Raw genomic sequence first — 115,343 nt, forward strand, 5'->3', positions numbered from 1 at the left:
GCGAGCGCTCGTTTTCGGATGCGGCAAGGGTGGATTGCAGGCTCGCGAGTGCGTCCTCAATATCCTGCTTGTTGCCTTTTTCCATGGCCAGAAGTTCGGTCAGTTCGGCAATCTGGCTGTTGAGACGTGTCAGCACCTCGTCCTTGCCGGTGATTTCCCGCGACAGAACGAATTGCGCCAGCACGAAGACCGTGAGCAGAAACATGATGGCCATGAGCAGCGTCGAAAGCGCGTCGACGAAACCCGGCCAATAATCCACACCCCTGTCGCGGCGGCGGTTGCGCGCAAGCGCCATGGCTACTCGCTCCCGTTATCGTGCCGGGTGCGTCCGGAAGATTTCGTGTCGCTGTCGATCCGCGCCGACAGCCGGTCGAGCGTGCGGCGGAGCGATTTCGATTCTTCCTGCTGCGCTTCGATCCAGTCACGCAACATCTGCTGTTCGCTGCGCATGTTCTTGACCAGGCCCTGAATGCCTTCGGCAAGGCTGGTCATGGCCGCAAGCGAGCGCTCGGTGCTGACCACGGCGCCGGGTTCGCCCTTGAACTCCCGCGGCCCTTCCGTGGTATCCGTCACCGAGGAAAGCCAGTTTTCGAGCTGGGTATAAAAACGGTTCTGGGCGCGGCCGGCCTGAAGATCGAGGAAGCCGAGAATCAGCGACCCCGAAAGACCGAGCAGCGACGAGGAAAAGGCCGTTCCCATGCCCGCCAGCGGCGCAGTCAGGCCTGCCTTGAGGGAGCCGAGAATATCGTTGCTGTCGCCGGCGCTTGGATCGAGCGACTGGATGACATTGCTGATGGCGCCAATGGTGCCGATCAGGCCCCAGAAGGTGCCGAGCAGGCCGAGAAACACCAGCAGGCCGACGAGATAACGCGATGTGTCACGCGTCTCGTCAAGGCGCGTCGCGATGGAATCGAGGATCGTCCGCTGCGTAACGGCAGAAAGCCGGACTTCGCCACGCTTGCCGATCAGCGTGCTCATCGGTGCAAGCAGCTTGGGCGCACGGCCGACCTTTTCGACGCTGCCGGCGGCGCGAAAGGCATTGAACCAGCGAACTTCGGAACGCAGGCTCATCGTCTGCGTAAACACCAGAATGATGCCGATGGCCAGCACGCCAAGAATGAAGCCGTTGAGCCCCGGATTGGTCATGAAGGCGGTGTGGGCCTGCCGATAAAGAATGGCCGCCAGAAAGCCCACGAGGACCAGAAACAGAACCATCGTCCAGAGAAACGGTGTCGGGCTGGACAGCTTGTGGCTGTATTGCCGTGTGGTCACCGGTTTCTCGACGCCAAGATCGAGCAGCTCCGAATCCGCCATAACGTTCGCATTCCCTCTGGTCAGCTATCCAGCGGAAGCTATTTGAAAATTGCGACGATTTGAAGCGAAAAGCCGGTCTTTCATCACAGGCGTTTCACGAAAACAGCCTGGAACCGGATGACGGAAAACAAAAACACCCGGCGAATATTCACCGGGCGTCTAAAACTTGCGGAAAACGGCAGGTTTTCCGCCGAAAACCAATCAGCGGCCCGGAATGGGACGGTTGGCGACCTCAACGAGCGCCTTGTGGATATATTCGTTGCCGGCAGCGACGGAGCTGCTGCCGAAGATATCCGTGCCGCCCTTGATGTCGGAGGCGAAACCGCCGGCTTCACGAATCAGCACCAGGCCTGCCGCCATGTCCCATGGCGAAAGATCGGCTTCCCAGTAACCATCTAGACGGCCAGCGGCAACGTAGGCGAGATCGAGCGACGCCGCACCCATCCGGCGGATGCCGGCTGCCTCCCCCATGACGTGGCGAAGTTCGACCAGGAACTTGCCGTGATTGCCGCGGCCAAGATGCGGCACGCCGCAACCGATGACGCAATCGGTCAGCGCCTTGCGCGCAGCGACGCGGATGCGGCGATCGTTGAGGAACGCGCCGCCGCCGCGCTCGGCAGTGTAGAGTTCGTCGGTGGCCGGATTGAAGATCACGCCGGCGACGACTTCACCGTTACGCTCGAGCGCGATGGAAACCGCGAAATGCGGAATGCCGTGCAGGAAGTTGGTGGTGCCATCCAGCGGATCGACGATCCAGCGATGTGCGCCGTCCGTGCCTTTTTCCTCGCCGCCTTCTTCACCCAGGAAGTCGTAGGTCGGGCGGGCCTTCATCAGCTCGTCGCGCACGATCTTCTCGGCTTTCAGGTCCGCCTGCGAGACGAAATCGCTGGGTCCCTTGACCGAGACCTGAAGGTTCTGCACTTCACCGAAGTCACGCGACAAAGACTTACCCGCCTTGATGGCGGCCTGAACCATGACATTGAGAAGGGCTGAACGGGCCATCGATGTTGTTTCCTGGAAAGCTTGCGAACCGCCCGGAAGCTCACCGGGCAGGCACGTCATTATTTTCTTGAATTGAAAGTTTGCGGTTCAAGACCACAAAACGCGCGGAAATTCAAGGCAAAAAGCCCACGGGTCAACGCCAGCGCAGGAAGGCTACCCTTCCATCACGTCGGGCGGAAACGATTTGCGGCCTCAATCGCCTTCTTCTGCTGCTCGTCGGTGATACCGAGATAAAAGTCCTCGAGCGACGGGTCCTTCAGCCCGGCGCGGCGGGAAAGCACATACCATTTGGCCGCTTCGACCGGATCGGGCCGGGTGCCGAGCGCCTGAATGTAAAGATGCGCCACCTTGTTCTGCGCCACGACATTTCCGCGCTGTGCCGCGCCGTAGAGCCAGCGGAAGCCCTCATCCAGATTGCGCTCACCGCCGAAACCATTGACCAGCCAGATGCCGAGATCGACCTGCGCGGTATCGTAGCCCGCCTTCGCGGCCCGTGTCAGCCAGTCCCGCGCCTTTGCCTTCTTCTCGGCCGGCACATCCTTGAGCGACCAGTAAATCTGCGACACCGCATATTGCGCATCGGCAATGCCCTGTTCGGCGGATTTCTCATAGAACGGCAAAGCCATCAGCAGACCCTTGGCGCCGGGATTTTCCGAAACCAGTATCTGACCCCAGTTGAACTGGGCAGAGGCGTTGCCAGCTTCCGCCGCACGGCGCATGAAATCGTCGGCCTTCGCCTTGTCGCGGGTGACGAATTTGCCTTCCATCAGGATCAGCGCGAATTTGAACATGGCGACGGGATCGCCACCCTGAGCCGCCTGCTGGTACCAGAAAGCAGCTGTCTTCTCGTCACGGGCGATGCCCAGACCACGCGACATCATTTCCGCCACCAGCGTCTGGGCGGCTGCGTCACCATTCTGCGCGCGGTTCAGCGCCTTGTCGAGCGCCTGCACATATTCGCCGCGCTGGAAATGCCCGTAAGCTTCGTCCACCCGGCCCTTGAATTCCTTTTCAGGCGGCAGCGCCGGCAATTCCGCGCCCATGCGCTGATAGACATTCACGCCTGCCGACGGCTGCAAGTCCTTCTGCTCTTCGGATTGCACCCGGCCCTGACGGGTCGGCTGAGCCTCATTTTCCAGCTGCCGGGACAGCGCATTGCTTTCGCTCTGCGGTCCGGACTGGGCAAAAGCGACACCCGCCGGCGCGCCGAAAGCGAGCGCCAGCAGCGAAACGGAAAGGCAGAGGTGAACCGAGCGCATGATCATCGCCTGTATCAACCGTCAAACCGTGGCGCTTTTTCGTCAAGCAGGGCGTTGATTTCAGAAACGGCCTGGGCGGCGCCGGTGGCGTTATCGAAAACGCCGCTGCGCATCGCCACGAACTCCACACCGGTTTCGGCTACGGCAACCACCGAGGACACATCGGTACCACCCATGACGATGGCCGGGATTTCGATCATCGAGGCCCACCACTCGCCGAGCGCCAGGTTTTTGGGGTGCGCTTCCGGCTTGATGTCGCCTTCGAGCTTTCCGAAAAACACGTAATCCGGATTGGCCTCGCCCTGCTCCAGCGCCTTGTGACGGTCATCCGCATTGCCGCCGCCGACGATGAGCTTCGGGGTGAATTTTTCCACGGCCTCGGCAAGCGCCTCGCCATTGCCAACCACATGCAGGCCATCCGCCTTCACGCGACCGGCAACGCGGCTGTCGCCGGCGATGAGCGCTGCCGCACCTGCCTTCTGGACAAGCGGCACGATCAGTTCGGCGCGTTTCTGGAAAGCGGCGTCATCCAGACCATATTGCGGAATGATGACGGAAGCGACATCGCCGCCCCGCAATGCATCTTCCACCTCTGTCGCCTGCTTTTGCGCGTCGTCCGATTGCGGAACGATCAGGACAAGGCGGCAACGATCTTCAACTAGGGTCATCGGTTCGTCCATTTCAGACAGAAGACGCTTACCGCGCAATCTGCACTCGTTTTCATATGACAAATCCGATAAACCGGACCGGCGAAAGGATCAACTGTCCATCCATGCTCACCGATTTTCATTTTTATCTCGTCGCCATCCCCGCAGTCGTGCTCGTCGGCCTTTCCAAGGGCGGGCTGGGCGGCGCTCTCGCCCTTATGGGCGTGCCGCTGATGGCGCTTGCCGTATCGCCCGTGCAGGCGGCGGCCATCTTCCTGCCGATCCTGATCGTCATGGATATCGTGGCGCTTTTTGCCTGGCGGCACTACAACCACCGGGAAACGCTCCTCATCATGCTGCCGGGCGCAATCGCCGGTATCGCGCTCGGCTGGGCGACCTCGAGCCTCATTTCCGCGAACGCCATGCGTCTCGTCGTCGCCTCTGTCACGATCCTGTTCGTACTGCGTTATTTCTATGAGAGCTTCAAAAGCCGCAAAGGCCAGGAAATTCCGGCCAAGCCGCATAGACCAGCTGCTGCAACCCTCTGGTCCAGCCTGTCGGGTTATGCGAGTTTCGTGGCTCATGCGGGCGGTCCGCCTTTCCAGATCTATGTTCTGCCGCTGAAGCTCGATCCGAAGACCTATACCGGCATGAGCGTGCGCTTCTTCGCCATCATGAATGCGATCAAGCTCATTCCCTATTTCGCGCTCGGCGCGCTGGACGCCACCAACCTCAAGACATCGGCAAGCCTGCTGCCGGTGGCGATGCTGGCGACGCTTGCTGGCGCCAGGGTGGTGAAATATTTGAAACCGGCCGTGTTTTACCCACTCATGTATGCCATGGCGCTGATTGCAGCGCTTAAACTGCTATGGGACGGACTGCCGTTCTAAATCCGACAATAAAAAAGCTCTGGCAGCAGGTTTTCGCCGCCAGAGCTCGAAAGGCTCAGACCGTCGACCCCTCATTCATCGAGGGTCGACTGAATGGCATAAATCAATGTCTTGTCGAGGCCTTGAGCCTCTGCAGTTCATCCTTCAGGCGCAGTTTTCGACGTTTAAGGTCCGCGATCTCTCTATCGTCAGACGACGGGGAAGCAAGAATACTTTCGAGCTCCTCCTCCAGAGCACCGTGTTTCTTTTCGAGCGATGCAATATGAGCCTGAATGGTCATGCGGCACGTCCTTCCTTTTTGAACCTACCTCCAGCTCTCCATCGCTGGAGTTTCAGGTTTACGACGGCAATGTGACACGGATCGCGCCGCTTGTCGAAGGCGAAATGAAGGCAATAAGTGGGCAATTTGGTCGCAAGGGATAACTTCCCGTTACCGCGATTTGATGATAGAGGCTCGTGAACGATCACAGACGCGCCGGAGCCGATCCGGCTGGCATAAAATGGGGATGACGAGATGCCCGATCAGGACCAGGCGGACATCAGGCTCACGCTGGCGCGGCTGCGCCAGGAGCATGAGGATTATGACGCGGCGATCAACGCGATGATCCAGACCAGCTGCGATGCGCTGAGAATACAGCGCATGAAAAAGAAGAAGCTGGCCGTCAAGGACAAGATGACCCAGCTCGAAGACCAGGTCATTCCCGATATCATCGCCTGAGCCCGGAGACATTACGTGACAGCAGAAACGCCCCCCGTCGCCATCATCATGGGCAGCCAGTCCGACTGGGAGACCATGAAGAACGCCGCCGATACGCTGGATGCGCTCGACATCGAATACGAAGCCCGCATCATTTCCGCCCACCGCACCCCGGACCGGCTTTATGACTTCGCCAATAGCGCGAAGGACGAAGGCTTCAAGGTCATCATCGCCGGTGCGGGCGGCGCCGCCCACCTGCCGGGCATGACGGCCTCGATGACGCCGCTTCCGGTCTTCGGCGTTCCGGTGCAGTCCAAGACCATGTCCGGTCAGGACAGCCTCTATTCCATCGTGCAGATGCCCGCCGGCATTCCGGTTGGCACGCTCGCCATCGGCAAGGCAGGCGCGATCAATGCGGCGCTTCTTGCCGCCGCGGTTCTGGCGCTGAGCGACGACGACCTCGCCGACCGGCTGGATGCCTGGCGTGCGCGCCAGTCGGCGGCTGTCGCGGAATATCCAATGGACAGCACCCAGTGACGACAAAAGTGATGGCAAAGACGACCAACCTGACCATCGGCATCATCGGTGGCGGGCAGCTCGGGCGTATGCTGGCGATGGCCGCAGCCCGCCTCAACCACCGTACCATCGTACTCGAACCGCAGGCCGATTGTCCGGCTGCGCAGGCCTGCAACGAGCAGATCGTGGCGGAATATGACGATGAAAACGCGCTTGCGGAACTCACAAGCCGCTGCGATGTCGTGACCTACGAATTCGAGAACGTGCCTGTTGCGGCCGCCGAAAAGCTCAGCCTCTCCGTTCCCGTCTATCCGCCTCCGAAAGCGCTTAGCGCCTCGCAGGACCGGTTGACGGAAAAGCGCTTCCTCAATGGCTGCGGCATCCCGACCGCCGATTTCCGGGCTGTGGACAGCCAGGAAGAGCTGGAGGCCGCATTGGCTGCCTTCGGTGGCAAGGGCGTTCTGAAAACCCGTCGTATGGGTTATGACGGCAAGGGCCAGCGTCTTTTCCGCGGTGGAGAAGACCTCGCAGGCGCCTTTGCGGCGCTCGGCGGCGTGCCCCTGATTCTCGAAAGCTTCATCTCCTTCGAGCGGGAAATTTCGATCATCGCCGCCCGTTTCCTGGATGGGACCGTCACCTGTTACGATCCGGCCGAGAACGTTCATCTCAACGGCATTCTACACACGTCCACCGTTCCGGCCGCACTTTCCGACGCCGCCAGGGCAGTTGCCGTGCAATCGGCGGAAAAGCTTCTGGCCGCGCTGGATTATGTCGGCGTCATCGGCATCGAATTCTTCGTCCTGCCGGATGGTTCGCTGGTCGCCAATGAAATGGCGCCGCGCGTTCACAATACCGGCCACTGGACGGAGGCGGCCTGCGTAATCTCGCAATTCGAACAGCATATCCGGGCCGTATCGGGCCTCGCCCCTGGCAGCACGGATCGCCATTCGGATTGCGTCATGACCAACCTCATCGGCGACGACATCGACGATGTACCGGCATGGCTGTCGAAAAAAGACTGTCTCGTGCATCTCTACGGCAAGACGGAAGCACGGCCGGGCCGCAAGATGGGCCATGTGACCGAGCTTTTGCGCACAGGAAAAGCCTAGTCTTTTAAGGCAAAGACACGGGCAAGTGTTGACAGGCAGGGCTCAAACGGGTATCTGCCTGCCAACCGAAAAGAGCGCGCCCCGTTGCGCGCTTTTGATTGTTTGAATAAGCACGGCAGAAACCGTGCAAAACTGCGGACCAGTAAAATGAAGATCAAGAATTCGCTTAAAGCGCTTAAGGCCCGTCATCGCGATAACCGCCTGGTTCGCCGCAAGGGCCGCGTCTACATCATCAACAAGCAGAACCCGCGCTTCAAGGCTCGTCAGGGCTGATTGACTGCGACTGCGGTTCGCGATCAAGCTCGCGGATCACTTTGTTGACAGAGCAGAAGTTTGCATTTGATATTGGGCGCAGTCGGGTTAAGCTTTAACCCATGCGCCCAAATCGTTTTTGCACGGCTATCATCCTCGCCCAGGGCTTCCTGTTTTCAAGCCTCCCGCTTTCGGGAATGGCTGCCATTGCCCACGCGGCAGACGGGCAACCGCCTGCTGTCGCGGAACCCGCACCGTCACCGGCCAAGACCATCGACACTCTTTTCGCATCGCTGAAAAAAGAGCGAAATGCAGTCAAGGCGCGCAGCATCGCTAACCAGATCGCCGCCGAATGGAATGATTCCGGCAGCGCGACCATCAATCTGCTGATGCAATGGGCAGGCGAAGCTGCTGACGAAAAGCGCACCGCCGCCGCCTATGATTTCCTCGATCAGGTCGTTTTGCTGGATCCCGATTATGTGCAGGCACCCTATCGCCGCGCCATGGTCCATTTCGCCGATGGCGATACCCGAAAGGCGATGGCGGATATCAACCTGACGCTGGAAAAAGAGCCGCGCTATTTCCCGGCCCTCGCAAGCCTCGCCAACATCCTCGGAGCCTCGGGCCGCGACGAGCTGGCGCTGAAGGCGTGGGAACGTTATCTGGCGCTCTACCCCGCCGACAAGGACGCCCGCAAGGAGGCCGTCGACCTTTCGGAAAAGCTGGCTGGCACGCGCGGCTGAATTCGCAAGATGCTGAAACAAAAATCGCCGCAAAAGCGGCGATTTTTCATTGAGGCGTTTCCAGCCGATCATTCCATGCCGAGCGCGGCCATATAGGTCTGGAGAATCGTTTCTTCCTCGATGCGCTCATTGGCATCCTTCTTGCGCAGGCGAATGATGGTGCGGATCGCTTTGGTATCGTAACCACGGCCTTTGGCCTCACCGATGACATCCTTGATATCGCCCTGAATGGCAGCCTTTTCTTCTTCCAGACGTTCAATCCGTTCAATAATCTGGCGCAGTTCTGCGGCGGCGACGGTTTCGGTGGTGCTGGTATCGTCCATCATGTCATCCTTCATTGGCGGCCCGCATGCGAGCCTTGTTCATTATATCCGGGCGAAGCCTTCGCCGGTCGCTGCCGGCGGGCAGCAGAATTCCGGCCTGTGAACTGCCCACTGAAAGGCCTCGCGTCAAGTCGTTTCCGTCGATCGGGGTTATTCCCTGGGCCTGTTCTGCTCAAAGGCGGCTTTCTGGGCATCACTCGCCTCCGCCTGATATTTTTCCTTCCAGTCCTCATAGGGCATGCCGTAGACGATTTCCCGGGACTCTTCCTTGCTGAGGGGAACGCCGGCCTCCTCGGCCGCTTCCCGGTACCAGTTGGAAAGGCAGTTGCGGCAAAAGCCGGCGAGATTCATCAGGTCGATGTTCTGCACGTCGTGGCGTTCGCGAAGGTGCTGCACGAGACGGCGAAATGCCGCCGCCTCGAATTCGACCTGCCGATTGTCGTTCTCAGTCGTCATGGCAAAACTCCAGGCTCAGTAGGGACCGGTGCGGGAGGCGAACTGCTGATATTCATGCAGGACGGGATCGTCGTTCATTGCGGCGAAAATGGGAGCGAGCCGGTCCGACCATTCGGCGATCCCCTCTTCATTCGCGATCAGATCCTGCCGAACCTCGAGAAGCGCATGCGGTATGCCCTTCATCATGCAATGGCGATACATGGTGTCACCCTTGAGCGCTCCGTCATAGGGTTCGTTGTCACCGACGAGGATGTCGCCCGTGGCCCGCAGATGCGCCAGAAGCGGATCGACCGCACGATGATCCGTATCCCACAGAACCGCCGCATGCCATGGCCGCGGCGTTTCCTTCCAGAACGGCGTGTAGGAATGCAGCGACAGAACCAGCGGCGCTTCTTCCGAGGCCTCGGCCACGCCGGTCAGCACACGATCCACGGCATTGTGATAGGGCCGATGGAAAATCTCGATCCGCCTTTGCCATTCCTCATCCGAAATCGGATGATTGCCAGGGATGATCGCCCCGTCCGAAATCTTCATGATGAGAGTGGGATCATCCTCGCCGCGATTCGGATCGATCAGCAGCCGGGAAAACCGCCCGAGCACCGCCGGCACGCCAAGGCGCGCGGCAAGTGAGCGCGTCAGCCCCTCTATACCGATATCAAATGCGATATGGCGATGAAAAGCGGTTTGCGGAAGGCCAAGTTTGCCGTAGTGTGCCGGCAGGAGGTTCATGGCATGGTCCGCCAGAAGAACCATGCCTTTGTCATAATCGCCTTCTATGATTTCATAGGGTATGAAGTCGTTCATCGATGATTTTCTGGGGCAGGATTGAGGAGAGAAGCTTGATGGCATGGCTTGAGGCCGGGCGCAAGTTGCGGCGAAAGAACAGCCATCTACCTTATCGCACTCACGATCCCACGAACAATATAATCGATTAAAATCGCGTTGACTTTCTTGGGCGGCCACGCCAAGAAGTGTGTTCATTATAACCATGGAATCCGGATGGAAGCCGTGACTCAGTCATCTCTCGCTCTTCCTCGCCACTTTCGGCATATCGCCCGTCTTTTTTCCGCAGCGGCATTGTTTCTGACCCCGTTCATGATTGCGGCGCCCGCGCATGCGGATTTTCGCGTGTGCAACAGCACGCAGAACCTCGTGGGGGTCGCAATCGGCTACCGGGCACAGGAGGGCTGGGTCAGCGAAGGCTGGTGGCAGGTCCCCTCCTCGACCTGCGCGACGCTGATCGAGGGTGAGCTGCAGTCACGTTATTATTATCTCTATGCCGAAGATGCCGCCCATGGCGGCCGCTGGACCGGTGACGTCAACATGTGCGTGGCGGAAAACGAGTTCAAGATCAACGGCGTGGACGATTGTTTTGCCCGCAGCTTCCAGAGAATGGGTTTCAAGGAATATGACACGGGCAGACAGGGCAGCTGGATGGTCCAGCTCTCCGATACGCCAGGCACACAGGGAAATCAAAACTGATGAAGCGTAACCGCAAAGTCAAAATTCTTGCAACTCTCGGCCCGGCCTCTTCCGAAGAGGCGATGATTGAGAAGCTGCATCTTGCTGGCGCAGATCTTTTCCGGATCAACATGAGCCATGCGAGCCACGACGTGATGCGGACGCTCATTCAGCGTATCCGTTCTGTCGAGAGCCGTACCGGCCGCCCCATCGGCATTCTGGCCGACCTGCAGGGTCCCAAGCTGCGCGTCGGAAAATTCGCCGAAAGCAAGGTCGAACTCGTTCCGGGCCAGACCTTCACGCTGGACAATAACGACACGCCCGGTGACAACACCCGCGTTTTCCTTCCCCATCCGGAAATTCTCGAGGCGGTCAAGCCCGGCCATCGCCTGCTGATCGATGACGGCAAGCTGCATCTGCGCGCTGAAAAGAGCGACGGCAAGAGCATCGTCACCACCGTCATTTCCGGTACACGCATTTCCGACCGCAAGGGCATCAGCCTGCCGGATACGCTGCTCGGCGTCGGCGTTCTGACCGACAAGGACCGCGTCGATCTCGACGCCGTTCTCGCCACCGGCGAAGTCGACTGGGTGGCGCTTTCCTTCGTCCAGCGTCCGGAAGACCTTGCCGAAGTGCGCAAGATCGCACGCGGCCGCGTCGGCCTGATGTCCAAGATCGAAAAGCCGCAGGCTGTCGAGCGCATCGAAGAAATCATCGAACTTTCCGACGCGCTGATGGTAGCCCGTGGCGATCTCGGCGTCGAAATGCCGCTGGAGGCCGTTCCGGGCATCCAGAAGCAGTTGACCCGCGCCTGCCGCCGCGCCGGCAAGCCGGTCGTGGTCGCCACGCAGATGCTGGAATCGATGATCACCGCACCTGTACCGACCCGCGCCGAAGTCTCCGACGTCGCCACCGCCGTCTTCGAAGGCGCGGACGCCATCATGCTTTCTGCTGAATCTGCCTCCGGCGACTACCCGGTAGAAGCGGTCTCCACCATGGCCTCCATTGCCAGCACGGTGGAGCAGGACCCCTATTATTCCAATATCATCTATGCGCAGCGCGCCCAGCCGGAACCGACCGGCGCCGACGCCATTTCGCTCGCCGCCCGCCAGATCGCCGAAACGCTGAAGCTTGCGGCAATCGTCACCTATACGTCCTCGGGCACAACCGGTCTGCGCGCCGCGCGCGAACGGCCACAGGTTCCGATCATCGCGCTGTCGCCGATCATCCAGACCGCACGCCGCCTGTCGGTCGTCTGGGGCCTGCACTGCGTCGTCACGGGCGATGCCAGCGACCTCGATGACATGGTGAACCGCGCTTGTCGCATCGTGGTTTCCGAAGGTTTCGGCAAGCCGGGCGATCGTATCATCATCTCCGCAGGCGTACCGCTCGGCACCCCCGGCGCGACCAATATGGTCCGCATCGCCTATATCGGCTCTGATGGCCAGAGCGGCGTCTAAAGCTTCAATATCCCGCATAAAAAACCCGCCGGTAACGGCGGGTTTTTTTGTTGGCCTCTCGGCCGTCTTACTTATGAAAACAGGCTCAGTGCATCTTCACCGGCGTGCTGAAGCGGCTGGATTCGATGGCCACTGCACCAGGCTTGAAGCTCGCCGAGGTGGCGGAAGCCGACATGTCGTTGCTGAGCATGCGGTTGGCGACAACACGCGGCGCCTTTACCGAGCGTCCGGTCGTACCCTTGTTCTGGTTGAGCGCCCAATCCGAAATCAGATCCTGCGTCAGGCGTCCACCGCCCACCATGGCCTGCTGGGAAACGGCGGCATCCTGCCTGCTCGGGCGCGAACCCTTGGTCGGCATGCCGGCACTGAGGCCGCCATTGATGGCGGGCTTCAGGTCGAAAGCATCACCGAAGCCGGCCTGCGGTTCGGCCTTGGCCGTTTCGGCGGGTGCGACGGTAACCTTGTGGTTGACGGCGGCCGGGAATGGCGCGGCTGTCGGCATGGCAGCCAACTGGACCTGCGACCGGGCGGCCTGACCGCTCTGTTCAAGAGCCGCAACAACCGTCGGCGAAAGCGTATCCTCCTGCGCCTCGGCGAGATCGTCCTCACCTTCTGGATCGGCATTGGCCGCCGCCAGCAGGGCTTCCGCCACGGCCGGACGATTGGCAGGAACCGGAACAGAAGCGAGTTCGCCGGTCGCAGCCGGTGTCGCACCATCGGCGGACGCCGTCAGGATCGATCCTTCCGCATCACCTTTCATGCCACGTGGCCCAAGAAGTGTGGGCACCGGCACGGATACTTCAGCCAGATCGGCAAATTGCTGGCGCTCGGCCGGCGCAGAAGCCGGAGTCGGCGTGGTCGCTGCCTGCAGGGCATCCTGTGCGGCATTGCGGGCCGGCGAATAAAGCGCGGTCGCAAGGCCGGTATTGGCCGGCGGCTGGTTACCGAAGGCAGGTCGAGCCGTTGGCAGCGGCGCATCGTTCACGCCGGGAAGCGCCTGTGCCGAAGCAACTGCAATGGTGGGTTCAGGCTCGGGAGCCGCCTGCTGCGGAGCCGCCGGACGGGCGACGGCCGGGCGTTCTGCGGGCTCCGGCGCTGCGATGCTATCGGGATCTTCATCCTCGTCACCGCCGCCAAAGAGGGCCTGCAGCAACGTCTTGCGCTTGCCGCCGCCAGATGAGGCAGGGCCGGCACCGGCACTGGAAGCAACCTGAATGGAGGAGGAGCTGACGCGCTTCTTGTAATCGGCGAGCGCCTGCTCATAACCGGGAAGCGGCTTGCCGTCGGAAGGAAGATGCAGCGTATTGCCGTTCGGGAAGATGCGGACGAGTTCCTGGCGGCTCATGCGCGGCCAGGCGCGAACGCCGCCGACATCCATGTGCACGAAGGGAGAGCCCGACGTCGGATAGAAACCGACACCACCGATCTGCATCTGCATGCCGATTTCACGAAGACGGGCAAGCTTCACACCGGGGATATAAAAATCCATGGCCTTGCCGAGCATATGCTGGCTTTTTTCCGCGACACCCTTGGTGCGTGTGCGCAGCAAACCGTTGGTTTCCGGCGAGCGGAAAGCCGAAACGACGTTGATATAGTCGGTCGCGCCGCTGCGGCGATAAACTTCCCAGACGAGATCGAAAAGGCGCGGGTCCATGCGTGTCGGCTGGTTGCGTCGCCAGTCGCGCAGGAAGCGGTTCAGCTCCTGCAGACCTTTCTGGTCATATTTTCCATTGCGCTTGAAGGTGATGACCGCCTTCTCGCGTGTATGGATATAATACAGTTTGAGGCTGCGCGTCTCGGCGGCGGCTTCCGTCGCCGAAACACCTACGAAAGGCATTGCGGCGAGCATCAGGCAGGCAAAGGTGACAGCGCGCGCCGACAGCTTCGTGCATATATCCTTGATCAAGCCGCGCGCGATCTTTGTCGAAAGCGCGTTATTCCGATGCAGATATGGCAATTCGATCCCCGCCTGGAAGACAATTTCTGTCACATTGCCTCAAATGAACGTCAAATACGGTGACACGATGGCAAAATTGCCACACACATACAACCTTCCTCTACATAGTGAATCAGCCACTAACAAGAGGTTTATAGACGGTAAGCGGATATCCTTGCTCAGAAGTTAACGAATTTACGATCTGCCTTCGAATACGGGGGTTGTGCGCTCAGGCTGCATCTCGAAGGGGATCGTCGGGATCGATGCCATAATCTTTCAGCTTTCGGTAAAGAGTCGAACGGCCGATACCAAGCTTTCTGGCGACCTGACTCATCTGCCCGCGATAGAAGCGCAGGGCGAAACGGATGAGCTCCTCCTCGATCTCGGCCAGTTTGCGGATATTGCCCGATTCATCCATGCTGGAGATCAGGTTTCCACCCCGGTAGATGGTGGTGGAAATATCCGACGGCTCCTCGATGACAGCGTGGTTTTCAGCGACCGGTGGCGGGGCCGGTGAATAGGCCGCAAGTTTCAGAGACGCTCCCGATGGTGTGCGGATGACATCGTCCGCATCGTCACCGGTCGAAAATTCCGGCAGCTGAAGCGCGATCTGCGGAAAATCGGAATCCGACAGTTCCTCGCCCTGTGAGAGTACTACCGCACGGAAGACGGCGTTTTCGAGCTGGCGGATATTGCCCGGCCAGTCATAGGCCGTCAGCAGCGCCAGCGCGCTGGCGTCGAGGCCGACGGGATTTGGCAATTTCTGTTCCGCCGAAAAGCGCTCGGCGAAAACCCGCGCCAGATGGGGAATATCTTCCTTGCGGCGGCGCAGCGCCGGAATAGTGATCGGGAAGACATTGAGGCGATAATAAAGGTCCTCGCGGAAGCGACCTTCCTTCACCTCTTCGATGAGGTTCTTGTTGGTGGCGGAGATCAGCCGCACATTCACCTTCTGCACCCGTGCGGAGCCGACGGTTTCGATTTCGCCCTGCTGGACCGCGCGGAGCAGCTTCACCTGCACGTCCAGCGGCAGATCGCCGATTTCATCGAGGAACAGCGTGCCGCCATCCGCCTCCATGAATTTGCCGACATGTTTTTCCGTCGCCCCCGTAAAGGCTCCCTTTTCGTGGCCGAAGAGGATGCTTTCCACAAGATTATGGGGAATGGCGCCGCAATTGACGGTGATGAACGGCTTGCTCGCTCTGTCGCCGGCCGACTGGATGGCGCGGGCGACCATTTCCTTGCCCACACCGGATTCGCCTTCCAGCACCACGGGAATGCTGGACTGGGCGGCGCGCTGCGCGAGTTCGATGACCCTCAGCATTGCGGGGCTCGCGGAAACGATATCGGTAAAATTCACTGCATTGCTCCGTCCGCGCCGGCCCGTGCGGGCCTTTGCCTCTCTCCTGTCGAGCTTGAGCGCATTGGAGATGGCAGCGCCGATCCTTTCCGGCGAAACCGGCTTGACGACAAAATCGAAAGCGCCGGCGCGCATGGCCTGCACAACGGTATCGATGCCGCCCTGCCCCGTCTGGACAATGACGGGAACATCGGTGCCGAGTTCGCCGATAGCTTTGAGAAAGGTAAGCCCGTCCATTTCAGGCATCATGAGGTCGAGGACGATGACATTGATCTCGCCGCTATATTGCTTGAGCAGTTCCAGCCCCGCCTTGCCGTTTTCGGCAAGCAAGGCGAGATGCCCATAACGTTCCACCGCATTTTTGAGCAGGCGGCGCTGGACGGGATCATCGTCTATCACGAGAACATGCGCGGTCATTTTTAGCTCCGGTTTCCGGTTTATGGACCTGCTTCATGCGGTCCCTTATTCCGCACTCTGGCATGGGAGACTTGAACATCCAGTTTTGAGAATTGCTTGCATTTTATCCATTGCCGCGGGAAACAAGGTCCCCATATGCTTCGCACGCATAATCAGAAGGACACGTTCGATGACCCTCAACCGCCCTACCCCGCAACCCGTCTTCTCCCTTGCCGAAACCACCGGTCCGGCGCTTGGCGACCTGCCCGGCTGGAAGCTCTCGGACCTCTATCCGTCGGGCGATTCGCCGGAATACAAGGGCGATCTCGACAAGGCGGCGTCGATGGCGGCGGCTTTCGAGAAGAAATGGAAGGGCAAGCTTGAAGCAGCTGCGAAGGCGACGGGCGAAAACGGCATCGGTGCCGCGCTCAGGGAATATGAAGCGCTGGACGATCTCATTGGCCGCATCGGCTCCTTTGCCGGGCTCACCTATTTTTCCGATACGTCGAACCCGGCAAACGGCAAGCTTTACGGCGATGCCCAGGCGAAGCTGACGGATATTTCCTCCCACCTCCTGTTCTTCACCCTTGAGCTCAACCGCATCGATGACGCCACGATGGACGCCTGCATGGCCAATGACGCCGCGGCGGGTCACTACCGCCCGTGGCTGGTGGATTTGCGCAAGGACAAGCCGCACCAGCTCGACGACCAGCTGGAGCAGCTGTTCCTCGAAAAATCGATGACCAGCGCAGCGGCCTTCAACCGCCTGTTCGACGAGACGATGGCCGACCTGCGTTTCGACATTGACGGCGCGAGCCTGCCGCTGGAAGTGACGCTCAACATGCTGCAGGAACCGGAGCCGGAAACCCGAAAGAAAGCGGCTCAGGCGCTGAGCGCCACCTTCAAGGACAATATGCGCGTCTTCACGCTCATCACCAACACGCTTGCCAAGGACAAGGATATTTCCGACCGCTGGCGCAAATTCGAGGATATTGCCGATAGCCGTCATCTCGCCAACCGCGTCGAGCGCGAGGTGGTCGATGCCTTGGCGGCGGCGGTCAAGAAGGCCTATCCGCGCCTCTCGCATCGTTATTACGCCATGAAGGCGAAATGGCTCGGCATGGAGCAGATGAATTATTGGGACCGCAACGCGCCGCTTCCCGATACGTCGAACACCATCATTTCCTGGGATGAGGCAAAGGACACCGTGCTTTCCGCCTATGGCAATTTCGCCCCCGAGATGGCCGATATTGCCCGCCGTTTCTTCGATGAAGAGTGGATCGACGCGCCGGCCCGCCCCGGCAAGGCGCCAGGCGCCTTCGCGCATCCGACCGTGCCCTCGGCCCATCCTTACGTGCTCGTCAACTATCTCGGTAAACCGCGCGACGTGATGACGCTTGCCCATGAGCTTGGCCATGGCGTGCATCAGGTGCTGGCCGGGGAGCAGGGCGCCTTGATGTGCGCGACGCCGCTGACGCTTGCCGAGACCGCCTCCGTCTTCGGGGAAATGCTGACCTTCCGCAAGCTGCTCGACGACACGAAAGATGTCCGGGAACGCAAGGCCATGCTCGCCCGCAAGGTCGAGGACATGATCAACACGGTCGTGCGCCAGATCGCTTTTTATGAATTCGAGCGCAAGCTGCACACCGCCCGCAAACAGGGAGAACTGACCTCCGAGCAGATCGGTGAATTGTGGCTGTCCGTTCAGGCCGAGAGCCTTGGTCCGGCAATCCGGATTTCCGAAGGCTACGAGACATGGTGGACCTACATCCCCCATTTCATTCACTCGCCGTTTTATGTTTATGCCTATGCCTTCGGCGACTGCCTGGTGAACTCGCTCTATGCGGTTTACCAGAAGGCCGAGACGGGTTTTCAGGAGAAATATTTCGAGCTTCTGAAGGCGGGCGGCACCAAGCATCATTCGGAGCTTCTGAAACCCTTCGGCCTCGATGCGACCGATCCCTCTTTCTGGGACAAGGGGCTTTCGATGATCGAGGGGCTGATCGACGAGCTGGAAGCGCTGGATAACAAACAGGCTTAATCTCTTCCGCCGGCAGGGCTATCCTATTTCGGACAAGCTTTGCCGGTTGATATTGCCGGCGGAGACACCGGCAACAATTCGGGCGACGAGCACAGGCAATGAAACGCAAACCCGCCGATCTGACCTTGAGGGAAACCCTGCGCTGGGAGCCGCAGACCGGCTTTCAGCGCATCGACCAGCATATACGCCGATTGCTGCGCTCCGCCGACGCGCTCGGTTTTCGCGCGCCGGTCAATGCGGTTCAGGTGCTGGAAAAGAAGGTGGGTGGCGAAAAGCCGCTCTGCGTCAGGCTGGTCATGAACTACAAGGGCGAGCTCGACGTCGAAACCGCCGACTTCCAGCCCTTGCGGCAGGATGCCGTCTGGCGGGTCCGCATCGCCCGGCAGACCACGCTCGACTCCTCCGATACCTTCTATCGCCACAAGTCCTCACGCCGCGAGCCCTATGATGCCGCCCGGGCCGAATTTTCAGCCGGGGAGGCCGACGAGGTGCTGCTGCTCAACGAGCGCGGTGAGTTGTGCGAGGGATCGTCGACCAGCATTTTCGTCGAAATGCCGGATGGGCAATTGCTGACGCCGCCGCTCGACAGCGGCATTCTGCCGGGTGTGCTGCGCGCTGATCTGATCCGCGAACGCAGGGCGCGCGGACAGGCGCTGAAACCGGAAGACATTGCCGGCCGGAAACTCTTCGTCGGCAATTCGCTGCATGGGTTGATTGCGGCGGAACTCGTTTAAACAGTCACCGACAGAAGCCGGTCGCGGCCTTTTTCCTTGGCCGCATAAAGAGCCTGATCCGCCCGCATGAAAACATCGTCGGCGCTTTCGGGCGCGCGATAGACCGTCAGCCCGGCTGAACAGCTATAGGAAAAATCCGGGAATTCGGCGAGGGGCCTCGAAAGGCGCACCTTCTGCAGCAGCCGTTCGACGATCTCCCGGCCCTCGGCCACCGTGCTGCGCGGCAGGATGAGCATGAATTCCTCGCCGCCGATCCTTCCGAAACAATCCACCCGCCGGATGACGGAATGGGCGATGCCGACGAAATCGCGAAGCACCGCATCCCCGCATTTATGACCGAAACGGTCGTTGATCTGCTTGAAGAAATCGATATCGAGCGTGCACAGGCAAAAAAGCGTTTCCAGCCCCTTGGCAACCCGCTCCACCTGCAAAGCCAGCTTGGCGAAGACGAAACGGCGGTTTGCCGTTCCCGTCAATTCATCCGTCTGCGAGGCGCGGACTGCCAGATCCCGGTCCTGCCGCAGCGTTCTGTAGCCCTGGCGCAATTCGGTGACGTCGCTTGCAACGCACAGCATCCAGCCATCCTGCTGCACCGTTTCCGTCATCCAGAACCAGCGGCCGTCATGCATATCCATCTCAAAGGCGCGGTAAGGCAGCTTGCCGCGCCGGGACTGCGCCGACAGCAGCCATCCCTCGAAATCATTGTTGCGGACGACGACACCGGTGCGCAGCCGATGGTTCAGCCGCATGATATCCGCCCAGGTCGGGAAATCGCCGGCGGCGAGCTGAAAGCTTTCCCGAAACGACGGATTGGCATGGCGCAACCGGTCCTCGGAATCGTAAAGCGCAATAAGAACGGGGGTGGCACTCTGAAGCGCTGCGACACGCTCGATAAGATTATTCAACAGGCAACTCTCCCGTGATGGCGAAAATTCCCCCGTCGTCATCCGGCCAAAGCCCCCAAGCGTTTGGACATAGAGAGGAAAAGAAGAACTTAATTATAAAGGCACTATCTAAAATGCGAAGAGGCAGAATGCGGTGGAAAGGGTGCGCGCGCCCGCCTTGCCGTCGCCATCGTCATATGTCCGTCATCCACCTGCCCTTTATTGTGGCACGCTTTTATGATCTAGCTTACTTATTGGCTAAAAAAGGAAAATTGACGAATGACGGATAAAAACCACCCGATTTACGGCGATATTGACGGCCCCATCATCATGATCGGCTTCGGCTCCATCGGGCGTGGCACTCTTCCGTTGATCGAACGTCATTTCAATTTCGACAGGACCCGGCTCGTCGTCATCGACCCGCGCGAAGACATCGCCGCCTTTCTGGCCGAGAGGAATATCCGCCATATCCAGACGCATCTGACCAAGGAAAATTACCGCGAGATTCTCAAGCCGCTCCTCAAGGGCGTTCAGGGCCAGGGCTTCTGCGTCAATCTTTCGGTCGATGCCGCCTCCGTCGATTTGATGCGGATTTGTCGCAAGCATGGCATGCTTTACATCGACACGGTCGTCGAACCCTGGCCTGGTTTTTATTTCGACGCCGATGCCGATAATGCGGCCAGAACCAATTATTCGCTGCGCGAGACCATGTTGAAGGAAAGGACGCGCAAGCCGGGCGGCACGACGGCGGTTTCCACCTGCGGCGCCAATCCGGGCATGGTGTCCTGGTTCGTGAAACAGGCACTCGTCAATCTCGCCAAAGATACCGGCCTCGACATCGAGGAGCCGCAGCCGCATGACCGCGATGGCTGGGCAAAGCTGATGAAGCGGCTTGGCGTCAAGGGCGTTCACGTGGCCGAACGCGACACCCAGCGGGCGAAGGAACCTAAGCCCTTCGGCGCTTTCTGGAACACATGGTCCGTCGAAGGTTTTATCGCGGAAGGTTTTCAGCCAGCCGAACTCGGCTGGGGAACGCATGAAAACTGGATGCCGAAAAACGCAAAAAAGCAGAAAAAGGGAAGCAAGGCGGCGATCTATCTCGATCAGCCCGGCGCCAATACGCGGGTGCGGACATGGTGTCCGGGCCTTGGGCCGCAATACGGATTTCTCGTCACGCATAACGAAGCGATTTCGATTTCCGACTATTTCACCGTCCGCAACGATGATGGCGACGTGACCTATCGGCCAACCTGCCATTATGCCTACCATCCCTGCAATGACGCCATTCTTTCCCTGCATGAGCTTTTCGGCAATGGCGGCACCCCTCAGCCGATCCAGCATGTGCTCGGCGAAGACGAGCTTGTCGACGGCGCCGATGAACTCGGCGTTCTTCTTTATGGCCATGACAGGAATGCCTATTGGTATGGCTCGCGGTTGAGCCTGCAGGAAGCACGCTCACTCGCCCCCAACCAGAATGCGACCGGATTGCAGGTCAGCTCCGCTGTGCTCGCGGGCATGGTCTGGGCGATCGAAAATCCGCAAGCCGGTATCGTCGAGGCGGATGAAATGGATTACCGCCGTTGCCTTGAGGTGCAGCGCCCCTATCTCGGGCCCGTCGAGGGACATTATACCGACTGGAAGCCGACCGATGGCCGCCCCGGCCTGTTTCCCGACAATATCGATACGTCCGATCCCTGGCAGTTTCGCAACATCCTCGTGCGCTGACGGGGCGGAGTCTCATATTTGTCACGCCGGGGCTTTCCTGCACGACATCAGGAACCGGGGAGAGCGAACAACGTTGCCTTGAAATAAGCAACGCTTCGCGGCATGGTCGAAGCACAGAAGGTTTCATCGAATCGCAGGAGAACAGGCCCATGAACTTCAAGACAAGCGCTGCTTTGCTTTCAGCCGCCATCGCGGTGTCTTCATGCGTCGCGCCGGGTCCCTCCCAGCAGACCTCGATGGCGCCTTCGCTTTCCCGCGGCCCGGCCGTCGACGGTCGCTGGATCGACCGCAACGGCATCGTATCGACATTCCAGAACGGCGCCTTCTCCACCCGTTCGACCGATACCAACACGCTTCTGGCCTCCGGCACCTATGTCACGATCTCGCCGACGCTTTACGAAATCAACATGACCTCGCTGGTGCGCAACACGCAGTCGCGCGTCAACTGCGCCCTCGTCTCCCCGTCACAATTGAACTGCACGACGGACACGAACAGCCAGTTCTCGCTGACGCGCCAGGGCTGATAACGTCACCTTTTCAAAGAGATGATCTTCTGGAACGCACGCCTCAGGCGTGCGTTTTCGTTTATTGTGCGCCTGTCATAATTTCGCTTGCGGCGATTGCCGCTAAATGGAAACATCGCGCTTTGAAAGACTGACATGATTTCAGATTAGAAAATGAGCACGGCCGGAGGATGATCGACCCCCGGGCTTCCGCTTTGAACAGGAGAGAGGGACCATGAAGAAAATTTTGGGACTGGGCATGCTGAGCGTTTCGGCGATAACGCTTTCGGCCGGAGCGGCTCTGGCCGATTATGAGCTCAACATTCTTCACATCAACGATTTTCACTCCCGTATCGAATCGATCAACAAGTTCGACTCGACCTGCTCGGCGGAAGAAGAAGGCAAAAACGAATGCTTCGGCGGCGCCGCCCGTCTTCTGACTGCAATCAATCAGACCCGTGATGCCCTGAAGGCTCAAGGCAAGAATGTCCTCCTGCTCAATGCCGGCGACAATTTCCAGGGATCGCTGTTCTACACCACCTACAAGGGCACGGTGGAAGCGGAAGTGCTGAACGCCATGAAGTTCGACGCCATGACCGTCGGCAACCATGAGTTCGACGACAGCGAGGACGGGCTTGCCGGCTTCCTAGACAAGGTGCAGTTCCCCGTCGTGACCGCCAATGTGGTGGCCACCGCCGCCTCGAAAATCGGCGACCGCGTCAAGCCGTCCATCGTGCTCGAAGTCGGCGGACAGAAAATCGGTATTGTCGGCGCGGTCGCGAACGACACGGCGGAACTGGCAACGCCCGGCCCCAATATCACCATCGCCGAAGATGTCGCGAAAATCAGCGAGCAGGTGCAGAAGCTGAAGCAGGACGGCGTCGACAAGATCATCGCGCTGACCCATGTCGGCTATCCGCGCGATCTCGAATTCATCGCCAAAATCCCTGACGTCGACGTCGTGGTCGGCGGCCACACACATACGCTGCTTTCCAACACCGACCAGAAGGCCGAAGGCCCCTATCCCACCCTCGTCGACAATCCCGGCGGCTATAAGGTTCCGGTCGTCCAAGCCGGACAGTACAGCAAATATCTGGGCGACCTCAAAGTGGTCTTCGATGACAGTGGCGTGGTCAAGGAAAGCAAGGGCGATCCAATCCTCATCGACTCCTCCTTCAAGCCCGATGAAGCCACGCTGAAGCGCATCGATGAGCTGAAGGCGCCGATCGAGGCTCTGAAGTCGAAGGTCGTCGGCTCCTCGGAAGGCCCGATCGAGGGAGACCGCAAGGTTTGCCGCGTGAAGGAATGCTCCATGGGCAATCTGGTGGCGGATGCAACGCTTGCGCGCGTCAAGGATCAGGGCGTGACCATCGCTTTCGCCAATAGCGGCGGCCTGCGCTCCTCCATCGATGCCGGCGATGTCTCCATGGGCGAAGTGCTGACGGTTCTGCCGTTCCAGAACACCGTCGCAACCTTCCAGCTGAAGGGCGAGGATATTCGCGCCGCCCTCGAAAACGGCGTCAGCCAGATCGACGACGGTGCTGGTCGTTTCATGCAGGTCTCCGGCCTGAAATATTCCTTCGACCGCTCGAAGCCCGCCGGCGGCCGGGTCGTTTCGGTCGAGGTCAAGGAAGGCGACGCTTTCGTGCCTCTCGATCCCGCCAAGACCTACATCGTCGCGGCCAATAATTACGTGCGTACCGGCGGCGATGGCTTCAAGGTCTTTGCGACCAAGGCCATCAACGCCTATGACTTCGGCCCTAACCTCGAGGAAGCCGTTGCGGCCTATATCACCGCCAACAGCCCCTATAAGCCCTACACGGATGGCCGTATCAGCGAAGTGACGCCTGCCGGTTATGTCGCTCCGGCAAAGCCTGCGGCACCTGCGCCGGCAGCAACCGCACCTGCGCCGGCCGCCACACCCGCTCCCGCAGCACCTGCAGCCACAGCACCGGCCGCCACGGCTCCGGCCACGGCGACGCCCGCCGCAGCCGCTGCTACCGCCAGCAAATATATCGTTGAAAAGGGCGACTCGCTCTGGAAGATCGCAGCCGAGAAATATGGCGACGGCGCTCTCTGGAGCAGGATTGCCAAGGCAAACACGCTGAAGCATCCGAACCACATCGAGATCGGCGAGGAGCTGGAGCTGCCGGCTCAATAAGCCGGACGGGAACAGACAGGGCAATTTGCCGCAGACAGGAAACCGGCCCTCGGAAATCGGGGCCGGTTTCTTATTTTCCTTTTAAAAACAAATCCTTACAGATCAAATTTTGGCAAAGGACATCCTGCAGCGCCCCCCGCCCCGGAAATAGCCTCCGCCGGTGGTTTAATCCTGAAAAATTTCGTCTAGAACACGTGAACAAATTGATAGCACGAGCGTATAGCTCGGGCATCGCCGGCCCAACCCCGTCGCGGTTTGCGTTCGGCGCGCATAAACAGAAGATGGAGCGTTTCCGCCCTTGTCCGAAACGGAACCGCTCCTCACGCAACCAGTCCGAGTTTCAGGGTGTCATTCATGGCGACAGAACTATCCGCACTCCCCGCAAACCATCCCCACACAGCATTTGGCAAGGTCGGCGTCCTGCTCGTCAACCTCGGCACGCCTGACGGTACGGACTATTGGCCGATGCGCCGTTATTTGGCGGAATTCCTGAGCGACAAGCGGGTAATCGAATGGTCGCGTCTCTACTGGTATCCGATCCTTTACGGCATTGTTCTCAACAAGCGCCCTCAGAAAGTCGGCAAGGCCTATGAGGAGATCTGGAACCGCGAGCGCAATGAAAGCTATCTGCGCACCTATACTCGCAGCCAGGGCGAGCTGCTGGCGGAAGCGCTGAAGGACCTGCCCAATGTCGCGGTCGACTGGGGCATGCGTTACGGCCAGCCCTCCATCGCCTCCAAGATCGACGCGCTGAAGGAACAGGGTTGCGAAAAAATCCTGCTTTTCCCGCTTTACCCGCAATATTCCGCATCGACCACGGCAACCGTGAACGACAAGGCTTTCGAGCATTTGATGAAGCTGCGCTGGCAGCCCGCCATCCGCACCGTACCGCCCTATCACGACGATCCAGCCTATATCGAGGCGCTCGCCGCCTCCGTCAAAAACCATCTGGCGACGCTGGACTGGGAGCCGGAAATGCTGATCACCTCTTTCCACGGCATTCCGCAATCCTATTTCAAAAAGGGCGATCCCTATTATTGTCACTGCCAGAAAACCGCACGGCTGCTGCGCGAGGCGCTGGGGCGGACAGAGAAAAATTTCATGATCACCTTCCAGTCGCGTTTCGGACCGGAAGAATGGTTGCAGCCCTATACCGACAAGACCGTGGAGAAGCTGGCCTCGCAAGGCATCAAGCGCATCGCCGTGATGAATCCCGGCTTCGTTTCGGATTGTCTTGAGACGCTGGAAGAAATCGCCGGTGAAGCAGGCGAGATTTTCCTGCATAATGGCGGAGAGAAATTTACCCATATTCCCTGCCTGAACGACAGCGCCGAGGGCATGAATGTTCTCGAAAAGGTTGTGCGGCGGGAGTTGCAAGGATGGGTGTAATCTTGCCATAACGATGCCGGGATAAAACCCGGACGGTTCCGATCAGGAGGAAAAGTGATGATTGCATTGGGCGGTTTCGACATCGTCGTCATGGCAGCGGTGGTTCTCGTTATTCTGGTGCTGTTTGCCGGCATCAAGACCGTCCCCCAGGGGCATCGTTACACGGTTGAACGGTTCGGGCGCTACACCCGCACACTCGAGCCGGGCCTGAACCTCATCGTGCCGTTCTTCGAAACCATTGGTTCGAAAATGAACGTGATGGAGCAGGTCCTTCATATACCGACACAGGAAGTCATCACCCGCGACAATGCCAGCGTCTCCGCCGACGCCGTCACCTTCTATCAGGTCCTCAATGCCGCGCAGGCCGCTTACCAGATCGCCAATCTGGAAATGGCCATCGAAAACCTCACCATGACCAATATCCGTTCGGTGATGGGCTCGATGGACCTCGACGAATTGCTGTCGAACCGCGACGCCATCAACGACCGCCTGCTGCGTGTGGTGGACGAGGCGGTGGGACCATGGGGCATCAAGGTCACCCGCATCGAAATCAAGGACATCGCACCGCCGAAGGATCTCGTCGATTCCATGGCGCGGCAGATGAAGGCCGAGCGCGAAAAACGCGCGCAGGTGCTGGAAGCCGAAGGCGCCCGCAATGCCCAGATCCTGCGCGCGGAAGGCGCAAAGCAATCCGCCATTCTGGAGGCGGAAGGCCAGCGCGAGGCGGCATTCCGCGATGCCGAGGCGCGCGAGCGTCTGGCCGAGGCCGAAGCCAATGCCACCCGCATGGTCTCGGAAGCCATCGCCGCCGGCAATGTCCACGCCATCAACTATTTCGTCGCCCAGAAATATACCGAGGCTCTGGCGGAGATCGGCACGGCGAAGAATTCCAAGATCGTGCTGATGCCGATGGAGGCTTCGGCGCTGATCGGTTCCCTCGGCGGTATCGGCACGATTGCGAAAGAGGTTTTCGGTGACAGGGGCGATGCGCCGACTGCGCCCGCCGCCTCCACAGCGCCCCGTTCCGTGCCGCCGACGCGGCCTTCCGCCCAGAGCATCAACGTCACGATCCCCGGTAATCCCTTCGGTTCCTCATCGGAGAAGTGATGATGTTGCAACGGCTTGCCACTGAGCTGGGACCATGGAGCTGGTGGATTGTCGCCTTCGTGCTTCTGGCCGCCGAACTCATCGCTCCCGGCGTATTCCTGATCTGGATCGGCCTCGCCGCGCTGGTCATCGGCGCGGTCTCGCTGCTTTTATGGGATGCGGCATTCTGGGCCTGGCAATTGCAGCTGGTGCTGTTTGCCGCGCTTTCCGTCGTCTTCGCCCTGCTCGGCCGGAAATATTTCGGCAGGAACCGGGCGGCAAGCGACGAGCCCTTCCTCAACCAGCGTGAGGCAAGCCTTGTCGGCCGCACCGCGACCCTTCAGGAGCCGATTGTCGAAGGGCGTGGCCGGATCAGGCTGGACGATATCTGGTGGCCCGTCAACGGCGAAGACCTGCCGGCCGGCACCCGTGTGAGAATTGCTTCCGCACGCGGACGCACGCTTACAATCGAGCCGTTAGACCGATAGATTCAGACCAGCTTTTTCAGGATCGGCGCTGGCTTCAAGCCACGCCAATTCTCAAGAGATCGTGGAAATGCACCAGCCCGATAGGACGGTTGTCGTCATCGATGACAATCAGCGCGCCAATGTGGAATTTTTCCAGCGTCGCCAGCGCGCTGGTCGCCAGCACCGATTTTTTGACGGTCTTCGGCGTGCGGGTCATGATGTCATCGACCGTCATTTCGGCGAGGTTGCGCGACAAGTTGCGCGCCATATCGCCTTCGGTGACGATGCCGCAAAGGCGGCCATCCTCGTCCAGAATGCCGACGCAGCCGAAATGCTTGCGGGAGAGAACCCCGACCGCTTCCGGCATGGCCGTTCCCTTGTTGACCAGCGGCACACGATCACCGGTATGCATGATATCGCTGACCAGCGTCAGGCTCGCCCCCAGCTTGCCGCCGGGATGAAACACCTTGAAATCGCCCGCGGTGAAATTGCGCGCCTCCAGCAGCGCAACGGCAAGGGCATCGCCCAGCGCAAGCTGCATCAACGTTGAGGTCGTCGGCGCAAGGCCGAGCGGGCAGGCTTCCTGCTCATTGGGAACCAGCAGCACGATATCGGAAGCCTGTGCCAGCGATGAATTTTCCGAGCAGGTGAGCGCTATCAACGGAATGGAGAAACGGCGCGAATAGTTGATGATGCTGCGCAGTTCGGCGCTTTCGCCGCCCTTGGAAATGGCCAGCACCACATCATCGCCGCCGATCATGCCCAGATCGCCGTGATTGGCCTCCGCCGCATGCACAAAAAAGGCAGGCGTCCCGGTAGAGGCGAAGGTGGCGGCAAGCTTCGCGCCTATATGGCCGCTTTTACCGACCCCGGTAATGATGAGACGGCCATTCGACTGGCCGATGGTCTCGATAGCCTTGCAGAAGGGGTCTGAAAGACCGTTCCTCAGAGCATCCTCAAGGGCGGCAAGGCCAGCCCGCTCCATCGAAATCGTCCGCACGGCGGATTCGATGGCATTGTCTTCGACCAGTTTGACGGCGCGCGTAATCATGGCCGACTGTTACTCTTTCAGCCGGAATAAGTCCACTCTCCAGCCCGTCGGCGCGGGGTTTTAGTCGATGTCGTCCGAAAATGTTCGACGGTTTCAGTCCAACGACATGTCATCAATGACGCCGGTCCGGCGGAGAAATCTCCTCCATCGTTCCAAGCCGCTTGAAAGGGATGTTTTCCTCGTCGACCAGATATCGCCCGAGCGTCCTTACCCATGAGACCGAGCCGTCGCTGCGGCGCACGGCATATTCCTGATTATAAAAACTCGCGGCCTTGAGCGTGGTCAACGCCGTTTCGATCACATGGTTTCGATGATCGAGGTCCACTTTTTCAAGCATCTGAAAAATGCTGATGCCCTGCATCGCTTCCCGAAGCGGAATCCCGAAGAGTTCAGCACATACTTCATCTAGGTAGAAACGGTCATTGGTAATATCCCAACAATAAAAACCGACCTGCTTGGCGTTCAAAACGGGATTCATGAAACGGCGCTGTCACACAAAATAAAATTCAATACCACTTGCTGCGCAATATACGATCAGCCGCTGTAAACTATAGGGCAATTCCGTGCCAAATTGAAACGTTTTAATCTTCTCATATTAGAATTTTTTTGCATTTATGACTATTCTTCTCCAGTAACCGAGGTGAGTGAAATCGAGCCGCCCGATTGAGCGATGGGGTGTCTCTGCTTTTCCCTCGCCTGCCATAACACTGAAATCCCGGCGATCTTTATCAACTGTTAACCATAAAAAACCTATTGTTAAAGCGATGTTAAAACTTGCGTCGCCTGTCTGGTCCCTGGTTTCTTCACGTCATTTCATCGGCCTGTCACTCATCGGGCCTGAGGAGATGTCTTGTTGGCCCTTCGATCCGGCATCGGCCAAACTCGCCGGGTGAAAAGGAATGAGCGTGAAGGGCACCGCCACACGTCTGCCGACGTCGCGGAAAGCAGCAACCCTGCTGCTCGCCTGCACGATTTTTTACCCACAGGGAAGCACCTTCGCGCAGACTGCAACGACAGCCATACCCGTCTTGCCGGGCAGCGCTTCTGCCGTCGACGGAGCAGCTTCCGCCACACCGGCGACGGACAATGGGTTGAGCACTGGGACTGGCGCTGTCCCGGCCACAGCTACACCCACGCCGGCACCGCAACTCTGGCGTCCGTCCAACAATCCCGGCGATCCGATTTACGAACAGCAGGACGAAGCGGGCCAACCCTATGCTGAAGGCGAAAACCCCTATGAGCCGACGGTGGACGGTGGCGAAAATCCACGGACAGCCACCGAACCCGGCCAGACGCCCGGCATCCGGCTCGGCACATTCCTGCTGCGGCCCTCGATCAGCCAGACGATCAATACGGAAAAGCAGACGAATACTGGCGGCCCTTCCAGACGCAATTATCTGACGACAGGCATACGCGGTACGCTCACCAGCGACTGGTCCCGTCACGCTTTAACGGTAACCGGCGACGGCGCCTGGGAGAGGAACTTCGGCAGCGACAAGGACGGCGAAGAACCCCGGGCAAGGGTAGAGGCCGATCTGCGCCTTGATCTCGGCGAAGAAACGACGGCCAATCTCAAGGCCGGTTACGAATTCAGCCGCGAAGACACGACGGACCCTAATGCTCTCACCGGCGCTGCCGTGCAGGGCGGCGAACACCGCTTCACCACCAGCGCATCGATAGAGCGGGATTTCGGCAAGCTGCGCGGCCTGGCGGCGCTCGATCTCTCGCGCACGGTCTATACGGATGCGAAAGGCGTCGACGGCCGGCCGATCAGCCTCAGTGACCGCGACCAGAACGGCGCGAACCTGCGCGGACGCATCGGTTATGAATTGTCGCCAGCGCTCATCCCCTTCCTCGAACTGAATGCCGGGACGACCAAATATGACAGGCGTCTCGACAATTCGGGCTATGCCCGCTCCTCCAATGCCTATGGGGCGAAGGTCGGCGCGGAAGTCGATCTTGGCGAGAAGACACGTGGCGAGGCCGCCATCGGCTATCTGCGCAAGCAATATGACGACGATCGCCTCGCCTCGATCGGCGCATTGACGCTGGATGGCGAACTCAACTGGTCACCCCAGCGGGGCACCAATGTCAATCTCGGGCTGCGCACGACGATAGAGGACTTTGCCGGCGGACCGCAGGGTGGCTGGATTTCCTATCGGCTGGATGCCGGCCTGACCCACGAATTGCGCAGCAACCTCGTTGCCCGCCTGACGGGACAGATCGTGCATCGCACATTCCCCTCTTCCGACATGCAAAATGCCGTTGAATATACCGCGGGTGCCGGCTTGACCTGGGGGCTGAACCGTTATCTCGACCTGACGGCGGACGTCAGCTATCAGTGGACACCGGTTTATGACAGCAGCGAGCTGCGCGTCGGCGCAGGACTTGTCCTTAAGCGATAGGCTTCGGCCAAAAAGAAATCCCGGCGCTGAGGCCGGGATTCCGTTGTTGTTCTGGTGAATTACTTCAGCCCGTTGATCAGGGCCTTGATCGGCTCTTCGATCGCCGGGCGAATATCGCCACGCTCCAGCGCGAAGGCGACGTTGGCAAGAATGAAACCATCCTTGGCGCCGCAATCGAAGGTCTGTCCACGGAAATGATATCCGGAGAACTGCTGCGACTTGGCAAGCGTCAGCATGCCGTCCGTCAGCTGGATTTCGTTGCCGGCGCCACGCTCCTGATTTTCGAGAATGTCAAAAATCTCGGGCTGAAGAATATAACGGCCGTTGATATAGAAATTCGACGGCGCCGTACCCTTGGCAGGCTTTTCGACCATTTCAGTGATCTTGAAACCTTCACCCACGGCATCACCCACGCCGACGATACCGTATTTATGCGTCTGGTCGGGAGCGCATTCCTGCACCGCGATGACGTTGCCCTGGGTCTGGTCGTAAAGTTCGACCATGCCCTTGAGGCAGCTTTTCTGCGAATGCATGATCATATCGGGCAAGAGCACGGCGAAAGGCTCGTCACCGACAATATCACGGGCGCACCAGACCGCATGGCCAAGACCGAGCGGCACCTGCTGGCGCGTGAAGCTCGCAGTACCCGCCTTGGGCAGAAGGCCGGCCAGCAATGTCAGCTCGGCATTCTTGTTGCGCTCGCGCAGCATCTGTTCAAGTTCAAATTGAATATCAAAATAATCTTCAATCACCGCCTTGCCGCGGCCGGTGACAAATACAAAATGCTCGATGCCCGCTTCCGCCGCCTCATCGACAACGTATTGAATGACCGGCTTGTCGACGACGGTGAGCATTTCTTTCGGAACCGCCTTGGTTGCGGGCAGGAAACGCGTGCCGAGACCTGCGACCGGAAATACGGCCTTCCGAATTTTCTTCTGTTCTACCACATATCCCTCCTGAGAGATAAAACTTGATCACAATCCCCGCACGCTGTTGTTATTTCAAAAATAACAACGTTTTGTAAAGGGTGACGCTACCATCTATTAATGGTAAAGAATTTGTTGACGTTCTTTTGTTATCCATGATGACGCCCGATGCGTTTTCGCAATCGAAATGACATTCGAGAGAACGAAAGACAGACGATGACAAAGATGATCCTTTCAGATGTCCGCAAATTCGGCTGCATGGTGGTTGCAGGCCTGGCAATCTCGCTGGCGCCCGTTTCGGCCCGCGCCGATCAGGGATTCCGTCAGTGGATCAACCAGTTCTATGCAACAGCCGCGAAAGAAGGCATTAGCAAGGCGACCTATCAGAAGGCCTTTGCCGGTGTCAGCGAGCCGGATCCCGACGCGCTGCGCAAGGCCACCTTCCAGCCGGAATTCACCACGCAGATCTGGGATTATCTCGATTCCCGCGTCAATCCGTACACGGTGCGGATCGGCCGCGAGATGAAGATGAAGCACGCAACGACCCTCAACTGGATCGAGCGTAACTTCAACGTCGACAAGCACATCATTCTCGCCATCTGGTCGATGGAATCGAATTACGGCGCGGTTCTCGAAAAACCCGAACGTCTGCACAACATCCCGCAGGCGCTGGCAACGCTCGCCTATTCCGATCCCAAACGCGCCAAATTCGCGCGCACGCAATTGATCGCCGCTCTGAAGATTCTCCAGGCGGGCGATGTCACGCCGAAACAGCTGACAGGCTCCTGGGCGGGCGCGATGGGTCACACCCAGTTCATTCCCACCAGCTACCTGCTTTATGCGGTGGATGCGGATGGCAACGGCAAGCGCGACATCTGGCACTCCGTTCCGGACGCGCTGGCAACTGCCGCCAATCTTCTTTCCAAAAACGGCTGGGAGCCTGGCCGGACCTGGGGTTATGAAACCGCCGTTCCGCGTGGCGGCGCCCGTTACGAAGGGCAAACGAAGACCATTGCGGAATGGACGAAGCTCGGCTTTGCCCGCCCGAACGGCAAGAACTTCACGCGCGGTTCTGATCGCGCCATGCTGAAATTGCAGGGCGGGGCAAACGGCCCCGGCTTCCTGATGATGAAAAACTTCTTCACCATCAAGAAATACAACGCCTCCGACAGCTATGCGCTCGCCGTCGGCCTGCTTGCGGATGAGATCGCCGGTTATGGCGGCATGCAGCAGAAATGGCCACGCCCCGATGGGACGCTGGACATTCGTGAAAAATTCGAGCTGCAGACCCGCATGAAGGAACTCGGCTATTATGACGGCGAGGTGGATGGAAACTTCGGCTCCGGGTCGAAAGCCGCCATCAGCGCCATCCAGTCGCGCATGGGTATGGAAACCGACGGCCAGCCGTCGCAGCGGTTGCTGAGAGCCCTGCGCAATTGATAATGTGCCGGATGCATCGGCGGCGGCGTGAGCGCCGCCGATGCATCCGGAGAGGTTGATGTCATGAGTAGGAAACCTGCGGCGAAGAACGGAAGAACCGGCTGGCGTTTCTGCGCCGTCCTTCTTTGCGCTGTCCTTACTGTGCCGCTCGTTCCTTTCGAAAGCTTCGCGCAGGAGCAACGGCGCACCCTGTTTGAAATGCTCTTCGGCAGACCGGTGGGCCGCGATGGCGGATCCGGGCGCGAATACCAGCCCCGCAACCGTCGCGACTTTCCGTCTGCTCCGCGCGAAAGATCGGTCACCCGCCCGCAACCCGCCAGAAAAGCGCCCTCGGTGGTGCAGATGCGAACCGCAAAGCCGGAGCCAGCCGCCAAGCTTGAAAATGCGCGGCGCGTTCTGGTCATCGGCGATTTTCTCGCCGGCGGCATGGGTGAAGAACTGGTCAATGCCTTCGCCAGTTCGCCTGCAATCGCCGTCGATGTGCGTGCCAATGGTTCTTCCGGCCTCGTCCGTACCGATTACTACGACTGGTTCACCAACCTGCCGCAATTCATCAGCGAGACCAAACCAGCCACCATCGTCATCATGATGGGATCGAACGATCGCCAGCAGATGCAGATCGGCGATATCAGGGAAAAATTCGGCACGGAGGTCTGGTTCAAGGAATATGAGCGGCGGATCGACGAGCTTCTGGCCCTTGCCGGACGCCCAAAGGTGCCGCTCTTGTGGGTTGGCCTGCCCGCCTTCCAGTCGCCGTCGCTTTCGGCCGATCTCGTCGGTTTCAACCGGCTTTATCGCAGCCATGTCGAGAAATATGGTGGCGAATTCGTGGACGTCTGGGACGGTTTCGTCGATGAGGCGGGAAAATTCGTCATCACCGGCTACGACATGAACGGCCAGCAGGCGCGCCTGCGCGAGGCTGATGGCATCGGCATGACCCAGGCCGGCAAACGTAAGCTTGCATTTTACGTCGAAAAATTCGTGCGCCGGCACCTCGATAGCGCCGGGCCGGACCTCGTGAAACTGGACGGCAGCAATCTGCCGGCGCTCACCTCCCTGCCCGCGCTCGGCATCGATGCCGGGCAGGTACGCACCCAGCCTATCAGTCTCACCGACCCCAATCTCGATGGCGGCGACAAGCTGCTGGGCGATGCTCCTTTGACCGCCGGAACGACACGCGTATCCGTGGTGGAATCGCCACGCGAGAGGTTGACCAAGCGGGGCGAAATGGCCGATGCACCGGCAGGCCGCATCGATGACTATCGTGTGGCGCCCGATACCACACAGGCAAAACAATAGACGCTTTCGCAGCTGCCTGACCGCCCCGCAGCGGGCGTAATGTTTAGGCAATCCGCGCATGACAGGATAGGTACAGCTTTGCAGGAATGCGGGGTTGGCCATCCACCATCCCCGGTCCCCTTTTTGCATGGCGACATCCATTTGACGGCGACGCCTCGCTTGTTTGTAGCGTCAGCGGCGCCGTCGTTTTTTGCCTTTCGCCGCGCCCCTTTCCGGACGGTACGCCGGACAATACCGAGATGAATTCATGCGCCTGCTGCTTGTTGAAGACGAACGCGAAATGGCAGCAGCCCTGTCCGCCGCGCTCCACCGGTTCGATATTATCGTGGATACGGTCGGCACGCTCGATCTTGCCCGTCACGCCATCATGGACGGCGTCCACGACCTTGTCGTGCTCGACCGGCAATTGCCCGATGGTGACGGCATCCAGCTTATCGAAGACTTGCGGCTCCTGCCCGTCACCCCGCCCGTCATCGTGCTCACCGCGCAGGGCGCGCTTGTGGATCGGGTGAATGGCCTGAACCTCGGTGCGGACGATTATCTGGCCAAGCCATTTGCCGTCGAGGAACTGCTTGCACGCATTCGCGCCCTGATGCGCCGGCCGGCGGGCACCGTGACGATGACGGCAAAACTGGGCAGGCTGGAATTTTGCTTCGAAACCCGCGAAGTGCGTATCAAGGGCGAATTTCTTCCGCTGACCAGACGCGAACTGCTGATCCTCGAGGCCCTGTTGCGGCGACAGGGCAGAACGGTGCTGCGCTCATTGCTGGAGGAAGCCGTTTATAATTTCGACGATGAGATCCAGTCCAATGCACTCGATTCCCATATCTCCCGCCTGCGCCGCAAATTGGCGGCCGCGGATGCGGGCCTTGAGGTCCACGGCATTCGCGGCGTCGGTTACCTGCTGAGGGCAACCTCGTGAAGCTGGCCAGAAGAAAATCGCTCAAGCGCCGGCTCACCATTCAACTGCTGCTGTTCCAGATCGGCAGCCTGTTCTTCGTCACCGCCGCGATTGTCACCTATATGTCGAGCGGCGGCGCAGGCAGCGCGCTGCTCAGCCCGGATGCGGCCCAGATAACCGCCAACGCGATCATACGGAATGAGGACAATCGGCTGGTTCTCCAAGAAACGCCCGAATTCATCAACCTGCGCAGCAATACCTCCGATTTCTGGTTCGTCGCGGTCAGCGAAAAAGGGGAGATCGTGCAGGGCGGGCAGGTGCCCGAGGCATTCAGCAACATGGATCAGCAGCTGAGCGACATCAGGGTCTCCGATGTGCGCGACGCGGCGCTGTCCTATTCCTACCTCGCCGTGGTGCGCATCGCCATTGTTCGCCGCGCTTCGGGGCCGGCCGGAGAATTCGTCATGATCGGCAAAGGCGGACCGTTCAGCATGACCTTCCCCGTTTTTTTGTTCTCGAACATATTGATCATGCCTGTCCTCATTCTCATGTCCATCGTGACGGTCGTGACCATCCCCTGGATCATCCGCAGGGAATTCCGCGCCCTTTCCACCATTGCCCGCGCGGCGGAAACCATCGATATCGACAGGCGCGGATACCGATTGCCGGATGGCGATATTCCACGGGAGGTGCAGCCGCTCGTGCATGCCGTCAACGGCGCGTTGAAGCGGCTGGACGATGGCTACGAACGGCACAAGCGCTTCATTCTCGATGCCGCCCATGAATTGCGAACCCCCGTCGCCATTCTCCAGACCCGCGTTGAAACGCTGCTGGACGGCCCGGCCCGCAGCAGAATATTGGCGGATGCCAGCCGTATCGCCGTGCTGGCCGAACAATTGCTAGATTTGCAGCGCCTTGGCGGGCAGAAAGCACCGCTGGTTCCGCTTGATATCGTCGGCCTGTGCAGGTCCGTCGTCGCCGATATGGCGCCGCTTGCGATCTCACAGGGATATAATCTGTCCTTCGAGCCGGAAGAGGAACCGATCCTTGCCCTTGCCGATGATGCCTCGCTGCAGCGCGCTTTAATGAACATCGTACAGAACGCCATTGAACATGGCGGCAATCGCGGAACCATCACCATAAGAGTGGCCTCAAACCGGGTGATCGAGATAGCCGATGAAGGAAATGGTATTCCCGAGGCGGAACGAGAACTCGTCTTTGATGCGTTTCACCGGCTGAGGCCGAAGGATCGCGGCACCGGGCTTGGGCTCAATCTCGTGCAGGAGATCGTCCGTTATCACGGCGGCGAGATCACCATCAGCGATTCCTCCACCGGCGGCGCCTGCTTCCGCATCGCTCTTCCCTATTGCTGACGACGCCGCAGTCTAACAAAAAGGCCTGTCGCGCACGCAACAGGCCCTTCCGCTTCTTATCGATTTCGCCAGTTCAGCGCGGCAGAACGGTCGCACCCATCAGCGCTTCATCGATCGCGCGCGCCGCCTGGCGGCCTTCGCGGATCGCCCAGACCACCAGTGATTGGCCACGGCGTACGTCGCCCGCCGCCCACAGCTTGTCGACCGAGGTTTTGTAGTCCGTTTCGTTGGCGATCACGTTGGTGGAGCCGCGACGGTCGGTGTTGAGCGTCAGCTTGCCTTCCATTTCCTTCAGCACGCTGTCCGTGAAGGGACCGGAAAAGCCGATGGCGATGAAGGCGAGATCGGCCTTGATGATGAATTCCGTGCCGGCAATCGGCTTGCGGCGGTCATCCACCTGACAGCACTTCACGCCGGTCAACACGCCGTCTTCGCCGACGAATTCGAGCGTCGCCACCTGGAACTCGCGGATGGCGCCTTCGGCCTGCGAGGACGAGGTGCGCATCTTGGTCGCCCAGAAGGGCCAGACGGCCAGCTTGTCTTCCTTTTCCGGCGGCATCGGGCGGATGTCGAGCTGCGTGACCTTCACCGCACCCTGACGGAAAGCCGTACCGACGCAGTCGGATGCGGTATCGCCGCCGCCGACAACGACGACATGCTTGCCGCCGGCAAGAATCGGATCGGCCGGCCAGCCGACGCTGTCGATATTTTCGCGACCGACGCGGCGGTTCTGCTGCACGAGATAGGGCATGGCATCGTAGACGCCATGCAGATCAGCGCCACCGATACCGGCCGGGCGCGGGGTTTCCGAACCGCCGCAATAAAGCACAGCATCGTGGTCGGCCAGAAGCGCCTCAACCGTCACATCGACGCCGACATTGACGCCGCAATGGAAGGTGACGCCTTCACCCTTGATCTGCTCGACACGGCGGTCGATGAAGTTCTTCTCCATCTTGAAGTCCGGGATGCCGTAACGCAACAGGCCGCCGGGCTTGGATTCGCGCTCATAGACATGGACCTCGTGGCCGGCGCGGCCGAGCTGCTGCGCAGCCGCCATGCCCGAAGGACCGGAACCGATGATGGCCACCTTCTTGCCGGTGTGGATCGTCGCAGGCTTCGGCACGATGAAGCCCAACTCATAGGCCTTGTCGGCAATCGCCTGCTCGACGGTCTTGATGGCGACCGGCGCATCCTCGAGGTTCAGCGTGCAAGCCTCCTCACAAGGCGCGGGACAGACGCGACCGGTAAATTCCGGGAAGTTGTTGGTGGAGTGGAGGTTGCGGATCGCCTCTTCCCAATTGTTGTTATAGACCAGATCGTTCCAGTCGGGGATCTGGTTGTGCACGGGACAGCCGGTCGGGCCGTGACAGTAGGGAATGCCGCAATCCATGCAGCGCGCCGCCTGCTTCTGCACCTCGGCATCCGACATCGGAATGGTGAATTCGCGGAAATGGCGGATACGATCCGATGCGGGCTGATACTTGCCCACCTGCCGGTCGATCTCCAGAAAACCTGTAACCTTGCCCACGTTTATGTCCTCACATCAAAGCGGAGCGCCTGTCGGGCCCCAGTACCAGTAAGCGAAACCAAAAGCCGCCCCCAGCACGATGAACTCAAATCCGGTCTCGCCGCTCGTCCAAATGATCGCCGTGGGAACGGCGACCGCGATCATCAGCGAGACCAGTTGGTGTAATTCTCACGCGGCGGATTACTCCGCCGCCACGCCCATGCGCATGCGCTCCATTTCCTCAAGCGCACGGCGGTATTCGACCGGCATGACCTTGCGGAATTTTGGACGGAACTCGCTCCAGCGGTCGAGTATATCCTTGGCGCGCGACGAGTTCGTGTAATGGAAGTGGTTCGAGATCAGCTGGTAGAGGCGCTCCTCATCGTGGCGCGTCATGTCCTCGGAAACGTCCACACGTCCCTTGTGCATGAGGTCGCCGCCGTGATGGTGCAGCTTCTCCAGCATGTCGTCCTCTTCCGGAACCGGCTCCAGCTCGACCATGGCCATGTTGCAGCGGGTGGCGAAATCACCCTTCTCGTCGAGAACATAAGCCACGCCGCCGGACATGCCGGCCGCGAAGTTACGGCCCGTTTCACCGAGAACGACGACGATGCCGCCGGTCATGTATTCGCAACCGTGGTCGCCGACACCTTCGACAACCGCGACCGCGCCGGAGTTACGCACCGCGAAACGCTCGCCGGCCACGCCACGGAAATAGCACTCGCCGGTGATCGCGCCGTAAAGAACGGTATTACCGACGATGATCGAGTTTTCCGCGACGATGCGGGTGTTTTCCGGCGGGCGCACGATGATGCGGCCACCCGAAAGGCCCTTGCCGACATAGTCGTTGCCGTCACCCACCAGATCGAAGGTGATGCCACGGGCGAGGAAAGCGCCGAATGACTGGCCCGCCGTACCCTTGAGGGTGACGTGGATCGTGTCGTCTTTCAGACCCTTGTGACCCCAGCGCTTGGCAAGCGCACCCGACAGCATGGCGCCGGCGGAACGGTCGACGTTCTTGATCGGCACTTCGAAGACCACGGGCTCGCGGTTTTCGAGCGACGGCAGGGACTTCTCGATCAGCTTGCGGTCGAGAATGTCATCGATCGGATGCTTCTGGCGCTCGGTCCAGAAGGTTGCTTCCTTCGGAGCCTCGACCTTGTGGAAGATGCGGCTGAAATCCAGCCCCTTGGCCTTCCAATGCGCCAGCATCTCATCCTTCTCCAGCAGCTCGGAAGCGCCGATGATCTCGTCCAGCCTGGTAACGCCAAGCGAAGCGAGGATTTCGCGCACTTCTTCGGCCACGAAGAAGAAGTAGTTGATGACGTGTTCCGGCGTGCCCTTGAAGCGCTTGCGCAGAACCGGGTCCTGCGTGGCAACGCCGACAGGGCAGGTGTTGAGATGGCACTTGCGCATCATGATGCAACCGGCCGCAATCAGCGGCGCGGTGGCAAAGCCGAATTCATCCGCACCGAGCAGCGCGCCGATGATGACGTCGCGGCCGGTCTTCAGACCGCCATCCACCTGCAGGGCAACGCGCGAGCGAAGACCGTTCAGCACCAGCGTCTGCTGGGTTTCGGCAAGACCGATTTCCCATGGGGAACCGGCGTGCTTCAGCGAGGTGAGCGGCGAAGCGCCCGTGCCGCCATCGAAACCGGCGACGGTGATATGGTCGGCGCGCGCCTTGGCGACACCGGCCGCAACCGTGCCGACGCCCACTTCAGACACCAGCTTCACCGAAACATCGGCTTCCGGGTTGACGTTCTTCAGGTCGTAGATCAGCTGCGCCAGATCTTCGATGGAGTAGATATCATGATGCGGCGGCGGCGAGATGAGGCCGACGCCCGGCGTCGAATGCCGGGTTTTGGCAACGGTCGCATCCACCTTATGGCCGGGCAGCTGGCCGCCTTCGCCGGGCTTGGCACCCTGCGCCACCTTGATCTGCAGCATATCGGCATTGACAAGATATTCGGTCGTCACACCGAAGCGTCCGGAAGCGATCTGCTTGATGGCGGAGCGTTCCGGGTTCGGCTTACCGTTCAACAGCGGCATGTAACGGTCGGATTCTTCGCCGCCCTCACCCGTGTTGGACTTGCCGCCGATGCGGTTCATGGCAATCGCGAGCGTGGTATGCGCCTCACGGCTGATCGAGCCGAAGGACATGGCGCCAGTGGAGAACCGCTTGACGATATCAGCCGCCGGCTCGACCTCATCGATGGAAACCGGCTTGCGGCCGAGCGCTTCCGCCGACTTGACCTTGAACAGGCCGCGAATGGTGTTCATGCGCAGCGCCGTCTCATTAACCATGCCGGCGAATTCGCGGTAGCGATCCTGGCTGTTGCCACGCACGGCGTGCTGCAGCGAGGCGACGGCATCCGGCGTCCAGGCATGGCTTTCGCCGCGCATGCGATAGGCGTATTCGCCGCCAATATCGAGCGTGTTGGCGAGGATCGGGTCCTTGCCAAAGGCCGCCGTGTGGCGTGCCACGGTTTCTTCGGCAATCTCCGTCAGGCCGACACCTTCGATGGAGGTGGCGGTGCCGAAGAAATATTTCTCAACGAATTCCGAGGAAAGGCCGATGGCGTCGAAAATCTGCGCGCCGCAATAGGACTGGTAGGTGGAAATGCCCATCTTGGACATGACCTTGAGGATGCCCTTACCCACCGCCTTGATGTAGCGATAGACCACTTCATCGTCGGAGACTTCCTTCGGGAAGGCGCCGTGCTTGTGCATGTCGAGCAGCGTGTCGAAGGCGAGATAGGGGTTGATCGCCTCGGCACCATAACCGGCCAACAGACAGAAATGGTGGATTTCGCGCGGTTCACCGGTTTCCACGACGAGGCCGACCGAGGTGCGCAGACCCTTGCGGATCAGGTGATGGTGCACGGCGGCCGTCGCCAGAAGGGCGGGGATCGCGATACGGTCCGGGCCGAGCTGGCGGTCGGAAAGAACGATGATGTTGTAACCGCCGCGAACGGCCGATTCCGCACGCTCGCACAGGCGGTCGAGCATTTCAGGCATGCCTTCGGCACCGCGCTCCACATCATAGGTGAAGTCGAGCGTCTTGGTGTCGAAACGGTCTTCCGTGTGGCCGATGGAGCGGATTTTTTCCAGATCGCCATTGGTCAGAATCGGCTGGCGCACTTCCAGACGCTTGGCACGAGCCGCACCTTCATGGTCAAGAATGTTCGGGCGCGGACCGATGAAGGACACGAGGCTCATGACAAGCTCTTCGCGGATCGGATCGATCGGCGGGTTGGTCACCTGCGCGAAGTTCTGCTTGAAATAGGTGTAGAGCAGCTTCGACTTTTCCGACATGGCCGAAATCGGCGTATCGGTGCCCATGGAACCAATGGCTTCCTGACCGGTCGTCGCCATCGGCGACATCAGGAGCTTGGTATCTTCGCTGGTGTAGCCGAAGGCCTGCTGACGGTCGAGCAGCGACACGTCGCGGCGCAGCGCGCGCGGTTCAACCGGCTTCAGCTCTTCGAGGATGAGCTGCGTGCGGTCGAGCCAGGTGCGATAGGGGTGCTTGGCGGCAAGCTCGTGCTTGACTTCCTCATCGGAAACGATGGAGCCCTTTTCCATATCAATGAGCAGCATCTTGCCGGGCTGCAAGCGCCACTTCTTGACTATGCGCTCTTCCGGCACCGGCAGCGTGCCTGCTTCCGACGCCATGATGATACGGTCGTCATCGGTGACGAGGTAACGCGCGGGGCGCAGGCCGTTGCGGTCGAGCGTTGCGCCGATCTGCTTGCCATCGGTGAAGGCGACGGCGGCCGGGCCGTCCCACGGCTCCATCAGCGCTGCGTGATATTCGTAGAACGCCTTGCGTTCAGCAGACATGGACTGGTTGCCGGCCCAGGCCTCCGGGATCAGCATCATCACGGCATGGGCCATGGAGTAGCCGCCGCGCACGAGGAATTCGAGCGCGTTGTCGAAGCAGGCCGTGTCCGACTGGCCTTCATAGGAGATCGGCCAGAGCTTGGAGATATCGTCGCCGAACAGCACCGAGGAAACCGACGCCTGACGCGCCGCCATCCAGTTGACGTTGCCGCGCAGCGTATTGATTTCGCCGTTATGGGCGACCATGCGGTAGGGGTGCGCCAGCTTCCAGGACGGGAAAGTGTTGGTCGAAAAACGCTGATGCACGAGGGCGACGGCGGATTCGAAGCGCGGATCGGCCAGATCCTTGTAATAGGCACCCACCTGATAGGCGAGGAACATGCCCTTGTAAACGATGGTCGAGGAGGAGAGGGAAACGGGATAGAAATCCTGCGTTTCCTTGCCGCCGCCCTCGTCATAGATGCGGTTGGACAGTACCTTGCGGATCAGGAACAGCTTGCGCTCGAAATCGGCATTGCTCGCGGCATCGCGGCCGGCGCCGATGAAGACCTGCACGTGGTGCGGTTCGGTCGCTGCGATATCCGGCGCCTTGGAGAGCGAGGAATTGTCGACCGGCACATCGCGGAAGCCGAGGAACTGCTGCCCCTCTTCGCCGATGACGTCGACGATGACCTTCTTGTAATGCTCGATGCGGGAAGGATCGCGCGGCATAAAGATGTGGCCGACGGCATATTCGCCGGCCTTCGGCAGGGTAACGCCCTGCGCGGCCATTTCCTCGCGGAAGAAGCGGTCGGGGATTTGCACGAGAATGCCCGCGCCATCGCCCATCAGCGGATCGGCGCCGACGGCGCCGCGATGCGTCAGGTTCTCGAGAATGAACAGGCCGTCCTTGACGATCTGGTGCGACTTGGCGCCCTTCATATGGGCAACGAAGCCGACGCCGCAGGCATCATGTTCATTGGCCGGATCGTAAAGACCCTGCCTTTCCGGCAAACCGCCCGCGAAACGCGCTTTCGCAGAAACGGGTGCGGCCGCAGCCGCGGTGGGACAGTCTGTGGTCAGGGTGGCGGCGGCGATTTCCGCCTGCGGCTTGTTCGTCATTTTTGTCCCTCCTGCAAAATTACTTGCATGGTTTCATGCGAAGATCCGGCTCGACGCGAATTTTCGCTTCCCGCAAAATCCGCATTCAATCCGGCTCCACCAAATTTAGGACAGCAAAGCTGTCTCAATTCACGAGGATTTTGGCAGAAACAGGCGAATTTAGCAAGGGTGCGAATCCAATTAGTGAAAGCCCCTTTTTGCAGCGAAGTTTCGATACTGACCTATTGCGCGAAACTTTCTTATCGCAACACCCGCAGAGCCATTGCTTTCATTGCCGGATTTGCCAATCGCAATCTTAGGCCATAGAACTTTGCCGTTCATCGCGCCACGCATTCCCAAACCAGAACCCCAGCCATCGGAAAGCCTTCAGAGATGTTTTTTGCTTCAGACAATTGGGCCGGCGCCCACCCTGCCGTCAACGAACGGCTTTCGCGGGAATCCACGCGCTTTGCCGCCGCCTACGGCACCAGCGAACTCGATCTCTCCATCGAAAAGCGCTTCAACGAGATTTTCGAGCGCGAGGTCGCGGTGTTTTTCGTCGCCACCGGCACGGCTGCCAATTCGCTTTCGCTGGCTAGCATCGCCCGTGCCGGCGGCCTGACCTTCTGTCATTCTGAAGCGCATGTGATCGAGGACGAATGCGGCGCGCCGGATTTCTTTTCCGGCATGCGCATGGTCGCGGTCGAGGGACCGAACGGCAAGATGTTGCCGGAGAACCTCATCGAACGCATTGCGCGTTATCCGCAGGATGCCGTGCATCACGGCCGGGCCGCAGCCATCACCATGACGCAGGCGACCGAGGCCGGTACGGTCTACACACTCGATGAAATCGACGCCATCGCCAAAATCGCAAAAGACAACGGCCTGCCGCTGCATATGGACGGCGCGCGCTTTGCCAATGCGCTGGCCGCCCTCGGCACCACGCCCGCCGAAATGACCTGGAAACGCGGCGTCGACGTGCTGTCTTTCGGCGGCACGAAAAATGGCTGCTGGTGTGCGGAAGCAATCGTGTTTTTCGATCCTTCGCTCGCCCGGGATTTCTCCTTCCTGCGCAAGCGCACCGCTCAACTTTTCTCGAAATCGCGTTTCATCGCCGCGCAATTCGAAGCCTATTTGCAGGACGACCTGTGGCTCGGTCTCGCAAGCCATGCCAATGCCATGGCCAACCGGCTGCGCGCCGGCTTCGGCTCGCTGAACAGCGCCCGCCTCGCTTGGCCGACCCAGGCCAATGAAGTTTTCGCCATTCTGCCGAAGGCTGCCGCAGAAGCCGCCACGGCAAAGGGTGCGAAGTTCTATGACTGGCTGGAGCCGCGCGACATGCCGGAAAAGGTCGGCAAGGACGAAGTGCTGATCCGTATGGTCACCAGCTTTGCGACAACCGAGGCCGATGTCGACGAATTCCTGTCGATCTGCGCTGCCGTTTAAACTATCGGAGGGCGTCGCCTTTCGGCGCCCTCATACCTCCTGCAGCCGGTAACCGACCCCGGTTTCCGTCAGAATATAGCGCGGCTGATCCGGGATTTTTTCGATCTTCTGGCGAAGCTGGCGCACATAGACCCGCAAATATTGCACATCGGTCAGTTCGTCCCATACATGCTCCAGCAGAAAACGGTGCGTCAGCACCTTGCCGGCATGCTGCACCAGAACCCGCAGAATGTCATACTCCTTGGGCGAGAGCTTCACTTCCCGGTCCTCCACCTTGACGATGCGCCGGACCAGATCGACGGAAAGATCGCCGGTCTGGAACACCGGCCTCTCCCCCTGGCTTTGCAGACGATGGCGCAGGGCGACGCGGATGCGGGCGACGAGTTCGTTCATGCCGAAAGGCTTGGTGATATAGTCATCCGCCCCCAGTTCCAGCGCCCTGACGATACCCGCCTCATCCGTGCGGCTGGAGAGAATGATGACCGGCAGCGCCAGCCCTTCGCCGCGCCATTTCGCCAGAAGATCATGACCCGACATATCCGGCAGGCCGAGATCGAGAACGACGAGATCGGGCTTGTCCTCACTGACCAGCTGCATGGCGACCTTCGCATTCATCGCCTCGCTCACCGCATATTCCTGGGTCGACAGCCCTACGCGCAAAAGCTTGCGGATCGGCGGTTCGTCGTCGACGATCAGAATACGAACGGCGGAATTGGTCATTCTCGATCTCCCTCAGCGGCATAGCTGCTTGTCGCCGGCAATCGCGCCTTAATCATGGTCTATCATCGGCGCATCGGCGGGAACCGGCAGACTGACGGTAAACTGTGCACCGGTGCGGCCCGACCTGTTTTCCGCGCGGATCGAACCGCCCATAGCCTCGATAAACCCCTTGCAGATGGATAGCCCCAGGCCCGTTCCGGCCTGCACATGATCCGCCTTGCGCACCCGGTAGAAACTGTCAAACACTCTCTCCGTATCGTCGGGCGGAATACCCGGCCCCGCATCGGCCACGGAGAGGAAGATATTTTTGCCCTGCCGCCAGCCGCGAATCTCGATAGCGGTATGTTCGGGAGCGTATTTGGCGGCATTGTCGATGAGATTGAACAGAACCTGTTCGAAAAGCACGGGGTCGACCTTCAGCATCGGCAGGTCGGAGGGAATATCCAGAACGATCTCATGCCTGACGACGATTTTCGCTGCGCGCGAAAGTGCGGTTCCGACCATATCGCCCACGAAATGCAGACCGTAATTCGGCTCCATCGCTCCCGACCCGATCCGCGTCATATCAAGAAGATTGGAGATGAAGCGGTTCAGCCGCTCGGATTCCTCGATGATCGTCGAAAGCAGTTCGGCGCGGGCATCCGGCGGGATGTCCTCGGCGAAATCCTTCAACGTTCCCGCCGAGCCCAGAATGGCCGCAAGCGGCGTCTTGAGATCATGGGAAATGGATGTCAGCAGCGCGGTGCGCAGCCGGTCGGTTTCCGCCGCAAGCCTCGCCCGATCGACATCCGAGACGAGCTGGATTCGCTCGATGGCAAGTGCCGCCTGATCGGCCAGGGCATCGAACAGGCGCTGCTGTTCCGGCGTCAGAAGCGGGCCGAGCCGGTCATCGTCCAACCCCACCACGCCGACGGCGCCGCTGCCGGTGCGCAGGGGCAGATAAAGCCGTTTGGCGCCGGGCAGCGTATCCGCGCCCCTGCCCGCCGCCTTGTTATGTTCCCAGGCCCATTGCGCGGCGGCAATATCGGCATCCACCAGCGTATCGTCCGGCGGATATCCCGCCTTGACCGTGATCGTATTATTTTCAGGTAAAAGCAGAACGATACGAACCTTCAGCATCGAGGCCATCTGGAAAGCGGCCGCCCATAGGACATCGTCCAGCGTTCCCGTTACCGAAAGCTTCTTCGAGAACAGATATAAATCTTCCGTCGTTCGCGCCCTTGCCCGCGCGGCGGCGGCCTGCCGTTGCACGGCTGCGGTAAGATTGGAGGCGACAAGCGCCACGCCGAGATAAAACAGCAGCGCCACGACACTTTCCGGATCGCGAACTGTCAGGGTGTAACGCGGCTCAAGGAAGAAAAAATTGAATGCAAAAGCGCCGAGCAGGGAAGCATAAAGCGCTGGTCCCAGCCCGCCGCGCACGGCGGCGGCCAGAACCGCCATCAGGAACACCAGCGCTAGATTTCGAACATCGAGCGTCTGGTCGAGCACGATGCCGGCCACGATCGCCAAACCGACGAACAGGGTGCTGCTAAGATAAGGCCGTATGGAACGATGCGATTGCGCCGAGGCTGGCTTTGCGGCCTGGCCCAGCTTCTCTTCTTTTTTGTCGCCGGAAATAACGTGAACGCTGATATCGCCCGCATGGTCGATCAGATCATGCGTCAGCGAGCGCTGAAAAATCCGCTGCCACCAGGATTTTCGCGGGCGGCCGATGATGATGTGGGTGAAATTATTGACGTTGGCATAGGAGATGATCTCCCGCGTCAGATCGAGCGCCGGCAGGGTCACGGTCTCGCCGCCAAGCTGCTGGGCAAGCCGCATCGTGCCGGCCAGCCGGTCCTTCTCCGCCTCCGACAATTGCTGCGAACGCGGCGTATCGAGATGCAGCGCCGTCCAGGGCGCACGCAGACGATCCGCCTGCCGGCGGGCATAACGCACCAGACCCGGACCGTTGCCGCCATGATCGAGACAGACCAGAACCCTGTCTCCAGCCGCCCATGGGCCGGAAATGGCATGGGACTGCATGTGGTTGAGCAATTGCTCATCCACCCGTTGCGCGGTGCGCCGCAGCGCAAGCTCTCGCAACGCCGTCAGATTGCCGCGCGAGAAATAATTCTCGATGGCGCGCCGGGCGGTGCGGGGCAGGTAAACCTTGCCATCCTGCAGCCGCTTGATCAGATCGTCTGGCGTAATATCGATGATTTCGACATCGTCGGCCCGGTCGATAATGCTGTCGGGCACCGTTTCGCGGACACGGATGCGGGTGATCTGCGCAACGACGTCGTTCAGGCTTTCGACATGCTGGATGTTCAGCGTCGTATAGACGTCGATACCCTGCGCCAGAATTTCCTGAACGTCCATGTAGCGCTTGGGGTGGCGACTGCCGGCGGCATTGGTGTGGGCCAGTTCATCGACCAGAACCAGAGCGGGACGGCGGGCGAGAATGGCATCGAGATCCATCTCTTCCAGCACCTGGCCGCGATAATCGATACGCCGGCGCGCGATGATCTCGAAACCCTGTACCAGCGTTTCGGTTTCCCGGCGGCCATGGGTTTCCACGACGCCGATGACGGCATCCACCCCATCCGCCAGCTTCGCTCGGCCGGACATCAGCATTTCATAGGTCTTGCCGACGCCGGGCGCTGCCCCCAAAAAAATCTTCAGCCGGCCACGCGCCTCGCGCCGGGCGTTTTCCAGCAGCGCATCAGGCGATGGTCGGCTCGGCATATCGCGATTGTCGTCAGGCATTTAACCCACCAGTGGTCGAGGCTATGGCTTGCGAACAAGCCATAGCCATTTCAGTTCATGAGCCGGCTGCGTCAAGAGCCATGTTGAGCGCCACCACATTCACGACCGGCTCTCCCATGAATCCGAGTTCCGGTCCTTCGACATGGCGCTCCACGATGGCACGCAGGGATGCCTCATCCATGCCCCTCGCTTTGGCGACACGGGGAACCTGAAAATAAGCAGCCTCCGGCGAGACATGCGGATCAAGGCCGCTGCCCGAGGCCGTCACCAGATCGGCCGGAACCTCGGCCGTCGGATTTTCGGCTTTTGCGGTCTCGTAATCCTGTTTCACCCGGTCGATGAGCTTGGCGCTCGTCGGACCGAGATTGGAGCCGGACGACGAAGCGGCGTTGTAACCGTCACCGGCAGCCGATGGCCTGCCGTGGAAATATTTCTCACTGGCAAAGGCCTGCCCGATCAATTGCGAACCTACAACAGCACCATTCTTTTCGATGAGGCTGCCATTGGCCTGAAAGGGGAAGATCGCCTGCGCGAGACCCGTCATGCCCAGAGGATAGGCAAGGCCGGTGATGGCGGTGGTGGCGAGGATGAGCACCAGTGCGGGACGAAGCTGTTTGAACATTGTCTTTACTCCTCAGGCGAGACCGAGCGCCGTGACGGCGAGGTCGATGGCCTTGATGCCGATGAAGGGAACGATGATGCCGCCGAGGCCATAGATGACCAGATTGCGCGACAGCAGCGCGCCCGCGCCGATCGGTCGATATTTGACGCCCTTGAGCGACAGCGGGATGAGCGCGATGATGATGAGCGCGTTGAAGATGATCGCCGACAGGATGGCGCTCTGCGGTGTCGAAAGCCCCATCACGTTCAGAACGCCAAGCTGCGGATAGAGCACCAGGAACATTGCCGGGATGATGGCGAAATATTTGGCGATATCGTTGGCGATGGAGAACGTCGTCAGCGCGCCGCGCGTCATCAGCAATTGCTTGCCGATTTCCACGATCTCTATGAGCTTGGTCGGATCGCTGTCGAGATCGACCATATTGCCCGCCTCGCGTGCCGCAACCGTACCCGTATTCATGGCAACGCCGACATCGGCCTGCGCCAGCGCCGGCGCGTCGTTGGTGCCATCGCCGCACATAGCGACGAGCTTGCCCTTGGCCTGTTCCTCGCGGATAAGCTCCAGCTTGTTTTCCGGTGTCGCCTGGGCGAGGAAATCATCGACGCCAGCTTCGGCCGCAATCGCTGCTGCCGTCATGGGATTGTCGCCGGTGATCATCACCGTGCGGATGCCCATGCGGCGAAGCTCCGCGAAACGCTCGCGAATGCCGCCCTTGACGATATCCTTCAACTGCACGACGCCGAGCAGCTTGCCATCGCGCACGACGGCGAGCGGCGTGCCGCCGGTCTTGGCGATCTCTTCCGCAATTGTCCGGATGCCGCGTGCGGCGTCCGTTTCGGTTTTGACGGCAAGCGCCACATTGCCCTGTTGCGAAGCGCCGCCGTTAACATAGGCAAGAACGGCGTCGACTGCGCCCTTGCGAATGGACGAACCTTCGAAATCGACACCGCTCATGCGGGTCTGGGCGGTGAAGGGTACGAAATTCGCATGCAGTTTCTGCATGTCGCGGGCGCGGATGCCGTATTTTTCCTTGGCGAGAACCACGATGGAACGGCCTTCCGGCGTTTCGTCGGCAAGGGAGGCAAGCTGCGCCGCATCGGCCAGTTCCTGCTCGGAAACGCCGGCAACGGGACGAAACTCGGTCGCCTGCCGGTTACCCAGGGTGATGGTGCCGGTCTTGTCGAGCAGCAGCGTATCGACATCGCCGGCGGCCTCGACGGCGCGGCCGGACATGGCGAGCACGTTGAAACGCACCAGCCTGTCCATGCCGGCAATGCCGATGGCGGACAGAAGCGCGCCGATGGTAGTGGGGATCAGCGTCACGAACAGCGCCACCAGCACGATGATCGGGATCGAACCGCCGGCATAGGCCGCGAAGCTCGGAATAGTCGCGGTGGCCAGCACGAAGATCAGCGTCATGCCGGCGAGCAGAATGTTGAGCGCGATCTCGTTCGGCGTCTTCTGGCGCTCCGCGCCTTCGACCAGCGAAATCATCCGGTCGAGGAAGGTGGAACCGGCAGCGGCCGTGATGCGAACCCTGATCCAGTCCGACAGCACCTGCGTGCCGCCCGTCACGGCCGAGCGGTCGCCGCCGGATTCGCGGATGACGGGGGCGGATTCGCCGGTGATTGCCGCCTCGTTGACGGAGGCGACACCTTCGATGACTTCGCCGTCGGAGGGAATGATATCGCCCGCCTCGACGAGAACGACATCGTTCACCTTCAGGCTGGTGCCCGCCACCATCTTGTACTGGCTGCGATCATCGCCGGTGAGCAGTTTCGCCTGGGTCTCGGTGCGGGTCCGGCGCAGTGAATCCGCCTGCGCCTTGCCGCGCCCTTCGGCGACGGCTTCCGCGAAATTGGCGAACAATACGGTGAACCAGAGCCAGAGATTGATCTGGAAGGAGAAACCAAGATTGGTGCCGCCCATGATGAGGTCGCGGATGAACAGCACCGTTGTCAGCACTGACACCGTCGCGACCACGAACATGACCGGGTTGCGCGCCAGCGTGCGTGGGTTGAGCTTTTTGAATGCGGCGGCAATGGCCGGCACGAGAATGCGAGAATCGAGGATGCTCGCTTGTTTGGACTGGCTCATGAAGAGGCTCCAGCGTTTGAAACGGGGCGACCGATAAAGGTAGATCAGCCCGTGATAACTTCGAGAGCGACAACGGCGGCGACGAGAGCGGCCATCATCGCGAGAATGACATTGGAAGCGCACCAGCCGCCGGGCGTGGCGCTGCCTTTGACGGGAGCGCCTTTGCGGGCGGAGACGATGCGGTTACTTCGGGATTTGTCGTTCATGGCGTCACCTCAGAAGAGCTGGCCTGCCGCCATCACCAGATGTTCGGCAACGGGGCCGAGCGCCAGTGCAGGCAGGAAGGTAAGGCCGCCGACAATCAGGATCGTGCCGACCAGCAGGCCGACGAAAAGCGGGCCATCCGTCGGGAAGGTGCCAGCCGAGGCCGGAACGGTCTTCTTGGTGACCAGCGAACCGGCAATGGCGAGTGCCGGAATGATCACCAGAAAACGGCCCATCAGCATGCCAAAGCCAAGCGTGATGTTGTACCAGGTGGTGTTGCCTGTGAGGCCGCCGAAGGCGGAGCCGTTATTGGCGGCCGCCGAGGTATAGGCATAGAGGATTTCGGAGAAGCCGTGCGGCCCCGCGGTGCCGATTGACGCGACCGCCGAGGGCAGCACGGTGGCCGTTGCCGTGAAGACCAGCATGGCGAGCGGCAGGCAGAGAATGGCCAGAACCGCCATCTTCATTTCCTTGGCCTCGATCTTCTTGCCGAGATATTCCGGCGTGCGCCCGACCATCAGCCCCGCCACAAAGATGGCGATGACGATGAAGAGCAGAATGCCGTAAAAACCCGCGCCGACACCGCCGACGATCACCTCGCCCAGCTGCATGTTAATGAGTGGGATAAGACCACCCAGCGCCGTGAAGCTGCCATGCATGGCATTGACCGCGCCGCAGGAGGCGGCGGTGGTGATGACCGCAAAGAGCGACGAGAGCGCCACGCCGAAACGGACCTCCTTGCCCTCCATATTGCCGCCGGCAAGACCGAAACCGTGCATCAGCGGGTTTCCGGCCGCTTCCGCCCAATAGGTGACGGCGACGCCGGCGATGAACAGCACGCCCATGGCTGCGAGGATCGCCCAGCCCTGGCGCTGGTTACCGACCATGCGGCCGAAGACGTTGGTAAAGGCTGCCCCGATGGCGAAGATCGACACCATCTGGATCATGTTGGAAATGGCATCCGGGTTCTCGAAGGGATGCGCCGAATTGGCGTTGAAGAAACCGCCGCCATTGGTGCCCAGCATCTTGATCGCCAGCTGTGACGCGACGGGGCCGACGGCAATCGTCTGCTGCGCGCCTTCCAGCGTCTGCGCGTTCACATAGGCGCCGAGCGTCTGCGGCACGCCGAGCCAGACGTAAACGAGGGTCAGCACGATGCAGAGGGGTAAAAGCACGTAGAGCGTGGAGCGGACCATATCCACCCAGAAGTTGCCGATCGCCTTGCCGGAAGCGCGGGAAAACGCGCGGATCAGGCCGATGGCGATGGCCATGCCTGTTGCGGCGGAGACGAAGTTCTGCACGGTGAGACCCGCCATCTGGGTCAGATAGGACAGGGTGCTTTCGCCGCCATAATTCTGCCAGTTGGTGTTGGTGACGAAGCTGACCGCCGTATTGAAGGACAATTCCGGTCCCACGGCCGCCATTGCCTGCGGATTATAGGGCAGCACCGCCTGAAAGCGCATCAGGGCATAAAGCAGGGCAAAACCAAGCAGGTTGAAGAGAAGCATGGAGAACGCATAGGTCGTCCAGTGCTGCTCCTCACGTTCGCTTGTCCCGGCAAGGGCATAAAGGCCGCGCTCGACGGGTGCGAGAACCGGCGACAGCAGGGTGCGCTCGCCATTAAAGACACGCGCCATATAGAAGCCGAGCGGCTTCACCAGCGCAAAAATGATCCCGCAAAAAAGCAGAATCTGAAACCATCCAGTGAGGGTCATGGTATTGAACTTTCAATAAAGCATCGGACCGAAAAGTGTCATGCGGTTTTCGGAAAATCCGATGCTCGGACAGAAAGAGAGAGCGGCGGATCCGATTCCATTTTTCTCTCCGCCGCGCGAACCGCCGCTTCCCGATCAGAAACGTTCGGGGCGAATGAGAGCATAGGTGAGATAGGCGGCGATAAAGACCGTGACGGCGCCGCTCAAGATATAGTCGAATGTCATCGCAGCCTCCGTCTAAAGCCGGTCGCAGGCGCGCGTATAGGCAAAGCAGAGGGCGAAAAACACCGTGGCTGCGCCGATCAGAACAACATCCATCATCGATGGGACTCCTTTTTATTCGAGGAGCCGGACAGGAAGAAAAGCGCCGTCATGTGGGACGTCGCTTTTCACTCTTTCTGGCTGAGAAGGGAACACCATCCCTTCACGCACAGAAGAATGCACCCGAACCGCATAAAGGTTCGAGACGGCCACAGAGGCAATAAAATAGGAATCTTATAGGAATTTCGATGCCCGCCGGTCGCGGGCATCGCTGCCGCTACTTAGAGTTTTGACGCATTTCCGGACGGAAAACCGGGGTCCACTTTTTCTGGAAATGCTCTAAGAGAGCGGGCTATCACCGAAAGCGGAAACGATGGTTTCCGCCGGGCTTTTACCGGCCAGCAGCGCTGCCAGCAAAATGCGGGCCTGGCCCGGGCGAAGCGTGGATGAATGCACGGCGCCCGCCGCGACAAGATCATGCCCGCCGCCGCCGCCGCCATAAGTCGCCACCAGCCGCCCTTCCGGCACGCGGCTGGAAACGATGACGGGAACGCCGCGTTCGGCGCAGCGCTTCACAGCCTCGGCGATACGTGGATTGGCGTTGCCGGAACCGAGTGCGGCAAGAACGATGCCTTTCGCGCCCGCCTGCAGACTTGCATCGATATGGGTCGCGTCACAGCCGGGATGAATGGCGACGATATCGACGCGCTGATCGGTTACCGGGGCGGAAAGCCGCAGCATTGCGGCAGCAGCCAGCGGCCGGGCGGAGCGGAAGGCATCCGCCTCATCCGCGCTCAGCTTATAAAGCCCCCAGGCCGGCAGACAGCGGCCGCCGAAGGAGAGGAGCACGCCTTTTGCGGCATTCGCCTGATCGAGCGCTGTTTCTATGGCCCGCGCCAGATTGGCCGGCCCATCCGCGTCCTTATGGTCTGCCGTAAACTGCGCGCCGGTGAAGACCACCGGCTTTGTGATGGCCCGCTGCAAATGCACGAGCAGCGAGGATTCTTCCATGGCGTCGGTGCCATGCAGAACCACGATGCCGGCAACGCCGGGATCATCGAGCTCGGCGCCCACAGCATCGCTGATGCGCTGCATGTCTGCCAGTGTCAGGCTGGAGGAATCCTTCGCCATCAGGTCGACCGGCTTCAGCCGGGCGTTGATCTGCGGAACCAGCGCCAGCAGATCCTCACCCGAAAGGCTGGGCGTGCTTACGCCATCGGCACCACGCCGGCTGGCGATGGTGCCGCCGGTGGCGATGACCGCCACCAGAGGCGTTGCGTCCTGCCCGCTCACTGCGATGCTCCCGCACGCTCGTCCGCAAGGCGGTAGATGCGGTCACGCAAGAGATACCAGCCGATGACGAGCGCCGGGATGATGACCAGCAGCGAGGCGATGGTCCAGGAGCCGACGGGATAATCGAAGGCCATCAGCACCAGCACGCCGAACAGGAAGATGAGCGTGAGAATGCCGGTGTACGGCGCGCCGAACATGCGGAAATCCGGACGCACGAGTTCACCACGCTTGGAAAGCTGCCAGAGCTTCAACTGGCAGAGCACGATGACGGCCCATGCGCAGATGATGCCGAGCGCTGAGAGGTTGAGCGCGATCTCGAAGGCCGAAGCGGGAACGACGGCGTTCAGCGCCACACCGAGAACGGTGACGACGGCGGTCACCGCGATGCCGCCATAGGGCACGCCGTTCTTGTTCATCTTCGCAAGTGCTGCCGGCGCCGAGCCGGAAACCGCCATCGAGTGCAGGATGCGGCCGGTGGAATAAAGCCCGGCATTGAGCGAGGACAGCACGGCGGTCAGAACCACGAGGTTCATGATCACGTCAGCGCCCTGCACGCCGATGGAACCGAAGAAGGTGACGAAGGGGCTCTCGCCGGCCTTGTAGGCGGTATAGGGCAGAAGCAGCGCGAACAGCAGCACCGAACCGACATAAAAGACCACGAGACGCAGGACCACGGCCCGGATGGCGCGGGGCATGACCTTGCGCGGGTCTTCCGTCTCGCCTGCCGCCGTGCCGATCAGTTCGATGGAGGCATAAGCGAAGACGACGCCCTGTATGATGACGAAGGCTGGCAAAATACCGTTCGGGAAGAAACCGCCATTATCGGTGATGATGCTAAAGCCGGTGACATGGCCTTCGATGGGTGTGCCGAAAATGACGAAATAAATGCCGACCACGAGGAAGATCGCAAGCGCCAGCACCTTGATGAGGCTGAACCAGAATTCAAGCTCGCCGAAAACCTTCACCGACAGCATGTTCATGGCCAGCACGACCAGAAGCGCCGTCATCGCGAAGACCCACTGATCGATACCCGCAAGCCACGGAACATATTGCTTGAAGAAATTCATGTAGAGAGCAACGGCGGTCACATCCGCCACCGAGGTCATGGCCCAGTTCAGCCAGTACATCCAGCCGGCCGCGAAGGCCATCTTCTCGCCGTAGAACTCACGGGCATAGGACACGAAGGAACCGGAGCTCGGACGGTGCATGATCAGTTCGCCGAGCGCGCGCAGCACCAGGAAGGCGAAGAAGCCGCAGAGTGCATAAACAAACACCAGCGCCGGGCCTGCCTGTGCCAGACGCCCGCCCGCACCGAGGAAAAGCCCGGTGCCGATGGCGCCGCCAATGGCGATCATCTGAATCTGACGCGGCTTGAGGGCCTTGTGGTAACCGAGGTCTTCTTCGACGAAGACCTCACGATCGGCTGACGCCGTTTTCCCAGAATGCATGGATATTTATCCTCCCGATAAAGTGCTTGCAGTCGGCGATAAGCCGGAAATGAAAATGAAACTGGCACAGTCCGCGCTGGAATATAGCCAGCATGCATGCTCATGCGCGCTGTAAAGCTGCATGACAGATTTTCGCCCCTCATAATGGCAGATAATGCCGTTCGTCAAGCGTATTCGATATGATTGACCTTCTCCTCCACCCCGATTAAGGTCAAAAAATCTGTAAGACAGCTTTACAGATATAGCAACGCTTAAAAGCCAGTGGAGGAAAAAGTGAGCGTGACGCGCAAGGAGCATGATTTGCTCGGGACCAAGGAAATTCCGGCGGATGTCTATTGGGGCGTGCACACGGCACGCGCTGTGGAGAACTTCAAGATCACCGGGGTGACCATCGGCCACAACCCCTATCTCGTCCGGGGACTGGCCTATGTGAAGGAGGCGGCGGCACGCGCAAACCACGAGCTCGGCCTTCTCGACACGGAACGCATGGAAGCCATCGCCGAGGCCTGCCGCGAAATCCGCGCCGGCGCGCTGCATGAGCAGTTCGTGGTGGATGAAATTCAGGGCGGCGCCGGCACTTCCACGAACATGAACGCCAATGAGGTCATCGCCAACCGTGCGCTCGAACTGCTCGGACACGAAAAAGGCGATTATGCCCGCCTTCACCCCAATGACCATGTCAATCTCAGCCAGTCGACCAACGACGCCTATCCGACCGCGATCAATGTCGGCCTGATCGAGGCGATCGACGATCTGGCGGCTTCCAAGGGCGTGCTGAAGGATGCCTTCGACCGCAAGGCGCAGGAATTTGCCGGCTTCATCAAGATCGGCCGTACGCAATTGCAGGACGCCGTGCCGATGACGCTCGGCCAGGAATTCCGCACCTTCGTGGTGATGCTGGGAGAAGATCAGGCGCGCCTCATCGAATCCGCAGCACTTCTGCACGAGATCAATCTCGGCGCCACCGCCATCGGCACCGGGCTGAATGCGCCGCGCGGTTATGCCGAGCTTGCCTGCCAGCATCTGGCGGAACTGACCGGACGACCGCTGGTGACGGCGGCAGACCTCATCGAAGCCACCCAGGACCCCGGCGCCTTCGTGCATCTCTCCGGTGTGCTGAAACGCGTCGCCGTGAAGCTGTCGAAAACCTGCAACGACCTCCGCCTGCTCTCTTCCGGCCCGCGCGCCGGGATTGGCGAGATCACCCTGCCCTCCGTTCAGGCGGGTTCCAGCATCATGCCAGGCAAGATCAATCCGGTCATTCCCGAAGTGGTCAACCAGGTGGCCTATGCGGTGATCGGCAATGACATCACCATCACCATGGCCGCTGAAGCCGGGCAATTGCAGTTGAACGCTTTCGAGCCAATCATCGTGCGCGCGCTTTCACAGAGCATCAGCCAGCTCAGCGCCGCCTGCCGCACGCTGGCGGAACGCTGCGTCGACGGCATCGTCGCCAATCCGGCGATCATGGCGCAGCGCGTGGAAGAATCCATCGGTCTCGCCACCGCGCTCAACCCGTTGATCGGTTATTATGCGGCGACCGAAGTGGCGAAGGAAGCACTTGCCAGCGGCCGCACCGTGCCGCAGGTGGTTCTGGAACGCGGTTATCTCACCGATGCGCAATTGCAGCAGGCGCTGAGCCCGCGGCACCTTGCAAACCTGCCCGCCATCACGGCTGGCGAAGCCGATCTTCGCCAATAATCGTGGTCACCACCTGCTTCACCTGCCCAAGGTGAAGCTCCATCGCCTCCCGCGCCTCAGGCGCTGAACCCCGCCGGATCGCCTCGACGATCCGGCGGTGCTCGAAATTCGAGGCAACGCGTCGGCCGGCCATCAGGTTGACCATCTCTGACTGTTGGGAAAGCGCCTCACGGGCATCGGCCACCACCTTGGCAAACAGCCTGTTGGCCGAAGCTTCCGCAATGGCGCAATGGAATTGCCCATCCAGCAGCACCCAGGGATGCGGCCTTTCTTCGGCTTCCATCCGATCACAGAGGTCAAGCAGGACTTCCAGCTGGGCATCCGTGCGCCTCAACGCCGCCCAACCGGCCGCAGGAACTTCGATGAAGGGGCGGGCCTCAATCAGATCGCGGGCGGAATAGGCACCGTAATTCAATTCGGAAGGCGGGGTCGGCGTCATCACATAGGTGCCGCTTCCGGTGCGGGTCTGTGTCAGCCCCAGGGTCTGGAGCGACCGCAAAGCCTCGCGAATGATCGGCCGGCTGACGCCATATCGGGCGGCCAGATGGGCTTCGGAAGGCAGCCGGGTGCCGACCGCAAGCTGCCCCGAGGTGATGGCGGAACGGATATCATCGAACACCGCTTCTGCGGCATTCTTGCGATTGATCGGCTGCGCATCCGACAGCCAATCCGACAACCCGCCCATCTTTAAACCCTCCGCACTCTCAATATGTTCGCAATATCAACCCAAAACCAGACAACCGCCCAAACGTAAAGGACGGCCGCCGCTCTCGCGGCCAAGCCGACCTTCCTAACATTATCCTGCCCGCCGGAACAACGACGGCGGATATTTTTGTTGGAGCGAGGGTGCAGTATCGCCGCACCCTCGCTCCGCGTCAGATATTACGCCTTTATTTCCGCTGCCTCCGGCTTGTCATCCTCACGCGGGATGCGGAACCACGCGACATAGAGCGCCGGCAGGAAGAGCAGGGTAAGCGCCGTACCCACCACAATGCCGCCCATCATCGCATAGGCCATCGGCCCCCAGAAGATTTCCCGGGAGATGGGGATGAGGGCAAGTGTGGCCGCCGCCGCCGTCAGCATGATCGGCCGCATGCGGTGCTCGGTCGCCTCGATGACGGCACGCCATGCCGAGACCCCTTCGCTTCTCAGATGCTCGATCTGCACGACGAGGATGACCGAGTTGCGGATCAGGATACCGATCAGCGCCAGCACGCCGAGAATGGCGACGAAACCCATCGGCGCATTGGAGAAGAGCAGCGCCACCACGACGCCGATCAGGGCTGTCGGCGCCACGGCAAAGACCAGGAACAGCCGGCTGAAACTCTGCAACTGGATCATCAGGATCGTCGCCATCGCAAACAGCATCATGGGGACGACAGCGACGATCGGCGCTTGCGAATCCGCGCTGGATTCCACCGAGCCGCCCGTCTCCAGCGTATAGCCGACGGGAAGCGTTTTCTGGAACGCCTCGATGTTCGGCTTCAGCTGCTCCACAATCGTTGCTGGCTGCGTTGGACCGATAATGGCAGCCTTGACGGTGACAGTGGGGATCCGGTCGCGACGCCAGATGGTCGGCTGCTCCAGCTCATAACGGAAATTGGCGATTGCCGAGAGCGGCACGGCCTTGCCGTTGGTTGCCGGCAATTGCAGGTTCTGCAAGGTCTCGATGGAGCCGCGCTCCGAAAGCTGCGCCCGCGCCACCACGTTAACGAGGTAGATATCGTCCCTCACTTGCGTGACGGTGGAGCCTTCGACAATGCTGTTCATGGCATTAGCGATGTCTTCCGACGAGACGCCGAGTTGCCGGGCCTTGTCCTGCAGAACATCCACTTTCACCACGCGCGTCGGCTCGTTCCAGTCCATGACCATGTTGGAAAGCAGCCGGTGTTCGCCGACGATGCCCGACAATTGCTGCCCGAGCTCGCGCACCTTCTGGATATCCGGACCGCTGAGGCGATATTGTACCGGCTTTCCGACCGGAGGACCGATATCGAGCAGTTTCACGAAGGCGTCGGTGCCGATAAAAGTCTTGTTCAGATAGTCCTGCAACTCGGCGCGCACCTTGTCACGCACATCCAGCCCCTTGGTGACGATGACCGTCTGGCCGAAGGTGACATCAGGTGTCTGCACGTCGAAGGACAGGATGAAACGCGGCGCGCCTTCGCCAACATAGGTTGTCCAATGGTCGATGTCCGGATTCTTGGAGAGCATTTCCTGCTCGAACTGCGCCATCTGCCGGTTGGTCTCGGCAATCGAACTGTTCTGCGGCAGGTTCCAGTCAACGATTAGCTCCACGCGGTCGGATGACGGGAAGAACTGCTGCTGCACAAGGCCCATGCCGCCGACGGAAAGGCCGAACAGCGCGATGGTAAGGATGATCGTCACCCAGCGCCAGCGCAGCGCCCGGCCGAGAAGCCACGAAAAGGCTGAGGCAAAGCGACCCTTTTTCTCATGATGCGATTTCATCGTCTTGGGCAGGATCGTCACGCCGAGCAGCGGCGTGAACAGGACCGCGACGATCCATGACACGATCAGCGAAACGGCGATCACCACAAAAAGCGTGAAGGTGAATTCACCCGCCGCGCTGTTGTTGAGACCGACCGGAATGAAGCCGGCAACGGTGACCAGCGTACCGGTCAGCATCGGGAAAGCGGTAGAGGTGTAAACATAGGTCGCCGCTTTCCTGAGATCGTCACCGACCTCAAGCCGCGCAACCATCATCTCAACGGCGATCATTGCATCGTCGACGAGAAGCCCGAGCGCGATGATGAGGGCGCCCAGAGAGATACGCTGCAGGGAAATGCCGGTATATTCCATGTAGACGAAGGTGATCGCCAGCACGAGCGGAATGGAAACCGCAACCACCATGCCGGCCCTGAGGCCAAGGCTGATGACGAGAACGATGGCGATGGCCTCGAACAGCGCCGAGGTGAAGCCCGAGACTGCCTCATCGACCACGGCCGGCTGATCGGACACGCGATGCACATCGACGCCAACAGGCAGATCCGCAACCACCCGCTTCATCTGCGCATCCAGCGCCTCGCCGAAGTGCAGCAGGTTCGCGCCGGTTTTCATGCCGATCGCAAGGCCGATGGCCGGCTGGCCGTTAAAGCGGAACAGCGAGGACGGCGGATCGACATAACCGCGCCGGATCGTCGCCACTTCCGTCAGAGGGAAGAACCGGTTGTTGACCCGCAGATTGATGGACCGCAGGCTGTCTTCCGAGGTGAACTGGCCGCTGACGCGCAGCGCCACGCGCTCAGGCCCGGCATTGACGAAGCCGGATTGCGTGACGGCGTTCTGGGCTTGCAGCGTCTTGATGATCGATTGCTGGTCGATGCCGAGCGCCGCGATCTGCCGCGTGGAGAACTCCAGATAGATCGTCTCATCCTGTGCGCCGATGACATCGACCTTGCCGATATTGTCGACGGTCAGCACCTTCGCACGCGCATCCTCCACCAGATCGCGCAATTGCCGCTGGCTGAGACCGTCGCTGGTGAAGGCGTAGATATTGCCATAGACATCGCCGAAGCGGTCGTTGAAGAAGGGACCGACAACGCCCGAGGGGAAATCGCCCTTGATGTCGCCGATCATGTTGCGCACCCGCACCCAGGTCGGCTCCACGTTGCGCGCCTTGGTTTCCGGCACCAGTTCCACGAAAATCGTCGTACGACCGGCCACCGTCTGGCTGCGCAGATGATCGAGATTGTCGAGTTCCTCGAGCTTCTTCTCGATCCTGTCGGTCACCTGCCGCGCCACTTCTTCGGCGGAAGCGCCGGGCCATTGCGCGCTGATCACCATCGTCTTGATGGTGAAGTTCGGATCTTCCTCGCGGCCGAGGTTGAGATAGGAGAAAACGCCGGCAAGAACGAAAACCAGCATGAAGTACCAGACGAGCGAACGGTGTTCGAGCGCCCAGTCGGAGAGATTGAATTTCTTCACTGACGGACCTCCTGATCGATCCTGATGGCCTGTCCATCCTTGAGCTTATGAACGCCGGCGCTGGCAACACGTTCGCCGGGCTTAACGCCGCCGGTGATGCGCACGCTGCCGCCTTCGGCAGGCTCGCCCTCTATCGTGACCGGGCGGAGCGTTACCGTTGCCGTATCGGCATTGACGATCCAGACACCCCATCCATTGTCGGTTTTCAACAGGGCAGATGAAGGAAGCATGATCTGCGGTTCGGATGCGGCAAGCACCGAGGCCGTGACGACGGAACCGAGCCGGAATGCCGGCGGCGCATCCTGCAGGCTGATCTTCGTGCGGCGCGTGCGCGTCGCCGTTTCGGCTTCCGGAGCAATCTCGCGGACCACGCCGGTGGTGCGAATTTTCGGATCGAGCTGCAGGGCGATCTCGAAGGCGGAGCCGATCTCCAGGCGCTGCGCCGCAAATTGCGGAACGTCGACCACCACGTCGCGCACTTCCGGACGGGCAATCGTCACGACCGTTTGCCCGGCCGAGACGACCTGACCGATTTCGCCCGAAGTCGCCGTCACCACACCGTCAAATTCCGCATGCAACTGCGCATAACCCAGCTGCTCCTCGGCCTTGTCTAGGTTGGCGCGGGCCTTGGCGACGGACGCATTGGCGGTGCGGGTGGCCTGCTCGGCCTCTTCCAGTGCCGCTTCCGTGCCGCTGCGGGCTTCCGCCAGCACGCGCTGGCGCTGCTCGGTCGTCACTGCATTGGCCAGCTGCGCTTCCGCATTGGAGAGGTCGGATTGCGCGCTCTTCACCGCAAGCTCGAGCGCGAGCGGATCGATTGACGCAACTACGTCGCCCTTCTTCACCAGATCGGCGACATCGACATTGCGGGCGATGATGCGACCGAGCACGCGAAAGCCGAGATCGGTCTGAATGCGCGATTCCACCGTGCCGGTCAGACGCAAGGCGTCGGCCGGCTTCTCTTCCACGACGACGGAAAGCACCGGACGCGGCGCCTCGGCTGCGGCTTCCTGCTTGTCCTCGCAGGAGGAAACCGCAATCGCCACAGCCACCAAAAACAAGCTTTTGTATATACTGGACATTATTGTGCCTGCCCCTTTTCATAGGCGACCTTTTCACCGGCGCGGAGAAATTTGGTGCCGACGGTGACGACGAGATCGCCGGGATTAAGCCCCTGCGTAATGACGAATTGACCGGTCTCGTAATCGGCGACCTCGATGCGCCGCATGGCGATTTCCGAGGATTGCGGATCGACCACCCAGACGGCGGGGAAGCCGTCCTGCGACGTCATCGCCGACCACGGAAGCTCAATCGCATCGACCTGTTTGAAGCGGAAATGGCCGGATACGGGCGCGCCGAGCGGCATGGTCATATCGCCGTTCAGGCCGACCTTGACCCTGATCGTTCCATTGTCCGGGTCGATCGTCGGAGAAATCTCCCGCACCGGCGCCGCAACGCTGCGGGCGGGGTCCGACAGGAGGCTGACATTGACAAGATTGTCGATATCACGCTCGAGGAACAGGGATTCATAAACATCAAAAACCGCATCGCGCGGTCCGTCATGCGCCAGCGTGAAGACAAGCTGGGCGGCCTGCGCCACCTGACCGACTTCGACATTGCGCGCCGTGATAACGCCATCCGCATCCGCCCTGAGTTCGGTATAGGACAGGGCATCCCGCGCCGTATCGAGCTGCGCCTGCGCCGATCTCACCGCTCCTTGCGTCGTGAGAAGGGTTTCCTGGGCCTTGTCGACCGCCGAACGCGAGGTCACCTGCGTCTTGAAAAGGCTTTGCTGACGGTCGAACGTCAATTGCGCCTGCGTCTGCTGCGCTTCCGCTGATTGCAGGTTGGCCAGGGCGACATCGAGATCGGCCTTTTGCTCCTCCGGATCCATGCGGGCAAGCAATTGCCCGGTCTTCACCCGTGCGCCCACATCCACCAGCCGCTCGGTGATCTTGCCGCTGACCCGGAAGGACAGGTCCGTCTGGACCCGCGCCTTTACTTCGCCCGTGATGACGCTGCCGCGATCAACGGGTTTTTTCTCAGCCGCGACCACATCGACGGTGCGGAGCGGCTTTTCGGCGGGCGGCTCTTCATTGCTGCAGGACGACAGGGCGAAAATACCGCCAAGCGCCGCCGCGATAAGAATAGTTCTCATGGTGACCTCTTGATCTTCGCCTCATCCTATAATATTTGACTGACTGAATAGTCAATGAAATTCTTATGCCGCTGATCGGGGAGCTGTCCGGAGTATCGGCACGGGTTCCCGAATGATCATTCTCGTCGTCCGGCTCATACCTGCGGGCGCATTGGCAATGTTCCGGCATAGTGAAGCATGCGCGCGCCTTCACAAAAATCGTTCCGGTTTTTGCGCCGGTGCTATAGGCAAACCCATCTCTCATTTCCGCCAATCGCGACGGACAGAAGGGCACGCGTCGAAAATAAAGAAGGATCCGGGGCCATGGCGAAAGCAAAACTGACACGTGCTGAACAGAAGATACAACGTCCGTTGCAAATTCTCGATGCCGCATTCGAGGAATTCACCAAAAGGGGATTTACCGCGACGCGGGTGGAAGACATCGCGGAACGGGTGGGGGTGACGAAAGGGACGGTCTACGTCTATTTCGAAACCAAGGAAGCGCTCTTCGAAGCGATGGTGAAGCACGCCTCCCTGCCGTTCCAGGAGGCGTTCAATGCCTATACGCATACATCCGACGACCCGGTCGAGGAGCTTCGTCTGCTGCTGGAATTCCTGTTCGATTCCCTCGTCGACAACAAGAAGATGCGGGAACTGTTCCGCCTGATCCTTGCGGAAGGCGCAAAATTTCCCGATCTCATCGACCAGCACCATGACACGTTGATGGCACCGGTCTTTACGCGCATCGATACGGTCCTCGAGGAAGGCGTCGCGAAAAAAAGGTTCAGGGCCAATCCTCCCGAACTCGCCAAAGTGGTGATGTCACCCATGGTCGGAACATTGGTGTTTCGGCTGATTTTCAACGACCGGCGCATTCTGGACAGACAGGCTGTCCTGAAAATTCATCTCGATCTGATCATGCGTGGGCTGCTGGCATAGGCATTATTTTTCGCGGCCCGGCCTCAGCCGACGCCACCGATGCAGACATATTTGAGCTCGGTATATTCCTCGATGCCGTGACGTGACCCTTCCCGGCCGAGACCAGACATCTTGACACCACCGAAAGGCGCCTCGGCGGTGGAAATAGCCCCCGTATTGACGCCGACCATGCCATATTCGAGCGCCTCGGCAACCCGGAAGACCCGCGACAGATCGCGCGCATAAAAATAGGATGCGAGGCCGAAATCGGTATTGTTCGCCTGCGCAATCACATCCGCCTCATCCTCGAAGCGGAAGAGAGGCGCAAGCGGCCCGAAGGTTTCCTCACGCGCCACCTGCATGCCGGCATCGACATTGCGCAGGATCGTCGGCTCGAAGAAATTGCCGCCCAACGCGTGTCTCCTGCCGCCCGTGGCGATCTCGGCGCCTTTCGAAAGCGCATCGGCAATATGGGCTTCCACTTTGGCAACGGCGTTTGCGTCGATGAGAGGCCCGAGAATGCTTGCCCTCTCCAACCCGTTACCGACCTTCAATTGCGCGACGGCCCCTGCGAATTTTCCAGCGAAAGCATCATAGACGCCGCTCTGCACATAAAGACGGTTGGCGCAAACGCAGGTCTGACCATTGTTGCGGAATTTGGCGAGGATCGCGCCCTCGACAGCTGCATCGAGATCGGCGTCATCGAAGACGATGAAGGGCGCATTGCCGCCGAGTTCCAGCCCCAGCTTCTTGATCGTCGGCGCACATTGCCGGTAAAGATGTTCGCCCGTACGCGTCGAGCCGGTAAAGGTCAGAAGGCGGATGTCCGGGCTTGCCGTCATCTCCCCGCCTATCTCTGCGGCTGGCCCCGTCAAAATGCTGAAAAGCGCAAGTGGCAGGCCGGCGCGCTCTGCAAGGATGGCAAGGGCGATGGCAGAAAACGGCGTTTGCGGCGCCGGTTTCAACACCACCGCACAGCCGGCGGCCAAGGCCGGGCCGACCTTGCGAGTGATCATGGCATTGGGGAAATTCCATGGCGTGATGGCCGCAACCACACCCACGGGCTGGCGAAGAACCAGAATGCGTTTATCCGGCTGGTGGCCGGGCACTGTCTCGCCATGGATCCGCCGCGCCTCTTCTGCAAACCATTCGATGAAGCTTGCGCCATAGGCGATCTCACCTTTGGCTTCCGCCAGCGGCTTACCCTGTTCCAGCGTCAATATCATGCCGAGATCATCACGGTTTTCCATGACGAGCCGGAACCATTCCTTCAGGATATTCGCACGCTCGCCGGCGGTGCGGCGGGCCCATTCCTTCTGGGCGATCACGGCGGAAGCGATTGCTTCTCTCGTTTCCTTCGCACCGAGTTCTGGAACCCGTCCGACGATCTCACCGGTCGCGGGATTGCGGATCGCCGCCGTTTCACGGCCATCGCAACCAACCCAGCGGCCAGCCACCGGCACTTTCTCGCCGAAGAGTGTGGGATCATTCAGATGCATGGCCCATCCCTCAACAGAAGACCTGCGCCGAGGCCGGATCGAAGGCGAGATGCACGAGGTCGCCACGGCTGAGGCCGGAAATCGCCTCATGGCCGAAAGGCAGGCGAACCGCAAGCGGCTCACCCGAGCCGGTATGAGCCACCACATGGACATTGTTACCGAGGAAAGTGATGTCGCTGACCGTGGCCTGGAAACCGGCGGCGGCAACCGGCCGGTTGCGGCTGAGCTGCAGCCGCTCCGGGCGCAGCATCAGCGCCGCTTTCTTTCCCGGCGCGGCTTCGCCATGCACCGGAATATGATCGAAAACGATATCCCGACCGAGCGACACCGTCGCCCTGCCGCCCGAGGCGGCGAGGAGATCGCAGGCGATGAAGTCGCTGTCCCCGATGAATTCAGCCACGAAACGGGTCGCCGGGTGAGCGTAAAGCTCCGGTCCCGTGCCGATCTGGTCGATAACCCCCTTGGAAAACACGGCGATCCGATCGGAAAGACGCAAGGCCTCTTCCTGATCGTGGGTGACATAGAGGATCGTCACTTCCGTCTGCTGGTGAATGCGGCGGATTTCGAACTGGATTTCTTCGCGCAGCTTCTTGTCGAGCGCCGACAACGGCTCATCCATCAAGAGCACCGGTGGGTCATAGGCAAGCGCCCTCGCCAACGCCACACGTTGCTGCTGGCCGCCCGACATTTGCGCCGGTTTTCTGTCTTCGAAACCTTCGAGACGGACAAGCCGCAGCATTTCCTTCACCTTCGCATCGATTTCCGCCTTGCTCTTGCGGCGGACCTTCAGCGGAAAGGCGATGTTCTCGCCGACCGACAGATGCGGAAACAGGGTGTAGCGCTGGAAGACCATGCCGATATTGCGCTTGTGCGACGGCGTCGACAGCAGGCTTTCGCCGTTCAGCAAAATGTCGCCCGATGTCGGCTGCTCGAAACCGGCCAAGATATAAAGCGTCGTGCTCTTGCCCGAACCGGATGGCCCGAGAAATGTCATGAATTCACCCGGCTGCACGTCGAGATTGACGTCCTGAACGGCGACGACCGGTCCGTATTGCTTGCGGATGCCGCGAATCTGCAGGAGCGGTTTGGTCATGTTTTCAGTCCTTTTCGCACAGCCGCGACAAGCAGCATGAGAATGATGGTCACCGCGATGAGAAGCGTGGAGGCGGCCGCAATAACCGGCGTCAAATCCTGACGCAGCGTTGCCCAAATCTTCACCGGCAGCGTCTGCAATGTCGGGCTTGCCATGAAGATCGCCAGCACCACCTCATCCCAGGAGGTAAGGAAGGAGAAGATCGCCGCCGAAAAAAGGCCGTGGCTGATGGCGGGAAGCGTGATGCGGATTTTCGCCTGCAACGGGCTTGCGCCGCACAGCACCGCCGCATCCTCAATCGATTTGTCGAAACCCTCGAGCGCGCCGGTCAACGCCAGAATCGAAAAGGGCAGCGCCACGACGAGATGGGCGATAACGAAACCGGCGGTCGTGCCGGCAAGGCCAAGTTTCAGGAAAAAGGCGTAAAGCGCCACCGCCAGCACCACGACAGGCAGGATCATCGGCGTCATGAACAGCGCGCGAAGCGTGTTACGTCCGATGAAACGGCCGCGCACCAGCCCGAAGGAAGCGACAAGACCGATCAGCACGGACAGCACCGTGACCATGAGGGCGATGCGCAGGCTCGTCCAGGCGGCCTCCAGCCATCGCGGATCGGCGAAGAAATCGGCATACCATTTCAATGTCCAGCCGGGCGGCGGAAAGATCAGCCATTGCGACGAGCCGAAGGACAGCGCTGCGATGAAAACGATGGGCAGGATGAGAAATGCCGTCGTCAGCACCGTGATCAGGAGGAGCAGCCATTTCCAGAGGCCGAGGCTGTTATAGTTCAAAAGCATGTCAGCGCCCCCCTGCCCCGGCCGCGCCGAAAAATTTGAGCTGGATGGCGTAAAGCGTCAGCGTCGCCACCAACAGCACCAGTGCGGCCGCCCCGCCCATGCCCCAGTTGACGAGCGACTGGACGAATTGCGCGATGAGTTCGGCCAGCATCATGTTCGCCGTGCCGCCGAGCAGCGCCGGGGTGACGAAATACCCAAGCGACATGACGAAGACCATCAGCGCGCCGGAAATCATGCCGGGCGCTGCCAGCGGAATGAGGATGCGGGTCAGCGCCTGAAAGCGTGTCGCCCCGCACAAGGCCGCCGCCTGAAGAATGGCCGGATCGATCTTGCGGATGACGCCATAGAGCGGAATGATGATGAAGGGCAGCATGATATAGGTCATGCCTATCGTAACCCCGGTAAGATTGTTGACCAGCGCCAGAGGCTGATCGATGATGCCGAGCCCCATCAGCGTCTTGTTCACCACGCCCGTGCGCTGCAACAGCACCATCCACGCATAGGTGCGCGCCAGAAGATTGGTCCACATCGACAGGAGCAATATGGCAAAGACGATGGAAGCGAGCCGCGCCGGCATGATGGCGAGCGCCCAGGCGACGGGAAAGCCGATCGCCAGCGACACGACCGTTACCAGCGCCGACACCGCGAAGGTATTGAAGAATATCTTCAGATAGGTGGAGCTTCCCAGCAGGGCGGCATAGTTGCCGAATCCGAGGACGGGTTCGGTGACGCTGCGCGACAGCAGGATCAGAACCGGAACGACGAAGAACAGGACAAGCAGGACAAGCGCCGGCAGGGTGGCCGTAAAGTTGCCGGGCCGGAAAGGCATCCGCACCTTCGCTTTCGGGCTGACTGTTTCATCGGTAAGCGAGACCATGCCCAAACCTCCCGGACGTGGAAAATCGCGCGGGCGCCTGTCGCGGCCCGCGCCGTTATCTTACTTCGCCTGCCAGGCGTACCAGCGCTCGCCGATCTCGTCGCGATGCTGCGCCCAGTAGTTCATATCGGCATTGACCTGGCTTGCCGTCTGCTGGTCCGGCAGGGTCTTGGCGGTTTCCGGATCCATCAGCTTGGCGGATTCGATATTGACCGGCGCGTAACCCGTCGCGGTCGCCATATCCGCTTGCGCCTGCGCAGAAGTGGCGAGCGCGATGAACTTCATCGCCGCATCCCTGTTCTTCGTTCCCTTGGGAACGACGAGGGAATCCGCCGCGGTGATGTTCTGCTGCCAGGAGGTTTCCACCTTCACGCCGCTTTTTTCAAGCGCCGTCATGCGGCCGTTCCAGACGCTTCCGAAGGGAGCTTCCGCAGATGCAATCAATTGCTGCGACTGCGCACCGCCGGACCACCAGATAATATCGGATTTGATCGTATCGAGCTTCTTGAAAGCGCGGTCGAGATCGAGAGGATAAAGCTTGTCGGCGGCCACGCCATCGGCCAGAAGGGCGGCTTCGATCACGCCCGGTGCCGACCATTTGTAGAAGGTTCGTTTACCGGGAAATTTCGCGGTGTCGAACAGATCCGCCCAGCTCTTCGGGCAGGCGGCCACGGCATCGACATTGCAGCCGATGACGAAGGAATAATAAAAGCTGCCGACGGAGTAGTCCGTCACGAAGCGCGGATCGAGCTTGGTCTTGTCGATGACGGTAAAATCGAGCTTCTCCAACAGGCCTTTCGGGCCGGCCTGCGCGGCATAATCGCCCTCGACATCGACCACATCCCAGGTCACGCCGTTCGCCTCGACCATGGCTTTCAATTTGCCGTAGTCTGTCGGACCGTCCTGCACCACGTTAATGCCGGTCGACACCATGAATTTTTCAGCCCAGGCCGCCTTCTGGGCGTCCTGCGTGGTTCCTCCCCAGCTGGAGAAAACCAGATCATTCGCCTCAGCGGATGCACCAAGGGCAAAAAGAGCGGCGCATGTCGTCAATACCAGTTTCAATTTCATGTTCCCTTACTCCGTTTTAGAGCTTCTTGTTGGTATGCACGTCGCGACCGGCGCATTTCACCTGAGCGGTGAAAACCGCGCCGGTTTCATGATCTTGTTTTCGGCGACTTCGATGAGGTCGCGGATTTTCGGAAGGAAGGACAACCAGCGCGGATCGGCCATCAGCCGTGCGCGCCGTTCCTCGCGGTCATCCAGGCTCGAAAAGGCCCAGATATGAACGATCTCATTGATCGGGCCGATCTCGGAGAAAAAGTAACCCACCAGCTCGCCGAGATGGCTCTTCTGAATTTCGATACCCTCCTCCTCGACCACCTTGAGGTAGGCGGGGATGGCGCCGTTCTTCAGCCGGTAGGTGCGGATTTCGTAAAACATGGGCTCACCGCATCACGAAGGGATCGGGGATCGGGTCATCGGAGGTGCGCAGCCATATGGTCTTGGTGCGCGTGTAATCGAGCGCCGCCGCAAGCCCGCCCTCGCGTCCGTCGCCCGACAGGCCGAATCCGCCGAAAGGCGCAATCGGCGAGACCGCACGATAGGTATTCACCCAGACGATGCCGGCACGGATCGCTTTCATCAAACGGTGAGCGCGCGTCAGGTTCTGCGTGAAGACACCGGAGGCAAGCCCATAGACCGTGTCATTGGCCAGCGCGATGGCTTCCGCTTCGGTTTCAAAGGAAACGACCGAGAGGACGGGGCCAAAGAACTCTTTCTCCATCGATGGGGAACGAATGCCGTCGCAATCGAGAATGGTTGGCCGATAGAAATAACCGTCGCCGTCTACCGGCGCACCGCCTGTGACAACCTTGGCGCCCGCGTCCACGGAGGCGGAAATCAGAGAAACAATGTGCTTCCTCTGGCGCTCCGTCGCCAGCGGGCCTACTTCCGTCGCCATATCCAGCGGCGAGCCGATGCGGATCGCCTCAGCCTTCGCCTTCAGAATATCGAGGAACCGATCCTTGACGCTTCTTTCGACGATCAGCCGCGAGCCGGCGACGCAACTCTGGCCGGTCGCGGCGAAAATGCCCGCCACCTGCGCATTGGCGGCGCTCTCGAGATCGGCATCGGCAAAAACGAGGATCGGCGATTTGCCGCCGAGTTCCAGCGAGGTGGAGGCAAGGTTTTCAGCCGAATTACGCACGATATGACGCGCCGTTTCCGGACCGCCGGTAAAGGCGATATGGGCCACTTTCGGATGGGTGGTGAGCGCCGTGCCGCAGGACGCGCCGAAGCCGGAGACGATATTGACCACACCGGCGGGAAAACCGGCCTCATGCACCAGCCGGGCAAATTCCAGAAGAGGTGCCGGCCCATCTTCCGAGGCCTTGACGACAAGGGTGCAGCCGGCCGCGAGTGCCGGGCCGATCTTGACGGCGGCGAGAAACAGCTGGCTGTTCCACGGCACGATGGCCGCCACGACGCCCACGGGTTCGCGCCGCAGCCAGACATCCATATCCGGCTTGTCGATCGGCAGATAGGCGCCCTCGATCTTGTCGGCCAGACCCGCATAATAACGATAATAATCCGCGACATAGGCAATCTGCGCGGAGGTTTCCCGGATGATCTTGCCGGTATCGCGGGTTTCGAGTTCGGCGAGCGTCTTCGCATTCTCAGTGACCAGATCGGCGAGCCGGTAGAGCAGCTTGCCGCGCTGTGTCGCCGTCAGTTTCGGCCAGCCTGCATCTCCGTAAAGCGCCCGATGCGCGGCCTCGACCGCACGGCCGACGTCGGCCTCGCGGCTTTCCGGCATTTCGGCCCATGCAGTGCCGCTTGCGGGATCGAGACTTGCGAAACGCGCCTCGCCATCTTCGAAACGTCCGTCGATATAGCACTGGAAACTGCGCATCGCGTTACTCCCCGAAAGCCGGCATGACATCGGAAAGGAAGCGATCCAGCGAGGCTTTCTTCCGCTCGAAGCTCATGCCCGTATCGATCCAGAAGGAATATTCGTCATAGCCCATGGCCTCGTAGGCCTTAAGCCGGCTAATCACATCATCGGCATTGCCCACGACGTTGTTCTTTCGCATGACATCGGTGGAAAGCATCGCGTTGGCGGCGATGTCTTCGGGCGCAATACGCTCGATCAGACCCTGATGGATCGGTTTTTCGTTTTTGAACCAGGCGAAGAAATAATTGTAATAGACGCTCATCTCATGCGCCGCCTGGGCGATATCGGCTTCATCGGAACCGACATAGGTGTGGCGAAGCAGCATGATTTTCGGCCGCTGTTTTTCCGGGTTCTTGGCGCAGGCATCGTTGAAACGGCCCATCAGGGTTTCCACTTCGTCATCGCCCTGCCAGAGTGGCGTCACCTGCACGTTGCAATCATTGGCGACGGCGAATTCATGCGAATTCGGATCGCGCGCCGCCACCCAGATCGGCGGGAAGGGCTGCTGCAATGGCTTGGGAGCAGAGGTGGTGGCCGGAAATTTGTAGAACTCGCCGTCATGGGCATAGTCGCCCGCCCACACACCTTTGACGGCCGGGATCAGCTCGCGCATACGCTGGCCGGCGCCCCAGGCATCGAGGCCCGGAAGCAATCGCTCATATTCAAACGAGTAAGCACCGCGCGCAATGCCGATATCGAGACGGCCATCGCAGATGAGGTCGGTCATCGCGGCTTCGCCGGCAAGCTTGATCGGATGCCAGAAGGGCGCGATCACCGTGCCCGTGCCGAGACGCGCCGTCCTGGTGCGCCGCGCCAGATCGGCGATCGTCACGAAGGGGTTCGGGGCGATGGTGAAATCCATGCCGTGATGTTCACCGGTCCAGATGGCATGCATGCCGCCGCGATCGGCGATTTCGCAAAGCGTTACGAACTCCTCGTAGAGCGTCTTGTGATCCTGCGAGGCGTCCAGCCGTTCCATATGGACAAAGAGGGAGAATTTCATGGGTTTGCCGCCTTCATCGAGATGGGATGGACCCTGCCGGCAGTCTCGTTACCGACATAGACACCGAAATTGCCGATTGAACTTTCCAGCGCGAACCGGTTGACAATGTCCGCCGTCGCGCCGGAGTCGAACTTTGCCGAAGCCAGCGCGCCGGGCAACAGAAAACGGCCCTGGCGCGGTGCGTCGTCCCCATCTGCCAGCGCGTGGTAGACGATGTGCTGACGCCCATCCGCCTTGTTTTCATAAACGGAGTAAAGAAAGCCGGTCCTTGCCGGCAGCCCGGTCAGCTCTTCCAGCCGCGCCGTCAGCGCCGCGACCGGATCACCGCCCGCCACGACGCAGCCGGGCAGCGACAGCACATCCTCACCAACCAGGTAAATCTCGCCACGACGCTCAAGAACCGCGCCGACAACGATCTCACCCTCCGCCGCAGCCGAAAGCGCCTTCGCTGCCAGCGTCGGCGTGAAGTAACCGCCCCGCGCATAACCGAGACCGTTCAGACCGCTATTCTCGAAAGCGTCGATACGACCGAGCAGAATGACGTGGTCTCCGGCCTCGATAACCTTCTGCATCGAACATTCGAACCAGGCCGCAACATCGGCAAAGACCGGTGAGCCTGCCGGCGCATCCGACCAGATGGCAGCGGCAAAACGATCTTCCACCGGCCGGGCGAACGTATTGGACAGATCCTTCTGGCCCTCCGACAGAATATTGACGGCGAAATTTTTCGCACCCGTCATCGTCGCGAAATTGCGCGAGGTGCGGGCAAGGCAGATCAACAGCAGCGGCGGATCGAGCGAGACGGAGGTGAAGGAATTTGCGGTGAAACCCACCGGCTTTCCGGCTTCGTCGCGGGTGGTAACGATCGTCACCCCCGTCACGAAGGCGCCGAATGCGTCGCGCAGGGCGCGCGGATCAAGGGTTGCAACGGTCATTGCGGCTCCTCCTCTAAAGCCAGCCATTCGGCCATCAATGCATTGACGGTTTCGGGTGCGGTCAGATTGACCATATGCCGGTGCGCCTCGACGATGCGGGCATAACCGCGCGGCGTGATCGCCGCCATCTGTTCCGCCATCAGGGGCGTGGAGTTCGGATCGTCCGAACCGGTCAGAAAAAGCGCCGGGCAGGTGACCGAGGGCCAGCGGTCGGCATAGGTCTCGTCCCCGCCCGCAAAGGCGGTATAGGCGACCGCGTAAGCTTCCGGATCGACCATTTCCAGCCAGCCTCGCGTCAATTCCCGCGCGTGCTGGCTTTTCAGATCATCGCCAAACCAGCGCAGCAAGGGGCCCTCCTTGTCCACGCCCGTGGTGCGGATCGCCGCCGCGCGAGCGAGCACCGCCGCCTTCGCAACGGGGTCGCGGCGATAAACACCGTTCAGATACCCGACACGCGCTATGCGATCTCCAAGCGTCGCGGCTGCCCCGCCGGAAATCAGCGCACCCATGGAATGCCCGGCGACATTGGCGCGCTCTATCCGCATGTCGTCGAGAAACCGGCCGAACCAGCCGACGAAATCCTCAAGAGTGCTGCCGGCCGCAAGACGTTCGCTGCCGCCGTGGCCGGGCATGTCGACCGCGATGACGCGGTGCGTCCTCGAAAACACCTCGATCTGCGGCGTCCAGGCTTCGAGCCGCATTCCAACACCGTGGATGAGGATCAGATTCTCGCCCGCGCCGGCTTCGAAGTAGGCGGCCCCGCCTCCGGTCGTTTTCCGGGGGAGCGTGGCGGCGCCTGTCTTTGCACCGTTGACCCGTGACGTGTCGGCGACCCTTTGCATTGGCGTTCGCCTCAAACGCCGGCCGGATTGGCGACATCCTGGCCGAGATCCTTCAGATCCTGATAACGGTCGCCGATGCGATGATGCGGCCGGCCGCCAACGGAAGCACCGAGCGCGACCACGATCTCGTCCGCAGCCGGGGCATCGGGAATGGCAGTCTGGATCGTCAGATAATGCGAACGGCGGCCCTCATCATTCTTGTCCATCAGCGGGATCATGATCGGCGCATTGCCGGGGCCGCGCGTATTGCAGAAAGCGAGGTAGGATTTGGCGCCAACCGCCTGACGATAGTGATTGCCGAAGCGCAGCGTATGGATGAGCGCGGAAGCATGTTCGATCTCACCATCCAGCCCCACGACGGCCGCCTTGCCATAGGCCTCCACCGCCTCGCCGGAACCGACAGCGTCAAGGATCATCTTCGTCAGCAATTCGCCAAGTACCGGCGCGCCTGCGTGAATTTCCGGCTTCAGATCGACCACGAAACCTTTGCCCGCCCAAGGATTCTTAACGACCGCAATGGCGGCGAACAGCTTCAACGGCGCTGCGGCAGCCTTGCCCCCCTCAATCAACGTCGTTTCGACCTGCAGCAGGGTCTTGCGGATCTGGATGGACATCAGCGCTCTCTCCGTAAATATGATGGCTTATGGTATGCCATAATATATGACTGTCAAGTACCGTAATCTCGCAAGGGCGAGCAGTTGAATTTTGAGGATTGTCGTCGCCGACAAGTCGAGCGCTATGGGCAACCGATTGCACTTGGCAAGCAACGATTGGAGGCGGGAAAATGGGGCAGATTTGACCGGGACGTCATCAGCCGGGCTAGATGCGCAAGTGGCCGCCTTATACGGCGATAATGTTCCGGAAGATCAGGGCAGCCGAGGCTGGCCGCCTCTATTCCTGACTTTCAAGCCGATATCGGGAACCCGGATAGAGCAGCCGCACGGACGTGACGGCGCGGCTCGATGACCAGGTTCTGCGGCGCACGAGAAGGCACGGCTCGTTTCGGCTGATGGCCATCAATTTGCATTCCCAGGGCTGGGGCGATGCCGCCTCGATGAATTGCTCGGTCCGAGAAATCGGTGCCGCCGCCGTGAGATAAGCATTCGGGGTGAGCGTATTGAAATCCTGCATCAGATAATCCGGAGCGATCTCCGCATTAACGAAGCGATCTTCGAGCTGGATTGGCACATCGTCTTCGTGATGCACGATGATAGAGTGAAAAACCTTCGCTCCCACGGCGATCTCCAGCGCGGTTGCGAGATCGGGACCACAAACTTCCGTCTGGGCGAGGATCAGGCTAGGCCGATGCGTCGAACCGCGCTCCTTGATCTCGTCGGCGATGTTGCGCACGCCCATCATGCCGGCGCTTCGCTTTTTCGGGGCAACAAAAGACCCGCGCCCCTGCACGCGAACGATTACCCCCTCGGTTGCCAGCTCCCTCAGGGCGCGGTTTGCCGTCATGCGACTGATACCCAGCATGTCGACGATCTCGTTTTCGGAGGGTATCCTGTGGTTGGTCAACCACTCACCGCTGGCGATCTTTTCCTTGATCTGTTCTTTCACCCGCTCATACAGCGGCAGGGAGGAGCGATCGCCCGAGACAGGAAACTCGTTTTCGGTGACGGGCAGCATTGAAACTCCTAAAAATCGGGCGACTGCACAAAACGCAGCCAGAATCCGCGCAAGCACAAAATTATCACATCCCACCTTGCTTGTCTTTCGCAAATGTGTGAAGTTACATATACAACTTGAGGGGAAAATAATGGCAAGCGAAGACTCGATCTCCAGCGGCCGCAAGTCTCCCGCCGATAGTCGGGGCGATATTCGAATGCCCGCCCAGCGCAACGGCAGGAGCTGCCATACCAATGCCGAAGCTATGCTCGACGGCTCGGTCGCGCAATATGCGCTGAAAGACCGCCCTTGCCAGAACCCGCCAACCGCATACGCCTTCGACTCGGAATGGCCAATGCGCGGGAAGCATATGAATTTCTCAAAGTTGTATAGTGAACTTCCGACACGCCGCTCCAGGATGAACATCGAATTCCATATTGATTCGACGGGCGCCCGGCCGCCGATTTCGACGGGACATGAAATGCACCAATGACCGCCGGGCTCAGGGGTAGACATCTGCCCAGGGCACGCCCGGCTGAAACCACAAAACGCATGCCAGCAACTTGCCAATCATCAAACCAAAAGGGGAATGCAATGCTGAATTCAAAGCTGAAAATCGCGCTGGCCACCACCGCGCTCATCATGGGAGCCTATGCCGGGTCCGCGAAGGCGGAAGGCTATTGCGCCGCTGGAAAGACCATCACCTTCGCCGGCATCGACTGGGAAAGCGGTGCTTTCATCACCGAAGTCATGAAGGAAATCCTCTCCAAGGGCTATGATTGCAAGGTCGATTCCATTCCCGGCAACTCCGTGACGCTGGAACAGGCGACCGCCAATAACGACGTGCAGATCTTCGCTGAAGAATGGATCGGCCGCTCCGACGTCTGGAACAAGGCTGCGGAAGCCGGGCAGGTAACATCGGTCGGCAAGACCTTCGTCGGCGCCGCCGAAGGCTGGTTCGTGCCGGAATATCTGGTCAAGGGCGACCCGGCAAAAGGCATCGAAGCCAAGGCTCCGGACCTGAAGAGCGTCGACCAGCTTTCCGACCCGAAGATCGTCGAGCTGTTCAAGGATCCGGAAGAGCCGACCAAGGGCCGCTTCCTCAATTGCCCCTCGGGCTGGACCTGCGAAGGCGTCAACACCGCCAAGCTGCAGGCCTACAAGCTGGAAGCAAACTATGTGAACTTCCGCCCCGGCACCGGCACCGCTCTCGACGCCGCAATTGCCGCCGCCTATCTCCAGGGCGAGCCGATGCTGTTCTATTACTGGAGCCCGACGGCAATCATGGGCAAATACAAGCTCATCCAGTTGCAGGAGCCGGCCTATAGCGACGCCTGCTGGAAGGAACTGACGAGCGCCGATGGAAAGCGCGACGCCGGTTGCGCCTTCCCCTCCGTCGAGGTGGCCTATGGCGTGAACAGCACCTTTGCGAAGGAAGCGCCGGACATCATCGCGATCCTTGAAAAGGGGACATTCCCGCTGGCGGAGATCAACTCCAGCCTCGCCTACATGACCGACAAGCAGGTCGATGCGACAACCGCCGCAAAGACCTTCCTTCAGACCAAGGCCGATATCTGGGGCAGCTGGGTTTCTGCGGACGCCAAGGCGCGGATCGAAGCCGCCGTCAAGTAAACATCGCAGGCGCGCCGGGCTTCCGGCGCGCATTTTCCCGTCAGGACAGGGGCCGGCTACCGGACATGGGGTCGGCAGGCGCGAGGACGACACCAATGTTTCCTGAAGTTTTCCATATTTCCATCCGAGGCCCGATCAATGAGATCGTGCGTTCGCTGGTGGTGAATTACGGCTCCGTTTTCAAGGCGATATCGCAGACGATCCTGCAGGCGATCCTCTTCGTGGAATGGGTGCTGCGCGGTCTGCCCTGGTGGGTCATTTTTCTGGTCTTCCTGGTGCTCGCCTGGTTCGCGGCGAAAAAGATTTCGCTCGTCATCATGGTGGCGGTGATGCTTTTCATCGTCGGCGCGCTCGGTCTCTGGGACCTGACAATGCAGACGCTGGCGCTGATGCTGATTGCCAGCCTCATCTCCATCGTCATTGGCGTGCCCATGGGCATCCTGCTTGCCAAAAGCGAATGGGCAAGGCGCATTACCCTGCCGGTGCTCGACGTCATGCAGACCATGCCGAGCTTCGTCTATCTCATTCCCGCCATCATGCTTTTCGGCCTCGGCAAGGTTCCGGCCGTGCTTGCCACCATCGTTTATGCCGTGCCGCCGCTGATCCGCCTGACCGATCTCGGCATTCGGCAGGTGGACCGCGAAGTGGTGGAGGCGGCAACCGCATTTGGCGGCAGCCCGCGACAAATCCTCTTCGGCGTCGAATTGCCGCTCGCCACGCCCACGATCATGGCCGGCCTCAACCAGACGATCATGATGGCGCTCTCCATGGTCGTCGTCGCCTCGATGATCGGCGCGCGCGGCCTTGGTGAGCAGGTGCTGAACGGCATCCAGACGCTCGATGTCGGCAAGGGCCTCGAAGCGGGCCTCGGCATCGTTATTCTCGCAATCGTGCTCGATCGTATCACCCAGGGTTTTGGCCGATCCAGCCGGAAGGAAATGGGCAATGACTGATATCCATATCCGCAACGTGTCCAAGATCTTCGGCGGCAACTGGAAGGCTGCGCTCGCCATGGCGCAGCAGGGCGCGGAAAAGAGCGACATCCTGGCAAAGACGGGATGCAGCGTCGGGCTCGACAATGTCAGCCTCGATATAGCGGGCGGCCGCATTTTCGTGATCATGGGCCTCTCCGGTTCCGGTAAGTCGACGCTGGTGCGCCACATCAACCGCCTTATCGAACCGACAAGCGGCGAGATTCTTGTCGGAGACGACAATGTTCTTGCGCTGAAACCGAAGGACCTGCGCGACTTCCGCAACCGGCGCGTCAGCATGGTGTTCCAGAATTTCGGCCTGATGCCGCACCGCACCGTCTTGCAGAACGTCGTTTATGGCCAACGCGTGCGCGGGCTGACCAAGGCCGATGCAAGGCCCATCGGCATGAAATGGATCGAGACCGTCGGCCTTTCTGGCTATGAGGACAAGTTTCCGCACCAGCTTTCCGGTGGCATGAAGCAGCGTGTCGGCCTCGCCCGCGCGCTCGCCGCCGATACTGACGTCATCCTGATGGACGAGGCCTTTTCGGCGCTCGACCCGCTGATCCGCGCCGACATGCAGGACCAGTTGCTGCAGCTCGAAAAGAACCTGCACAAGACCATTGTTTTCATCACCCACGATCTCGATGAGGCGCTCCGCATCGGCGCGCAGATCGCGATCCTGAAGGACGGCAAACTGGTGCAGGTGGGAACGCCGGACCAGATCCTCAACAGCCCCGCAAACGACTATGTCGCCCGTTTTGTGGAGCGCCGCACGGGTGCGGGAGAAGGCCAGCATGGCTGATACGATCACCATCGATCGTCCCCTCACCTGGCAAGAGATCGCCGCTGTTGCAAAAGGCGCCACGCTTTCCCTGTCGGATAAAGCGTGGCGGCGCATTGCCGAAGCCCGCGCCATCGTCGATGCACTCGTCGAAAAACGGGTGCGCGGTTACGGCATCAATACGGGTGTCGGCGCGCTCTGCGATGTGATCGTCGACATCCCGCAGCAGCAGGCCCTCTCCCGCAACATCCTGCTCAGCCACTCCTGCGGCGTCGGAGAACCGCTCGGGCGCGAAGAAACCCGCGCCATCATGGCCGCCCAGATCAACAACTTCGCGCATGGTCATTCCGGCGTGCAGGTCAAAATGGTCGAAGCGCTGCTCGCCCTGCTGAATGGCGATATTCTTCCCGTTATTCCGTCAAAAGGCTCGGTGGGTTATCTCACTCATGCCGCGGCCATAGGGCTGGTGCTGATCGGCGAAGGCCGGGCCCGCCACGGCGGCGAACTCATCAGCGGCAGGCAGGGGCTCGAAAAGCTCGGCCTCGAACCCATGGTTCTGCAGGCGAAGGAGGGGCTGAGCCTCGTCAACGGCACACCCTGCGCCACCGGTCTCGCCAGCCTCGCGCTCGCCCGCACGACTTCGCTCCTTGGCTGGGCCGATGCGGCAGCGGCGATGAGCTATGAAAACCTTGGTGCGCAGGCCGATCCCTTCGCCGCAGGGCCGCTGGCACTGCGCAGCTCACCCGGCATCCAGACCGTCGGCGCAAACCTGCGCCAGCTTCTGGCGGCAAGCCCGCTTCTTGCCCGGTCGGCCGGATCGCGCACGCAGGATCCGCTCAGCCTGCGCGCCGTGCCGCAGGTGCACGGCGCCGTTCGCGACAGCGTCGCGCAGATCGCGGACGTCGTAGACCGCGAACTCGCGAGCGTCACGGACAACCCGGTCGTCGGCGGCACGCCGCAAGCGCCCGAGGTCCATTCCCAGGCCCATGCCGTCGGTGCGGCGCTCGGGCTTGCCATGGATGGGCTGGCGACGGCCGCGGCCGAACTTGCGGCGATTTCCGAGCGGCGTATCGACCGGCTCGTCAACCCGCTTGTCAGCGGGCTGCCCGCCTTTCTGGCGGAAAGCGATGGTGTCTGTTCCGGTTTCATGATCATCCAGTACACGGCCGCAGCACTTGCCGCGGAAAACCGCCGCCTCGCCGCCCCCGCCAGCCTCGATGGCGGCATCACCTCCGCCTTGCAGGAGGATATACTGACACATGCCACCGCCGCCGCCGATAAGACGCTTTCGATTATCGGCAATCTGGAAACCATTCTGGCGATCGAGATCATGAGCGCCGCGCAGGCCTACGACATGCAGCCAGACGAAGCCGGCCGTGCGCCCGGCGCCGATACGCTCTACCGGCGTGTCCGGACGGCGGCGCCATTTTACCGTGACGACCAGCCGCTCAACAATTTGGTAGCTGCCGTTCGGGAAATGCTGCAAACCACGCTCGCGGGAATAGGTGCCGACGCAGGCTAGATACTGCGCCGGAAATTTTAGCCGCACACGAGGCGGAAGAGGTTACTCTTTGCCGGTCTTCTGGGCGATGAGAACAGCTTCCGCAATCGCGCTTGCGCTCGCGACATGGTCCAGAGCCGCCTTGTAAGCGGCGTCTCCATCCCCCTGCCGGATGGCCTCGACGATCTTTTCCATTTGCGCCGGACCTTCGGTATCGCGGCTTTTCGTCTTGATCGTCATCGAACGAAGATGGTTGATCCGCACCGTCAGCAGGTTGACGACGCCCCAGGCGACATGCCGGTCGATCTTGCTGAACAGCGTCTGATAAAAGGACGAGGTATGCGCCAGAACGCCCGGCATATCCTTTTCGACATAGCTTTCGCGGATATGACTGAGGGACGCTTCGAGCGCTTCCACGATGGCAGGATCGCGACGTTCCGCACAAAGGCGCGCCGCCATTCCTTCCAGCGCACCGCGAATTTCATAAATCTGCTTCGCCTCATCGAGATCGAGCATCGCGACCATCGGGCCCTTGTTCGGCAAATTCGCCACCAGCCCCTCGGATTCCAGGTGCCGCAGGACCTCACGAACGATGGTGCGGGAAACACCGAGCTGGGCGCAGAGATCGCGCTCCACCAGACGGTCGCCCGGGCGGAAATAACCGTTCACGATGGCGTCACGGACCTTGTCGAGAGCGAGTTCCCTTAGCGTCTTTGTCGGGCGCTCAACGCGAATGGCAGTTCCGTGCGAAGCATCTGTCATGGTATCACCTCGTTTGACACCTCCCGTTTCGTCGCAACGCGGTTACGAACAAAAGCGGGAAATGGCTTTGTATTATGGCGTACCAGCTTATTTAGCGCCGTGCTCTCTTTATGGCAACATCAGCACGGCTCACGCAGAATGCTCATCCCATTCTTTCCGAAGCGTAAGAGCCGGGACCTGGGGGAAACACAACGGTTCGGCTGCCATTCAGGAATACGCGACGGTGAATATGGGCGTGTATGGCACGCGCCAGCACCTGCGCCTCCACGTCGCGGCCAAGCGACACATAATCCTCGGCCGACTGGGCATGGGTGATGCGCACGGTATCCTGCTCGATGATCGGTCCCTCATCCAGATCGGCAGTCACATAATGCGCCGTCGCGCCGATCAGCTTCACTCCGCGCTGATAGGCCTGCTTGTAAGGGTTGGCCCCCTTGAAGGACGGCAGGAAGGAGTGGTGGATATTGATGATCCTGCCCGACATCGCCTCGCACATCCTGTCGGAAAGCACCTGCATGTAACGCGCCAGCACGATGAGTTCCGTACCCGAACTTTCCACGATCTCCATGATCCGGGCTTCGGCCTGCGGCTTGTTCTCTTTCGTCACCGGAATGTGGTGGAAGGGAATGTCGTGATTGACCACGACCTTCTGATAATCGAAATGGTTGGAGACGACGCCGACAATATCGATCGGCAGCGCCCCGATGCGCCAGCGGTAGAGCAGGTCATTGAGGCAATGGCCGAAGCGCGACACCATCAAAAGAACCTTCATCCGCTCTGCCTGGTCGTGCAGCGCCACCTCCATGCCGAACTTTTCCGAGATCGGAGCAAGCCCGGCCATCAAGGCGTCGCGTGTCGCACCCTCCTCGGAAATGAAACCCACACGTATGAAAAAACGACCGGTGCCGAGATCGTCGAATTGCGAACTGTCGACGATGTTGCACCCCTTCTCAGCGAGAAAGCCTGAAAGGGCGGCGACGATGCCGCGGGTGGATTTGCATGTCACGGTCAGGACGAAGTTCGTCATCTGGCACTCTTTCTGTCATAGATAAAGCATGTCTCCCAAAAGTGTGCAGCGGTTTTGGGAGACATGATTAAAAACAAAGATCAAAAGCGCGGGGCATGAACCAGATTGGACGCGACGCGCTTTAGTGAAAAACCCCGCGCTCTTGATCAGCGCGGGGAAAAGCCGCAAGGGCGGCGGGAAAACCGGGCTCAGACGTCGAGGGTGGTCTGATGCTCCCAGGCGGTGAATTGCGAGCAATAGCTGTTCCACTCACCCTGCTTGAGCTTCAGATAGGCCTTCGAGAATTCAGTACCGAGCGCCTGCTGCAATTCCGCATCCTTCTCATATTCGCGCAGCGCATCGAGAAGGTTGAGCGGCAGCTTCGGTGCGTCCGTGACCTTGTGGCCCTCGCGATACATATCGATATCGTAGTGCGGACCGGGATCGGCCTTGGAGCGGACACCGGAAAGGCCTGCGGCGATGATGATGGCCTGCAGCAGATAGGGGTTCACGGCGCCATCCGGCAGGCGCAGTTCGAACCGCCCCGGCCCGGGCACGCGCACCATATGGGTGCGGTTATTGCCGGTCCAGGTCACCGTATTCGGCGCCCAGGTCGCGCCGGAAATGGTGCGCGGCGCGTTGATACGTTTATAGGAATTGACCGTCGGATTGGTGACGGCCGCAAGAGCCGACGCATGTTTCATGATGCCGCCGAGAAACGTCTTGCCTTTGGCCGACAGACCGAACGGCATTTCCCTGTCGGCAAAGGCGTTCACCTTGCCGTCGAGGTCCCAGACCGAAATATGGGCATGGCAGCCATTGCCGGTCAGGCCCTTGAACGGCTTCGGCATGAAGGTGGCGCGCAGCCCGTGCTTTTCGGCGACGGATTTGACCATGAATTTGAAGAAGGAATGTTTGTCTGCGGTCTGCAGCGCATCGTCATATTCCCAGTTCATCTCGAACTGGCCGTTCGCGTCCTCATGGTCATTCTGGTAGGGCTTCCAGCCCAGCTCCAGCATGTAATCACAAATCTCGGCGATCACATCATAACGGCGCATCACCGCCTGCTGGTCGTAGCAGGGCTTTTCCGCCGTGTCGTATTCGTCGGAGATTTTCGCACCATCCGGCGAAATCAGGAAAAATTCCGGCTCCACGCCGGTCTTGACCCTGAGCCCTTCGCTCGCCGCCTCAGCGATGAGCTTTTTCAGCACCACGCGCGGCGCCTGCTCCACCGGCTGGTCTTCCATCACGCAATCGGCAGCGACCCAGGCGACATCCTTTTTCCACGGAAGCTGGATGACCGAGGAAGCGTCGGGCACGGCGAAAAGATCGGGATGGGCGGGCGTCAGATCGAACCAGGTGGCGAAGCCCGCAAAACCCGCGCCATCCTTCTGCATATCGGCAATCGCTTCTGCAGGAACCAGCTTGGCGCGCTGGCCGCCGAAGAGATCGGTATAGCTGATCATGAAATATTTGATGCCCTTTTCGGCAGCAAATTTGGAGAGGTCCAGTGTCACGTCATTCCCCTTTTTTTGAATATCAGACACTTCATCGAAAAAAGACGGGCACATCCTCCCAAATGCGCCCGTCCGTTCTTTATGGCTTAAAAGCTGCCTTTGCCCGGGAACCAGTTGGTTCCCGCCAGCGGAACCTGCGCCATGGCGGCCGCCTCCATCGTCAGCGCCACCAAATCTTCCGGCTCCAGATTGTGGAGATGGTTCTTGCCGCAGGCACGCGCGATGGTCTGCGCCTCGAGCGTCATGACCTTCAGATAATTGGCAAGACGGCGGCCGGCGGCGACGGGATCGAGGCGAGCGGCAAGCTCCGGATCCTGCGTGGTGATGCCGGCGGGGTCTTTGCCCTCGTGCCAGTCATCGTAAGCGCCGGCCGTGGTGCCGAGTTTCTGGTATTCGTCTTCCCACTTGGGATCATTGTCGCCAAGCGCCACCAGCGCCGCCGTGCCGATGGCGACCGCATCCGCGCCCAACGCCAGCGCCTTTGCAACATCAGCACCCGAACGGATGCCGCCGGAGACGATGAGCTGCACCTTGCGGTGCATGCCGAGATCCTGAAGCGCCTGCACGGCGGGGCGAATGCAGGCAAGCGTGGGCATGCCGACATTTTCGATGAAGACATCCTGCGTGGCCGCCGTGCCACCCTGCATGCCGTCCAGCACCACCACATCCGCACCGGCCTTCACCGCCAGCGCCGTGTCGTAATAGGGCCGTGCGCCGCCAACCTTGATATAGATCGGCTTTTCCCAGTCGGTAATTTCGCGCAGTTCGAGGATCTTGATTTCGAGATCGTCCGGGCCGGTCCAATCAGGGTGACGGCAGGCGGAACGCTGATCGATGCCCTTCGGCAGGTTGCGCATATTGGCGACGCGATCGGAAATCTTCTGGCCGAGCAACATGCCGCCGCCGCCCGGTTTCGCGCCCTGGCCGACGACGACCTCGATGGCGTCCGCACGGCGCAGATCCTTCGGGTTCATGCCGTAACGGGAGGGCAGGTACTGATAAACCAGCGTCTGGCTGTGGCCACGCTCCTCATCCGTCATGCCGCCATCGCCGGTCGTGGTGGAGGTGCCGGCGATGGTCGCGCCCCGGCCGAGCGCTTCCTTGGCGTTGCCTGACAGAGCACCGAAGCTCATGCCGGCAATGGTGATCGGCGTTTTCAGCGTGATCGGCTTCTTCGCGAAGCGCGTGCCGAGTGTAACTGTCGTATCGCATTTCTCGCGATAACCTTCGAGCGGATAACGCGAGATGGACGCGCCGAGAAACAGGAGATCGTCGAAATGCGGCACCTTGCGCTTAGTGCCCGCGCCGCGAATATCATAGATGCCGGTCGCAGCCGCGCGGCGGATTTCCGCCAGTGTATGGTCATCGAAAGTTGCGGATTTGCGCGGCGGGGTGAAGGGGTTGTGATAGCTCATCGGAATATCCCTCGCCTCAATACGCGTCGGCGTTGTCGATGTTGAAATTGTAGAGCGTGCGTGCCGAGCCGTAGCGCTTGAACTCGCCAGGGCTGACATCCGTGACGCCGGCTTTGTCGAGAAGTTCAGCGAGCTTTTCGAGATGTTCGGGCCGCATCTCCTTCTCGATGCAATCGGCACCCAGGCTCTTCACCGAACCGCGCACGAAAAGCTTCGCCTCATAAAGGGAATCGCCAAGCGCATCGCCCGCATCGCCGCACACGACGAGGTGGCCGGACTGGCCCATGAAGGCCGACATGTGGCCGATATTGCCCTTCACGACGATATCGATGCCCTTCATGGAAATGCCGCAGCGGGAGGCGGCATTGCCCTTGATGACCAGAAGCCCGCCGCGGCCGGTGGCGCCGGCATATTGCGAGGCGTCGCCCTCGATGACGACCGTGCCGGACATCATGTTCTCAGCAACACCCGGCCCGGCCGAGCCGTGCACGGTGACGGTGCCGCCATCATTCATGCCGGCGCAATAATAACCGACCGAACCATGCACATCGACGGTGACGGGGCTGTCGATGCCAACCGCCACGGCATGGTGGCCGCGCGGATTGACGACCTCGAATTCGGTGTCGTTTGCGCCCGAGGAAAGACCGTGGAGCGCCTTGTTGAGTTCACGCAGCGGCGTGTGGGAGAGATCGAAAACTGGCATGGATTATGACTTTCAAAACAGGCGCCGATGACGGGTCTCAGGCGGCCTTTTCATGGTCCCAGAAATAGACGGTCGCCGGTTCCGGCTCCCAGACGCGGGCATTTTCAATGCCGGGCAGATTGACCAGAGCGCGATACTCAGAGCCGAAAGCGACATATTGGTCGGTCTCGGCCATGACAGCAGGCTTGCAGGCGATGGGATCACGCACCACGCCGAAACCGGATTTGGTGCCGACGACGAAAGTGAAGAAACCATCGAGATCATCGAGCGCGCCGGTCAGCGCCTCGCCCAGATCCTTGCCCTTGGCCATTTCCGCGGTGAGATAGGCGGCGGCGACTTCCGAGTCGTTCTGGGTCTCGAAGACCATGCCCTCGCGCACCAGTTCGCGGCGCAGATTATTATGGTTGGAAAGCGAGCCATTATGCACCAGGCACTGGTCTGCGCCGGTGGAGAAGGGATGCGCGCCAAGCGTCGTCACCGCCGATTCCGTCGCCATGCGGGTGTGGCCGATGCCATGGGTGCCCGCCATGGAGCGCACGTCAAAACGGGTGACGACATCCTTCGGAAGACCGGTTTCCTTGTAGATTTCGACGCTGTCGCCGGAACCCATCACGCGCACGTTCGGGCGGATTGCGGAAAGAACCGGACGGATACCATCCAGTTTTTCGGCGGGAATATCGAGAACAGCATGAGTGCTTTTCACCGTGACCACGGCATCGACGCCGCTTTCCTTCAGCGCTTCGGCGAGGCCGGAAAAATCGGCGGCCGGATCGGCCGACTGGATCGTCACTTTCGCGCGGCCATTGGCAGCGCTTCCGTAGATCGCGATGCCGGCCGAATCCGGGCCGCGATCGGTCATGGTGACGAGCATATCCGAAAGCAGCGCACCCAGCTGCGGTTCAAGGCTTTTGTCTTTCAGGAATAGTCCAACAATGCCGCACATCGACAAGCACCTCCATTCGTTTCTGAATGAAGGGCTAACATATGGAATTCCATTCCGTCAACTATCAGGAATATTTTTTTCTTCTAAGGCAAATTATCAATCATTGCCCAGCCGCCTTTGCGGATAGGAAATGATCGACAGATAACGGGCGGGAAGCTTCACCAATTCCTCCGGCCCGTGCGGCGCATCGGCGTCGAAAAACAGGCTGTCGCCGGCCTGCATGGTGAAAAGCCGCTCGCCGTGGCGGTAAACCACCTCGCCTTCCAGCATGTAGAGAAACTCCATTCCCTCATGCTGGAAGGTCGGGAACACGTCCGAATCCTTGGTCAGCGTGATGAGATAGGGCTCGACGGTGACGCCGCTGGTATTGTTGTCGATATGGCCGAGCAGGCTGTATTGATGACCGGCGCGAGTGCCCCTGCGCTCAATATTCACGCCCTGCCCCGCTTTGACGAAGGTGGCGCTGCGCGGCTCCTCGAAACCGCGAAAGAAGGCCGTGATCGGCACGCCCAGCGCCTTTGAGAGCGTCTGCAGCGTTGTGAGCGACGGCGAGATATTGCCGTTTTCGATCTTGGAAAGCATGCCCACGGAAACGCCGGTGGCCGATGCAAGATCGGTGACCGTGATGCCGAGTTTCTTGCGATAGGCGCGCACCTCATGGCCAATCGCCATTTCCAGATTGTTGACCCTTGGCTCGCGGATGGCATGCGGATCCTGCGACAGGAACTGCGCAGTTTCGGTTTTGGTGGTATCCTTCGCCATGATGTCCTCCGGCATTATCGTGTTTTCCCTTCCTTACAGGAAAACTATTTTAATTCGGAGGAAATCTTTGCCGCATTGTATTTGGGGTATGGCCGAACCGGGCCTTGAAGCTTCCCGAAAAATGCCCGGCGCTTGAGAAGCCGGTGGCGAAGGCCACTTCGGCAATGGAGAGCGGGCTTTGCTCCAGCAGCCGCCGGGCGTGATCGAGACGGATCGCGCGGTATGTTTCCAGAAATGTCGTTTTCAGATGGGTTGCGAAAAGCCGGTCGAGGTGGCGCGCGCTGGTTCCCGCCAGTTTCGCCATGGTCTGCCGGTCGAGCGGGCTTTCAATGGTCGTTTCCATTTTTTCCAGCACGGCCAGCAGGGCCGGATGGTTGGTGCCATGGCGCTCGGCGGCGGAACCCCTTTGCGGCGCGCCGGGTTCGGCCACGGCCGTGTGCAGATACCAGTCGCTGACACGCCGTGCGAAATGAGCGCCCATTCTCTGCGAAATCATCGCATGCATCATGTCGAGGGGCGCGACGCCGCCGGCGCAGGTGATGCGGTCCCCGTCGAAAACAAACCGCGCCTGCCGGGGCGTCAGATGGTCGAAGGCCTCTTTCAGCACCGGCGCATGCTCCCAGTGAATGGTGAAATCGCGGTTTTCCAGCAATCCCGCCGCCGCCAGCACATAAGCGCCGCTGGAAATGCCCCCGATCCGGACACCCTGCCGCGCCAGCCGCCTTAACGTGCCGTAGGAATTTTCCGCAACGATCCAGTCCTGCGGCCCGCCCCCTGCGCAGACGAAGATCGTGTGGCATCTCTCGCCTGCGGTGGCGAGTGCCTCGCAGCCGACAATGATGCCGGAAGAACTTCTGACGGCCTCGCCATCGAAAGAAAGCGGAACCACATCGTAAAGATCGGTTCCGGCGATCAGATTGGCGGCGCGCAATGGCTCCGCCGCCGAGGCGTAAGACATCAGCGCGAAATTCGGAACCAGGATGAAACCAATGCGCTGGACATTCTTCTGCTCGATGGTCGTCATGTCTCTTTTTTAAATCATTATGTCCCTTATTTGCAATTCCCTTTCGAACGACGCCGGTAAGCTTGCGCGATATCGTTCGAGGTACCAGATGCGCTATTCCGCCTTTTCCATTTTCAAGAACGGCCTTTTCGGCAACAAGGCGTGGAAACCCGCCTGGCGGGAGGTGTCTCCGAAACCGCATTATGACGTCATCATCGTTGGCGGCGGCGGACACGGGTTGGCGACGGCCTATTATCTTGCGAAAGAATTCGGCGTCACCAATGTCGCGGTGCTGGAAAAAAACTACATCGGCTCCGGTAATGTCGGCCGTAACACCACGATCATTCGCTCCAATTATCTGCTGCCGGGTAACAATCCCTTCTACGAGCTTTCGATGAAGCTGTGGGAAGGGCTGGAGCAGGATTTCAACTTCAACGCCATGGTTTCCCAGCGCGGCGTGCTGAACCTCTATCATTCGGATGCCCAGCGCGACGCCTATACAAGGCGTGGCAACGCCATGCGGCTGCACGGCGTCGACGCCGAATTGCTGGACCGCGCCGCAGTCAAGGCCATGCTGCCGTTCCTCGATTTCGACAATGCCCGCTTTCCGGTGCAGGGCGGCCTGCTGCAAAGACGCGGCGGCACCGTGCGTCACGATGCCGTCGCCTGGGGTTATGCGCGCGGCGCAGACAGCCGCGGCGTCGATATCATTCAGGGCTGCGAGGTAACCGGCATTCGCCGCGAAAACGACAGGGTCGTGGGTGTGGAGACCGCCAAGGGCTTCATCGGCTGCGGCAAGCTGGCGCTCGCGGCAGCCGGCAATTCCTCGCAGGTGGCCGCCATGGCCGGACTGAAACTGCCGATCGAAAGCCATGTGCTGCAGGCTTTCGTGTCTGAGGGGCTGAAGCCCTTCATCGATGGTGTCGTCACCTTCGGGGCCGGCCATTTTTACGTTTCGCAATCGGACAAGGGCGGCCTCGTCTTCGGCGGCGATATAGACGGTTACAACTCCTATGCCCAGCGCGGCAATCTGGCGACGGTCGAACATGTCGCGGAGGCAGGCAAGGCGATGATACCGGCGCTCTCGCGCGTCCGGGTGCTACGCTCCTGGGGCGGCATCATGGATATGTCGATGGATGGTTCGCCGATCATCGACCAGACCCCGATCGGCAATCTCTACCTGAATTCCGGCTGGTGTTATGGCGGCTTCAAGGCGACGCCCGCTTCCGGTTTCTGCTTCGCCCATCTTCTGGCGCGCGGCGCACCGCAGGAAACGGCAACGGCCTTCCGGCTGGACCGCTTCCGGCGCGGTTATCTCATCGATGAAAAGGGCCAGGGTGCCCAGCCCAACCTTCACTAAATCTGTAGCGGGATTTCAGGCGGAAATCGCTCACAGTTTTCGCCATCCCGCTATCTGGCGGATCAAGGACATCTGAAATGGCAAGTCTCGTGCCCTGCCCGCATTGCGGGCCAAGACCCAGGGAAGAATTCACCATCAAGGGCGCAGCCCTTCAAAGGCCCGCCGCCGATGCCAGCGCGGAGGAATGGTTCGATTATGTCTATCTGCGCGACAATCCGCGCGGCGTCTATGAGGAATATTGGCACCACACATCCGGCTGCCGCCGCTGGCTGGTCGTCGCCCGCGATACCGCCACCCATGAGATATCCGCCTGCCGCGACGCCGCCGACAAGACGAAAGTGACAAACGCATGAGTGCCAACCGCCTGAAGACCGGCGGTCTGATCGACCGTTCCAAACCGCTTTCCTTCACCTTCGACGGCAAGCCGATGTCAGGCTTTGAAGGCGACAGCCTCGCCTCCGCCCTGCTCGCCAACGGCCAGAAACTCGTCGGTCGCAGTTTCAAATACCACCGCCCGCGCGGTATATTGACGGCGGGTGCAGCCGAGCCGAACGCGCTGATGACCATTGGCCGCGGCGGGCGCACGGAGCCGAACACCCGCGCCACCATGCAGGAGCTTTATGCCGGGCTGGAAGCCAACAGCCAGAACCGCTGGCCCTCTCTCGATTTCGATATCGGCGCGCTGACCGGCCTTCTGTCTCCCTTCCTCGGGGCGGGGTTCTACTACAAGACTTTCATGTGGCCTGCCGCCTTCTGGGAAAAGGTCTACGAGCCCTTCATCCGCAAAGCCGCCGGCCTCGGTAAAGCAAGCTACGAGGCGGACCCGGATACCTACGACAAATGCTGGGCGCATTGCGACCTGCTGGTGATCGGCTCCGGCGCGGCGGGTCTGGCGGCAGCGCTTGCCGCAGGACGCGCCGGCGCGCGCGTCATCATTGTCGATGAACATTCCGTGGCGGGCGGTGGGCTTCTTTCCGAAACGGCAGCCATCGGCGGCAAGAGCGCTCCGGATTTCGCAGCGCAATGCGTTGCCGAGCTCGAAACCCTGCCGAATGTGACGGTGCTGACGCGAACCACGGCTTTCGGCTGGTATGACGGCAATGTCTTCGGCGCGGTGGAGCGGGTGCAGAAACATCTGCCAGATCCGAAAGCCCATGTGCCCGTGGAGCGCCTGTGGCGCATCGTCGCCAAGCGGGCGCTGCTTGCCACTGGCGCGGAAGAACGACCGCTGGTCTTCGGCGGCAACGATGTTCCCGGCGTGATGATGGCGGGCGCCATGCGCAGCTATCTCAATCGATATGCCGTCAGCCCCGGCACGGCGACGGCAATTTTCACCACCAATGACAGCGGTTATGCGCTCGCCCGCGATCTGGAGGCGCAGGGCGTCGCTCTGGCCGCCATCATCGACAGCCGTGAACAGGGCAATCCGGGCTACGAAGGCAAAGCGCGCGTCATCAAAGGTGGTGTCGTCTCCAATGCCAAGGGCGGCAAGGCGCTTTCCGCCATCGAGGTTTTTGCGAATGGCCGCGCGGAGAAGCTGAATGTCGATGCGCTGGCCATGTCGGGCGGCTTCAGCCCCATCATCCATCTCGCCTGCCATCGCGGCGGCAAGCCGGTCTGGTCGGAAGACGATGCCGCTTTCCTGGCGCCCGGCAATCTCAAGGGGCTGGAATTCGCCGGCGCGGTTTCCGCAATAAACGGTATCGCCGCCTGCCTTGAGGATGGCGCGCGGAAGGGCGCGGCCTTGGCGCAAGAGCTCGGCTTTGCATCAGCTGCACCGACATTCGGCGCGGTGGAAAACGATATCGTAGCCCCGCCTGCAAAACCGCTATGGTCCATCCCCGGCATCAAGGCGAAAGCCTTTGTCGATTATCAGAACGACGTTCACCGCAAGGATCTCGGCCTCGCCATCCGTGAAGGTTATGGCCATGTCGAACTCGCCAAACGCTACACCACGAACGGCATGGCGACGGATCAGGGCAAGCTTTCGAATGTCAATGCCATCGGGCTGCTGGCCGAAGCGCGCGGCGTCTCCCCGGCGGATGTCGGCACCACGACGTTCCGGCCGTTTTATACGCCCGTCTCCTTCGGCGCACTGACTGGGGCCTATCATGGCCAGCATTTCCAACCGGTGCGCAAATCGCCGCTGCATGGTTGGGCCGAGAAAAACGGGGCCGTGTTCGTCGAAACGGGGCTCTGGTATCGCTCCTCCTGGTTTCCCCGCAAAGGCGAAAGCGGCTGGCGGGAAAGCATCGACCGTGAGGTTCTGAATGTGCGCAAGAATGCCGGGCTCTGCGATGTATCGATGCTCGGCAAGATCGAAATCTGTGGCAGTGACGCCGCGGAATTCCTGAACCGGGTCTATTGCAACGCTTTCCTCAAACTGCCGGTCGGCAAGGCGCGTTATGGTCTGATGCTGCGTGAGGACGGCATGATCTACGACGACGGGACCACCAGCCGGCTGGAGGAAAACCGCTTCTTCATGACGACCACCACCGCCTATGCGGCGGGCGTCATGAACCATCTTGAATTCTGCGCGCAGGCGCTCTGGCCTGATCTCGATGTGCGGCTTGCCTCCGTCACCGATCAATGGGCGCAGATGGCGATTGCCGGGCCGAAGGCGCGCGCCATTCTTCAGAGGATCGTCGATGAAGATATTTCCGACGAGGCCTTTCCCTTCCTTGCAGCCAGGGAAGTCTCCCTGTTTGGCGAGCAACTGCATGGACGCCTGTTCCAGATTTCCTTCTCTGGCGAACTGGCCTACGAGCTTGCCGTCCCGGCCGGTTACGGTGAAAGCGTCGCCGATGCGCTGATGGAAGCCGGCGAGCCGGAGAATATAATGCCCTATGGCGCCGAGGCGCTAGGCGTGCTGCGCATCGAAAAGGGCCATGTCACCCACAATGAAATCAACGGCACGGTGGTGCCCGCCGATCTCGGCTTCGGCAAAATGGTCTCCACCACGAAGACCGATTTCATTGGCCGACGGATGCTGGAGCGCGAGGGGCTTTCCGACGCCGACCGTCCAAGTCTCGTCGGCGTCGTGCCGCTTGATCCAAAACAGTCCTTCCGCACCGGCTCGCATATTCTTGCGAAGGATGCCACGGCAACGCTGGAGAACGATCAGGGTTATGTGACCTCCAGCGCCTTCTCACCGCATCTGGGTTCGACCATCGGTCTCGCCCTCGTCAAGAATGGCCCTGCGCGGCATGGTGAGGAAATCATGGTCTGGAACGGCCTGCGCAACGAATTTACCCAAGCCCGCCTTTGCAACCCGGTTTTTGTCGATCCTCAAAACGAGAAACTCCATGTCTGATTTCAAGTCTGACTTCCGGCCGACGCTCCGCCCGGTGCTGGGCGCAAAGCGAGCGATTGCCTCCACCGCCATCAAGCTCTCTCCCCTGCCGGAAGGCACGATCATCCACGTTCTGGCCGCACCCGGCGCAGCGGATCTGGAAGCCCGCCTTCGCGACCTTGCCAAAGGCGGTATACGCGCGGTCTCACCGGGCCAATTGTTCATCGTCAGTGAACACCCTCTGTCTCACGCTGATATGAAGGCGCTTCTTGCAGCGCTCGAACCTTTGGCAACGGGTGTCGACCAGAGCCAGGGACGCGTTCGCATCCACATCGAAGGCAAGATGGCCGAGCGGGTTCTGGCCAAAGGCACGGCGGTCGACCTGTCTTTCGCAGCATTCCCGGTGGGACATTCCGCCGCGACGCTGATCGGCCACATCGCAGCCCACCTCACCCGGCTTGACGGACAGGTCTTCGAAGTCATCGTGCTGCGCGGTTTTGCCGAAAGCCTGTGGGACGACCTTGCCCGGATGAGCCTCGAATTCCAGTGATCGTGTCGGTCAGGCGTTGCTCGATGGTGCCACTAAAACAGATGGCGTCATCTGTTGTGCCTGATTGCCAGACTTATGCAAACGGCGTTTGCAACTGAATCGCTTTTATGACGCCTTCTCGGCAGGAAACGCTTTTGCCAGCGTCCCCACTCTTCCGGAGAGAGATGCACCTGCACGCAGGAAATTATTTCCGCTCTTCTGACGCCGCGTCGCACGGCGGGCGCAACGAAATACCTATGGCTTGTTCTTATCTGGGCGCATCATGAAAAGTTCTCCAACACGGCCAGGAACGTGTGCCGATCGCCCTGTCCTTCAGTCAGCCTAACGCGCCCCTCGATGTCGGCGAGATGGTGGTCCATCAACTCCTGTGCCTTCGCCAGGTCTTTCGCCTTCAGCGCCGTAACGATCAGGCGGTGGTGATCGGCGCCGCAGTCGTCCTTCTTGTCTTCTTCATAGAGCGCCATGACGAGGGAAAGGCGCGCGACGATCTTGGATAGCATTTCGGTCATGACGGCATTGCCGCCAAGCTCCGCCAGGACGATATGGAATTTTCCGGAAAGCACCGTCTTCGACTTTTCGTCGCCGTGGTGGTGGATGTGCTCTTCCTCGTCGGTCAACTTTTCCAGCGCATCGAGTTGTTCGGTGGTGGCACGGGACATTACAAGGTCGAGGATCGCATGTTCGATCTTGCGGCGTGCCTCGAACAAAGCCTTGGCTTCTTCGATGCCCGGCTCTGCGACGAAGGTGCCGCGGTTGCGCTTGCGCTCGAGCAGGTGGTCGCTTTCCAGCACGCCGAGAGCGCCACGGACAACGGTGCGGCTGACGCCGAAATGGTCGGCAATGGCATCTTCGAGGATTTTGGTGCCGGGTTTCAGCGCGCCTTCGCCGATGGCAGTGGCAAGGGTCGTGCGAATGCGCTCAGAGACGTCGTCATTGGCATTTTCTGCCGCTTCGGCTGCGCTCGGCGCCTTGGGGGCGGATTTTGGGGTCTGCCGACGAGTCTTCTTCATGTCCTGCTCCGCATGCATTCGAGCGGCCGGTCGCTCGATCTGATCACATCCATACACATATTGTTGCGTACATTGATACGCGCTGGAAATCCACTTGATCTTGGGTTTTGCACGATGACGGCAGAGATCTCCACCGTCATCGCGTAAGTCGAAATCAGGCCGCCTGCCGTTTCGCCACGGATGGGGAAAGATCGATGCCATTATCGGCGCAGATCGTCTCGATATGCCTGGCCGAATTGCGAATGAAGATGATAGCCGCGTCGAAGCCATAGGCCTGCTTTTCATAGGACGGGTAGCCGTAGTTGGTCGCCTCATAGGTCTCCCAATCCGGAATCTCGCCGGCTGCAACACGCTTTTCAAAGGTGCTGATGAGGGAAAGATAGGCGTCGAGCTCTTCGGCATCGAGGTCCGGGTGCGCAGCGCGCCACGCTGGGTCGTCGATCTCGATGCACTGACGCGGATTGGCCTTGCGCGGCTTGTCTTCAACGGAGGCGGCAACTTCCAATGAGAGATTGAGATTCGGGTTCGCCGCTGCCAGGATTGGAATGATCGTGGCAAAATCCACGATCCCCCAACCGACGGGGCGGGTCTGGAAATCGAGGCCGCCGGTTGCGCGGCCCACATAGGCGTCCTTGATATGGGTCTGGCGAACGTATGGCGCGACACGTTTTGCGGCGTAAACCGGATGTTCCCCGCGCTGCAGGCCGTTGGCCGTGTCGAAGACAACGCCCATGCAATCCTCACCGATTTTTTCGATCAACCGGAGGATCTCGAAGGACGTAATCTCGTCATGGGTTTCCATATTGAGATGGACGCCATTGGCGCGCGCAACGGGAGCAAGCTTCAGCAAGACCTTCTCGATTGCCAGCAACTGCTCTTCCCAGGTGACGTCGGTGCGGAAGCGGTCATTTGCCAGCCTGCCACGATACTCCGATTTGAAATTGCCCGGCGAGATCCATAGTTCGCGGCAGCCGATGGAAGCACTTGCCTCGATCATTCGGGTAAAGCCCAGAATGACGTCGCCATCGCCGATCGCCCGGAACTCCGGAGCCTCGGCGCTGCAATAGGGATTGATCTTGCCGACGCCACTTTCGAGGTAGAGCCCCAGTTCATCGGCTTTCTCGCGGATGTCGCGAAGTGCTCCCTTGTCGAGCGTCGGGCTCATGTCGAGAACTGTCGGGAAGAACAGGCCCGCAAGGCCAAGCTCCTTGACAAGGTCAAGGCTTGCGAGCGGTCCGCGTTTCACGAACTCGGGAAGCTTCTGGCTATCGATACCCAGTCTCATAATAGTCTCTCCTTGGTGTTTCCTGATGGGATTCGCTGCGGTGACGATCCCTTGGTTGATTGATTTTCTGGCGTCATTGTCTGCGCGCTGGCGCCCCCCATGCTCAATTTTTGCCGCTGTTCGAGCGGCCTTTTGGCGCGAGCTTCCGTTCCAGATAGTGCTGGCCGATGGACGCAATCGTGGTGATCCCGAGATACCAAAGCGAGGCAACGCACAGGAGCTCGATGACGAGGAAGTTGCGGGCATAGATGGCCTGCGCCTGTGTCAACAAATCCTGCATCCCGATGACTGAAACGATGGCACTCGCCTTCAGCATGCCGATCGCCTGGTTTCCGGTCGGCGGGACGATCAGCCTTACTGCCTGAGGGAGGACCACCGTTCGCAGAGTCTGTGATGGTCTGAGGCCCAGAGACGATGCGGCTTCGCGCTGTCCCCGATCCACGGCAGTCAGGCCACTACGAATGATCTCGCTCATGTTCGCCGCCTCGTGCAGACCAAGCGCCAGGAAGCCGGCCAAGGCGGGTGTGACGATGTCGTTTACCGAAACCGACCAGGAACCGAATCCGATCTCGGGGACGAAGAGCGCGATGTTGAACCAGAAGAATATCTGGACGATCAGCGGTACGCCGCGGAACCACCAGACAAAGGCGACGGCGATCGCTTTAAGAACGATGTTCTGGCTCGTCGCCATAATGGCGATGAGGCAACCGATGACGATGCCGGCGACCATGGCGCCGGCCGTCAATTCGAGCGTCAGAACGACGCCGCCAAGAATGACGGGGTCGATCATGTAGCGCGGGATCTCGCTCCATTGGACGCTCTGATTTCGCCCGACAGCCAGGACCATGAGGGCCAGCACAAGGATCGCAATGCTACCGGTTGCGACCTGCCCCCAGCGTATCGGCTTGCGGACTGGAGGCACGATGGTCATGCAGATCGGTTGAGCAAAGAGTGCCATGGCTCATTCCACCGGCATGGAGGCAGCATCGTTGAACTTGACGGTCTTCACGGCAAGCGGGCCAAGGCTCCATTTCTCCATGATGGCCTGATAGGCGCCGCTGTCGACCATGTGCTGGAGCGAGGCGATCACGACATCCCGGAGCTCTGGATTATCCTTCGAGACCAGCATGCCAAGATAACCGACGGCGAGGCGGACATCGGGCAAGGCTTGTAGGCCGACGCCTTTGCCGGTCTGCTTTTCGGTGGTGTAGACGCTCGTTGCGTAACCGTTGACGGTCGCATCGGCGCGGCCCGTTCGCACGGCCTGCAGGACGTCAGGCATTTTCGGTATGGACATGATCTCGATGGGCGCGGTCTTGCATTTTGCCGAGGCAGCAACCACGAGCCTGTTCTGGAAGGTTCCGACCGGCACGGCAACCTTCTTGCCGCAGAGGTCTTCCATGCTCTTGATGCCAAGTGGATTGCCCTTGACCGTCATGATGGTTGTTGCGTCATACATGTAGTCGATCACGTCGACCTGCTTTTCCAGTTCCACATCGTCGTTGATACCGGAAAGCGTCATGTCGAACCTCTTGGAGAGCACAGCGGGAACGATGGCTGCGCCCGCGCCGACATTGGTCATCTGCACATCGACGCCCAGAATGACGCCCAGCGCCGCCGCGAGGTCGGCATCGATGCCAATCAGCTTGCCGGCCTCGTCCTGGAAGCTGATTGGCGGCGTCAGATCCGTCGCAACCTTCAGCTCCTTCTTTTCCTTGATCGCGGCAGGCAAGCGATCTGCCAATTGCTGATTGAAGGCGACGCCTGGAAGCTTGGCCACATCCGCCTCTGGCACCATCTTCACGGGCGTACCCTCTGCAGCCTGCGCGGTTGAGGCGAGGAGAGCTAGAGCGACGCCTGCCAGGGCGGCTGTGAGAGTCTTCTTGAAACTATGCATGCGGAACCCCTTCTTCACATTATCTGTCGTCGTGAATTTTCAGATTGGACGAAGCAATCAGCATGCCAGTTTGACGTATCAGATCCTATATGACTGTTTTTAATTGCTTATTTTTTTAATACTCAGATCGCATAACGATTCGACTTTATTTTCGCATAAAGTTTCGCAAATTCTGATGAAAAAATAATCCATCGATTAATCCTGAGCATTTTGCCCACGAACAAAATCGTTAAATTATTGATTTAATTATACAATAGTATCGTCTGTCAGGCGTGTCCCGTTACTGCCATCCTCGCGAAAGCCGCAAACTGACGCGGCTCGACGGCTTGCAACCCAGAAACCTGCACAACAAATCACCGTCGCCGATCACGAATGCACAATTAATGAATTCACACGAAAATTCGTTTTTATGTGATTATGAACTTACGAAAATGAACAAATCAAAAATAAATAAATATAATCAGTCTTTTAATAATTTACCTGGAATACAGAAGGCGCAGTTGGCATGCCAATTGCAACTGCTGTTTCCATGACCCAAAGCGAACTCAAAATTGCCGATCGACCACATCTCCGCCTGAGACCGACGAGCGCGACGCCCTCGGCTATGCAGGTGCAACCCAAGGGGACATTCATGTCGCAGACCTCGAATGCAGCAGAAGGCAAGCAGCTTAGCGTTCGTCGCCTGACCCATAGCTACGGCGGACAGAATGCGATCAGCGATATCTCTTTCGAGATAGAAGCCGGTGAGATCGTTGCGCTACTGGGCCCGAGCGGCTGCGGCAAGTCCACGGTATTGCGCGCTATCGCGGGTCTGATCCAGCCGAAAAGCGGCGTGATCCAGCTCGGTGGCGAGGACCTTGCCAATGTTTCGGCGCGTGCGCGCGGTATCGGCATGGTCTTCCAGAACTATGCGCTGTTTCCACACCTGACGGTCGCCGAGAACATCGCCTATCCGCTGGCTTGCCAGAAGGTTGGGCGCTCCGAGCGGCGCGAGCGGGTCGAGGAGATGCTCTCGCTCGTACAGTTGAAAGGGTTTGGTCATCGGCTGCCGCGTGAGCTCTCCGGTGGTCAGCAGCAACGCGTGGCGGTGGCCCGTGCCATTGCCGGACGGCCTTCGCTTCTGCTTCTCGACGAACCGTTCGGTGCCCTGGACCGGGCCCTGCGTTTCGACCTGCAGGTCGAGCTTCTCCATCTGCAGAAAACGCTCGGCATCACCACGCTGATCGTCACGCATGACCAAGAGGAGGCGCAGAGCCTCGCTGGACGCCTGGTGCTGATGAACAAGGGCAATGTCGAGCAGATTGATACGCCGATGGCCGTTTATGACCGGCCGAGGACTCTCTTCGTCAATACCTTCATCGGTCAGGCCAATGTGCTGCATGGAACGGTGGACCGCGTGGAGACGGAAGCAACCACTATCTCGCTGGCGAACGGCAGGGTCCTCGTTCTTCCGCGTCGTCTGAATTTCACCACCGGCTCCAAGGTCACGATCACCTTCCGCCCCGAAGATGTGCGTCTCTCCGCCACGCCGAGCGCATCTGCCCTGCCGGCACGACTGACCGTGTCAGTGCCGCTTGGGCCTACCCTAGTCCATGATCTCCTTCTCGAAGACGGGACAAACCTTCGTTCCTCCGAGGTCCGCGGGCCTTCGACCTTCATCCCCGAGCCGGGAGCACAGCTCTTTGCCGAGATAGACACCATGAGGTGTCACGCCTTTCCGAGCGAACCGGAAGCATTCCGTAAATAACAACAACAGAGGTGAACAGATGCAAGACTTCAACATCACAAGACGCCGTTTCGGACTGCTTGCCGCCGGTGCGGCTGTTGCAGCAACCGTTCCTTTCGCCGCCCGTGCGGCTGGTGGCACGGCGGTCGCCGCGACCTTCCCAGGCAATTGGGAAGACGGCTATCGCACGGTGCTGACGCCGCTCGTGAAGGAGGCCGGTTTCGATCTGACCGTCGCCCCGGTAATGGCGCAGGACCAACTCGCCAAGGTCATGGCAAGCCCCGGCAACCCGCCTTACGACACGCTTCTGATGTCACCCGGTCAGATGGCCATCGCCGTCGAGAACGACCTCATCCAGAAGATCGACCCGTCGAAGCTCAAAAATTGGGGAATGCTCGATCCGGCCTTCCAGGGCGAATATGGCCCAACCGTCACGGTCGAGGTCAACGGCATTGCCTATAATCCCGATCTCGTCCCGGCGCCGAAGGGCTACCGCGATCTCTTTGAAACCCCGGCTTACAAAGGGCTTGTATCGTGGACCGGCTTCGCCTCCAACACGGGCGTCATGGCCTATACCGAGATCGCCAAGATTTACGGCTCGGGACCAACCGACATGGATGCCGTCTTCAAGCTGTTCAAGGAACACCCGGAGCATATCAAGGGCGTGGTGGCCAGCACGAACCACCAGATGACGCTGTTCCAGCAGGGTGAGATAGCAGTCTTCATGTGCTCGACGGGCAATGTCGCGAAGTTGAAGGCCATGGGGCTGAAGGCCGAATTCGTCCAGCCGGAAACGGGTTCGCCCGCAGCGCCAGTCAACATTCATCTGACCAAGGGCGCCAAGAACGTCGACGCGGCCTATGCCTATATGGATGCCGCGATTTCCAAGGCCGCACAGGACAAGCTGAAGATGCCGCCGCAGGAAATGTTCCCGACGAACAGGCAGGTCGAGCTGACGCCGGGCATCGAGGCCTATGTGAAGCGCGAGCAGCTTGCCTCTCTCGTTTATCCTGACTGGGCTGCCATCAACAAGAACCGGCCGGAATGGATCCGCCAGTTCGACGCCCTCGTCGCCGGTTGAGGTAGCACCATGAAAGCGAGCGGCTTCCCCTACGTTGTCCCGATGCTTCTGCTGTCGGTGGCGTTCTTCGCGACGCCGCTCGCCGTCCTTGTCGGGTTCAGCTTCATTGGACCCGACGGCCTGTCCCTGCACAATTACGCGCGCTTTCTTGGCGATGCGTTCAACTATCGCGTTCTCGTCAACACCGCCAAGCTCGGGGTACAGACCATCGTCACCACGACGCTGCTCGGTGTGCCGATCGCGCTATTCTACTGGCACAGCGGCAAGACCGCACGCCAGATCATCATTTTCCTGACGCTGATCCCGATGTTGACGAGCAATGTGGTTCGGACTTTTGCCTGGATCGTCATTCTCGGGCGGCAGGGACCTATCAGCGAGACATTCGTGGCGCTTGGGCTGACTGACCGTCCCTTCACGCTCATGTCGACGGAACTCGGCTTGGTGATGGCCATGTGCCAGATCGACCTGCCACTGATCATCCTTCCGCTGGTGGCGATCCTATCGCGCATCCCAGTCACCTATACCGAGGCTGCGCAGGTGTCGGGCGCGGGGCCGTGGCGCATCCTGGTCACGGTCCTGTTGCCGATGATGCTGCCTGGACTTCTGGCGGGCTGGATTCTCGTCTTTGCCAGCACCAGTGCTTCCTTTGTCACCCAGGCGGTGATTGGCGGCGCGCGCAACGTCTATGTGCCGCAATTGATCTATCGAGAGGTCGGCACGCTGTTCGACTGGCCGATGGCGTCTGCGATCGCCGTCGTGCTCCTCATGTCGACCGGCGTTCTTCTCGTCGGCATGACCATGATTTCCCGTCACCGGAGGCTTGTCGGCCATGCGTAGAAAATCCGAAAACCCGGTCCCCGCCATTCTCTACAAGGCATTCGTCTTCGGTTTTGGTGGCCTGAGCCTGATCTATCTTGTAGCCCCGATCGTCATCGCGATCACCATGTCGTTCACGTCCGGGCAGACGCTCAAATACCCCCCGGAAGGGTTCTCGCTGCGCTGGTATGAGGCGTTGCTCGATCCTATCCGCTCCGGGACGGAGCATATTGCCGCCGGCAACTCGCTGAAGATCGCAGGCCTTGCCGTTCTCGGCTCGCTTCTCTCCGCCGTGCCCGCCACGATCGGCATGGCTCGACTGCAGCGTCGGTCGGTCAACACGATCGAGCCGTTGCTTCTCGCCCCGCTGGTCTTGCCGAGCCTCGTTTATGGCCTGGCTGCGCTGATCGTCGCCAATTTCGTTGGCTTGCAGCCTTCGCTCTGGCTGACGGTCGTCGGCCATGTGGTGGTCTTCGGGCCTTTGATGTACCGCGCCGCTTCGGTCGTCGCGCAGGGTATCAATCCCTCGCTGGCGGAAGCTTCGACGGTGATGGGAGCCACGTGGTTCACCACGCTCAGGCGCGTGATCCTGCCCTTGCTGACACCAGGCATTCTCGCCGGCGCTTTTCTCGTCTTCATCCAGTCGCTCGACAATGTTTCCGTCTCGCTTTTCCTTGCCGATGCACAGACGACAGTGCTGCCGCTCAGGATGTTTGCGCTGATCGAGGAGTCGCTCGACGTGCGCGTTGCGGCAATGTCCGGCCTGCTGATCGGCCTGACACTGGTGGTGATGCTGGTGACAAGGCGGGTGCTGGCGCCTGCGCGACAGGCCTGACGAACAAGAACAATATTGGAAGGAATAGCCCATGAACATGACCGCCACCAGAACAGGAGCCTATCGCATCGGCTCGCTGCTCGCCGACTTTCAGCCGGATTTCGATTTCGCAGCGCCCTTGCCCCTTCCGGTCGAGGAATTCGAGGATCGTCTGCGGCGTATCCGCCGCCAGGCAGTGGAGGCCGGACATGACGCCCTGATTGTTCATACTGGCGGTGTGGGCTGGTTTCACACGTCGAACCACTATCTCCGTTATATTTGCGACTGGATGCGGGAGGGCGTACTTATCATCCCGACGGATGTCGACGAACCGATGGTGCTTTTGTCCTTCTTTACCCAGTCCGTGCTTTTGCCACCGGGTGGCGAACCCGTTCTGGTGGAGGACATCTGGCAGATTGGCCCGATCGGGCGGGAATATGCCGATCGTCCGGGCGACAGCGTCATCAAGACCGCCGAAAAATGTGCCGAACTGCTGGCAGGCATGGGGCTATCGAAAGCGCAGATCGGCCGCATTGGCGACCGCACCTCGCTGACCTTCTGGGCAGGCCTCGACGCATTGATGCCGATGGCGAAGTTCGTTGCTGACAATGCCATTCTAGACCGCATGCAAAAGGTCCGCTCGCCACGCGAGATCGAGATGTTTCGGGCGGCCGCCCAATTGGTCAGCATCGCCACCCAGGCGGCCTATCACGTAGCGAAACCCGGCGTGACCGACCACGAGATCTACGCGGCCTTCACCCAGGCGCAACTCTCCTTCGGTGGCGAGACCGGTGACGGTTACCAGATTGGCATCAACGAATTTGGCACCCATTGCGGCAAGCCCTACGGGCATGTCGTGCGACCCGGAGACCTGATCAATCTCTATGTCTCCAACGTCACCTATCGGGGCTATACGGCGCAGACTGCACGTATGCTCGCCGTTGGCGAGATCACCAGGCGCCAGGAAGAGGTGCTCGCCGCCTGTACCGAAGGTGTCAAGCGGGCAGAAAAGCTGATCCGCCCCGGTGCCCTGATGCGCGACGTGAACAATGCGGCCTTCGAGCCCATGATCGAGCGCGGCATGCTGGCGTCGCCGGAAGCCCGGACCATGCCTTACAACTGGGCACCGATGGATGACGGCAGCGCGAGGCTTATCCCGCGCCAATATGTCAAGAACATCGACTGGGAGGCGCAGGGCCGCACGCTCATGCATGTCTATCCGGCGACACATGGCCCGCATAACCCCAATCTCGGCCATTCGGTCGGCATGGCCGGCGGCCAGAACAGCTTCAACATATCCTCTCACAACTACGATCGGATGGAGGAGGGCATGGTCTTCGTGCTCCACACACAGTGGCTTGAGCCACTGTCGGCCGGCTGCAATGTCGGTGACATGTATGTCGTGACCAAGGACGGGTTCGAAAACCTGTCGCGCCACACTCCGCTTGAAACCCACCGCATTGCTGCCGAGGCCTGAGATGACCGATACGACCCGAGCGCACACCCATTTCGATTTCTCCAGGCTCACCGAGCGCGAGCGCTACAAGATCCTGATCGGCACCGTCATCCCGCGCCCGATCGCGCTTGTGACAACCGTCGACAGAGACGGTCGCCCCAATGCCGGGCCGTTCAGCTTCTTCAATGTGCTGACTCATGATCCGGCAATCGTTGCGATCGGTGTCGAGAACTATGCCGATATGCGCTTCAAGGATACGGCCCGCAACATCCGCGAGACCGGTGAATTCACCGTGCATATCTGCGACAACGCACTCGTGGACCAGATGGAGATCTGCGCCATCAAATTTGGTCCTGGCATCAACGAGATGGAAGAGGCGGGTCTCGAAACCGTGCCGGGCGAGATGGTGTGCAGCCCACGCATTCTCGCAGCACCCGCAGCACTTGAGTGCCGTCGCCACACCACCTTGCAGGTAGGTCCCGCCCGCGAGATCATCCTCGGTGAAGTCGTCGGCGTCTTCGTGCGCAGCGACGCCGTCAACACATCTAACCTGCATATCGACCAGCAAATGATGGACGCCGTTGGCCGCATGGGCGGGCATACCTATACCCGCACCCGCGACCAGTTCGACATCAAGACGCTGAGTCCGCAAGAGTGGGAGAGCCGGAAGATTTGTAAGACCGACGCGGCTGAGTAAAGGCTCGGATCAGGAAGCGGCAGCCCCCAATCGCGGATTGCGACCTCGAGAACGTGGCTAAGGATCGCAAGCTCTCGAACAGTCGTAGATGGAGCTACGTTCTGAAGCCGCTCGTCACGGAACGACGCAATGTCCTGCTGGCTCAGGCCAACCATCGTCCGGTAGGCGAGATCATGGCGGCGCAAAACGTCGATGCGCTGTATCTCTTGGACGGCCCCGCGTTTCAGGGGCGACACTTCTCGCTGATATCGTTCGAGCAACTGCCCGAGCGCGGCGCTTTCGAGTATTTTTGTGTCCGGTGCAGTTCCGCACCTATCAACCTGTGCTTCGAGGTCGCGTGCCCACTTTTCGGCTTCGAGTTTGGTGACGAAGCTCTTGCAGCGGGGCTTCATACCGCGCCTTCGCACTTGTGCTTGGCAGCGCCCTCTGAGTTTCCGATTGTCGCCACCGTGATCTCCAACATTCATTGTCGATCACGCGTACCGAGCCGCTTGGAGTTGACCGCGAAACCTCTACACTCTTAGCAAAAGTTTTCACTACGCTTTGGTCCAAGGGCCTCACGAAGCGCGATATTGCGAATGATATTAATCTACCATGGGAAGAGATCGAATCGCTTGTTTTTGGGCTGACCGGGTCTTCTCTGGTGCGGCCCACACAGGGTAACCTATCCGTTGTAAGTCAAAAGCGCTAACGCACACCGGCGAGCGCTCATCTCGAATGCCTAGCCGGGCCTGCAATGTTCAGTCCAACCTACAGCATCAGTGGCGCAGTGCCGACAATGTGGCCCTACCGCTCGAAATGAGGCGTGTCACAAATTAAGTGAATACAACTAATCTAACATTGAGAGAGAAACCTTGTCACCCAAGGCAAATTATGGCGGAGAGGGTGGAAGTCGCAATTGATTGAAAAATCACATAAGCCTTTGTAATTATTTAATTTATTCTGAATACCTAAAGAAAAAATGTACCAAAAAATGTACCAAATTGGTCGGAGTACACCAGAACCCTTTTACGAAAACAGACGTCTTAACGTCCGCGAAAAGGGTTAGTTGCCAAACCACCACCGCATGATTACATCAGAGAAAGTGTGGAGGGGTCATGGAAAACGGTGGTTCATTTAGGAAGTGGTTCTCCGCCAATTGGGAGCGTGTTCTTTTTGTAATTGTAGGCTTAGCGTTTCTCTGCATCTGCTTTTATATGCTCTATCTTCAGAAGGTAACCGAAGCCGCAGCTGTGTTCGGCTTGGGCTTTCTCAGTTTCCTCTATGCGAACGTCTCCCGGTTCAAACGTTTCAAAGGGCTGGGATTTGAAGCCGAGCTTTGGGAAGACAAGCAAAAAGAGGCTGCCGACCTCATTGAACGCTTACGTGATGTCGTTTCCATATACACTAGAGAAGTAATTCTCGGGAAGGTGACATCAGGGCGCTGGGGCAGCAAAGTAGATTGGGCCAGCCACTGGCAACTCTATAACGATCTTGTAACTCAGCACAATGTGCTTGGTCAGAAGATCGACTTCACCGGCGTGAAGAAAGTTATGGATGATTACTTTCTCTTCGACATGTGCATGCCGGAAATCAAGCAAATCAGAGAAGCAACTAACAAAGGAAAAAATGCTGCACGGAAAAAAATCGACGAGGAATTCGGAAGTCCCATTCACGACATTGAAGGCTTTAATAGCCGTTGGGCACAGTTTCGTGAGATTCCCGACGACATCCGGGACCCCTTCCTGATTTCAACTACAGACGACTTAGCAGGTCATGCTTTGAAGGTCTGGGAGGAGACGAAGGAGCGGCTTAAACTGAATTTCGGTGTGGAGGCGGACATTGACACCAAAGTCATAGAGCGGCTGGAGACTATTTCGAAACTATATCAGTCCCGACCTGTGATCGTGACCGAAGAGTTGATCGGATGGTCAAACCGCGATGACTAGCAGCTAGACTGAGGAATCGAATTTGAAGACTGTTGAGCTTAACCAATCCTCCCTTGCTTCACTTTTCTCCTTAATTGAGGCTGAGCCGGGCAAATATAGGCATTTATTTCGAGGGCAATCAAATGCAGAGTGGGGCTTAGTCCCCTCCCTATACCGAATACAGGATATAGGGATAGGTGCTGAGACCCTAGAGAAGGCCTACGACTTTTTTGAGGTCCAAGCTGTCGAGCGATTTTTTAATGAAGGGCTTCCCTATCTCCCGCCTATCGCTCGAAGCTATTCCAATGATCGAATTTTAGCTCAGCATTTCGGCGTGCCGACACGTTTGCTTGATTGGACGCGAGATCCCTTGGTCGCCGCTTTCTTTGCATCAGAGAATTGGCATATCGAGACCGACGCAGCGATATACATGATTTTACCCGATGCTCGTTACCTGCCGGAACAAGTGAGGAGCTTAGGTGGACACCAAGCGATCGCTTTAACGCCGCCCGCGATTGACCGGCGTATCCCTGCCCAAAAGTCTATGTTTACATTTCACCCTTATGGAGATTCAAACCAGCCGTTTGTTCCCCTCAATGAGAGGCCGGATATGGGGAATCAAATCACCACGTCGAATGGAATCGAACGCGGCTTTGCGAAGATCGTTATTCCTTACCGCCTCAAACGTCACATTCACCAAACGCTTCTTGGCTTGGGCTACGATAGACGAAACTTATTCCCCGGTTTGGACGGTGTGGGGGCAGATATCGCCGCTCGAGCTAGAGCAGGCCAAATGCTGCAATGACGGCAGCGTTCGTGAACAGTCTCATTCAGATTGATTGAGAAAGCGAAGGCAATGTTTTCTATTTTGCAACGCAGGAAATAATCACCAATGCCCCTCCGGTCTGACCATACCATTCATCGGCGTGCTTCTTACAGGCCTGAACGGACTTGACCTCCGGATATCCCTTGGCACCGCCCTCATGATGACAGTCCGTGTAAAATCCCTCTTGAACCCCCTTCTTGGCCGTCGAATAGAGTTTTTTCTGCTGTGCGGCCGTGGTGGCAATTTCAACGATGTTGTCCAGTTCTGCCTCGCCGTCGTCGGTCGGAGAGCAAACATAGACCGTAGGCTCAATCGCTGCCGCGTTGACTGAGGTGGCTATCGAGCCAAGAACAATGGCTGCATAAACGGTGGCTTTTTTCATCGATGCCTCTCCTAAACGGGTTCGTTTTCTTTGGAATTATGGATGAAGATGCTGCCCATCAATCGGCCAGTTTGGCGGGAGAGATATTCACGTTTCCTAACGTGTAGCCACTGACGACGCCTTTGCAGGTGACGAAGTGGCCGGCGGCAAGTTGCCTGATCTTTTTTGCCTCGTTGTCGTCAGACGGTCGAATCTTACAGAACGTCGCAATCTTGCCCTGACGAGAAGTCTGGATCACAAATTCATCGTTTCTCTGCGAAACATCCCAGACCGGCAGCTTCCATTCCACGAGCTTGCCGCGGTAGGAATCTTTGATCTCGCTCTTCTGGACATCGGTAAGTCCTGAAAAGAATGACAGTGCATTTACCAGATCGTTAGGCGGTGCGGTGCTGACCGGGGCGTCATCCAAAACCTCCTTACCGGGGTTGCCCGAACCTTGAACGCCGATGAATGACGAAAGGATGAGACCCAAAAGGCTTCCAAAAACCGGCAAGCCAAGGCCAACGATCACAATCCAGAACAGTGATTTCCAGAAGAGCTTCATTTTGCTTCTGCGACAGTGGCTTTCTTTGCACCAAAGACAGCAAGGATACCGCCGATTAAAGCGAGGGCCATGAAAATGGCGACTAGGGTTCCGCCCAGAACCGCTCCAAGGATTGCACTGACGATAAGCAGGGCACCGGGAGTTTTGCTCGTCGCTCCCATGGCAACGGCGCCAAAGATAATCGTGAGGAACGAGAAGAGGATACCGCCCCATCCGAGGCCGACGACGGTAGATGCACCGTCGGCTTCCAGTCCAGCCCCGATACCACCGACGAACAATGTTATCGCTGCGGCAAGAATGCCGAAAATACCTGCGATCAGTGCGATAATTCCGCCTGCTTTTTGCATTGTCTGAAATCCTGACAAGTTAGTTTGAAGAAGGGCGATGGCCGATGTTGGCGATACCGGCCCAGCCGTTTTTGCCTAGAAACGATTGTTTGACGTCACCCAGCTTGACGGTCATTTTTTGTCGGGGAGCAAGCTTCGCTTCCACGTTTTGATCGGCAGGTGCACCGTCAACGAACAGACCTGTACTGGTGTAAATCGCTACAGGTTCACGCGTATCGTTTTCGATTGTTATCGTCATGGACGCGTCCTCGAATTTAGGCCGCGCCATCCTGTTCATTTTTTGAAGCTGCTGCTGAAGCGTTGAATAGGCTTCGGCGTTGAAGCGTGCGACGATGAAGTTTGATTTGTCTTCTTTAAATGCACTGAAATGCAGCAGGAACTTCCCCGGCTCGACCTCAGGTGAGGCAGGGGCATCAAGGACCGTTCTTGCCTTGATCAGCATCCTGTCATTGATGCTTCCGGAAATATCCTCACATCCGATCAGGCTCGCGCCGTCGAATACCGATGCGACGGCATCAACGATCATTTTGCCTTCCGGCTTCGCGCACTGCTTATCAATCCCGGACTCGAGGACTTCGATTGTGATATCGACCGGAACGCTTTTTCCGTGCGTCTCAATCATTCCCTGAATGTCGCTAGTGTATAGCGTGGCTGTTACGTTCTGATCGCAGCCGGACAAGGCAATTGCGGCGAGAAAGGGGTAAATGTATTTCGTTCTTTTCAGCATTGCTCATTCCAAGTGCTGTTTCTGGCTTCAAATTTTGCGACGCGAACGCACCGACAGGATCGCTAGGAGTTGATCCACATTCTTTCCGAGATCTGCTTTTGTTCACTGCCCACGGCGTTGGCATAGATTGACGTGATCTCAATCGCAGAGTGGCCCATCCATTTTGACAGCATGTTCAAGGGAACACCGGAAGAGATGGCATTCACGCCATAACCGTGTCTCAGACCTTTGGGAGACGATTGCGGGCCAGATGCTATTCCGGCGTCTGTCATCACCGATTTGACGTATCTCCACCCTGTCGCTCTCGACCACGGCCACAGGCGACGGTCCAGCTTTCCCGGCCGACGAACTTGATGGACAAGCTCAAGTGTATTCAGCAGTTGTGAGGGGACCGGCACAGCTCGAAACACGCCGGAGCGTCGTTTTTTCAAGGTTTCGAAAATGATCGTCTCGTTTTCCAGATCGATCCGGTCAACGGTCAGGTTTAGAGCTTCGGAAATACGGCATCCAGTGAAGTGCAGTGTTTCGCAAAAAGAACGGATCGCTCCCGGTCGTTTGATGGCGGCTTTCAAGAAAGCCTGCCGCTCTGACGAGGTGAGATAAAGTCGTTTTCCATTGCAATCATTGATCATTGCTGAGGTATTCCTTTACGTCTTGAAACACTTTATCAAGACGAGATATCGTGTAAATATCTGATTTCGATAATTAAATTAGATACTCTTCACGCTCGAAAAGAACGACAACGGAAAATGCACTCGGAGGATTGTTGATATTGTTCGATCAATATTATTTTCGTTCATCATCCAATCCTGCTTCAAAGCATCACCTTTGAAACCGAATAGATAATTTTGTTTCAGGAATGCTTGGAGCGAGCAAAATCCGAAATAGTTGCCGAAGAAGAGGTCGAAAGCCGCACTTCGATGATCGAAACACTTCTTATAAGAGGTGTTTCGAAATACCCAATCAGGGGTTGACTATTTGGTGCCGCAGGATATGAAAATGGCTAAATTGTGAAACCGAATTATCTATAGTGTTTCACGACTTTATCAAAACACCTTACGCTGCAAAAAGCAGTCATGGTGCGATCCTCAACTTGAGGCAACGTGAATTGCCGGCAGCTTCCTATTGATTATTCGTATTCCTCTTTCAGGACAGCACGCTCATTTATTAAGCTACCGTAGCGTTCTAAAAATTCGTGTCTCTCGGTTCCAATTAGCGGGTTTCGGTCAATAGAATACGTCTGACCCCTTATGACATCGAGAATTCGGATTTCGTCGGATGGCACCTCGTTCAAGGCGGTTGTTAACAGCCATAAACCGAGGCGAGCAGCCTCCTTGCCTAGAATTGGGTCTTTTGCAAAATATGGATATATAAAGTGTTCAACCCCTTGGGCATCACGAACTGAAATAATGCTGTCGATCTTAACCGTCGATCTCAGTTCGACGAAATCATAATGTGCCCGGAGTTGTCGTCCTGGCTGAAAAGGCTCATTTGTCCAACGTCTCCTCTCCGTCCACCAGCGCAAAAAACCCTCTTTTAGCTGCGGATACAGATTTTGGCGGCGCTTGTTGACTTCTATGCGATCCTTGACCGTTACATCCAATTCGCTCGACCCAAAAATGTGAGATCGTGCATCGGCCCAAAACGGAGCGTAAAAATCACCTCCATTAGATGCCCGTCCTGATTCCTTTGCAATCTCATCGCGAATATCGTTACGAAGCGCGCTCTGTCTCTTTTTATCGGACAGGAACATCAGCATAAGCAATTTTCGCAGATGAATACTATCAAGAGACATTTACATTCCTTTGAAAGCCACCGACCACAGTGACGCGCCTTAGGTTGAGTGCGTCATAGGATGAAAATATAGGTAGAATTTTGCTATTTAAAAGCGGTAATTTACAGTCGAATCGGAAAAACGAAATCAGAGCGCGTATTGGGGTTCGACCGAAATTTCCGAAAATTGACTTTAAACATCAAGTATAATCAAAGTTTTCCACAGTCTGAAGAATTTTTAGTCGCTCACTTGAAATAAAGAGGATGGCAACAGATATTGCTTCCATCCGTTCACGATGGGAAACTTGGGGGTGCGGAGAATAGCTTGAAGCTGTCAAGCCCGAAGGTTGCCAGCAGTATTGTAAAGATGTCCATTCGGACCTCCGCACGAAACTGGACAATCAAGGCGCATGAAGAGAATATCTTCACGCAGCTACTATAGTCCATAATCTCGATTATATGTGCCAAAGGGTGATATAGACCCGCATTAAACAGTCGGGGGCAGGAGGTTAACCGGAAGCACACGGTTCTCTTGCCCCCTCTCGCCCAGAAGGTCGTTTTGTGAAATCGTGGACTGCCTCTATTCGGCGTTATCCTCATTTTGATCCGGTAATCTCCGCCGCGGAAGCGGAAGCGGTAGCATTAGACCCGAGGCAGGTAAGCTCCCACAAGTTTTATCCCTTTTTGAAATATGACGAGGGTTGGACAGCCTATGCCCGCAAAGGTGAACACGGAAAACGTAAAGACCGTCCGATTAGATTCGCCGCTCGATTAGACAGCTGTATATTCTCTTATTACCGAAGCGTTCTCAGCAAACTTTATGAAGAGCGCTTAGCGGCCGAGGGGTTAGGCAGTTCGGTTATTGCATACAGGCGCATTTTGAAATCCAGCGGGAGTGGTGGACAGAGTAATATCGAATTTGCTCTGACCGCGGTACAAAGCATCCGATCGTTCGGAAACTGCTGCACGGTGGCGTTGGACATAAGCAGCTTTTTTGAGTCTTTGGATCACGACCGACTGAGGGAGGTCTGGAAAGAACTAATTGGTGAATCACGCTTACCGCAAGATCATTTCACTGTCTTCCGGGCGATTACCAAATATGCCTTCGTCAACGTGAAATCGGCGTATGAACGGCTCGGTTATTACGGTGAGAAAACGGATCGATACGGTAAAGTGCGATTGGGATATCTAAAACCTAAAAAGGAAATTCCGGTTCAGCTTTGTGATGGAAAGACGTTTCGTGAAAAAATTGCCGGAAAAGGCACACTACCGTCGATTATCGAGGTAAATAAAACTGGCAGGGGCGTCCCACAAGGTGCGCCGCTCTCAGATCTACTTGCAAACCTGTACCTATTTGAATTCGATAAATATGTTCAGAATATCTGCAACGAAAAAGGTGGATCGTATTTTCGGTATTCAGACGATATACTCATCGTCGCACCAATCTCTGAGACCGACGCTATCAGCCTTGAGCAGGAAATCCGAACAGCTGTCGGCAAATATGGAGGGGGCCTTTTGATCAAAGAAGAGAAATCCGCGATTCACAAATTCGAGCGCACCGCAGGAATTCAAGTCGCCTCGGTTATCAAGGCATCAGACAAGGATGGAAGAACTGCTTTAAATAAGCCGTTTGAATATCTGGGTTTTAGATACGATGGTAAAAGCGTCTTCATACGCGATAAGACAATGAGCAATCTTCATCGGAAGATCGCGTCTGTATGCCATGCAACGGCAATCCGACTTGTCAAACGTTACAAGGGAAAGTCGGTTGATGAGATCTTAAAATTAACAGATATGGAGAAGCTCATCCAAACATTTGGCCCTGTTAAAGACTTCCGCTCTAAGGCCATGGATTATCGTCTTTGGACTTTCACAACGTATGCGAAGAGAGCTTCGCGCGTTATGGGAAACCTAGGTTCTCCAATTCCGCGCCAACTTTCCGGCTTAAGACGTGCAATCCGCAATCGACTAGAATTTGAATTGCAGAAGGTGGTTTAGATAAACTTTTAAATTTCCAGAAGCATTCTCAATGGATTGGTTACCGGTTGAGTAGCCAATCGCCTCCGTAGAATGGATAAGACGTCGCATCCAAATCAGGATACGACCAAAACGTCTTATCGATCCTCGCCTCTCTGAGCGTCTGGCAGGGATATTTTGAAGCGTAGGTCATCAGCGGCGTGACAGAGCCTAGTTGCGGCTCAAACTTGATTATATCGATGCCGGTAATGCGACTGTCGTTGGCTTCTTTCAGAACCCCGCTTTTCCTCAGCTTCTCAAACTCCGCCTGAGTGTCAGGATGAACGAGAAGCAAGGCATGGATATGCGGTATCTGAAACACCTTTGGAGCCATCTTGTAGCGACTTCCTTCGACATCAAGGAAGGCCATGCTGAACGGCTGTAGCAGAGGTTTCTTGTTGAATTTCGGACCCAGCAGCTTCTTGCTGACGTTCAGGTGCCATTTTCTATAGGCATCGAAAATCGCCTTGGTTTGAACAGGAGATTTTTCGTTGGCGATCTTGCAGATATCGGGTTTAAAATGGACTGTAATAAAGAATAGGTGATTATAAAAATGACTTAAGGATGCCTTACGGCATACATGTTTGACCTGAAGGTCAAACATGTATTTCTCATTAAATACTTGTTCTATAAAGAGGGAGAAAGAAGAGTCTAGACTATATTTAGAAGAGTTATCCATATGATTTTATAATATATCCTATAAGTTATTCTATATTTAGAATATAATAAACAATTGGACCCGCTCGGCTCATCGCTCGAGTCCATCTCATAGCCACAATAAGACAGGCAGTCGAGGGCAAAGTCACCCAAACACTACCTTTGCACGCATAACGTGTGCCGTCTATCGTGTTATTTTAAAGGGGGGAGATCAGGCCGCCTCAAGCCATAAAGGCCGGGTGTTTTCCCTTAATTCCTGGGCCTTTTTCCAATAAAAGTTGACCAAACGAACAATATTCGGGTCTGAATTTTTATGGGCCGTATTTCCTAACGAACACAACCTTTGGGTGAGCCACTCGAGCTCATCCTCATCCAAATCTGATTTCATTTTTAAGGATTTTGTCTAGCCGTATAGACTCTCTAAAATAACGGCAGTCATGCCTAAGCATCAGATTGAATATATTGTATTTATTGAAAAAAGTAAACCGTTATTTCCAGTCGGATTCGAGATTTTTGAGGTATTCAAGGGTGCTGGCGAGCCCGTATCCCGCACCGTAACTCGCACCGATCATCGGGTTCTTGTGACCCATCAGGAAGTTTTGCAGTTCCTCAGGAATCTTGTGCTTTCTCATTCGGTCCTTGAACATGTGCCGGAGGCTGTAAACCGAGTGATCTTCAGTTTCGAGAAGCTTGTTCGTCTTCAAGTGCTTCATCAACACGGCTGACAGGGCGTCGGCCCCTGTTGGTCTCCTATATGCCGGAAAGCCCTCCGGGTTCGCCTGAAACGCTTTGAGGGCGTGGCCGATGAGGGGAATAGTTCGGCCACGATGATCGGTTTTGAGTTGTCGGTACTTGTTGGCCTGAACGACGATATGAGGAATTTCGGCATCTAGCCGGATTTCTGTCGCGTCCAGACCGATAATTTCCTTCGGCCCGCAACCGGTATCGATCATGGCGAAGAGTGCACCTCTGGCTTCGTCATTCAACGTCGCGAATGGATCACCTCGCAGCCAGTTCTGCTTGATGAACTCCAGCGAAAAGACAGGACGCGAGTTCTTCTTTCCCTTCAGCCGAATACCAGTGAAGGGATTGCTCATTTCGAGGTCCATGTTCTCGATATAAAAGGTGATGATTTTGCGAAGGTGCATGATCGTCTTGTTGGCACTTTCGGCGGTGAGCTTACTTTTTTCAACAATCCCGATCAGATGCGACTTGTATTCGTTTGCGGTCGAACGTTTGATTTCCTCAAGGGGGATGTCAGAGCCGACAAAATCCCGGAACCGCTTGACGGCAGCCTTGACCGGGCTTTGGCTTTTGCTGGCCTCCCGCTTGGTTTTTCCGATCATGTCCACTCGGGTATGTTCCTCGTAGAATTCGAGGACGTTCTGAATGGTCACAAGATCCGGCAGCGACCCGAACAGTGCACTCATTTCCACGCCTGTCGGTCGGCCAAGGGTTTCCCATTTTGCGAGACGTGTCATCATCGATCGCATGTCAGCTTTTTCCATCAGGTCATCAGCCGACTTGTAAGGGAGGTTGAATTCCTTTGCCTTATCCTTCAGCTCGGCCAGCGACGGTATTTTCCGGCTCGACAAGGGGATGCCGTTTCTCAACTGCTCCAGAATATTTTCGTATTTGCTGTGAAGCTCACCGTATCGGACGGTCGCCTTG

General features: G+C 59.1%; 103 protein-coding genes and 1 pseudogene (2 of these 104 only partly in view). 41 read left to right on the forward strand and 63 right to left on the reverse strand.

Features of this window, described 5'->3' with window-relative positions; genetic code table 11:
- The 5 genes from AGR7B_RS17845 to AGR7B_RS17865 all read right to left on the reverse strand — a co-directional run.
- Window positions 1-295: the start of a peptidoglycan -binding protein gene (locus AGR7B_RS17845; protein WP_003520358.1), read on the reverse strand. It extends 737 nt beyond the left edge of the window; only the first 295 of its 1,032 coding nucleotides appear in the window; its start codon is at window positions 293-295; the stop codon falls past the left edge of the window.
- Between the two features lie 2 nt (window positions 296-297).
- Window positions 298-1,314, reverse strand: coding sequence for a flagellar motor protein MotA (locus AGR7B_RS17850; protein ID WP_065656504.1), 1,017 nt, complete (start codon window positions 1,312-1,314; stop codon window positions 298-300).
- Window positions 1,315-1,515: 201 nt separating this feature from the next.
- Window positions 1,516-2,316: an inositol monophosphatase family protein gene (locus AGR7B_RS17855; protein ID WP_003520360.1), complete on the reverse strand. Its 801-nt coding sequence runs from the start codon at window positions 2,314-2,316 to the stop codon at window positions 1,516-1,518.
- Window positions 2,317-2,480: 164 nt separating this feature from the next.
- The gene (locus AGR7B_RS17860; RefSeq protein ID WP_035262893.1) at window positions 2,481-3,581 is read right to left on the reverse strand and encodes a tetratricopeptide repeat protein; all 1,101 of its coding nucleotides are present in this window, start codon (window positions 3,579-3,581) and stop codon (window positions 2,481-2,483) included.
- A gap of 8 nt (window positions 3,582-3,589) precedes the next feature.
- Window positions 3,590-4,243, reverse strand: coding sequence for a thiamine phosphate synthase (locus AGR7B_RS17865; RefSeq protein ID WP_065656695.1), 654 nt, complete (start codon window positions 4,241-4,243; stop codon window positions 3,590-3,592).
- Between the two features lie 104 nt (window positions 4,244-4,347).
- On the opposite strand from AGR7B_RS17865, the gene AGR7B_RS17870 reads away from it, so the two are divergent.
- Window positions 4,348-5,112, forward strand: a complete 765-nt coding sequence (locus tag AGR7B_RS17870; RefSeq protein WP_080857478.1) for a sulfite exporter TauE/SafE family protein — start codon at window positions 4,348-4,350, stop codon at window positions 5,110-5,112.
- 103 nt (window positions 5,113-5,215) lie between these two features.
- Here the strand turns inward: AGR7B_RS17870 and AGR7B_RS17875 are convergent, their stop codons facing one another.
- Window positions 5,216-5,392, reverse strand: coding sequence for a YdcH family protein (locus AGR7B_RS17875; protein WP_003506164.1), 177 nt, complete (start codon window positions 5,390-5,392; stop codon window positions 5,216-5,218).
- A gap of 234 nt (window positions 5,393-5,626) precedes the next feature.
- Here AGR7B_RS17875 and AGR7B_RS17880 point away from each other — a divergent pair, with 234 nt between their 5' ends.
- The 5 genes from AGR7B_RS17880 to AGR7B_RS17900 all read left to right on the forward strand — a co-directional run bounded on the left by AGR7B_RS17880 (window position 5,627) and on the right by AGR7B_RS17900 (window position 8,429).
- Window positions 5,627-5,830: a YdcH family protein gene (locus AGR7B_RS17880; RefSeq protein WP_003497661.1), complete on the forward strand. Its 204-nt coding sequence runs from the start codon at window positions 5,627-5,629 to the stop codon at window positions 5,828-5,830.
- Window positions 5,831-5,845: 15 nt separating this feature from the next.
- Window positions 5,846-6,346 (forward strand): 5-(carboxyamino)imidazole ribonucleotide mutase, encoded by a 501-nt coding sequence (purE, locus tag AGR7B_RS17885; RefSeq protein ID WP_065656506.1) that lies wholly within the window; start codon window positions 5,846-5,848, stop codon window positions 6,344-6,346.
- Between the two features lie 11 nt (window positions 6,347-6,357).
- On the forward strand, window positions 6,358-7,434 hold the full coding sequence (locus AGR7B_RS17890; RefSeq protein WP_080857479.1) for a 5-(carboxyamino)imidazole ribonucleotide synthase: 1,077 nt from the start codon (window positions 6,358-6,360) through the stop codon (window positions 7,432-7,434).
- A gap of 147 nt (window positions 7,435-7,581) precedes the next feature.
- Entirely contained in the window at window positions 7,582-7,707 is a 126-nt protein-coding gene (gene ykgO, locus AGR7B_RS17895) for a type B 50S ribosomal protein L36 (protein WP_003497670.1), read from the forward strand.
- Between the two features lie 101 nt (window positions 7,708-7,808).
- Window positions 7,809-8,429 (forward strand): tetratricopeptide repeat protein, encoded by a 621-nt coding sequence (locus AGR7B_RS17900; protein ID WP_080857480.1) that lies wholly within the window; start codon window positions 7,809-7,811, stop codon window positions 8,427-8,429.
- Between the two features lie 68 nt (window positions 8,430-8,497).
- Here the strand turns inward: AGR7B_RS17900 and AGR7B_RS17905 are convergent, their stop codons facing one another.
- The 3 genes from AGR7B_RS17905 to AGR7B_RS17915 form a co-directional block, all read right to left on the reverse strand.
- Window positions 8,498-8,755 carry a DUF2312 domain-containing protein gene (locus AGR7B_RS17905; RefSeq protein WP_026364047.1) on the reverse strand — a complete coding sequence of 86 codons (258 nt, stop codon included), beginning with the start codon at window positions 8,753-8,755 and terminating at the stop codon, window positions 8,498-8,500.
- A 147-nt stretch (window positions 8,756-8,902) separates the two neighbouring features.
- Window positions 8,903-9,208: a DUF1244 domain-containing protein gene (locus AGR7B_RS17910; protein WP_080857481.1), complete on the reverse strand. Its 306-nt coding sequence runs from the start codon at window positions 9,206-9,208 to the stop codon at window positions 8,903-8,905.
- A gap of 15 nt (window positions 9,209-9,223) precedes the next feature.
- Complete coding sequence (locus AGR7B_RS17915) at window positions 9,224-10,012, reverse strand: N-formylglutamate amidohydrolase (protein ID WP_065656510.1); 789 nt, start codon at window positions 10,010-10,012, stop codon at window positions 9,224-9,226.
- A gap of 291 nt (window positions 10,013-10,303) precedes the next feature.
- On the opposite strand from AGR7B_RS17915, the gene AGR7B_RS17920 reads away from it, so the two are divergent.
- Both AGR7B_RS17920 and pyk read left to right on the forward strand, forming a co-directional pair.
- Window positions 10,304-10,690 carry a DUF1036 domain-containing protein gene (locus tag AGR7B_RS17920; protein WP_020012242.1) on the forward strand — a complete coding sequence of 129 codons (387 nt, stop codon included), beginning with the start codon at window positions 10,304-10,306 and terminating at the stop codon, window positions 10,688-10,690.
- Window positions 10,690-12,129: a pyruvate kinase gene (gene pyk / locus AGR7B_RS17925; RefSeq protein ID WP_065656511.1), complete on the forward strand. Its 1,440-nt coding sequence runs from the start codon at window positions 10,690-10,692 to the stop codon at window positions 12,127-12,129. The genes AGR7B_RS17920 and pyk overlap by 1 nt, the downstream gene beginning before the upstream one ends.
- 85 nt (window positions 12,130-12,214) lie before the next feature.
- On the opposite strand, the gene AGR7B_RS17930 is transcribed toward pyk, so the two are convergent.
- Both AGR7B_RS17930 and AGR7B_RS17935 read right to left on the reverse strand, forming a co-directional pair.
- Window positions 12,215-14,119 carry a peptidoglycan L,D-endopeptidase MepK gene (locus AGR7B_RS17930; RefSeq protein ID WP_162934195.1) on the reverse strand — a complete coding sequence of 635 codons (1,905 nt, stop codon included), beginning with the start codon at window positions 14,117-14,119 and terminating at the stop codon, window positions 12,215-12,217.
- Between the two features lie 175 nt (window positions 14,120-14,294).
- On the reverse strand, window positions 14,295-15,842 hold the full coding sequence (locus tag AGR7B_RS17935) for a sigma-54-dependent transcriptional regulator (RefSeq protein WP_065656513.1): 1,548 nt from the start codon (window positions 15,840-15,842) through the stop codon (window positions 14,295-14,297).
- 169 nt (window positions 15,843-16,011) lie between these two features.
- Here AGR7B_RS17935 and AGR7B_RS17940 point away from each other — a divergent pair, with 169 nt between their 5' ends.
- Both AGR7B_RS17940 and AGR7B_RS17945 read left to right on the forward strand, forming a co-directional pair.
- Window positions 16,012-17,862 carry a M3 family oligoendopeptidase gene (locus AGR7B_RS17940; RefSeq protein ID WP_080857482.1) on the forward strand — a complete coding sequence of 617 codons (1,851 nt, stop codon included), beginning with the start codon at window positions 16,012-16,014 and terminating at the stop codon, window positions 17,860-17,862.
- A 98-nt stretch (window positions 17,863-17,960) separates the two neighbouring features.
- Window positions 17,961-18,596 (forward strand): aminotransferase class IV family protein, encoded by a 636-nt coding sequence (locus AGR7B_RS17945; RefSeq protein WP_078052050.1) that lies wholly within the window; start codon window positions 17,961-17,963, stop codon window positions 18,594-18,596.
- Here the strand turns inward: AGR7B_RS17945 and AGR7B_RS17950 are convergent.
- A complete protein-coding gene (locus AGR7B_RS17950; protein WP_078052051.1) occupies window positions 18,593-19,501 on the reverse strand; it encodes a sensor domain-containing diguanylate cyclase in 909 nt (302 codons plus the stop codon). The genes AGR7B_RS17945 and AGR7B_RS17950 overlap by 4 nt on opposite strands.
- A 258-nt stretch (window positions 19,502-19,759) precedes the next feature.
- Here AGR7B_RS17950 and AGR7B_RS17955 point away from each other — a divergent pair, with 258 nt between their 5' ends.
- The 6 genes from AGR7B_RS17955 to AGR7B_RS17980 all read left to right on the forward strand — a co-directional run bounded on the left by AGR7B_RS17955 (window position 19,760) and on the right by AGR7B_RS17980 (window position 26,832).
- Window positions 19,760-21,205: a homospermidine synthase gene (locus tag AGR7B_RS17955; RefSeq protein ID WP_065656517.1), complete on the forward strand. Its 1,446-nt coding sequence runs from the start codon at window positions 19,760-19,762 to the stop codon at window positions 21,203-21,205.
- A 149-nt stretch (window positions 21,206-21,354) separates the two neighbouring features.
- The gene (gene omp10, locus AGR7B_RS17960; RefSeq protein ID WP_003506132.1) at window positions 21,355-21,729 is read left to right on the forward strand and encodes an outer membrane lipoprotein Omp10; all 375 of its coding nucleotides are present in this window, start codon (window positions 21,355-21,357) and stop codon (window positions 21,727-21,729) included.
- A gap of 214 nt (window positions 21,730-21,943) precedes the next feature.
- The gene (locus tag AGR7B_RS17965) at window positions 21,944-23,869 is read left to right on the forward strand and encodes a 5'-nucleotidase C-terminal domain-containing protein (protein ID WP_080857483.1); all 1,926 of its coding nucleotides are present in this window, start codon (window positions 21,944-21,946) and stop codon (window positions 23,867-23,869) included.
- 354 nt (window positions 23,870-24,223) lie between these two features.
- The gene (hemH, locus tag AGR7B_RS17970; RefSeq protein ID WP_080857484.1) at window positions 24,224-25,258 is read left to right on the forward strand and encodes a ferrochelatase; all 1,035 of its coding nucleotides are present in this window, start codon (window positions 24,224-24,226) and stop codon (window positions 25,256-25,258) included.
- 57 nt (window positions 25,259-25,315) lie between these two features.
- Window positions 25,316-26,365, forward strand: coding sequence for an SPFH domain-containing protein (locus AGR7B_RS17975; RefSeq protein WP_080857485.1), 1,050 nt, complete (start codon window positions 25,316-25,318; stop codon window positions 26,363-26,365).
- A 2-nt stretch (window positions 26,366-26,367) separates the two neighbouring features.
- Window positions 26,368-26,832, forward strand: a complete 465-nt coding sequence (locus tag AGR7B_RS17980) for an NfeD family protein (protein WP_080858160.1) — start codon at window positions 26,368-26,370, stop codon at window positions 26,830-26,832.
- A 34-nt stretch (window positions 26,833-26,866) separates the two neighbouring features.
- On the opposite strand, the gene AGR7B_RS17985 is transcribed toward AGR7B_RS17980, so the two are convergent.
- Both AGR7B_RS17985 and AGR7B_RS17990 read right to left on the reverse strand, forming a co-directional pair.
- Window positions 26,867-27,862, reverse strand: a complete 996-nt coding sequence (locus AGR7B_RS17985; RefSeq protein ID WP_003519544.1) for a KpsF/GutQ family sugar-phosphate isomerase — start codon at window positions 27,860-27,862, stop codon at window positions 26,867-26,869.
- 112 nt (window positions 27,863-27,974) lie between these two features.
- Window positions 27,975-28,340 carry a PAS domain-containing protein gene (locus AGR7B_RS17990; protein WP_065656522.1) on the reverse strand — a complete coding sequence of 122 codons (366 nt, stop codon included), beginning with the start codon at window positions 28,338-28,340 and terminating at the stop codon, window positions 27,975-27,977.
- Window positions 28,341-28,761: 421 nt separating this feature from the next.
- Here AGR7B_RS17990 and uppP point away from each other — a divergent pair, with 421 nt between their 5' ends.
- Window positions 28,762-30,267 (forward strand): polysaccharide biosynthesis protein UppP, encoded by a 1,506-nt coding sequence (uppP, locus tag AGR7B_RS17995; RefSeq protein WP_080857486.1) that lies wholly within the window; start codon window positions 28,762-28,764, stop codon window positions 30,265-30,267.
- A 59-nt stretch (window positions 30,268-30,326) separates the two neighbouring features.
- Here the strand turns inward: uppP and galU are convergent, their stop codons facing one another.
- Window positions 30,327-31,214: a UTP--glucose-1-phosphate uridylyltransferase GalU gene (gene galU, locus AGR7B_RS18000; RefSeq protein ID WP_065656524.1), complete on the reverse strand. Its 888-nt coding sequence runs from the start codon at window positions 31,212-31,214 to the stop codon at window positions 30,327-30,329.
- Window positions 31,215-31,409: 195 nt separating this feature from the next.
- Here galU and AGR7B_RS18005 point away from each other — a divergent pair, with 195 nt between their 5' ends.
- The 4 genes from AGR7B_RS18005 (at window position 31,410) to AGR7B_RS18020 (ending at window position 36,206) form a co-directional block, all read left to right on the forward strand.
- Window positions 31,410-32,633, forward strand: coding sequence for a lytic murein transglycosylase (locus AGR7B_RS18005; RefSeq protein WP_003519550.1), 1,224 nt, complete (start codon window positions 31,410-31,412; stop codon window positions 32,631-32,633).
- A gap of 63 nt (window positions 32,634-32,696) precedes the next feature.
- Window positions 32,697-33,932 (forward strand): SGNH/GDSL hydrolase family protein, encoded by a 1,236-nt coding sequence (locus AGR7B_RS18010; RefSeq protein WP_065656525.1) that lies wholly within the window; start codon window positions 32,697-32,699, stop codon window positions 33,930-33,932.
- A gap of 247 nt (window positions 33,933-34,179) precedes the next feature.
- On the forward strand, window positions 34,180-34,854 hold the full coding sequence (locus tag AGR7B_RS18015) for a response regulator transcription factor (protein ID WP_078052056.1): 675 nt from the start codon (window positions 34,180-34,182) through the stop codon (window positions 34,852-34,854).
- The gene (locus AGR7B_RS18020) at window positions 34,851-36,206 is read left to right on the forward strand and encodes a sensor histidine kinase (protein ID WP_080857487.1); all 1,356 of its coding nucleotides are present in this window, start codon (window positions 34,851-34,853) and stop codon (window positions 36,204-36,206) included. Before AGR7B_RS18015 ends, AGR7B_RS18020 begins: the two co-directional genes overlap by 4 nt.
- A 73-nt stretch (window positions 36,207-36,279) precedes the next feature.
- Here AGR7B_RS18020 and AGR7B_RS18025 read toward each other — a convergent pair whose 3' ends face one another.
- Together AGR7B_RS18025 and gltB are read right to left on the reverse strand one after the other, a co-directional pair.
- Entirely contained in the window at window positions 36,280-37,734 is a 1,455-nt protein-coding gene (locus AGR7B_RS18025; protein WP_065656528.1) for a glutamate synthase subunit beta, read from the reverse strand.
- Window positions 37,735-37,914: 180 nt separating this feature from the next.
- Window positions 37,915-42,660 (reverse strand): glutamate synthase large subunit, encoded by a 4,746-nt coding sequence (gene gltB / locus AGR7B_RS18030; RefSeq protein WP_065656529.1) that lies wholly within the window; start codon window positions 42,658-42,660, stop codon window positions 37,915-37,917.
- A 372-nt stretch (window positions 42,661-43,032) separates the two neighbouring features.
- On the opposite strand from gltB, the gene AGR7B_RS18035 reads away from it, so the two are divergent.
- A complete protein-coding gene (locus AGR7B_RS18035) occupies window positions 43,033-44,085 on the forward strand; it encodes a threonine aldolase family protein (protein WP_080857488.1) in 1,053 nt (350 codons plus the stop codon).
- Window positions 44,086-44,115: 30 nt separating this feature from the next.
- Here the strand turns inward: AGR7B_RS18035 and AGR7B_RS18040 are convergent, their stop codons facing one another.
- The 9 genes from AGR7B_RS18040 to AGR7B_RS18075 all read right to left on the reverse strand — a co-directional run bounded on the left by AGR7B_RS18040 (window position 44,116) and on the right by AGR7B_RS18075 (window position 55,196).
- Window positions 44,116-44,805 carry a response regulator transcription factor gene (locus AGR7B_RS18040; protein WP_078052059.1) on the reverse strand — a complete coding sequence of 230 codons (690 nt, stop codon included), beginning with the start codon at window positions 44,803-44,805 and terminating at the stop codon, window positions 44,116-44,118.
- 48 nt (window positions 44,806-44,853) lie between these two features.
- Window positions 44,854-47,556, reverse strand: coding sequence for a DUF4118 domain-containing protein (locus tag AGR7B_RS18045; protein ID WP_080857489.1), 2,703 nt, complete (start codon window positions 47,554-47,556; stop codon window positions 44,854-44,856).
- A gap of 55 nt (window positions 47,557-47,611) precedes the next feature.
- Window positions 47,612-48,178, reverse strand: coding sequence for a potassium-transporting ATPase subunit KdpC (gene kdpC / locus AGR7B_RS18050; RefSeq protein ID WP_080857490.1), 567 nt, complete (start codon window positions 48,176-48,178; stop codon window positions 47,612-47,614).
- A gap of 12 nt (window positions 48,179-48,190) precedes the next feature.
- Complete coding sequence (kdpB, locus tag AGR7B_RS18055) at window positions 48,191-50,275, reverse strand: potassium-transporting ATPase subunit KdpB (protein ID WP_080857491.1); 2,085 nt, start codon at window positions 50,273-50,275, stop codon at window positions 48,191-48,193.
- Window positions 50,276-50,319: 44 nt separating this feature from the next.
- Window positions 50,320-50,481 carry a hypothetical protein gene (locus tag AGR7B_RS25990; RefSeq protein ID WP_162934196.1) on the reverse strand — a complete coding sequence of 54 codons (162 nt, stop codon included), beginning with the start codon at window positions 50,479-50,481 and terminating at the stop codon, window positions 50,320-50,322.
- Window positions 50,482-50,490: 9 nt separating this feature from the next.
- Window positions 50,491-52,194: a potassium-transporting ATPase subunit KdpA gene (kdpA, locus tag AGR7B_RS18060; protein WP_080857492.1), complete on the reverse strand. Its 1,704-nt coding sequence runs from the start codon at window positions 52,192-52,194 to the stop codon at window positions 50,491-50,493.
- A 135-nt stretch (window positions 52,195-52,329) separates the two neighbouring features.
- Window positions 52,330-52,419, reverse strand: coding sequence for a K(+)-transporting ATPase subunit F (gene kdpF, locus AGR7B_RS18065; protein ID WP_003506089.1), 90 nt, complete (start codon window positions 52,417-52,419; stop codon window positions 52,330-52,332).
- Window positions 52,420-52,794: 375 nt separating this feature from the next.
- The gene (locus tag AGR7B_RS18070) at window positions 52,795-53,748 is read right to left on the reverse strand and encodes an asparaginase (protein WP_080857493.1); all 954 of its coding nucleotides are present in this window, start codon (window positions 53,746-53,748) and stop codon (window positions 52,795-52,797) included.
- On the reverse strand, window positions 53,745-55,196 hold the full coding sequence (locus AGR7B_RS18075) for an amino acid permease (RefSeq protein ID WP_078052064.1): 1,452 nt from the start codon (window positions 55,194-55,196) through the stop codon (window positions 53,745-53,747). The genes AGR7B_RS18070 and AGR7B_RS18075 overlap by 4 nt, the downstream gene beginning before the upstream one ends.
- Window positions 55,197-55,469: 273 nt before the next feature.
- On the opposite strand from AGR7B_RS18075, the gene AGR7B_RS18080 reads away from it, so the two are divergent.
- On the forward strand, window positions 55,470-56,897 hold the full coding sequence (locus AGR7B_RS18080; RefSeq protein WP_245317721.1) for an aspartate ammonia-lyase: 1,428 nt from the start codon (window positions 55,470-55,472) through the stop codon (window positions 56,895-56,897).
- Here the strand turns inward: AGR7B_RS18080 and AGR7B_RS18085 are convergent.
- From AGR7B_RS18085 to AGR7B_RS18100, 4 genes are all read right to left on the reverse strand, one after another.
- The gene (locus tag AGR7B_RS18085; protein WP_080857495.1) at window positions 56,866-57,582 is read right to left on the reverse strand and encodes a FadR/GntR family transcriptional regulator; all 717 of its coding nucleotides are present in this window, start codon (window positions 57,580-57,582) and stop codon (window positions 56,866-56,868) included. The two genes, AGR7B_RS18080 and AGR7B_RS18085, sit on opposite strands and share 32 nt — an antisense overlap.
- 197 nt (window positions 57,583-57,779) lie before the next feature.
- Window positions 57,780-60,842 carry an efflux RND transporter permease subunit gene (locus tag AGR7B_RS18090; protein ID WP_080857496.1) on the reverse strand — a complete coding sequence of 1,021 codons (3,063 nt, stop codon included), beginning with the start codon at window positions 60,840-60,842 and terminating at the stop codon, window positions 57,780-57,782.
- Window positions 60,839-61,924: an efflux RND transporter periplasmic adaptor subunit gene (locus tag AGR7B_RS18095; protein ID WP_059757757.1), complete on the reverse strand. Its 1,086-nt coding sequence runs from the start codon at window positions 61,922-61,924 to the stop codon at window positions 60,839-60,841. Before AGR7B_RS18095 ends, AGR7B_RS18090 begins: the two co-directional genes overlap by 4 nt.
- Entirely contained in the window at window positions 61,924-63,000 is a 1,077-nt protein-coding gene (locus tag AGR7B_RS18100) for an efflux RND transporter periplasmic adaptor subunit (protein WP_080857497.1), read from the reverse strand. Before AGR7B_RS18100 ends, AGR7B_RS18095 begins: the two co-directional genes overlap by 1 nt.
- A gap of 303 nt (window positions 63,001-63,303) precedes the next feature.
- Between AGR7B_RS18100 and AGR7B_RS18105 the strand changes: the two genes are divergently transcribed.
- Window positions 63,304-63,918 carry a TetR/AcrR family transcriptional regulator gene (locus tag AGR7B_RS18105; RefSeq protein WP_078052068.1) on the forward strand — a complete coding sequence of 205 codons (615 nt, stop codon included), beginning with the start codon at window positions 63,304-63,306 and terminating at the stop codon, window positions 63,916-63,918.
- Window positions 63,919-63,941: 23 nt separating this feature from the next.
- On the opposite strand, the gene AGR7B_RS18110 is transcribed toward AGR7B_RS18105, so the two are convergent.
- The 12 genes from AGR7B_RS18110 to hutC all read right to left on the reverse strand — a co-directional run bounded on the left by AGR7B_RS18110 (window position 63,942) and on the right by hutC (window position 75,531).
- Window positions 63,942-65,396: an NAD-dependent succinate-semialdehyde dehydrogenase gene (locus AGR7B_RS18110; protein WP_080857498.1), complete on the reverse strand. Its 1,455-nt coding sequence runs from the start codon at window positions 65,394-65,396 to the stop codon at window positions 63,942-63,944.
- A 10-nt stretch (window positions 65,397-65,406) separates the two neighbouring features.
- Window positions 65,407-66,489, reverse strand: coding sequence for an ABC transporter ATP-binding protein (locus tag AGR7B_RS18115; RefSeq protein WP_078052070.1), 1,083 nt, complete (start codon window positions 66,487-66,489; stop codon window positions 65,407-65,409).
- On the reverse strand, window positions 66,486-67,286 hold the full coding sequence (locus AGR7B_RS18120) for an ABC transporter permease (protein WP_080857499.1): 801 nt from the start codon (window positions 67,284-67,286) through the stop codon (window positions 66,486-66,488). The genes AGR7B_RS18115 and AGR7B_RS18120 overlap by 4 nt, the downstream gene beginning before the upstream one ends.
- A gap of 1 nt (window position 67,287) precedes the next feature.
- Window positions 67,288-68,115, reverse strand: coding sequence for an ABC transporter permease (locus tag AGR7B_RS18125; RefSeq protein ID WP_420868461.1), 828 nt, complete (start codon window positions 68,113-68,115; stop codon window positions 67,288-67,290).
- Window positions 68,116-68,223: 108 nt separating this feature from the next.
- Window positions 68,224-69,234 carry an ABC transporter substrate-binding protein gene (locus AGR7B_RS18130; RefSeq protein WP_080857501.1) on the reverse strand — a complete coding sequence of 337 codons (1,011 nt, stop codon included), beginning with the start codon at window positions 69,232-69,234 and terminating at the stop codon, window positions 68,224-68,226.
- Window positions 69,235-69,291: 57 nt separating this feature from the next.
- Window positions 69,292-69,606 carry an NIPSNAP family protein gene (locus tag AGR7B_RS18135; RefSeq protein ID WP_065656547.1) on the reverse strand — a complete coding sequence of 105 codons (315 nt, stop codon included), beginning with the start codon at window positions 69,604-69,606 and terminating at the stop codon, window positions 69,292-69,294.
- Window positions 69,607-69,610: 4 nt separating this feature from the next.
- Entirely contained in the window at window positions 69,611-71,077 is a 1,467-nt protein-coding gene (locus AGR7B_RS18140; protein ID WP_080857502.1) for an aldehyde dehydrogenase, read from the reverse strand.
- 4 nt (window positions 71,078-71,081) lie between these two features.
- Window positions 71,082-72,122 (reverse strand): LLM class flavin-dependent oxidoreductase, encoded by a 1,041-nt coding sequence (locus tag AGR7B_RS18145; RefSeq protein ID WP_080857503.1) that lies wholly within the window; start codon window positions 72,120-72,122, stop codon window positions 71,082-71,084.
- Window positions 72,119-73,057 carry a flavin reductase family protein gene (locus AGR7B_RS18150; protein ID WP_080857504.1) on the reverse strand — a complete coding sequence of 313 codons (939 nt, stop codon included), beginning with the start codon at window positions 73,055-73,057 and terminating at the stop codon, window positions 72,119-72,121. Before AGR7B_RS18150 ends, AGR7B_RS18145 begins: the two co-directional genes overlap by 4 nt.
- Window positions 73,054-73,899 (reverse strand): alpha/beta fold hydrolase, encoded by an 846-nt coding sequence (locus tag AGR7B_RS18155; RefSeq protein WP_080857505.1) that lies wholly within the window; start codon window positions 73,897-73,899, stop codon window positions 73,054-73,056. The genes AGR7B_RS18150 and AGR7B_RS18155 overlap by 4 nt, the downstream gene beginning before the upstream one ends.
- Before the next feature lie 11 nt (window positions 73,900-73,910).
- Window positions 73,911-74,513: an amino acid synthesis family protein gene (locus tag AGR7B_RS18160; protein ID WP_080857506.1), complete on the reverse strand. Its 603-nt coding sequence runs from the start codon at window positions 74,511-74,513 to the stop codon at window positions 73,911-73,913.
- Between the two features lie 277 nt (window positions 74,514-74,790).
- Window positions 74,791-75,531, reverse strand: coding sequence for a histidine utilization transcriptional repressor HutC (hutC, locus tag AGR7B_RS18165; RefSeq protein WP_065656553.1), 741 nt, complete (start codon window positions 75,529-75,531; stop codon window positions 74,791-74,793).
- 573 nt (window positions 75,532-76,104) lie between these two features.
- On the opposite strand from hutC, the gene AGR7B_RS18170 reads away from it, so the two are divergent.
- The 4 genes from AGR7B_RS18170 (at window position 76,105) to AGR7B_RS18185 (ending at window position 80,419) form a co-directional block, all read left to right on the forward strand.
- Complete coding sequence (locus tag AGR7B_RS18170; protein WP_080857507.1) at window positions 76,105-77,142, forward strand: ABC transporter substrate-binding protein; 1,038 nt, start codon at window positions 76,105-76,107, stop codon at window positions 77,140-77,142.
- 95 nt (window positions 77,143-77,237) lie between these two features.
- Window positions 77,238-78,095 (forward strand): ABC transporter permease, encoded by an 858-nt coding sequence (locus tag AGR7B_RS18175; protein ID WP_003519593.1) that lies wholly within the window; start codon window positions 77,238-77,240, stop codon window positions 78,093-78,095.
- A complete protein-coding gene (locus tag AGR7B_RS18180) occupies window positions 78,088-78,918 on the forward strand; it encodes a quaternary amine ABC transporter ATP-binding protein (protein ID WP_003519594.1) in 831 nt (276 codons plus the stop codon). Before AGR7B_RS18175 ends, AGR7B_RS18180 begins: the two co-directional genes overlap by 8 nt.
- Complete coding sequence (locus tag AGR7B_RS18185) at window positions 78,911-80,419, forward strand: HAL/PAL/TAL family ammonia-lyase (protein ID WP_080857508.1); 1,509 nt, start codon at window positions 78,911-78,913, stop codon at window positions 80,417-80,419. Before AGR7B_RS18180 ends, AGR7B_RS18185 begins: the two co-directional genes overlap by 8 nt.
- A gap of 42 nt (window positions 80,420-80,461) precedes the next feature.
- Here the strand turns inward: AGR7B_RS18185 and AGR7B_RS18190 are convergent, their stop codons facing one another.
- The 8 genes from AGR7B_RS18190 to AGR7B_RS18225 all read right to left on the reverse strand — a co-directional run bounded on the left by AGR7B_RS18190 (window position 80,462) and on the right by AGR7B_RS18225 (window position 88,530).
- Window positions 80,462-81,160 carry a GntR family transcriptional regulator gene (locus AGR7B_RS18190; protein ID WP_080857509.1) on the reverse strand — a complete coding sequence of 233 codons (699 nt, stop codon included), beginning with the start codon at window positions 81,158-81,160 and terminating at the stop codon, window positions 80,462-80,464.
- A gap of 142 nt (window positions 81,161-81,302) precedes the next feature.
- Complete coding sequence (gene purU, locus AGR7B_RS18195; protein ID WP_078052082.1) at window positions 81,303-82,187, reverse strand: formyltetrahydrofolate deformylase; 885 nt, start codon at window positions 82,185-82,187, stop codon at window positions 81,303-81,305.
- A gap of 188 nt (window positions 82,188-82,375) precedes the next feature.
- A complete protein-coding gene (glnT, locus tag AGR7B_RS18200) occupies window positions 82,376-83,683 on the reverse strand; it encodes a type III glutamate--ammonia ligase (protein WP_065656696.1) in 1,308 nt (435 codons plus the stop codon).
- Window positions 83,684-83,769: 86 nt separating this feature from the next.
- Window positions 83,770-85,098, reverse strand: a complete 1,329-nt coding sequence (locus AGR7B_RS18205) for an FMN-binding glutamate synthase family protein (protein WP_078052083.1) — start codon at window positions 85,096-85,098, stop codon at window positions 83,770-83,772.
- A gap of 16 nt (window positions 85,099-85,114) precedes the next feature.
- Window positions 85,115-85,801, reverse strand: coding sequence for a GltB/FmdC/FwdC-like GXGXG domain-containing protein (locus tag AGR7B_RS18210; RefSeq protein WP_078052084.1), 687 nt, complete (start codon window positions 85,799-85,801; stop codon window positions 85,115-85,117).
- A gap of 37 nt (window positions 85,802-85,838) precedes the next feature.
- Window positions 85,839-86,744 carry a class II glutamine amidotransferase gene (locus AGR7B_RS18215; RefSeq protein WP_080857510.1) on the reverse strand — a complete coding sequence of 302 codons (906 nt, stop codon included), beginning with the start codon at window positions 86,742-86,744 and terminating at the stop codon, window positions 85,839-85,841.
- Window positions 86,745-86,840: 96 nt separating this feature from the next.
- A complete protein-coding gene (locus AGR7B_RS18220) occupies window positions 86,841-87,521 on the reverse strand; it encodes a helix-turn-helix domain-containing protein (RefSeq protein WP_065656561.1) in 681 nt (226 codons plus the stop codon).
- A 34-nt stretch (window positions 87,522-87,555) separates the two neighbouring features.
- Window positions 87,556-88,530 (reverse strand): GlxA family transcriptional regulator, encoded by a 975-nt coding sequence (locus AGR7B_RS18225; RefSeq protein ID WP_080857511.1) that lies wholly within the window; start codon window positions 88,528-88,530, stop codon window positions 87,556-87,558.
- A gap of 88 nt (window positions 88,531-88,618) precedes the next feature.
- Between AGR7B_RS18225 and AGR7B_RS18230 the strand changes: the two genes are divergently transcribed.
- The 4 genes from AGR7B_RS18230 to soxG all read left to right on the forward strand — a co-directional run bounded on the left by AGR7B_RS18230 (window position 88,619) and on the right by soxG (window position 93,711).
- Window positions 88,619-89,869: a sarcosine oxidase subunit beta family protein gene (locus AGR7B_RS18230; protein WP_080857512.1), complete on the forward strand. Its 1,251-nt coding sequence runs from the start codon at window positions 88,619-88,621 to the stop codon at window positions 89,867-89,869.
- A 77-nt stretch (window positions 89,870-89,946) separates the two neighbouring features.
- Window positions 89,947-90,222 (forward strand): sarcosine oxidase subunit delta family protein, encoded by a 276-nt coding sequence (locus AGR7B_RS18235; RefSeq protein ID WP_080857513.1) that lies wholly within the window; start codon window positions 89,947-89,949, stop codon window positions 90,220-90,222.
- On the forward strand, window positions 90,219-93,182 hold the full coding sequence (locus tag AGR7B_RS18240; RefSeq protein WP_080857514.1) for a sarcosine oxidase subunit alpha: 2,964 nt from the start codon (window positions 90,219-90,221) through the stop codon (window positions 93,180-93,182). The genes AGR7B_RS18235 and AGR7B_RS18240 overlap by 4 nt, the downstream gene beginning before the upstream one ends.
- On the forward strand, window positions 93,175-93,711 hold the full coding sequence (soxG, locus tag AGR7B_RS18245; RefSeq protein WP_080857515.1) for a sarcosine oxidase subunit gamma family protein: 537 nt from the start codon (window positions 93,175-93,177) through the stop codon (window positions 93,709-93,711). Before AGR7B_RS18240 ends, soxG begins: the two co-directional genes overlap by 8 nt.
- Window positions 93,712-93,971: 260 nt before the next feature.
- Here soxG and AGR7B_RS18250 read toward each other — a convergent pair whose 3' ends face one another.
- The 4 genes from AGR7B_RS18250 to AGR7B_RS18265 form a co-directional block, all read right to left on the reverse strand.
- Complete coding sequence (locus AGR7B_RS18250; protein ID WP_065656697.1) at window positions 93,972-94,721, reverse strand: GntR family transcriptional regulator; 750 nt, start codon at window positions 94,719-94,721, stop codon at window positions 93,972-93,974.
- Window positions 94,722-94,875: 154 nt separating this feature from the next.
- Complete coding sequence (locus AGR7B_RS18255) at window positions 94,876-96,006, reverse strand: sugar phosphate isomerase/epimerase family protein (RefSeq protein WP_080857516.1); 1,131 nt, start codon at window positions 96,004-96,006, stop codon at window positions 94,876-94,878.
- Window positions 96,007-96,109: 103 nt separating this feature from the next.
- Window positions 96,110-96,964, reverse strand: coding sequence for an amino acid ABC transporter permease (locus AGR7B_RS18260; protein WP_080857517.1), 855 nt, complete (start codon window positions 96,962-96,964; stop codon window positions 96,110-96,112).
- 3 nt (window positions 96,965-96,967) lie between these two features.
- Entirely contained in the window at window positions 96,968-97,903 is a 936-nt protein-coding gene (locus AGR7B_RS18265; RefSeq protein WP_080857518.1) for an ABC transporter substrate-binding protein, read from the reverse strand.
- 529 nt (window positions 97,904-98,432) lie between these two features.
- On the opposite strand from AGR7B_RS18265, the gene AGR7B_RS18270 reads away from it, so the two are divergent.
- Genes AGR7B_RS18270 through AGR7B_RS18295 form a run of 6 tightly spaced genes read left to right on the forward strand, consistent with a single transcriptional unit; the run spans window position 98,433 to window position 104,493 of the window.
- Entirely contained in the window at window positions 98,433-99,650 is a 1,218-nt protein-coding gene (locus tag AGR7B_RS18270; protein WP_425352635.1) for an ABC transporter ATP-binding protein, read from the forward strand.
- Window positions 99,651-99,669: 19 nt separating this feature from the next.
- A complete protein-coding gene (locus AGR7B_RS18275; protein ID WP_080857519.1) occupies window positions 99,670-100,710 on the forward strand; it encodes an extracellular solute-binding protein in 1,041 nt (346 codons plus the stop codon).
- A 9-nt stretch (window positions 100,711-100,719) separates the two neighbouring features.
- The gene (locus AGR7B_RS18280; protein WP_080857520.1) at window positions 100,720-101,547 is read left to right on the forward strand and encodes an ABC transporter permease; all 828 of its coding nucleotides are present in this window, start codon (window positions 100,720-100,722) and stop codon (window positions 101,545-101,547) included.
- Window positions 101,540-102,361 (forward strand): ABC transporter permease, encoded by an 822-nt coding sequence (locus AGR7B_RS18285; RefSeq protein WP_080857521.1) that lies wholly within the window; start codon window positions 101,540-101,542, stop codon window positions 102,359-102,361. Before AGR7B_RS18280 ends, AGR7B_RS18285 begins: the two co-directional genes overlap by 8 nt.
- A 31-nt stretch (window positions 102,362-102,392) precedes the next feature.
- Window positions 102,393-103,817, forward strand: a complete 1,425-nt coding sequence (locus AGR7B_RS18290; protein ID WP_080857522.1) for a Xaa-Pro peptidase family protein — start codon at window positions 102,393-102,395, stop codon at window positions 103,815-103,817.
- A gap of 1 nt (window position 103,818) precedes the next feature.
- Window positions 103,819-104,493: a flavin reductase family protein gene (locus tag AGR7B_RS18295; protein WP_161987915.1), complete on the forward strand. Its 675-nt coding sequence runs from the start codon at window positions 103,819-103,821 to the stop codon at window positions 104,491-104,493.
- A gap of 14 nt (window positions 104,494-104,507) precedes the next feature.
- Here AGR7B_RS18295 and AGR7B_RS26220 read toward each other — a convergent pair.
- Window positions 104,508-104,960 (reverse strand): annotated as a pseudogene (locus AGR7B_RS26220) (site-specific integrase); the annotation flags it as partial.
- A gap of 630 nt (window positions 104,961-105,590) precedes the next feature.
- On the opposite strand from AGR7B_RS26220, the gene AGR7B_RS18305 reads away from it, so the two are divergent.
- Both AGR7B_RS18305 and AGR7B_RS18310 read left to right on the forward strand, forming a co-directional pair.
- Window positions 105,591-106,421, forward strand: a complete 831-nt coding sequence (locus tag AGR7B_RS18305) for a hypothetical protein (protein ID WP_080857523.1) — start codon at window positions 105,591-105,593, stop codon at window positions 106,419-106,421.
- A gap of 22 nt (window positions 106,422-106,443) precedes the next feature.
- Complete coding sequence (locus AGR7B_RS18310) at window positions 106,444-107,205, forward strand: FRG domain-containing protein (RefSeq protein ID WP_080857524.1); 762 nt, start codon at window positions 106,444-106,446, stop codon at window positions 107,203-107,205.
- Between the two features lie 58 nt (window positions 107,206-107,263).
- Here the strand turns inward: AGR7B_RS18310 and AGR7B_RS18315 are convergent, their stop codons facing one another.
- The 6 genes from AGR7B_RS18315 to AGR7B_RS18340 all read right to left on the reverse strand — a co-directional run bounded on the left by AGR7B_RS18315 (window position 107,264) and on the right by AGR7B_RS18340 (window position 111,021).
- Complete coding sequence (locus AGR7B_RS18315) at window positions 107,264-107,608, reverse strand: hypothetical protein (protein ID WP_080857525.1); 345 nt, start codon at window positions 107,606-107,608, stop codon at window positions 107,264-107,266.
- Between the two features lie 58 nt (window positions 107,609-107,666).
- On the reverse strand, window positions 107,667-108,152 hold the full coding sequence (locus AGR7B_RS18320) for a hypothetical protein (protein WP_080857526.1): 486 nt from the start codon (window positions 108,150-108,152) through the stop codon (window positions 107,667-107,669).
- Window positions 108,149-108,499 (reverse strand): hypothetical protein, encoded by a 351-nt coding sequence (locus AGR7B_RS18325; RefSeq protein WP_078052102.1) that lies wholly within the window; start codon window positions 108,497-108,499, stop codon window positions 108,149-108,151. Before AGR7B_RS18325 ends, AGR7B_RS18320 begins: the two co-directional genes overlap by 4 nt.
- Window positions 108,500-108,518: 19 nt before the next feature.
- Complete coding sequence (locus tag AGR7B_RS18330; protein ID WP_078052103.1) at window positions 108,519-109,226, reverse strand: DUF7424 family protein; 708 nt, start codon at window positions 109,224-109,226, stop codon at window positions 108,519-108,521.
- Between the two features lie 62 nt (window positions 109,227-109,288).
- On the reverse strand, window positions 109,289-109,858 hold the full coding sequence (locus AGR7B_RS18335; protein WP_078052104.1) for a tyrosine-type recombinase/integrase: 570 nt from the start codon (window positions 109,856-109,858) through the stop codon (window positions 109,289-109,291).
- A gap of 497 nt (window positions 109,859-110,355) precedes the next feature.
- The gene (locus tag AGR7B_RS18340; protein ID WP_078052105.1) at window positions 110,356-111,021 is read right to left on the reverse strand and encodes a hypothetical protein; all 666 of its coding nucleotides are present in this window, start codon (window positions 111,019-111,021) and stop codon (window positions 110,356-110,358) included.
- A gap of 539 nt (window positions 111,022-111,560) precedes the next feature.
- Between AGR7B_RS18340 and AGR7B_RS18350 the strand changes: the two genes are divergently transcribed.
- Window positions 111,561-112,997, forward strand: a complete 1,437-nt coding sequence (locus tag AGR7B_RS18350; RefSeq protein WP_078052107.1) for a reverse transcriptase domain-containing protein — start codon at window positions 111,561-111,563, stop codon at window positions 112,995-112,997.
- 40 nt (window positions 112,998-113,037) lie between these two features.
- Here the strand turns inward: AGR7B_RS18350 and AGR7B_RS18355 are convergent, their stop codons facing one another.
- Both AGR7B_RS18355 and AGR7B_RS18360 read right to left on the reverse strand, forming a co-directional pair.
- Window positions 113,038-113,619 carry a hypothetical protein gene (locus AGR7B_RS18355; RefSeq protein WP_078052108.1) on the reverse strand — a complete coding sequence of 194 codons (582 nt, stop codon included), beginning with the start codon at window positions 113,617-113,619 and terminating at the stop codon, window positions 113,038-113,040.
- Between the two features lie 541 nt (window positions 113,620-114,160).
- Window positions 114,161-115,343 carry the 3' portion of a DUF6538 domain-containing protein gene (locus AGR7B_RS18360; protein ID WP_143240705.1) on the reverse strand. The gene runs 155 nt beyond the window's last position, so 1,183 of the gene's 1,338 nt are visible here — the last part of the coding sequence; its start codon lies beyond the right edge, outside the window; it ends in the stop codon at window positions 114,161-114,163.

The organism is Agrobacterium deltaense RV3 (genome assembly GCF_900013505.1).
GTDB lineage: Bacteria > Pseudomonadota > Alphaproteobacteria > Rhizobiales > Rhizobiaceae > Agrobacterium > Agrobacterium leguminum.

Coding starts and splice junctions, on each gene's coding strand:
- AGR7B_RS17850 (WP_065656504.1), bottom strand. CDS start 1,314: ATGGCGGATTCGGAGCTGCTCGATCTTGGCGTCGAGAAACCGGTGACC.
- AGR7B_RS17855 (WP_003520360.1), bottom strand. CDS start 2,316: ATGGCCCGTTCAGCCCTTCTCAATGTCATGGTTCAGGCCGCCATCAAG.
- AGR7B_RS17860 (WP_035262893.1), bottom strand. CDS start 3,581: ATGATCATGCGCTCGGTTCACCTCTGCCTTTCCGTTTCGCTGCTGGCG.
- AGR7B_RS17865 (WP_065656695.1), bottom strand. CDS start 4,243: ATGACCCTAGTTGAAGATCGTTGCCGCCTTGTCCTGATCGTTCCGCAA.
- AGR7B_RS17870 (WP_080857478.1), top strand. CDS start 4,348: ATGCTCACCGATTTTCATTTTTATCTCGTCGCCATCCCCGCAGTCGTG.
- AGR7B_RS17875 (WP_003506164.1), bottom strand. CDS start 5,392: ATGACCATTCAGGCTCATATTGCATCGCTCGAAAAGAAACACGGTGCT.
- AGR7B_RS17880 (WP_003497661.1), top strand. CDS start 5,627: ATGCCCGATCAGGACCAGGCGGACATCAGGCTCACGCTGGCGCGGCTG.
- AGR7B_RS17890 (WP_080857479.1), top strand. CDS start 6,358: ATGGCAAAGACGACCAACCTGACCATCGGCATCATCGGTGGCGGGCAG.
- ykgO (WP_003497670.1), top strand. CDS start 7,582: ATGAAGATCAAGAATTCGCTTAAAGCGCTTAAGGCCCGTCATCGCGAT.
- AGR7B_RS17900 (WP_080857480.1), top strand. CDS start 7,809: ATGCGCCCAAATCGTTTTTGCACGGCTATCATCCTCGCCCAGGGCTTC.
- AGR7B_RS17905 (WP_026364047.1), bottom strand. CDS start 8,755: ATGATGGACGATACCAGCACCACCGAAACCGTCGCCGCCGCAGAACTG.
- AGR7B_RS17910 (WP_080857481.1), bottom strand. CDS start 9,208: ATGACGACTGAGAACGACAATCGGCAGGTCGAATTCGAGGCGGCGGCA.
- AGR7B_RS17915 (WP_065656510.1), bottom strand. CDS start 10,012: ATGAACGACTTCATACCCTATGAAATCATAGAAGGCGATTATGACAAA.
- AGR7B_RS17920 (WP_020012242.1), top strand. CDS start 10,304: ATGATTGCGGCGCCCGCGCATGCGGATTTTCGCGTGTGCAACAGCACG.
- pyk (WP_065656511.1), top strand. CDS start 10,690: ATGAAGCGTAACCGCAAAGTCAAAATTCTTGCAACTCTCGGCCCGGCC.
- AGR7B_RS17935 (WP_065656513.1), bottom strand. CDS start 15,842: ATGACCGCGCATGTTCTCGTGATAGACGATGATCCCGTCCAGCGCCGC.
- AGR7B_RS17940 (WP_080857482.1), top strand. CDS start 16,012: ATGACCCTCAACCGCCCTACCCCGCAACCCGTCTTCTCCCTTGCCGAA.
- AGR7B_RS17945 (WP_078052050.1), top strand. CDS start 17,961: ATGAAACGCAAACCCGCCGATCTGACCTTGAGGGAAACCCTGCGCTGG.
- AGR7B_RS17955 (WP_065656517.1), top strand. CDS start 19,760: ATGACGGATAAAAACCACCCGATTTACGGCGATATTGACGGCCCCATC.
- omp10 (WP_003506132.1), top strand. CDS start 21,355: ATGAACTTCAAGACAAGCGCTGCTTTGCTTTCAGCCGCCATCGCGGTG.
- AGR7B_RS17965 (WP_080857483.1), top strand. CDS start 21,944: ATGAAGAAAATTTTGGGACTGGGCATGCTGAGCGTTTCGGCGATAACG.
- hemH (WP_080857484.1), top strand. CDS start 24,224: ATGGCGACAGAACTATCCGCACTCCCCGCAAACCATCCCCACACAGCA.
- AGR7B_RS17975 (WP_080857485.1), top strand. CDS start 25,316: ATGATTGCATTGGGCGGTTTCGACATCGTCGTCATGGCAGCGGTGGTT.
- AGR7B_RS17980 (WP_080858160.1), top strand. CDS start 26,368: ATGTTGCAACGGCTTGCCACTGAGCTGGGACCATGGAGCTGGTGGATT.
- AGR7B_RS17985 (WP_003519544.1), bottom strand. CDS start 27,862: ATGATTACGCGCGCCGTCAAACTGGTCGAAGACAATGCCATCGAATCC.
- AGR7B_RS17990 (WP_065656522.1), bottom strand. CDS start 28,340: ATGAATCCCGTTTTGAACGCCAAGCAGGTCGGTTTTTATTGTTGGGAT.
- uppP (WP_080857486.1), top strand. CDS start 28,762: ATGAGCGTGAAGGGCACCGCCACACGTCTGCCGACGTCGCGGAAAGCA.
- AGR7B_RS18005 (WP_003519550.1), top strand. CDS start 31,410: ATGACAAAGATGATCCTTTCAGATGTCCGCAAATTCGGCTGCATGGTG.
- AGR7B_RS18010 (WP_065656525.1), top strand. CDS start 32,697: ATGAGTAGGAAACCTGCGGCGAAGAACGGAAGAACCGGCTGGCGTTTC.
- AGR7B_RS18015 (WP_078052056.1), top strand. CDS start 34,180: ATGCGCCTGCTGCTTGTTGAAGACGAACGCGAAATGGCAGCAGCCCTG.
- gltB (WP_065656529.1), bottom strand. CDS start 42,660: ATGACGAACAAGCCGCAGGCGGAAATCGCCGCCGCCACCCTGACCACA.
- AGR7B_RS18035 (WP_080857488.1), top strand. CDS start 43,033: ATGTTTTTTGCTTCAGACAATTGGGCCGGCGCCCACCCTGCCGTCAAC.
- AGR7B_RS18040 (WP_078052059.1), bottom strand. CDS start 44,805: ATGACCAATTCCGCCGTTCGTATTCTGATCGTCGACGACGAACCGCCG.
- AGR7B_RS18045 (WP_080857489.1), bottom strand. CDS start 47,556: ATGCCTGACGACAATCGCGATATGCCGAGCCGACCATCGCCTGATGCG.
- kdpC (WP_080857490.1), bottom strand. CDS start 48,178: ATGTTCAAACAGCTTCGTCCCGCACTGGTGCTCATCCTCGCCACCACC.
- kdpB (WP_080857491.1), bottom strand. CDS start 50,275: ATGAGCCAGTCCAAACAAGCGAGCATCCTCGATTCTCGCATTCTCGTG.
- AGR7B_RS25990 (WP_162934196.1), bottom strand. CDS start 50,481: ATGAACGACAAATCCCGAAGTAACCGCATCGTCTCCGCCCGCAAAGGC.
- kdpA (WP_080857492.1), bottom strand. CDS start 52,194: ATGACCCTCACTGGATGGTTTCAGATTCTGCTTTTTTGCGGGATCATT.
- kdpF (WP_003506089.1), bottom strand. CDS start 52,419: ATGACATTCGACTATATCTTGAGCGGCGCCGTCACGGTCTTTATCGCC.
- AGR7B_RS18075 (WP_078052064.1), bottom strand. CDS start 55,196: ATGCATTCTGGGAAAACGGCGTCAGCCGATCGTGAGGTCTTCGTCGAA.
- AGR7B_RS18085 (WP_080857495.1), bottom strand. CDS start 57,582: ATGGGCGGGTTGTCGGATTGGCTGTCGGATGCGCAGCCGATCAATCGC.
- AGR7B_RS18095 (WP_059757757.1), bottom strand. CDS start 61,924: ATGTCCAGTATATACAAAAGCTTGTTTTTGGTGGCTGTGGCGATTGCG.
- AGR7B_RS18100 (WP_080857497.1), bottom strand. CDS start 63,000: ATGAGAACTATTCTTATCGCGGCGGCGCTTGGCGGTATTTTCGCCCTG.
- AGR7B_RS18105 (WP_078052068.1), top strand. CDS start 63,304: ATGGCGAAAGCAAAACTGACACGTGCTGAACAGAAGATACAACGTCCG.
- AGR7B_RS18110 (WP_080857498.1), bottom strand. CDS start 65,396: ATGCATCTGAATGATCCCACACTCTTCGGCGAGAAAGTGCCGGTGGCT.
- AGR7B_RS18115 (WP_078052070.1), bottom strand. CDS start 66,489: ATGACCAAACCGCTCCTGCAGATTCGCGGCATCCGCAAGCAATACGGA.
- AGR7B_RS18120 (WP_080857499.1), bottom strand. CDS start 67,286: ATGCTTTTGAACTATAACAGCCTCGGCCTCTGGAAATGGCTGCTCCTC.
- AGR7B_RS18125 (WP_420868461.1), bottom strand. CDS start 68,115: ATGCCTTTCCGGCCCGGCAACTTTACGGCCACCCTGCCGGCGCTTGTC.
- AGR7B_RS18130 (WP_080857501.1), bottom strand. CDS start 69,234: ATGAAATTGAAACTGGTATTGACGACATGCGCCGCTCTTTTTGCCCTT.
- AGR7B_RS18135 (WP_065656547.1), bottom strand. CDS start 69,606: ATGTTTTACGAAATCCGCACCTACCGGCTGAAGAACGGCGCCATCCCC.
- AGR7B_RS18140 (WP_080857502.1), bottom strand. CDS start 71,077: ATGCGCAGTTTCCAGTGCTATATCGACGGACGTTTCGAAGATGGCGAG.
- AGR7B_RS18145 (WP_080857503.1), bottom strand. CDS start 72,122: ATGAAATTCTCCCTCTTTGTCCATATGGAACGGCTGGACGCCTCGCAG.
- AGR7B_RS18150 (WP_080857504.1), bottom strand. CDS start 73,057: ATGACCGTTGCAACCCTTGATCCGCGCGCCCTGCGCGACGCATTCGGC.
- AGR7B_RS18155 (WP_080857505.1), bottom strand. CDS start 73,899: ATGCAAAGGGTCGCCGACACGTCACGGGTCAACGGTGCAAAGACAGGC.
- AGR7B_RS18160 (WP_080857506.1), bottom strand. CDS start 74,513: ATGTCCATCCAGATCCGCAAGACCCTGCTGCAGGTCGAAACGACGTTG.
- hutC (WP_065656553.1), bottom strand. CDS start 75,531: ATGCTGCCCGTCACCGAAAACGAGTTTCCTGTCTCGGGCGATCGCTCC.
- AGR7B_RS18170 (WP_080857507.1), top strand. CDS start 76,105: ATGCTGAATTCAAAGCTGAAAATCGCGCTGGCCACCACCGCGCTCATC.
- AGR7B_RS18175 (WP_003519593.1), top strand. CDS start 77,238: ATGTTTCCTGAAGTTTTCCATATTTCCATCCGAGGCCCGATCAATGAG.
- AGR7B_RS18180 (WP_003519594.1), top strand. CDS start 78,088: ATGACTGATATCCATATCCGCAACGTGTCCAAGATCTTCGGCGGCAAC.
- AGR7B_RS18185 (WP_080857508.1), top strand. CDS start 78,911: ATGGCTGATACGATCACCATCGATCGTCCCCTCACCTGGCAAGAGATC.
- AGR7B_RS18190 (WP_080857509.1), bottom strand. CDS start 81,160: ATGACAGATGCTTCGCACGGAACTGCCATTCGCGTTGAGCGCCCGACA.
- purU (WP_078052082.1), bottom strand. CDS start 82,187: ATGACGAACTTCGTCCTGACCGTGACATGCAAATCCACCCGCGGCATC.
- AGR7B_RS18205 (WP_078052083.1), bottom strand. CDS start 85,098: ATGAGCTATCACAACCCCTTCACCCCGCCGCGCAAATCCGCAACTTTC.
- AGR7B_RS18210 (WP_078052084.1), bottom strand. CDS start 85,801: ATGCCAGTTTTCGATCTCTCCCACACGCCGCTGCGTGAACTCAACAAG.
- AGR7B_RS18215 (WP_080857510.1), bottom strand. CDS start 86,744: ATGTGCGGCATTGTTGGACTATTCCTGAAAGACAAAAGCCTTGAACCG.
- AGR7B_RS18220 (WP_065656561.1), bottom strand. CDS start 87,521: ATGCCGGAGGACATCATGGCGAAGGATACCACCAAAACCGAAACTGCG.
- AGR7B_RS18225 (WP_080857511.1), bottom strand. CDS start 88,530: ATGACGACCATCGAGCAGAAGAATGTCCAGCGCATTGGTTTCATCCTG.
- AGR7B_RS18230 (WP_080857512.1), top strand. CDS start 88,619: ATGCGCTATTCCGCCTTTTCCATTTTCAAGAACGGCCTTTTCGGCAAC.
- AGR7B_RS18235 (WP_080857513.1), top strand. CDS start 89,947: ATGGCAAGTCTCGTGCCCTGCCCGCATTGCGGGCCAAGACCCAGGGAA.
- AGR7B_RS18240 (WP_080857514.1), top strand. CDS start 90,219: ATGAGTGCCAACCGCCTGAAGACCGGCGGTCTGATCGACCGTTCCAAA.
- soxG (WP_080857515.1), top strand. CDS start 93,175: ATGTCTGATTTCAAGTCTGACTTCCGGCCGACGCTCCGCCCGGTGCTG.
- AGR7B_RS18250 (WP_065656697.1), bottom strand. CDS start 94,721: ATGAAGAAGACTCGTCGGCAGACCCCAAAATCCGCCCCCAAGGCGCCG.
- AGR7B_RS18255 (WP_080857516.1), bottom strand. CDS start 96,006: ATGAGACTGGGTATCGATAGCCAGAAGCTTCCCGAGTTCGTGAAACGC.
- AGR7B_RS18260 (WP_080857517.1), bottom strand. CDS start 96,964: ATGGCACTCTTTGCTCAACCGATCTGCATGACCATCGTGCCTCCAGTC.
- AGR7B_RS18265 (WP_080857518.1), bottom strand. CDS start 97,903: ATGCATAGTTTCAAGAAGACTCTCACAGCCGCCCTGGCAGGCGTCGCT.
- AGR7B_RS18270 (WP_425352635.1), top strand. CDS start 98,433: ATGACCCAAAGCGAACTCAAAATTGCCGATCGACCACATCTCCGCCTG.
- AGR7B_RS18275 (WP_080857519.1), top strand. CDS start 99,670: ATGCAAGACTTCAACATCACAAGACGCCGTTTCGGACTGCTTGCCGCC.
- AGR7B_RS18280 (WP_080857520.1), top strand. CDS start 100,720: ATGAAAGCGAGCGGCTTCCCCTACGTTGTCCCGATGCTTCTGCTGTCG.
- AGR7B_RS18285 (WP_080857521.1), top strand. CDS start 101,540: ATGCGTAGAAAATCCGAAAACCCGGTCCCCGCCATTCTCTACAAGGCA.
- AGR7B_RS18290 (WP_080857522.1), top strand. CDS start 102,393: ATGAACATGACCGCCACCAGAACAGGAGCCTATCGCATCGGCTCGCTG.
- AGR7B_RS18295 (WP_161987915.1), top strand. CDS start 103,819: ATGACCGATACGACCCGAGCGCACACCCATTTCGATTTCTCCAGGCTC.
- AGR7B_RS18305 (WP_080857523.1), top strand. CDS start 105,591: ATGGAAAACGGTGGTTCATTTAGGAAGTGGTTCTCCGCCAATTGGGAG.
- AGR7B_RS18315 (WP_080857525.1), bottom strand. CDS start 107,608: ATGAAAAAAGCCACCGTTTATGCAGCCATTGTTCTTGGCTCGATAGCC.
- AGR7B_RS18320 (WP_080857526.1), bottom strand. CDS start 108,152: ATGAAGCTCTTCTGGAAATCACTGTTCTGGATTGTGATCGTTGGCCTT.
- AGR7B_RS18325 (WP_078052102.1), bottom strand. CDS start 108,499: ATGCAAAAAGCAGGCGGAATTATCGCACTGATCGCAGGTATTTTCGGC.
- AGR7B_RS18330 (WP_078052103.1), bottom strand. CDS start 109,226: ATGCTGAAAAGAACGAAATACATTTACCCCTTTCTCGCCGCAATTGCC.
- AGR7B_RS18335 (WP_078052104.1), bottom strand. CDS start 109,858: ATGATCAATGATTGCAATGGAAAACGACTTTATCTCACCTCGTCAGAG.
- AGR7B_RS18340 (WP_078052105.1), bottom strand. CDS start 111,021: ATGTCTCTTGATAGTATTCATCTGCGAAAATTGCTTATGCTGATGTTC.
- AGR7B_RS18355 (WP_078052108.1), bottom strand. CDS start 113,619: ATGTTTGACCTTCAGGTCAAACATGTATGCCGTAAGGCATCCTTAAGT.